The 113,008-nt window shown below is 67.7% G+C and carries 102 protein-coding genes and 1 riboswitch (1 of these 103 running past the window's edge); of the genes, 55 read left to right on the forward strand and 47 right to left on the reverse strand.

The window, feature by feature from the left end; translation table 11 throughout:
- Nucleotides 1-45 precede the first annotated feature (45 nt).
- The 6 genes from UAA55_RS05985 (at nt 46) to UAA55_RS06010 (ending at nt 8,975) form a co-directional block, all read left to right on the forward strand.
- Nucleotides 46-1,527: a S10 family peptidase gene (locus tag UAA55_RS05985; RefSeq protein ID WP_322951734.1), complete on the forward strand. Its 1,482-nt coding sequence runs from the start codon at nt 46-48 to the stop codon at nt 1,525-1,527.
- 500 nt (nt 1,528-2,027) lie between these two features.
- A complete protein-coding gene (locus UAA55_RS05990; protein ID WP_322951735.1) occupies nt 2,028-3,176 on the forward strand; it encodes a TonB-dependent receptor in 1,149 nt (382 codons plus the stop codon).
- Nucleotides 3,173-4,249 carry a TonB-dependent receptor domain-containing protein gene (locus tag UAA55_RS05995; protein WP_322951736.1) on the forward strand — a complete coding sequence of 359 codons (1,077 nt, stop codon included), beginning with the start codon at nt 3,173-3,175 and terminating at the stop codon, nt 4,247-4,249. Before UAA55_RS05990 ends, UAA55_RS05995 begins: the two co-directional genes overlap by 4 nt.
- 102 nt (nt 4,250-4,351) lie before the next feature.
- The gene (locus UAA55_RS06000; RefSeq protein WP_322951737.1) at nt 4,352-6,097 is read left to right on the forward strand and encodes a M61 family metallopeptidase; all 1,746 of its coding nucleotides are present in this window, start codon (nt 4,352-4,354) and stop codon (nt 6,095-6,097) included.
- A 182-nt stretch (nt 6,098-6,279) separates the two neighbouring features.
- Complete coding sequence (locus UAA55_RS06005; RefSeq protein WP_322951738.1) at nt 6,280-7,482, forward strand: pyridoxal phosphate-dependent aminotransferase; 1,203 nt, start codon at nt 6,280-6,282, stop codon at nt 7,480-7,482.
- A gap of 29 nt (nt 7,483-7,511) precedes the next feature.
- Nucleotides 7,512-8,975 carry a S10 family serine carboxypeptidase-like protein gene (locus UAA55_RS06010; protein WP_322951739.1) on the forward strand — a complete coding sequence of 488 codons (1,464 nt, stop codon included), beginning with the start codon at nt 7,512-7,514 and terminating at the stop codon, nt 8,973-8,975.
- Nucleotides 8,976-8,998: 23 nt separating this feature from the next.
- Here the strand turns inward: UAA55_RS06010 and UAA55_RS06015 are convergent, their stop codons facing one another.
- From UAA55_RS06015 to UAA55_RS06030, 4 genes are all read right to left on the reverse strand, one after another.
- Nucleotides 8,999-9,484, reverse strand: coding sequence for an Lrp/AsnC family transcriptional regulator (locus UAA55_RS06015; RefSeq protein WP_088874737.1), 486 nt, complete (start codon nt 9,482-9,484; stop codon nt 8,999-9,001).
- A gap of 202 nt (nt 9,485-9,686) precedes the next feature.
- On the reverse strand, nt 9,687-11,378 hold the full coding sequence (locus tag UAA55_RS06020) for a M61 metallopeptidase family protein (RefSeq protein WP_322951740.1): 1,692 nt from the start codon (nt 11,376-11,378) through the stop codon (nt 9,687-9,689).
- 150 nt (nt 11,379-11,528) lie between these two features.
- Nucleotides 11,529-12,014 (reverse strand): Lrp/AsnC family transcriptional regulator, encoded by a 486-nt coding sequence (locus tag UAA55_RS06025; protein WP_088874735.1) that lies wholly within the window; start codon nt 12,012-12,014, stop codon nt 11,529-11,531.
- A 4-nt stretch (nt 12,015-12,018) separates the two neighbouring features.
- The gene (locus tag UAA55_RS06030) at nt 12,019-13,941 is read right to left on the reverse strand and encodes an ornithine cyclodeaminase family protein (protein ID WP_322951741.1); all 1,923 of its coding nucleotides are present in this window, start codon (nt 13,939-13,941) and stop codon (nt 12,019-12,021) included.
- A 390-nt stretch (nt 13,942-14,331) separates the two neighbouring features.
- On the opposite strand from UAA55_RS06030, the gene UAA55_RS06035 reads away from it, so the two are divergent.
- The 6 genes from UAA55_RS06035 to UAA55_RS06060 all read left to right on the forward strand — a co-directional run bounded on the left by UAA55_RS06035 (nt 14,332) and on the right by UAA55_RS06060 (nt 24,623).
- Nucleotides 14,332-15,582, forward strand: coding sequence for an aminotransferase class V-fold PLP-dependent enzyme (locus tag UAA55_RS06035; protein ID WP_322951742.1), 1,251 nt, complete (start codon nt 14,332-14,334; stop codon nt 15,580-15,582).
- A gap of 175 nt (nt 15,583-15,757) precedes the next feature.
- Nucleotides 15,758-17,245 carry a S10 family peptidase gene (locus UAA55_RS06040; RefSeq protein ID WP_322951743.1) on the forward strand — a complete coding sequence of 496 codons (1,488 nt, stop codon included), beginning with the start codon at nt 15,758-15,760 and terminating at the stop codon, nt 17,243-17,245.
- Entirely contained in the window at nt 17,223-19,208 is a 1,986-nt protein-coding gene (locus UAA55_RS06045; RefSeq protein WP_322951744.1) for a S9 family peptidase, read from the forward strand. Before UAA55_RS06040 ends, UAA55_RS06045 begins: the two co-directional genes overlap by 23 nt.
- A gap of 226 nt (nt 19,209-19,434) precedes the next feature.
- On the forward strand, nt 19,435-21,585 hold the full coding sequence (locus UAA55_RS06050) for an amidohydrolase family protein (RefSeq protein WP_322951745.1): 2,151 nt from the start codon (nt 19,435-19,437) through the stop codon (nt 21,583-21,585).
- A 127-nt stretch (nt 21,586-21,712) separates the two neighbouring features.
- On the forward strand, nt 21,713-23,215 hold the full coding sequence (locus tag UAA55_RS06055) for a S10 family peptidase (protein WP_322951746.1): 1,503 nt from the start codon (nt 21,713-21,715) through the stop codon (nt 23,213-23,215).
- A gap of 100 nt (nt 23,216-23,315) precedes the next feature.
- Nucleotides 23,316-24,623 carry an APC family permease gene (locus UAA55_RS06060; RefSeq protein ID WP_322951747.1) on the forward strand — a complete coding sequence of 436 codons (1,308 nt, stop codon included), beginning with the start codon at nt 23,316-23,318 and terminating at the stop codon, nt 24,621-24,623.
- Here the strand turns inward: UAA55_RS06060 and UAA55_RS06065 are convergent.
- Entirely contained in the window at nt 24,620-25,054 is a 435-nt protein-coding gene (locus tag UAA55_RS06065) for a DUF779 domain-containing protein (protein ID WP_322951748.1), read from the reverse strand. The genes UAA55_RS06060 and UAA55_RS06065 overlap by 4 nt on opposite strands.
- Nucleotides 25,054-26,574 carry an aldehyde dehydrogenase gene (adh, locus tag UAA55_RS06070; protein ID WP_322951749.1) on the reverse strand — a complete coding sequence of 507 codons (1,521 nt, stop codon included), beginning with the start codon at nt 26,572-26,574 and terminating at the stop codon, nt 25,054-25,056. The genes UAA55_RS06065 and adh overlap by 1 nt, the downstream gene beginning before the upstream one ends.
- A gap of 248 nt (nt 26,575-26,822) precedes the next feature.
- Between adh and UAA55_RS06075 the strand changes: the two genes are divergently transcribed.
- Complete coding sequence (locus UAA55_RS06075; RefSeq protein WP_322951750.1) at nt 26,823-28,688, forward strand: sigma-54-dependent Fis family transcriptional regulator; 1,866 nt, start codon at nt 26,823-26,825, stop codon at nt 28,686-28,688.
- Nucleotides 28,689-29,126: 438 nt separating this feature from the next.
- On the opposite strand, the gene UAA55_RS06080 is transcribed toward UAA55_RS06075, so the two are convergent.
- Nucleotides 29,127-31,340, reverse strand: a complete 2,214-nt coding sequence (locus UAA55_RS06080) for a xanthine dehydrogenase family protein molybdopterin-binding subunit (RefSeq protein ID WP_322951751.1) — start codon at nt 31,338-31,340, stop codon at nt 29,127-29,129.
- On the reverse strand, nt 31,340-31,825 hold the full coding sequence (locus tag UAA55_RS06085) for a (2Fe-2S)-binding protein (protein WP_145619162.1): 486 nt from the start codon (nt 31,823-31,825) through the stop codon (nt 31,340-31,342). Before UAA55_RS06085 ends, UAA55_RS06080 begins: the two co-directional genes overlap by 1 nt.
- 296 nt (nt 31,826-32,121) lie before the next feature.
- Between UAA55_RS06085 and UAA55_RS06090 the strand changes: the two genes are divergently transcribed.
- Nucleotides 32,122-32,865, forward strand: coding sequence for a hypothetical protein (locus UAA55_RS06090; protein WP_322951752.1), 744 nt, complete (start codon nt 32,122-32,124; stop codon nt 32,863-32,865).
- Between the two features lie 30 nt (nt 32,866-32,895).
- Here the strand turns inward: UAA55_RS06090 and UAA55_RS06095 are convergent, their stop codons facing one another.
- Nucleotides 32,896-34,455 (reverse strand): phage tail sheath family protein, encoded by a 1,560-nt coding sequence (locus UAA55_RS06095; RefSeq protein WP_322951753.1) that lies wholly within the window; start codon nt 34,453-34,455, stop codon nt 32,896-32,898.
- Nucleotides 34,456-34,529: 74 nt separating this feature from the next.
- Entirely contained in the window at nt 34,530-35,447 is a 918-nt protein-coding gene (locus tag UAA55_RS06100) for a LysR family transcriptional regulator ArgP (protein ID WP_322951754.1), read from the reverse strand.
- A 102-nt stretch (nt 35,448-35,549) separates the two neighbouring features.
- Between UAA55_RS06100 and UAA55_RS06105 the strand changes: the two genes are divergently transcribed.
- From UAA55_RS06105 to UAA55_RS06115, 3 genes are all read left to right on the forward strand, one after another.
- On the forward strand, nt 35,550-36,161 hold the full coding sequence (locus UAA55_RS06105; RefSeq protein ID WP_322951755.1) for a LysE/ArgO family amino acid transporter: 612 nt from the start codon (nt 35,550-35,552) through the stop codon (nt 36,159-36,161).
- A 134-nt stretch (nt 36,162-36,295) separates the two neighbouring features.
- On the forward strand, nt 36,296-36,604 hold the full coding sequence (locus UAA55_RS06110) for a hypothetical protein (RefSeq protein ID WP_322951756.1): 309 nt from the start codon (nt 36,296-36,298) through the stop codon (nt 36,602-36,604).
- Nucleotides 36,605-36,688: 84 nt separating this feature from the next.
- Nucleotides 36,689-37,021 (forward strand): DUF982 domain-containing protein, encoded by a 333-nt coding sequence (locus tag UAA55_RS06115; RefSeq protein WP_322951757.1) that lies wholly within the window; start codon nt 36,689-36,691, stop codon nt 37,019-37,021.
- Nucleotides 37,022-37,087: 66 nt separating this feature from the next.
- Here UAA55_RS06115 and UAA55_RS06120 read toward each other — a convergent pair whose 3' ends face one another.
- From UAA55_RS06120 to UAA55_RS06130, 3 genes are all read right to left on the reverse strand, one after another.
- A complete protein-coding gene (locus tag UAA55_RS06120) occupies nt 37,088-37,621 on the reverse strand; it encodes a peroxiredoxin (protein ID WP_322951758.1) in 534 nt (177 codons plus the stop codon).
- 121 nt (nt 37,622-37,742) lie between these two features.
- Nucleotides 37,743-38,774, reverse strand: a complete 1,032-nt coding sequence (locus UAA55_RS06125) for a threonine aldolase family protein (protein WP_322951759.1) — start codon at nt 38,772-38,774, stop codon at nt 37,743-37,745.
- 223 nt (nt 38,775-38,997) lie between these two features.
- The gene (locus UAA55_RS06130) at nt 38,998-39,438 is read right to left on the reverse strand and encodes a hypothetical protein (protein ID WP_322951760.1); all 441 of its coding nucleotides are present in this window, start codon (nt 39,436-39,438) and stop codon (nt 38,998-39,000) included.
- On the opposite strand from UAA55_RS06130, the gene UAA55_RS06135 reads away from it, so the two are divergent.
- The 8 genes from UAA55_RS06135 to UAA55_RS06170 all read left to right on the forward strand — a co-directional run bounded on the left by UAA55_RS06135 (nt 39,429) and on the right by UAA55_RS06170 (nt 49,026).
- Nucleotides 39,429-40,592: an RluA family pseudouridine synthase gene (locus UAA55_RS06135; RefSeq protein ID WP_322951761.1), complete on the forward strand. Its 1,164-nt coding sequence runs from the start codon at nt 39,429-39,431 to the stop codon at nt 40,590-40,592. The genes UAA55_RS06130 and UAA55_RS06135 overlap by 10 nt on opposite strands.
- A 138-nt stretch (nt 40,593-40,730) precedes the next feature.
- Nucleotides 40,731-41,612 (forward strand): RNA polymerase sigma factor RpoH, encoded by an 882-nt coding sequence (gene rpoH / locus UAA55_RS06140; protein ID WP_322951762.1) that lies wholly within the window; start codon nt 40,731-40,733, stop codon nt 41,610-41,612.
- 333 nt (nt 41,613-41,945) lie between these two features.
- Nucleotides 41,946-43,301, forward strand: coding sequence for a pentapeptide repeat-containing protein (locus tag UAA55_RS06145; RefSeq protein WP_322951763.1), 1,356 nt, complete (start codon nt 41,946-41,948; stop codon nt 43,299-43,301).
- 19 nt (nt 43,302-43,320) lie between these two features.
- Nucleotides 43,321-43,674 carry a PilZ domain-containing protein gene (locus UAA55_RS06150; RefSeq protein WP_322951764.1) on the forward strand — a complete coding sequence of 118 codons (354 nt, stop codon included), beginning with the start codon at nt 43,321-43,323 and terminating at the stop codon, nt 43,672-43,674.
- Between the two features lie 664 nt (nt 43,675-44,338).
- Nucleotides 44,339-45,148: an N-formylglutamate deformylase gene (gene hutG, locus UAA55_RS06155; protein WP_322951765.1), complete on the forward strand. Its 810-nt coding sequence runs from the start codon at nt 44,339-44,341 to the stop codon at nt 45,146-45,148.
- A 45-nt stretch (nt 45,149-45,193) separates the two neighbouring features.
- Complete coding sequence (gene hutH / locus UAA55_RS06160) at nt 45,194-46,711, forward strand: histidine ammonia-lyase (RefSeq protein ID WP_322951766.1); 1,518 nt, start codon at nt 45,194-45,196, stop codon at nt 46,709-46,711.
- Between the two features lie 43 nt (nt 46,712-46,754).
- Nucleotides 46,755-47,435, forward strand: coding sequence for a GntR family transcriptional regulator (locus tag UAA55_RS06165; RefSeq protein WP_322951767.1), 681 nt, complete (start codon nt 46,755-46,757; stop codon nt 47,433-47,435).
- A gap of 127 nt (nt 47,436-47,562) precedes the next feature.
- The gene (locus tag UAA55_RS06170) at nt 47,563-49,026 is read left to right on the forward strand and encodes an APC family permease (protein WP_322951768.1); all 1,464 of its coding nucleotides are present in this window, start codon (nt 47,563-47,565) and stop codon (nt 49,024-49,026) included.
- Here UAA55_RS06170 and UAA55_RS06175 read toward each other — a convergent pair whose 3' ends face one another.
- Nucleotides 49,027-49,275, reverse strand: coding sequence for a PIN domain-containing protein (locus UAA55_RS06175; protein ID WP_322951769.1), 249 nt, complete (start codon nt 49,273-49,275; stop codon nt 49,027-49,029).
- 32 nt (nt 49,276-49,307) lie between these two features.
- Here UAA55_RS06175 and UAA55_RS06180 point away from each other — a divergent pair, with 32 nt between their 5' ends.
- Nucleotides 49,308-49,649, forward strand: a complete 342-nt coding sequence (locus UAA55_RS06180; RefSeq protein WP_322951770.1) for a hypothetical protein — start codon at nt 49,308-49,310, stop codon at nt 49,647-49,649.
- Nucleotides 49,650-49,684: 35 nt separating this feature from the next.
- Here the strand turns inward: UAA55_RS06180 and UAA55_RS06185 are convergent, their stop codons facing one another.
- From UAA55_RS06185 to UAA55_RS06195, 3 genes are all read right to left on the reverse strand, one after another.
- Entirely contained in the window at nt 49,685-50,995 is a 1,311-nt protein-coding gene (locus UAA55_RS06185) for a spinster family MFS transporter (protein ID WP_322951771.1), read from the reverse strand.
- 78 nt (nt 50,996-51,073) lie between these two features.
- A complete protein-coding gene (locus UAA55_RS06190; protein WP_322951772.1) occupies nt 51,074-53,275 on the reverse strand; it encodes a TonB-dependent receptor in 2,202 nt (733 codons plus the stop codon).
- A gap of 76 nt (nt 53,276-53,351) precedes the next feature.
- Nucleotides 53,352-54,131 carry an alpha/beta fold hydrolase gene (locus tag UAA55_RS06195; RefSeq protein ID WP_322951773.1) on the reverse strand — a complete coding sequence of 260 codons (780 nt, stop codon included), beginning with the start codon at nt 54,129-54,131 and terminating at the stop codon, nt 53,352-53,354.
- 213 nt (nt 54,132-54,344) lie between these two features.
- On the opposite strand from UAA55_RS06195, the gene UAA55_RS06200 reads away from it, so the two are divergent.
- The 4 genes from UAA55_RS06200 (at nt 54,345) to UAA55_RS06215 (ending at nt 57,952) form a co-directional block, all read left to right on the forward strand.
- Nucleotides 54,345-55,046 (forward strand): TetR/AcrR family transcriptional regulator, encoded by a 702-nt coding sequence (locus UAA55_RS06200; protein ID WP_322951774.1) that lies wholly within the window; start codon nt 54,345-54,347, stop codon nt 55,044-55,046.
- 30 nt (nt 55,047-55,076) lie between these two features.
- Nucleotides 55,077-56,606 carry a class I adenylate-forming enzyme family protein gene (locus UAA55_RS06205; protein WP_322951775.1) on the forward strand — a complete coding sequence of 510 codons (1,530 nt, stop codon included), beginning with the start codon at nt 55,077-55,079 and terminating at the stop codon, nt 56,604-56,606.
- Nucleotides 56,603-57,373, forward strand: coding sequence for a MaoC family dehydratase (locus tag UAA55_RS06210; RefSeq protein WP_322951776.1), 771 nt, complete (start codon nt 56,603-56,605; stop codon nt 57,371-57,373). Before UAA55_RS06205 ends, UAA55_RS06210 begins: the two co-directional genes overlap by 4 nt.
- 42 nt (nt 57,374-57,415) lie before the next feature.
- Nucleotides 57,416-57,540: riboswitch (SAM-I-IV-variant riboswitch) on the forward strand.
- A gap of 49 nt (nt 57,541-57,589) precedes the next feature.
- The gene (locus UAA55_RS06215) at nt 57,590-57,952 is read left to right on the forward strand and encodes a hypothetical protein (RefSeq protein WP_322951777.1); all 363 of its coding nucleotides are present in this window, start codon (nt 57,590-57,592) and stop codon (nt 57,950-57,952) included.
- 1 nt (nt 57,953) lies between these two features.
- Here UAA55_RS06215 and UAA55_RS06220 read toward each other — a convergent pair whose 3' ends face one another.
- The 4 genes from UAA55_RS06220 to UAA55_RS06235 form a co-directional block, all read right to left on the reverse strand.
- The gene (locus tag UAA55_RS06220) at nt 57,954-59,285 is read right to left on the reverse strand and encodes a TetR/AcrR family transcriptional regulator (protein WP_322951778.1); all 1,332 of its coding nucleotides are present in this window, start codon (nt 59,283-59,285) and stop codon (nt 57,954-57,956) included.
- Nucleotides 59,286-59,420: 135 nt separating this feature from the next.
- A complete protein-coding gene (locus tag UAA55_RS06225) occupies nt 59,421-60,059 on the reverse strand; it encodes a cytochrome P460 family protein (RefSeq protein ID WP_322951779.1) in 639 nt (212 codons plus the stop codon).
- 29 nt (nt 60,060-60,088) lie between these two features.
- Nucleotides 60,089-61,096, reverse strand: coding sequence for a GlxA family transcriptional regulator (locus tag UAA55_RS06230; RefSeq protein WP_322951780.1), 1,008 nt, complete (start codon nt 61,094-61,096; stop codon nt 60,089-60,091).
- A gap of 143 nt (nt 61,097-61,239) precedes the next feature.
- Nucleotides 61,240-62,187, reverse strand: a complete 948-nt coding sequence (locus UAA55_RS06235; RefSeq protein WP_322951781.1) for an aldo/keto reductase — start codon at nt 62,185-62,187, stop codon at nt 61,240-61,242.
- 326 nt (nt 62,188-62,513) lie between these two features.
- Between UAA55_RS06235 and UAA55_RS06240 the strand changes: the two genes are divergently transcribed.
- Nucleotides 62,514-63,989: a phosphotransferase family protein gene (locus UAA55_RS06240; RefSeq protein WP_322951782.1), complete on the forward strand. Its 1,476-nt coding sequence runs from the start codon at nt 62,514-62,516 to the stop codon at nt 63,987-63,989.
- Nucleotides 63,990-64,022: 33 nt separating this feature from the next.
- Nucleotides 64,023-64,775 carry a glycosyltransferase family 2 protein gene (locus UAA55_RS06245; protein ID WP_322951783.1) on the forward strand — a complete coding sequence of 251 codons (753 nt, stop codon included), beginning with the start codon at nt 64,023-64,025 and terminating at the stop codon, nt 64,773-64,775.
- An 11-nt stretch (nt 64,776-64,786) separates the two neighbouring features.
- Here the strand turns inward: UAA55_RS06245 and UAA55_RS06250 are convergent, their stop codons facing one another.
- Nucleotides 64,787-65,440 (reverse strand): DJ-1/PfpI family protein, encoded by a 654-nt coding sequence (locus UAA55_RS06250; RefSeq protein WP_322951784.1) that lies wholly within the window; start codon nt 65,438-65,440, stop codon nt 64,787-64,789.
- A 142-nt stretch (nt 65,441-65,582) separates the two neighbouring features.
- Between UAA55_RS06250 and UAA55_RS06255 the strand changes: the two genes are divergently transcribed.
- The 3 genes from UAA55_RS06255 (at nt 65,583) to UAA55_RS06265 (ending at nt 67,091) form a co-directional block, all read left to right on the forward strand.
- The gene (locus UAA55_RS06255) at nt 65,583-65,993 is read left to right on the forward strand and encodes a VOC family protein (protein ID WP_322951785.1); all 411 of its coding nucleotides are present in this window, start codon (nt 65,583-65,585) and stop codon (nt 65,991-65,993) included.
- Between the two features lie 284 nt (nt 65,994-66,277).
- Complete coding sequence (locus UAA55_RS06260; protein ID WP_322951786.1) at nt 66,278-66,748, forward strand: hypothetical protein; 471 nt, start codon at nt 66,278-66,280, stop codon at nt 66,746-66,748.
- A 22-nt stretch (nt 66,749-66,770) separates the two neighbouring features.
- Complete coding sequence (locus tag UAA55_RS06265; protein ID WP_322951787.1) at nt 66,771-67,091, forward strand: hypothetical protein; 321 nt, start codon at nt 66,771-66,773, stop codon at nt 67,089-67,091.
- 1 nt (nt 67,092) lies between these two features.
- On the opposite strand, the gene UAA55_RS06270 is transcribed toward UAA55_RS06265, so the two are convergent.
- Nucleotides 67,093-67,683: a TetR/AcrR family transcriptional regulator gene (locus tag UAA55_RS06270; RefSeq protein WP_322951788.1), complete on the reverse strand. Its 591-nt coding sequence runs from the start codon at nt 67,681-67,683 to the stop codon at nt 67,093-67,095.
- A gap of 193 nt (nt 67,684-67,876) precedes the next feature.
- Between UAA55_RS06270 and UAA55_RS06275 the strand changes: the two genes are divergently transcribed.
- Genes UAA55_RS06275 through UAA55_RS06295 form a run of 5 tightly spaced genes read left to right on the forward strand, consistent with a single transcriptional unit; the run spans nt 67,877 to nt 74,492 of the window.
- Nucleotides 67,877-69,055 carry an isovaleryl-CoA dehydrogenase gene (locus tag UAA55_RS06275; RefSeq protein ID WP_322951789.1) on the forward strand — a complete coding sequence of 393 codons (1,179 nt, stop codon included), beginning with the start codon at nt 67,877-67,879 and terminating at the stop codon, nt 69,053-69,055.
- Between the two features lie 59 nt (nt 69,056-69,114).
- Entirely contained in the window at nt 69,115-70,737 is a 1,623-nt protein-coding gene (locus UAA55_RS06280) for a carboxyl transferase domain-containing protein (protein WP_322951790.1), read from the forward strand.
- 10 nt (nt 70,738-70,747) lie between these two features.
- The gene (locus tag UAA55_RS06285; protein WP_322951791.1) at nt 70,748-71,545 is read left to right on the forward strand and encodes an enoyl-CoA hydratase/isomerase family protein; all 798 of its coding nucleotides are present in this window, start codon (nt 70,748-70,750) and stop codon (nt 71,543-71,545) included.
- The gene (locus UAA55_RS06290; RefSeq protein WP_322951792.1) at nt 71,545-73,593 is read left to right on the forward strand and encodes an acetyl/propionyl/methylcrotonyl-CoA carboxylase subunit alpha; all 2,049 of its coding nucleotides are present in this window, start codon (nt 71,545-71,547) and stop codon (nt 73,591-73,593) included. Before UAA55_RS06285 ends, UAA55_RS06290 begins: the two co-directional genes overlap by 1 nt.
- Nucleotides 73,590-74,492, forward strand: a complete 903-nt coding sequence (locus UAA55_RS06295) for a hydroxymethylglutaryl-CoA lyase (RefSeq protein ID WP_322951793.1) — start codon at nt 73,590-73,592, stop codon at nt 74,490-74,492. Before UAA55_RS06290 ends, UAA55_RS06295 begins: the two co-directional genes overlap by 4 nt.
- Nucleotides 74,493-74,499: 7 nt before the next feature.
- On the opposite strand, the gene UAA55_RS06300 is transcribed toward UAA55_RS06295, so the two are convergent.
- Nucleotides 74,500-75,396, reverse strand: coding sequence for a LysR family transcriptional regulator (locus tag UAA55_RS06300; RefSeq protein ID WP_322951794.1), 897 nt, complete (start codon nt 75,394-75,396; stop codon nt 74,500-74,502).
- 47 nt (nt 75,397-75,443) lie between these two features.
- Between UAA55_RS06300 and UAA55_RS06305 the strand changes: the two genes are divergently transcribed.
- The 3 genes from UAA55_RS06305 (at nt 75,444) to UAA55_RS06315 (ending at nt 80,001) form a co-directional block, all read left to right on the forward strand.
- Complete coding sequence (locus UAA55_RS06305) at nt 75,444-76,313, forward strand: substrate-binding domain-containing protein (RefSeq protein ID WP_322951795.1); 870 nt, start codon at nt 75,444-75,446, stop codon at nt 76,311-76,313.
- 11 nt (nt 76,314-76,324) lie between these two features.
- The gene (gene tcuC, locus UAA55_RS06310; protein ID WP_322951796.1) at nt 76,325-77,623 is read left to right on the forward strand and encodes an MFS transporter; all 1,299 of its coding nucleotides are present in this window, start codon (nt 76,325-76,327) and stop codon (nt 77,621-77,623) included.
- 542 nt (nt 77,624-78,165) lie between these two features.
- The gene (locus UAA55_RS06315; RefSeq protein ID WP_322951797.1) at nt 78,166-80,001 is read left to right on the forward strand and encodes a phosphoenolpyruvate carboxykinase (GTP); all 1,836 of its coding nucleotides are present in this window, start codon (nt 78,166-78,168) and stop codon (nt 79,999-80,001) included.
- A 199-nt stretch (nt 80,002-80,200) separates the two neighbouring features.
- Here UAA55_RS06315 and UAA55_RS06320 read toward each other — a convergent pair whose 3' ends face one another.
- Both UAA55_RS06320 and UAA55_RS06325 read right to left on the reverse strand, forming a co-directional pair.
- Nucleotides 80,201-80,578 carry an SRPBCC family protein gene (locus UAA55_RS06320; protein WP_088874689.1) on the reverse strand — a complete coding sequence of 126 codons (378 nt, stop codon included), beginning with the start codon at nt 80,576-80,578 and terminating at the stop codon, nt 80,201-80,203.
- A 96-nt stretch (nt 80,579-80,674) separates the two neighbouring features.
- Nucleotides 80,675-82,015 carry an MFS transporter gene (locus tag UAA55_RS06325; protein ID WP_322951798.1) on the reverse strand — a complete coding sequence of 447 codons (1,341 nt, stop codon included), beginning with the start codon at nt 82,013-82,015 and terminating at the stop codon, nt 80,675-80,677.
- Nucleotides 82,016-82,209: 194 nt separating this feature from the next.
- Between UAA55_RS06325 and rraA the strand changes: the two genes are divergently transcribed.
- Nucleotides 82,210-82,686 carry a ribonuclease E activity regulator RraA gene (gene rraA, locus UAA55_RS06330; RefSeq protein WP_322951799.1) on the forward strand — a complete coding sequence of 159 codons (477 nt, stop codon included), beginning with the start codon at nt 82,210-82,212 and terminating at the stop codon, nt 82,684-82,686.
- Between the two features lie 3 nt (nt 82,687-82,689).
- Here rraA and UAA55_RS06335 read toward each other — a convergent pair whose 3' ends face one another.
- The 3 genes from UAA55_RS06335 to UAA55_RS06345 form a co-directional block, all read right to left on the reverse strand.
- On the reverse strand, nt 82,690-83,553 hold the full coding sequence (locus UAA55_RS06335) for a pirin family protein (RefSeq protein ID WP_322951800.1): 864 nt from the start codon (nt 83,551-83,553) through the stop codon (nt 82,690-82,692).
- An 85-nt stretch (nt 83,554-83,638) separates the two neighbouring features.
- Nucleotides 83,639-83,959, reverse strand: a complete 321-nt coding sequence (locus tag UAA55_RS06340; protein WP_322951801.1) for an AzlD family protein — start codon at nt 83,957-83,959, stop codon at nt 83,639-83,641.
- Nucleotides 83,956-84,729, reverse strand: a complete 774-nt coding sequence (locus UAA55_RS06345) for an AzlC family ABC transporter permease (protein WP_322951802.1) — start codon at nt 84,727-84,729, stop codon at nt 83,956-83,958. The genes UAA55_RS06340 and UAA55_RS06345 overlap by 4 nt, the downstream gene beginning before the upstream one ends.
- Nucleotides 84,730-84,926: 197 nt before the next feature.
- On the opposite strand from UAA55_RS06345, the gene UAA55_RS06350 reads away from it, so the two are divergent.
- The 3 genes from UAA55_RS06350 (at nt 84,927) to UAA55_RS06360 (ending at nt 86,977) form a co-directional block, all read left to right on the forward strand.
- The gene (locus UAA55_RS06350) at nt 84,927-85,373 is read left to right on the forward strand and encodes a MaoC family dehydratase (RefSeq protein WP_322951803.1); all 447 of its coding nucleotides are present in this window, start codon (nt 84,927-84,929) and stop codon (nt 85,371-85,373) included.
- Nucleotides 85,374-85,595: 222 nt separating this feature from the next.
- Nucleotides 85,596-86,009 (forward strand): hypothetical protein, encoded by a 414-nt coding sequence (locus tag UAA55_RS06355; RefSeq protein ID WP_322951804.1) that lies wholly within the window; start codon nt 85,596-85,598, stop codon nt 86,007-86,009.
- A gap of 308 nt (nt 86,010-86,317) precedes the next feature.
- Nucleotides 86,318-86,977: a hypothetical protein gene (locus UAA55_RS06360; protein WP_322951805.1), complete on the forward strand. Its 660-nt coding sequence runs from the start codon at nt 86,318-86,320 to the stop codon at nt 86,975-86,977.
- Nucleotides 86,978-87,038: 61 nt separating this feature from the next.
- Here the strand turns inward: UAA55_RS06360 and purU are convergent, their stop codons facing one another.
- Together purU and UAA55_RS06370 are read right to left on the reverse strand one after the other, a co-directional pair.
- Nucleotides 87,039-87,917 (reverse strand): formyltetrahydrofolate deformylase, encoded by an 879-nt coding sequence (gene purU, locus UAA55_RS06365; RefSeq protein ID WP_322951806.1) that lies wholly within the window; start codon nt 87,915-87,917, stop codon nt 87,039-87,041.
- Nucleotides 87,918-88,037: 120 nt separating this feature from the next.
- On the reverse strand, nt 88,038-88,868 hold the full coding sequence (locus UAA55_RS06370; RefSeq protein ID WP_322951807.1) for an IclR family transcriptional regulator: 831 nt from the start codon (nt 88,866-88,868) through the stop codon (nt 88,038-88,040).
- 180 nt (nt 88,869-89,048) lie between these two features.
- On the opposite strand from UAA55_RS06370, the gene UAA55_RS06375 reads away from it, so the two are divergent.
- From UAA55_RS06375 to UAA55_RS06395, 5 genes are all read left to right on the forward strand, one after another.
- The gene (locus UAA55_RS06375) at nt 89,049-90,104 is read left to right on the forward strand and encodes an aldo/keto reductase (protein WP_322951808.1); all 1,056 of its coding nucleotides are present in this window, start codon (nt 89,049-89,051) and stop codon (nt 90,102-90,104) included.
- Nucleotides 90,101-90,433 carry a UxaA family hydrolase gene (locus UAA55_RS06380; protein WP_322951809.1) on the forward strand — a complete coding sequence of 111 codons (333 nt, stop codon included), beginning with the start codon at nt 90,101-90,103 and terminating at the stop codon, nt 90,431-90,433. Before UAA55_RS06375 ends, UAA55_RS06380 begins: the two co-directional genes overlap by 4 nt.
- Nucleotide 90,434: 1 nt before the next feature.
- Nucleotides 90,435-91,640, forward strand: coding sequence for a UxaA family hydrolase (locus UAA55_RS06385; protein WP_322951810.1), 1,206 nt, complete (start codon nt 90,435-90,437; stop codon nt 91,638-91,640).
- An 11-nt stretch (nt 91,641-91,651) separates the two neighbouring features.
- On the forward strand, nt 91,652-92,380 hold the full coding sequence (locus UAA55_RS06390; protein WP_322951811.1) for an SDR family oxidoreductase: 729 nt from the start codon (nt 91,652-91,654) through the stop codon (nt 92,378-92,380).
- Nucleotides 92,381-92,473: 93 nt separating this feature from the next.
- A complete protein-coding gene (locus tag UAA55_RS06395) occupies nt 92,474-93,805 on the forward strand; it encodes a phospholipase D-like domain-containing protein (RefSeq protein WP_322951812.1) in 1,332 nt (443 codons plus the stop codon).
- Here UAA55_RS06395 and UAA55_RS06400 read toward each other — a convergent pair.
- The gene (locus UAA55_RS06400; RefSeq protein WP_322951813.1) at nt 93,802-94,611 is read right to left on the reverse strand and encodes an amidohydrolase family protein; all 810 of its coding nucleotides are present in this window, start codon (nt 94,609-94,611) and stop codon (nt 93,802-93,804) included. The two genes, UAA55_RS06395 and UAA55_RS06400, sit on opposite strands and share 4 nt — an antisense overlap.
- A 10-nt stretch (nt 94,612-94,621) precedes the next feature.
- Nucleotides 94,622-95,965 (reverse strand): L-fucose:H+ symporter permease, encoded by a 1,344-nt coding sequence (gene fucP, locus UAA55_RS06405; RefSeq protein ID WP_322951814.1) that lies wholly within the window; start codon nt 95,963-95,965, stop codon nt 94,622-94,624.
- Between the two features lie 241 nt (nt 95,966-96,206).
- On the opposite strand from fucP, the gene folD reads away from it, so the two are divergent.
- Nucleotides 96,207-97,115 carry a bifunctional methylenetetrahydrofolate dehydrogenase/methenyltetrahydrofolate cyclohydrolase FolD gene (gene folD, locus UAA55_RS06410; protein ID WP_322951815.1) on the forward strand — a complete coding sequence of 303 codons (909 nt, stop codon included), beginning with the start codon at nt 96,207-96,209 and terminating at the stop codon, nt 97,113-97,115.
- A gap of 66 nt (nt 97,116-97,181) precedes the next feature.
- Entirely contained in the window at nt 97,182-97,424 is a 243-nt protein-coding gene (locus tag UAA55_RS06415) for a hypothetical protein (protein WP_322951816.1), read from the forward strand.
- Here UAA55_RS06415 and UAA55_RS06420 read toward each other — a convergent pair.
- The 8 genes from UAA55_RS06420 to UAA55_RS06455 form a co-directional block, all read right to left on the reverse strand.
- Nucleotides 97,421-99,631 (reverse strand): tetratricopeptide repeat protein, encoded by a 2,211-nt coding sequence (locus UAA55_RS06420; protein WP_322951817.1) that lies wholly within the window; start codon nt 99,629-99,631, stop codon nt 97,421-97,423. The genes UAA55_RS06415 and UAA55_RS06420 overlap by 4 nt on opposite strands.
- Nucleotides 99,631-101,118: a tetratricopeptide repeat protein gene (locus UAA55_RS06425; protein ID WP_322951818.1), complete on the reverse strand. Its 1,488-nt coding sequence runs from the start codon at nt 101,116-101,118 to the stop codon at nt 99,631-99,633. The genes UAA55_RS06420 and UAA55_RS06425 overlap by 1 nt, the downstream gene beginning before the upstream one ends.
- 161 nt (nt 101,119-101,279) lie before the next feature.
- Nucleotides 101,280-102,248, reverse strand: coding sequence for an HlyD family secretion protein (locus UAA55_RS06430; protein WP_322951819.1), 969 nt, complete (start codon nt 102,246-102,248; stop codon nt 101,280-101,282).
- A gap of 19 nt (nt 102,249-102,267) precedes the next feature.
- A complete protein-coding gene (locus tag UAA55_RS06435) occupies nt 102,268-102,483 on the reverse strand; it encodes a DUF1656 domain-containing protein (protein WP_322951820.1) in 216 nt (71 codons plus the stop codon).
- Nucleotides 102,480-104,594, reverse strand: coding sequence for an FUSC family protein (locus UAA55_RS06440; protein ID WP_322951821.1), 2,115 nt, complete (start codon nt 104,592-104,594; stop codon nt 102,480-102,482). The genes UAA55_RS06435 and UAA55_RS06440 overlap by 4 nt, the downstream gene beginning before the upstream one ends.
- Complete coding sequence (locus tag UAA55_RS06445) at nt 104,591-105,082, reverse strand: MarR family winged helix-turn-helix transcriptional regulator (RefSeq protein ID WP_322951822.1); 492 nt, start codon at nt 105,080-105,082, stop codon at nt 104,591-104,593. Before UAA55_RS06445 ends, UAA55_RS06440 begins: the two co-directional genes overlap by 4 nt.
- Before the next feature lie 309 nt (nt 105,083-105,391).
- Nucleotides 105,392-105,676 carry a hypothetical protein gene (locus UAA55_RS06450; RefSeq protein WP_322951823.1) on the reverse strand — a complete coding sequence of 95 codons (285 nt, stop codon included), beginning with the start codon at nt 105,674-105,676 and terminating at the stop codon, nt 105,392-105,394.
- 157 nt (nt 105,677-105,833) lie between these two features.
- Nucleotides 105,834-106,616 (reverse strand): helix-turn-helix domain-containing protein, encoded by a 783-nt coding sequence (locus UAA55_RS06455; RefSeq protein ID WP_322951824.1) that lies wholly within the window; start codon nt 106,614-106,616, stop codon nt 105,834-105,836.
- Nucleotides 106,617-106,622: 6 nt separating this feature from the next.
- Between UAA55_RS06455 and UAA55_RS06460 the strand changes: the two genes are divergently transcribed.
- On the forward strand, nt 106,623-106,817 hold the full coding sequence (locus tag UAA55_RS06460) for a helix-turn-helix domain-containing protein (protein ID WP_322951825.1): 195 nt from the start codon (nt 106,623-106,625) through the stop codon (nt 106,815-106,817).
- Between the two features lie 8 nt (nt 106,818-106,825).
- Here the strand turns inward: UAA55_RS06460 and UAA55_RS06465 are convergent, their stop codons facing one another.
- From UAA55_RS06465 to UAA55_RS06490, 6 genes are all read right to left on the reverse strand, one after another.
- Nucleotides 106,826-107,662: a beta-keto acid cleavage family enzyme gene (locus UAA55_RS06465; RefSeq protein WP_322951826.1), complete on the reverse strand. Its 837-nt coding sequence runs from the start codon at nt 107,660-107,662 to the stop codon at nt 106,826-106,828.
- 13 nt (nt 107,663-107,675) lie between these two features.
- Nucleotides 107,676-109,010, reverse strand: a complete 1,335-nt coding sequence (locus UAA55_RS06470; RefSeq protein WP_322951827.1) for a sigma-54-dependent transcriptional regulator — start codon at nt 109,008-109,010, stop codon at nt 107,676-107,678.
- Nucleotides 108,994-110,760 (reverse strand): ATP-binding protein, encoded by a 1,767-nt coding sequence (locus UAA55_RS06475; protein WP_322951828.1) that lies wholly within the window; start codon nt 110,758-110,760, stop codon nt 108,994-108,996. Before UAA55_RS06475 ends, UAA55_RS06470 begins: the two co-directional genes overlap by 17 nt.
- Nucleotides 110,761-110,789: 29 nt before the next feature.
- Nucleotides 110,790-111,581, reverse strand: coding sequence for an ABC transporter ATP-binding protein (locus UAA55_RS06480; RefSeq protein ID WP_322951829.1), 792 nt, complete (start codon nt 111,579-111,581; stop codon nt 110,790-110,792).
- Nucleotides 111,582-111,584: 3 nt separating this feature from the next.
- Nucleotides 111,585-112,406, reverse strand: coding sequence for an ABC transporter permease (locus UAA55_RS06485; RefSeq protein WP_322951830.1), 822 nt, complete (start codon nt 112,404-112,406; stop codon nt 111,585-111,587).
- A gap of 80 nt (nt 112,407-112,486) precedes the next feature.
- On the reverse strand, nt 112,487-113,008 hold the 3' portion of the coding sequence (locus tag UAA55_RS06490) for an ABC transporter substrate-binding protein (RefSeq protein WP_322951831.1). The gene runs 474 nt beyond the window's last position; 522 of the gene's 996 nt are visible here — the last part of the coding sequence; the start codon falls outside the window, past its right edge — the gene reads right to left on this strand; its stop codon occupies nt 112,487-112,489.

A 113,008-nucleotide genomic window follows, 5' to 3' on the forward strand; every position in this document is an offset into this window, starting at 1 on the left:
GTATTATTTCCCCTGAGACAGGGCGCCTGCGACAGGGGAACGACGATGACCGGGAAAACCACCGGACGTAAATTGGGGGGGCTGGTGGCCGCGATGATGCTGGCCACGGCCATGCCGGCCGCAGTGACCGCACGGGCTGCCGAAGCGCCGATCGTGACCCACCACACCGCCACGCTGAACGGCCACAAGCTGGCCTACACCGCGACGGTGGAAGGCACCGACGTCAACGACGCCGCCGGCAAGCCGGGCGCCCATCTCGTCAGCTTCGCCTACACCGCCGATACCCGGGACGCGGCCAAGCGGCCGGTGACCTTCGTCTTCAACGGCGGGCCGATCACCGCCTCCCTCTGGCTGCACCTGGGGGTCATGGGGCCAAAGCGCGTGGCCGTGCCGGATGACCTGACGGCCGATCCCGGCACCTTCACGCTGGTGGACAACCCCTATTCGCCGCTGGACGCCACAGACCTGGTGTTCATCGACCCGGCCTCCACCGGCTTCAGCCGCGTGGCCGAGGGTGTCGATCCCAAGAGCTATTTCTCGGTGAAGGCGGACGGGCAGGAGGTCACCGCCTTTATCCAGGCCTGGCTGACGCAGCATCACCGCGAGGGCTCCCCCGTCTACTTGCTGGGCGAAAGCTACGGCACCATGCGCGCGGCCGAGGTCGCGGGCCAGTTGGCCGAGTTGCCCAAGCCCATCCTGCTGGACGGCGTGCTGCTAATGGGCCAGGCCATCAACATCATCGAATATGTCCAGCGGCCGCAGAACATCATGAGCTATGTGGTGTCGCTGCCCACCCTGGCGGCCATCGCCTGGTATCACCAAAAGGTGGACCGCCGCGGCCTGTCGCTGGAAGCCTTCGTAGAGGAGGCGCGGCGCTACGCCCAGAGCGACTACATGCCCGCCTTGTACCAGGGCGGCGCGCTGCCGGCGGCGGATCGCGACCGCGTGGCCCAGCGACTGCGGGAACTGACGGGCATCCCGGCCGCCTACTATAGCGAGCACGCCCTGCGCATCAGCAAGGAACAGTACCGGGGCGAATTGCTGAAGGAACAGGGCCTGTTGCTGGGCCGCGCCGACGCGCGCTACACCGCCCCCATCACGGACAAGGGCATCGGCCCCGACCCCTTCGGCGCCGCCGTGATGCCGCCGTTCTCCCGCCTGTTCAAGGATTACATCCACAACGACCTGAAGATCGACCGGGCGGAGCCCTATGTGGAGATGGCGGAGGTGGGCGGCCTGGACGACTGGGGGTGGGGCTTCGCCTCGCCTTTCGCCACCTGGGCCTACAGCGACCGCCTGCTGAAGGCCATGAAGGCCAATCCCAGGTTCCGGCTGCTGATCGGCAACGGCTACTACGACACCCAGACCACCGTGGGGGCGGCGGAACTGCTGGCCCGCCAAGGCGGCTGGCCCGAGGACCGCGTGCATCTGACCTTCTACGAGGGCGGGCACATGGCCTACACGGACGAGGGCGCCGCCCGCAAGTTCGGCGCCGACATCCGTGCCTTCGTCAGTCGCGCGCCCTGACCGGCACCACCATCCTTCTTAAAAGCCGACGCCCGCGGGGTCATGCCTGCGGGCGTTCGTTTTTGCCAAAATCGGCATGGCTTATGCGGGGCCGGGGCCTATGCCGGCATTGCCAATGCCGGGGCGGGGCCGCCTGCGGTCGCCGGTTGAAGGCGACCGGATCGACAGGCAACCCATCGCCTTCTGGAGGAAATCTATTCCTTAATCCGTTCTTTGCCAGCATTGGCAATGCCGACTTTGCTGGCGATGGGGTACCCGGTTTCACTTTTCCCTCGCGAGGCGGCCCGTCTGCCGCATCGGGCGGGCCGTCCCGGCAGAAAATTTCGGCGGTCCGCCGACAGGGAATAAAATTTTCTCCCTGCCCGGTTCGGGGTCCGCAATTTGGAAAGAAAAGCCTGGGCTCGGAGGTATCATAAATTATCTTTTTCGACCTCGCCCAATAACAAAATTCCACAATGATTGGTAGCGGCGGGGCGCTCATAAGAGCAGGGGGTAGTAACATGAAGGGCACGCGTCAAATCCGGGCGTTACTCGCCACAACTATTCTTACGACTTTCTCGTTCTGGTCGCTGCCCAGCTTCGCCGACGGCGCGGCGGCTGATGACAGCCTGGATGCGCTGCAAGAGATCGTCGTCACGGCGCAGAAGAAGACCGAGCGCCTGATGGACGTGCCGGCCTCCATCGCCGTCGTTTCCAGCCAGTCGCTGCTGCAGGCCAACAACACCCAGCTGCGCGACTTCTACACCCAGGTGCCGGGCCTGAACGTCACGTCCAGCGGCAACGGCCGGACCACCATCGCCATCCGCGGCATCACCACCGGCGCCGGCAACAACCCCACCGTGGGCCTGACCATCGACGACGTTCCCATCGGCTCCGCCACCAGCGGCGGCCTGGGTGACGCGGTGGTGCCGGAAATCGATCCGTCCAGTCTGCAGCAGATCGAAGTGCTGCGCGGGCCCCAGGGCAGCCTGTACGGCGCCAGCTCCATGGGTGGCCTGATCCGCTACGTGACGGCGGCGCCCAGCCTGACCGAGACCTTCGGCCAGGTGGCCGTGTCCGGTTCCAGCGTCGCCCACGGCGGCGAGGGCGGCGGCGGCCGCGCCTACATCAACGTGCCCATCGTCGAGGACAAGCTGGGCCTGCGGGTCAGCGCCTTCGCCCGCATGGACCCGGGCTACATGACCAACGCCAACAGCGGCCAGACGGAAATCAACGTCAACCGCACGGAAGGCGGCCGTGCCAGCCTGCTGTGGCAGATCACGCCCAGCGTCAGCTATCAGGCGTCCGCCACCTACCAGCACATGACGGCCGGCGGCTCGGCCAACGAGTACGTCTCGGTGGATCGCGTGCCCACCTATGGCGACTACACCCAGGCGCCCATCGCCGGCCTGAACACCGGCTATCTCGACATGGGCATCTACAACGGCAACCTGAAGGCCGACCTGGGCTTCGCCAACCTGGTGGCCGTCACCTCCTACAGCCACACCGTGTTCAACGGCCCGCAGGACACCACCGGCACCTTCGGCCGTTACCTGGGGTTCTTCTTCCCCCTTCGGCCCTGCCGGGCCTGGGCACCGGCATCTACAACTATTACCAGACGAACAAGCTCAGCCAGGAAATCCGCCTGGAATCCCAGCCGGGCGGCATGATCGACTGGATGGTCGGCGGTTTCGCCACCAATGAGGACAACCTGAACCGCCAGAACGTCTACGTCGCCAACAAGGCCAACGGCGAGAACGTCGGCTTCCCCGACCTCTACACCGTCTTCGGACCGTCGCATTACCGGGAGTATGCCGGCTTCGGTTCCGCCACCTACCACTTCGACGACAAGCTGGACTTCACCTTCGGCGGCCGCTTCAGCCGGCAGTTCCAGGAAAGCTACCAGGATGTCGGCGGCGTGCTGCAGGGTGACAACGAGATCACCGACATCCATTCCGGCACCAGCGTCTTTACCTACTCGCTGGGGCCGCAGTACCACATCAACAAGGACATGATGGTCTATGGCCGCGTGTCCACGGGCTTCCGTCCCGGCGGCCCCAACGCCGCCCCGGGTGAGCCCGCCGCCTACAACTCCGACACCACCACCAACTACGAGGTGGGCTTCAAGGGTGTCGTGGTCGATCGCCTGCTGACGGTGGACGCTGCCCTGTTCGACATCGAATGGGACGACATCCAGCTGCAGGCGGCGTCGCCCACCGGCTTCTCCTACGTGCAGAACGGCGGCACGGCCCGGTCGCGCGGTGGCGAGCTGACACTGACCCTGACGCCTTCGGAAGGGCTGAGCGTGGTGGCCAATCTGGGCTACACCGACGCGACGCTGACTGAAAACATCAAGACCTCCGGCCTGTACGGCCTGAAGGGCCAGCGCTTGCCGTACTCCGCCAAGTTCAGCGGCAGCCTGTCGGCCGACCAGAAGTTCCGCATCGCGGATGGCTTCAATGGCTTCGTCGGCGCCACCGTGTCCTATATCGGCGACCGCTACAGCGTGTTCCCAACCAAGTCCACGGGCCAGCGTTTCTTCATGCCGTCCTACACCACGGTGGACCTGCGCGCCGGCGTCACCCATGACGACTGGAACCTGTCAGTTTACGCCAAGAACCTGGGCAACGAGATCGCCTTCGTCTCCGGCGAGCCGCTGGATACCATCACCCGCACGGGTGTCTACTCGGCGGCCATCATCCAGCCGCGCACTTTCGGCCTGACCATCAGCAAAGACTTCTGATGACCAAGCCTCGATGAACGCGTGAGTGACGGGGCCGGTCCGGCAGCGCCGGGTCGGCCCCCTGTTTTCCGGGATCGGTAGAAACGGGCGGGGACGCGGGCGATGCGGTATTTCAAGACGGGTGGCTTGACGGCCCTGCTGGCGCTGTCCGCAGCACCGGCGGCCTTGGCTTCAGCACCCCAGTTGGCCGTGACGCTGAAGCCGGCTGCGGCGGAGGGGGCAGGGCCCAATGGGACAGGGATCGTGCCTTTTGTTGACGTCACGGTTGAGATCCCGGACGTGGCGGTGGAGGCGGGCGCGCCGCTGCTGCGCCTGCCGCTGGTGGCCAACAACGTCAAGAGTGTCGCCGACGCGCTGACGGACCTGACGGCCAGCGACGTCGCCGGTCCCGTCGCGCTGACGGCCAAGGACGATGCCGACAGGCCGGCCATGGCCTACCGCCACTGGACGGCGGCGCGGACGGTCAAGGGCGCGCTGACGGTTCATTACCGCGCCCCGATCACGACCCTGGCCAACCCGCGCGGTGCCGCCCCGCCGCTGGAACTGCGCACCGACGGCGGCGGCTTTTCCGGCGCGGCCGAGACCTTTTTGATCTTGCCGGAGGTGGATGCCAAGTATGGCCTGGCGCTGCGTTGGGACCTGTCGGCGGCCGGTCCTGGCGCCGCCGGCGTTTCCAACTTCGGCACGGGTGACGTGACCTCCAGCGGTCCGTTGAGCGCGGAGGATCTGGGCGCCACCTATGTCATGGGCGGGGCCATCCACCGCTATCCCGAGGTTCCACCCAAGCAAGGCTTCTTCTCCGCCTGGCAGGGCAGCCCGCCCTTCGACGGCACGGAACTGATGCGGTGGACGGAATCGCTGTACCACCATTACCTGGGCTATTTCAAAGCGGTGGGTACGCCGCCCTACGGCGTTTTCCTGCGGCCTAACTTGGTGAACGCCGGCGGCGGCGTGGAACTGAACGGCGCCTTCATCGGCACCTTCGACCAGAAGACCGACGTGAAGGACTTCAAGTTCACCCTGGCGCACGAAATGGTTCACACCTTCGTGCGGTCGCTGGACGCTTCAAAGGGGGACGGGCCGCAGGGCCTGGCCTTATCCTGGTTCAGCGAGGGCATCGCGGTCTATTACCAGAACCGCCTGCCGCTGCGCGCCGGCATGATCACGGGTGATGAGTTCCTGAGGGATCTCAACACCACTGCCGCCCGCTACTACACCAACGCCCTGAACGGCACGCCCAACAGCGCCATCCCGGACCGCTTCTGGGCCGATACCCGCATCCGCGTGCTGCCCTACGACCGGGGCGCCCTGTACTTCGCCCTGGTGGATGGCGAGGTGCGCAAGGCCAGCCACGGCAAGCGCTCCCTGGACGACCTGGTCCTGGCCATGCTGGACCGCCGCCGCCACGGCCGGCCCATGGACCACGCCGCCTGGGTGGAGATCATCACCCAGGAACTGGGTCCGCGTGGCAAGGTGGAACTGGACGCCATGCTGAACGGCGCCCTGGTCCTGCCGGACGATGACGCCTTCGGCCCCTGCTTCACCCGCACCACCGTCCCTTTGCGCCGCTATCAGCTGGGCTTCGACCCGGAGGTTCTGATCCAGGCCAAACGCGTCGTGCATGGCCTGATCCCGGGCTCCACCGCGGCGGTCGCCGGCCTGCGCGATGGGGATGAGATCGTGAAGCCCGTCCCGCAGGACATGATCCAGGGGAACCAGCAGGCCACGCTGACTTTGCAGATACGCCGCGACGGCCAGGTCTTTCCCATCACCTATCTGCCGCGTGGCGAGACGGTGGAGGCCTATCAATGGGCCCGCCGCCCGGATGCGCCGGCCAGTTGCGGATAGGGCGAGAACCGGCGCGGTCAGCTTATGCGCGGCTCTGGCGGGATGCTGCATAAACTGACCGCCGCCCCGCCCCCGACCCAGGCATACGCAAAAAAGCACCCGTCAAGTCGAATAGAATTTAGGCATCGCCGGCTTCGGTGGCCCCCCACGCCCGAACGCCTCGCCCGAATAGGAAGTACGCCTTGAAATCTGCCGGTCAATCCGTCGGTCCCGCCTCCAACGTCCCGTCCGGCGGCGACTTCTTCGCGGCCACCCAATATTCCGACTGGGTGCGGGGGGCCGTACGCGCGCTCGCCGGCCGGCCCAACGCCATCGCCCTGTACGACAGCACCATCAGCGAACCTTCGGATCTGCTGGCGGGACTGGTGGCCAAGTCGCTGGTCACCGTGGATGACGACGGCGCGCCACGGTTCAGCAGCCGCTACGTCAGTGTCTTCGCCAACGGCAACCGCTTCCTGGTCGACGCGCTGTGCGCGCGCTATGACGAGACGCCGGAGCGGTTGCAGACCGTCACCGGCGTCACCGGCGCCCTGCAACTGATCCTGCGCGCCCTGGTGAAGCCGGCTGAGCGCGTGCTGATCGAGAACCCGGGCTTCAAGCTGCTGTCCAACCTGGCGCGGGAGGCCGGCGCCGTGGTGGATGAGGTGGATCGGCCAGCGCCGCATTTCGGCATCGACCCGGCCCAGGTGGCGGCCAAGCTGACGCCCGAGACCCGCCTGGTCATCCTGACCAATCCGCACAACCCCACCGGCGTGTTCCTGGACCACGCCATCCTGAAGGCCGTGGCGCAGGCGGCGGCCACCGTCGGCGCGCTGCTGGTGGTGGATGAAGTCTACGGCGATTTCGCCCGGCGCCCCTCGGCCGGGCTGGCGGCTAGGCTGGCGCCCAACATCGTCAGCCTGGCCAGCCTGACCAAGGTGTTCGGGCTGTTCGCGCTCAAGTGCGGCTGGATGGTGGCGGCACCCGAGGTGCTGGGCCGCATCCGTGCCGGCCAGCCGGAGGGGGATGTCGGCGTGTCCAAGCTGTCGCACGCCGTGGCCGCCCATGTGATGGAGAATGCCGACACCTTCGACCGGCATTGGCAGGCGGTCATGACCGCCACCACGCCGGTGCTGCACCGCCACGCCGCTGCTATGCGGGACGAGGGCCTGATCGAGGGCGCCGTGCCGGCGGCCGGTTGCCTTTATTTCCCCCGCATCGTCGGGGTGGCGGACACCATGGCGCTGACCCGGCACTTGTGGAACCAGGTCGACCTGCTGGTGGCGCCGGGTGAATATTTCGGCCTCGCTGGCCATGTCCGTCTGGGCTACGCCGGTGATGCCGAGACGCTGGACCAGGGATTGAGCCGGCTGCACGCCGGCCTGCGGGCCTGGCGGGACCGCTGAGGGAAATGCGGCAACAGGGGTGCGGGGGCATGCGGGCGGCGGTACGGAACGGCATCGGTGTGGTGGCCCTGGCCTTGGCGGGCTGCGCGGCTCATGACCTGGCGGTGGCGCCCCCGCCGGGGAGCGCCCAGCGGATCACCCTGGCGGGCAAGCCCCTGCGCTACGTGGCCGAGGCCGCGACCCTGGACCTGACCGATGCGCAGGGTGTGGTGCGGGGCCACGTCTTCTACGTCGCCTATCGTGTTCCCGGGCAAGGCGGGCGGCCGGTCACCTTCCTGTGGAACGGCGGGCCTGGTGCCAATTCCACGTTGCTGCATTTCGAGGCCTTCGGCCCGAAGCGGCTGGAGGGCGGCGCCCTGGTGGACAACGCCCAGACCCTGCTGGCCGATAGCGACCTAGTGTTCGTCGATCCCGTGGGCACGGGCTTCAGCCGCCCGGCGACGGCGCAGGATGGGTCGCGTTTTTACAGCACCCTGGGCGACCAGTCCTCCATCACCGACTTCGTGCAGGCCTGGACTCAGCGCCATGCCGATGTCCGCACACCGGTATACCTGATCGGTGAAAGCTTCGGCGTCTGGCGCGCCGCCGGCGTGGCGGAGGCACTGGAGAAGCGCGGCCGGCCGGTGGCGGGCGTCGTCCTCATCTCCGGCGGCATTCCCGTGGGGCCGGTGCTGCCCAAGGAACTGGTGACCGCGCTGAAGCTGCCGGGCCGTGCCGCCGCCGCCCAGGTGCACGGCCGGTTGCCGGCCAGCTTGGCGGGAACCAGCCCATCGGCCACGGCTGAGGCCACCCGCGTCTGGGCGGAACAGGTTTACGCCCCGGCCCTGGCCCATCTGGGCGATCTCAGCGCCCAGCAAAAGGCCGCCCTGGTCCAGGATGTGGCCCACCATATGGGCGTGGACCCGTCCCTGGTTGACAGGACCAGCCTGGTGGTCTCGTCCCGCCAGTTCCTGAACAATCTTCTGCCCGGCCGTCGGCTGGATACCTTCGACATGCGTATCAGCACGACGGCGGGACAGGCGGAGGCGGCGGAGCCGGGTGGCCCGGTCATGGTGCGTTACCTGCGCGAGACCCTGGGCTACCACACCGATCTGCCCTATCTGGGGCTGGAGAAGGACACCGACCCGGTGGCCAAGCCGGTGGGCGAGCAGTGGGACTACAATTCCGGGGATACCTCACCGGCCGCCTTCGCCGCCGCCATCGCCGCCGCCATCGCCGCCGCGCGCGCGGGTGAGGGGCCGCCCGGTGCGGAACCCTGGATCCGCAGGGCCATGGAGATGGACGGCAAGCTGCGCGTCTTTGCCGCCGCCGGGCTGTACGACAGCCTGAACAGCTGCGCCGCCAACGAGATTCTGAAGGCCAAGCTGGAGCCGGGCCTGTCCGCCCGGCTGTCGGTGAACTGCTACGGCGGCGGCCACATGATGTACCGCGACGCCGAGGCGCGGGTGCGCCTCAGTGCCGACCTCGGCCGTTTCATCGCCCGCCAACCCTGATCAGGCGCATCGGGTAAATTTATTCACTGGAACTGGCGTGGTTTCAGCGGCACGGCGGTGGTGTGCTTGGCCTCCGACAGGGTCACGATGGAGCGGATGTCCTGCACGCCGGGCAGCTTCATCAGGCTGCTGAAAATGAACTGCTGATACCATTTGACGTCCGGCGCCACGACCTTCATCAGGATGTCCATCTCCCCGAATACGGTATAGCATTCAAGGATCTCTGGAATGTTCTCCACGCCCCGGAAAAAGGTCTGGCGTTCTTCGTCCGACAGCCGGGCCATCTTCACCTGGGCGAAGATCTGCATGTGGAAGCCCAGTTTCTCCCGGTCGACGATGACCACTTGGCCCTTGATATAGCCCTCGCCCTGCAGGCGCTGGATGCGGCGCCAGCAGGGGGATTGGGAAATTCCCACCTTTTCAGCCAGTTCCGCCGTGGTCAGTGACGCGTCTTTCTGCATCAACGTCAGGATTTTCATGTCTATGGCGTCGAGTTCCGCAGCTGGCATATCCTATGTGATCCCCTGTTCATTCTGGTATCGCCCATGGGGTCTTCCGCCCCTGTCCAGCATAAATCTACCTGCTTTGAACGGCCTCCGGTAGCGCCGGTTTCGGGGAACCACCGGCCGGCGGCGGCCCAGCGGAGGCCCAGCGGCGGCAATGAAAAAAGGGCCGGGAAAGACCCGGCCCCCGATGTGTCGACCCAGCCAATCAAAGATGGCAGGCGCTGTCCTCCACCCCCTGCACGCGTTCCCAATGCCAGCTGGTCACGGCCTGGCCGCGTGGCAGGTAGGTGAAGCTCCGCTCCTGACCGTCGCGCTTGATGGTGATTTCCATCTGCTTGGCCGGGTCGTCCATCAGCGCTTGCTTGGGACTGGACTTCACGATCAGGTCGCCTTCCTTCACGCCGGCCTGGGCGGCCGGACTGTCGGCGCGCAGATCGGCCACCACACCCAGGCGCATCTCGTCATAGCCCAGGTCGAAGGGACGCTCCGCCGCCTTCACGGCGCGGTAGCAGGGGGCGAATCCGGTGGGGGCGGGCTCGATCAGTTTGCCGGCCACCATGTCCTCGTATTCCTGTCGGGCGCCGTCGCCCAACTCGCGCACCACCATGGCCACCCATTGCTCCAGGCCCACCTTCTCGCCTTTGCGCTGGCGCTCCAGCACCTCTAAGACCAGATCGTCCAGGCTGCGCTTGCCGTCCGACGTGGCGCGGATTTCGGCGTCGACGCGGGCCAGATACATGAAGCCCCGACCGTAGGGCACGCGCTGGGCGCGGGCGTCGCTCCAGAACTTGGCACCGGCCTGGGTGTTGGTCAGGGCCACGTAAGGATTGCTGTAGTAGCCGGAGGCATGGTCGTTGACCACGCGCAGGAACTTGGCTTGGTCGATCACGCCGGCGCGCCCGGCCAGCACGACGGAGTAATATTCGGCCATGCCCTCGGTGTACCAAGCGGTGGCGGCATGCTCCCCGCCGTCCAGCCTGGGCCAATTGTGGGTCATCTCATGGGCCAGCAGCATCTGGGTGTCGCCGCCGGCCGTGGTGCCATCCACGCCGTAGCCGAACATGAAGGACTTGGCCGAAGCCGTGCCGCCGCCGGCGGGGTAGGGATTGGCCCGGATGAAGACGCGGTAGGGCGCGCCGTCATCCTTGAAGAAATGGGACATGTAGCCGTAAAGGCGCTGGATGCCCGTGGCCAGGTCGTTCACGTCGAAGGGCGGCTGGGTCAGCCAGTACAGGCCGAAATCGCTCTTCCCCGCCGCCGGCACGCTCTTCACCGAACCGGTGGCGTAGAAGGAAAAGGCCAGCAACTCCGCCGGGGCGACCGTGGACTGGTCGCCTTCGCCCAGGCTCCAGATCCCTCGGGCGCCCTTGGGCATGCTTGACAGGTCCCACTTCAAGCTGATGCGGTAGGGCTGCTCCCCCGCCGGCAGGGCCATGAAATAGACGCCGGCACCCATCAGGCCGTCCGCCTGCTGGCGCAGGTCGAACAGCGGGCCGTTGCGGGTGGCGACGCTGACGGCGCGGGGCGGGGTACCGTACCGCACCACCACGTCGCCCACCGTGGCCCGGCCCACGTCGTAGTGGCGGTAGGTGCCGGTGGGCGTCGGCGGCTCATCCGCCATGGTCAACGGCAGGGAGCCCTTGTCGTCCCGCGCCACGATGGCGCTGGCGTCATAGCCCGCCGTGGGGGTGGAGACGATGGTGGTGGGCATGCGCAGCAAGGGCTGGCCGGCGGCCACGCCGGGATGCGCAATGCGCAGCTCCACGTCCATGCGATCGGCCACGCCGCCGCTGGCGTGCGGACGCAGCACGACGTCCAGGGGTGCTGGCCCTTCGGCGGCGGCGGCAGTGAACGTGAGCATGGAGGTGGCCAGCAGGCCCAAGGTCAGTTTTCTCATGGATGGTCCCCACCTTTTCTGTCCGGCCGTTTCCCCGGCCGCTCAAACGCCCCCGCGTTCCCGCATGATGGCGGACGGCGGCAGGTTTATGTTTTCCCATTGCCGGCCCCGCGCTGGGTTCCGGGCATAGGCCATGCGCCGGCGTGGCGTTTATTGGAACGTGCGCGGTTTCAGTGGGATGGCCGTGGTGCTCTTGGCTTCCGACAGGGTGACGATGGAACGAATGTCCTCAACCCCCGGCAGCTTCATCAGGGTGTTGAAGATGAACTCCTGGTACCACTTCACGTCCGGCGCCACGATCTTCAGCAGGGCGTCCATCTCGCCGAAGACGGTGTAGCACTCCAGCACCTCGGGGATGTTCTGGATGCCGCGGAAAAAGGTCTCGCGCTCCTCCTCCGACAGGCGGGCGATCTTCACCTGGGCGAAGATGTGCATGTCGAAACCCAGCTTCTGCCGGTCGACCAGCACCACCTGGGACTTGATGTAGCCCTCGTCATGCAGGCGCTGTACCCGGCGCCAGCAAGGGGACTGTGAGATGCCAACCTTCTCGGCCAGTTCCGCCGTGGTCAGCGAGGCGTCGCGCTGCATGTGGGTCAGGATTTTCATGTCGATGGCGTCGAGTTCCGCGTTCGCCATGGCCTCAATCCTTCTTCAGCAGCGGCCAGGCTGCGGCCAGGTCCTGGACCACATGGCCTAGGGACTTGTAGAGCGTGACCTGTTCCGCCGATTGCCGGCCCTCGACGCGGCCGGCCAGCACCTCCCCGATCTCGGCCACCACGTGGGTGTCACCGATCAGGCCGGCGGCCTTGGCGCGCAGGAACTCCGCCCCCTGGCGCAGCACGTGCTCGCGGCAATCGGCGATGAAGCGCGAGCGCATGACCAGGTCATGGTCCACCTCCGCCGGGCCGGCGATGCTGGAGCCGACAACGTTCACATGCGTGCCGGGGGCGACCCAGGCGCCGTTCAGGATGGGCTCCCGCGCCGCCGTCACGGTGCAGACGATGTCGGCGTCCACCACCGCCTCCTGTGCGCTGGCGGCGGCGCGAACCGGCAGGCCCAATTCCTCACCCAGCGTTGCCGCGAACGCGGCGGCACGGGCGGGGGAGCGGCCCCAGACGGTGACCCGGCTCAGGCGCCGCACCCGGGCGATGGCGCGGGCATGGGTCAGCGCCTGCTCGCCATAGCCCAGGAGGGCCAGGGTCCTGGCCTCGGGCCTGGCCAGGGCGTCGGTGGCGACGGCGCTGGCCGCCGCCGTGCGGATGGCCGTGACCTTCCCGCCATCGACCACGCCCACGGGGCGGCCGCTATCCCGGTCGAACAGCACGATGACGCCCTGGTGCGAGGGCAGGCCCTTGTCGAAGTTATCCGGGAACACGGCCACCAGCTTGGCGCCGAAGGGCCCGTCATCGAGGGCGCCGGGCATGACGCCGAACATATGTCCCATGTCCAGGGGCAGCACGCCGCGCGGCAGCTGCTGCGTCTCCCCGTTCGACAGGGCGGTCATGGCCTGGCGCACGATGGGGATGCAGGTGTCGTAGTCCAGGCGATCCACCACCGTGTGCCCATCCACGATAGGCAGGGACGGGTTACCAGGATGGGGGGCGTTCTCGTAAAGCCAGGCGGTGGCGGCCAGATCCTGCACGGCGTGGCCCAGGGACTTGTAGAGGGTAATCTGCTCCGCCGTCTGCCGGCCCGGCGTCTCGCCCGCCAGCACGGCGCCGATCTCCGCCGCGATGTGGTCGTCGCTGATGGCACCGGCGGCCTTGGCGCGCAGGAACTCCCCGCCGTGGACCAGCACATGCTCGCGATGGTCGACGATGAAACGGCTGGCGGCCACCAGGTCGGCGTCGACCTCCGCCTGGGCGGGGCCGCTGGAACCCACGACGTTCACATGGGTGCCGGGGGCGATCCAAGCGCCACGCAGCACCGGGTCGGTGGCGGCGGTGACGGTGCAGACGATGGCGGCCTGCGCCACCGCTTCCTGCGCGGTGTCATAAGCCTGGGTGTCGACGCCGGTGGCGGCCTGCACTTCCGCCGCGAAGGCCCGGGCCCTGGCGGGGTCGCGGCCCCAGACGCGGATGTGGCGCAAGGGGCGGACGGCCTTCAGCGCCAACGCGTGGGCCAGGGCCTGGCGGCCAATACCCACCACGGCTAGGGTGTCGGCGTCGGGCCGGGCCAGGGCACCGGTGGCGACCGCGCTGGCCGCCGCCGTGCGGATGGCCGTGACCTCCGCCGCGTCCGCCAGGCAGATGGGGCGGCCGCTGGCGCCATCGAACAGCACCACCAGGCCCTCATGCGCCTTGCGGCCCTGGCCGTCGTTATAGACGCTGACCAGCTTGGCGCCAAAATAGCCCGGCCGCTCGCCGCCGACGAAGGCCGCCGGCATGATGGCGAACGTGCGGCCCGCACCCAGACCGATGAAGCTGCGCAACTGTTGGCGCACGCGGCCGGTGCTGAGAGCCACCATGGCCTGGCGGACGGCGGGGATGGCCGCGTCATAGCCCAGGCCCGCGTGGACGGCGGCGGCATCGAAAACGGCAAGGCCGGACGGCGCGAAACCCATGGGTATCTTCCCTGTCATCCTGTTCCAAATCCACCTTAAGGCAGGGATTGGGGTTTTTCTTTCCGGAGTTCCCGGCAAAGCCGCCACTCCTCCGGTAAGATTTCCGCGACATCGACCGTCCTTCGCAGGATTTATGCTTGGATGATGCTAACGCGGGTCAGAAATACCGCCGCACCATCCCCAGGTGAGCGGAAGGGTAATCCTGTTCATGCCACCGTTGGGCATATCCATGCGCCAGCAATCTGGCTCACGGATAAAATTTCCCCGCTGCCGCTCAAACGCCCGCAACTTCGCCAAAAATGCCCCACGGTTTTCGCTAGCATGGGTTCCAGCCAGGGGACCTTCTGGCCAACGGGCGCCTTTCCAACCCCACGAGTGACACGGATGAGAATGACGCGCAGGGACGTGATGCTGGCCGCCGGCACCCTCACCATGGCCGAAATCGTGCCGGCCGCCGTGGATGCCCAGATCGCGCCAACCGCGCCCAAGTCCAGCCTGCCCACGCGCTTTCCGGACAAGGCGTCCTTTTTCCCCCACGACCTGGTTTATCTCGACAGCGGGTCCCAGCACCCCGTCAGCACGGGCGCCAAGGCCGCCGTCGACGCCTACCTGTCCAAGCGCATGCTGGACCCGGCGGCGGCGCATTATGACCTGCCCGACGACAGCGTGCGGGAGAAGTTCGCCCGCCTAGTGAATGCGGATGCCGACGACATCGCCTATGTGCAGAGCACCACGGCGGGGGAGCAGATGGTGCTGCGCGGCCTGGGCCTTCCCAAATCGGGCGGCCACATCGTCACCGACACGCTGCACTTCTTCGGCTCCCTGCCGCTGTATGAGGAGATGCAGCGCCATGGGGTGGAGGTCACCTGGGTCGAGCCCAAGGACGGTCGCATCCTGCTGGGGGACCTGAAGCAGGCCATCCGCAAGGACACCAGGCTGGTGTCCTTGTCCCTGGTCTCCACCATCAACGGCTTTCAGCATGACCTCAAGGCAGTGTGCGACCTGGCGCATGCCAACGGCGCCCTGGTCTACGCCGACGTCATCCACGCCGCCGGCTGCGTGCCCGTGGACCTGAAAGGCAGCGGCGTCGATTTCGCCGCCTGCGCCAGCTACAAGTGGTTGATGGGCGATTTCGGCCTGGGCTTCGTCTATGGGACCAAGGCCGCCCGCGCGCGGCTGGCCCGCACGGAATACGGCTATTACGGGATGAGCGCGTTCAAGCCGCACATTTATCCCTTCGACCCGCCGGGCGACATGATCGCCGACTATGCCTACGCCGACACGGCGGAGGGCACCTTCGCCCACGGCACCCACGCCCACACGGTCATCGCCCAGCTTGACCACTCCCTGGACTACATCCTGGGTGTGGGCGTGCCGGTCATCCAGGCGCATGCGCAGGACCTGATCGGCCGGCTGAAGCGGGAGTTGCCCAAGCTGGGCTACACCCTGATGACCCCGCCCGAAGCCACCACGCCCCTTGTCACCTGCGCCTATGAGAACGCGCGGGAGAAGCTGGCGCCCAAGCTGGCGGCGGGCAAGATCAAGATGACGGTCGGCGGCAACCGCTTCCGCGTCACCCCTTCGGTGTTCAACGACCACACCGATATCGACCGGCTGCTCGCCGCGCTCGGCCACGCTTAGGTCGGACGCTCAAGTCATTTGTGAAAAAGAGAGTTTTGGCAGTTGGGTTTGTTGAGAGAAATGCCAGGTCGGATGGGGCGGTGATGGGGCCGTCCATCTGCGGGCGCCGAGATCGAGTGCCGGGCGCGCGCGCCTAAATAAGCCAAATAATTCAAGACGGACGGGTGGGTAAATTATGATGGGCAAACGGGTGCGTCGGCTGGTCCTGGGCCTGATGATGACAGCCGCACCGGCCACCGTGATGGCGCAGGGCGTGCCGGTGCCGGAGATCGCGGGGCCCGTTCTAGGGCCGGTGACAACGCCGCACAGCGTCGTGCTGAACGGCAAGACCGTGCATTACACCGCCACCTTCGCGGAGAAGGTGCTGAAGGACGCGGGCGACAAGCCCCTGGCCTCGATCTCCGCCACCGCCTATGTGGCGAGTCCGGCGGTGAAGACCCGGCCGGTGCTGTTCGTCTTCAACGGCGGGCCCGGCGCCTCATCCTCGCCCCTGCATTTCGGCGCCTTCGGGCCGCGCAGCATCGTGAAGGGCGCGGACGGCAACCGCACCGTGGCCGACAACCCGCACAGCCTGCTGGCCGACGCCGACTTGGTGTTCATCGACCCAGTGGCCACCGGGTTCAGTCGCGTGCTGCCCGGCGGCGACGGCCACCCCTATTGGAATGCCGACGGCGACGCCCAGGCGGTGCTGGGTCTGATCCGCGACTGGCTGCGCGACCAGGGGCGCACAGGCTCCCCCGTCTACATCGCCGGCGAGAGCTATGGCGGTTTCCGCCTGGCCACCATGATGAAGTTCGTGGGCGACCTGCCCATCGCCGGCCTGATCCTCGTCTCCCCCGCGTTGGACTTCACGGCGGTGGCGGAAAACCCCGGCAACGACCTGCCACACATCTTCGAACTGCCGGCCATGGCGGTGACGGCCTGGAAGCATGGCCGCGCCAAGATCGACGCGCAGACACCGGACCAAGTGTTCCAGGTGGCCGCCGACTATGCCGAGGGGCCCTACGCCCTGGCCCTGCTGAAGGGCGGCCGGCTACCGGTGGCGGAGCGCGACGCCGTGGCCGCCCGCCTGGGCGACCTGATCGGCCTGCCGGCCAAGACCATCGCCGACGCCAACCTGCGCATCGGCACGCAGAAGTTCCTGGAGACGCTGCTGGCCGACCAGGGCCTGGTGGTAGGCCGCCTGGACGGCCGCGTCACCGGCCCCGCGCCCAAGGACGCGCCCGCCGACCGCCCGGCTGCCGCCAAGGATCCGGCGCTGGGGCTGGGGCGCACCAACGTCATCACCTCCAGCGTCGCCACCGATTATTTCAAGCGTGAGCTGAACGTGCCGGTGGACCGCGACTATGTGTCCCTGACCCTGGACGTGAACTTTGGCTGGAACTTCCAGCCGGCCAGGCGCGAGGACGGGTTCTACCTCAATGCCGCACCCGATATCGCGCCGGTGATGAAAGCGCAGCCCAGGACCCGCCTGCTGCTGGTCGGCGGCTATTACGACATGACCGTGCCACTGCTTTCCGCCCGCTACGCCATCGACCGGGCCGGCATTCCTCTTGACCGCGTGACCGTTGCCGCCTTCGATGCGGGCCACAGCCCCTTCGACGGGGAAGCGGGGCAGGTTCGGATGCAGGAGATGATGCATGGCTTCTTGGTGGGGCGCTGATCGCGGGTTTGTTGGGGCAACGGCGATCGGCCTGGTGCTGGCGGTGTCTGGGGTGGCCGGGGGCGCGCAGGCCGCCAGTTCGCACCAGTACACTGGCCTCAGCCTGTCGGGCGACGGCAAGCACCTGGCGGCGGTCGAGGCCGACAAGGCCGAGGGGGCCGGCAGCGCCGGCCATGGCACCGTGGTGGTGCGCGGCACAGATGGCGCCGTAGCGCTGAAATTGGATCCCTGCGCCGCCTGCCGTTACGCCGGCCCCGCCTGGTCGCCGGACGGCACGGTCCTGGCCTTCGTCGGCAGCTCCGGTGGACAGGCCGTCCTGTACCTGGTGGAGGGCGGGACGGTGCGCCCGTTGACGGTCATCCAGGGCCTGGCCAGCACGCCGCGCTGGTCGCCGGATGGCAAGGAAATCGCCCTGCTGGTGACGGAGAACGCCAAGAAGGAGGCGGGCGCCACCCACGCCGGTGCCCGCCAGGTGGGTGAGCAGGGGGAGGGCGACGACGTCCAGCGCATCGCCGTCGTCACCGTGGCCAGCGGTGCCGTGCAGTTGGTCAGCCCGGACAAGACCTACGTCTATGAGTATGATTGGACGCCGGACGGCAAGGGCTTCGTCGCCACGGCCGCCGAGGGCAACGGCGACAACAACTGGTGGGTCGCCAGCCTGCGCGCCTTCGGTCGCGATGGCGTCACCCGCGTCATCGCCGCCCCGCAGAATATCAGTACAGGGCCGCAGATCGCCTTTCCGCGCGTGTCGCCCGACGGCAAGACGGTGGCTTTCATCGGCGGGCTGATGAGCGACTTCGGCTCCTTCGGGGGCGATGTCTACACCGTGCCCGTCAAGGGTGGGGAGCCCAAGGACGTGACCGCCGGCTATGCCGGCACCGTGACCTCGCTGGCTTGGCGGGGCAACCGCCTGGTGGCCGGCGTCACCGTGGGCGGCGAGACCGGCAGCGCCGTGGTTGACCCGGCCAAGGGTACCATCACCGAGGTCAAGACCGCCGCCGCCACCCGCATGGCCGGCGATGGCCGGGTGGCGCTGGACCGCAACGGCACCCACGCCGCCTGGGTGGCGGAGGGCTTCGATTTCGGTCCCCGCATCGAATACGGTCGCCTGGGCGACCTGGCCGCCATCACCCACGACAATGACGGCCTGGCCCCGCTGGTCACCGTCAGCAGCCTCAGCTGGAAGAACGATGGCCTGAACGTCCAGGGCTGGCTGGTGACGCCCCGGACGCTGGTGGCGGATGGCGCCAAGCGGCCCATGGTGGTCAACATCCACGGCGGCCCCTCGGCCGCGCACACGCCGCGCTTCGTCTGGGGCGACGTCATGGCCGCCTTCGCCAAGGCCGGCTATGCCGTGTTCCTGCCCAACCCGCGCGGCAGCTTCGGCCAGGGGGAGGCGTTCACCCGGGCCAACATCCGCGACTTCGGCGGCGGCGACCTACGCGATATCATGGCCGGCATCGATGCGGCGGAGGCGCAAGCGCCCATCGACGACAACCGCCTGATGATCTTCGGCCGCAGCTATGGCGGCTTCATGAGCATGTGGGCCATCACCCAGACCCAACGCTTCAAGGCCGCGGCCATCGGCGCCGGGCTGTCGGACTGGTATTCCTACTACGGCCAGAACGGCATCGATCGCTGGATGATCCCCTTCTTCGGCAAGTCGGCGTACGAGGATCCGGAGATTTACGACCGGCTGTCGCCCATCCGCCACATCCGCAATGTGAAGACGCCGACCCTGCTGCATGTGGGGGAACGCGACATCGAAACCCCGGTGATGCAGACGCGGGAATATTGGCACGCCCTGCGCGCCATGGGCGTGGAGACCAGCTTCATCGTCTACGCCGATGAGGGGCACGTCATGCAGAAGGCGGAAAACATTGAGGATTTGAACCGCCGCATCATCGCCTGGTTCGAGCTGCACATCGGCGGCGCCGCGACGGCCGGCGGCGCCCAACACTGAGGGGGGCGGGGGTGCCGGCGGCGACGGCACCCTTATGCCGGGATCGATACCACGGCGCCATAGTTTATGCGGCGCCGGAGTGGTTTTCCACATATCGGCATAATCTATCCCCCCAGCCCGCGATAGGCTTTCCCCAATACAGGGATTCTGGTCCGGCGGCGCCATCGACGCGCCGGACAGGCTGGGCCGGCAACCGGCCTGATGGGAAGAAGCAGGAGCACCGGGCATGAACACGCGCGTTTTCCCCCGCCATCTGGCGACCGTCCTCTGGCTGAACGGCGCCGCCGCGCTGGCCCTGACCGCCGGGACGGCGCAGGCCGCCGCCGTCACCGAAAAGCTGGTCATCGTTCAGAATGGGGAGAACATCGGCACCGTCACCGGCACGACCGACGGCGCGTCGGTCAGCGTTGACTATTACGTCGACGACAACGGCCGGGGCCCGAAGCACAAGGAAAATCTCACCATCGGTGCCGGCGGCATTCCCACCAGCTGGACGGTGGGCGGCACGTCGCTGATGGGGGGCAGCGTCAACGAAAGCTTCAAGTGGGAAGGCGGCCAGGCTAGCTGGACCAGCCAGGCGGACAAGGGGGCGATGCCGGCGGCCAAGGCGCCGCTGTACGTCGTCAACGACGACAGTCCCTGGGCGCTTGGCGTCTATGCCCGCGCCCTGCTGAAGGCGCCGGGCAACAGCCTGCCGCTGCTGCCTGCCGGCACCATGCGCCTGGTGAAGGTCAAGGCCACCACGCTGGGTGCTGGCAAGGACGCCGTGCCCCTGACGCTCTATCGCATTGAGGGCGTGAACCTGCAGCCGGACTATGTGCTGCTGGACAAGGCGGGCCGCCTGTTCGCCACCTTCGGCGGCCACTATCTGACCATCCGTCAGGGGCATGAGAAAGAGGCGCACGCCATCCAGGCCCTGGGCGCGGAGGCGGAGCGCACGCTGGCACGCGACCGGCAGAAGGCGCTGGCCCATCGCTACACCCAACCGGTTCGCATCCGGAACGTTCATGTGTTCGATCCGCGCACCGGCACGCTGGGCGGCCTGTCCACCGTCATCGTGCTGCGCGACCGCATCACCGCCGTGATGCCATCGGACCAGGACCCATCTGGTGGCAATGGGCCCCAACCTGATGACCAGGTGATCGTGGATGGGCAGGGCGGCACGCTGATGCCGGGCCTGCACGACATGCATTCCCACACCACGCTCGATTCCGGGCTGTTCTATCTGGCGGCCGGCGTCACCGAGACGCGGGACATGGGCAACGACAACGCCTTCCTCCAAGACCTGATGCCCCGCATCGAGGCGGGGGAACTGGCGGGGCCGCGCATCACGCCCAACGGCTTCCTGGAAGGCCGCAGCCCCTATTCCGCCCGCTTCGGCATCATTCCGGAAACGGTGGCCGACGCGGTCAAGGCCGTGGACTGGTATGCCGACCGCGGCTATTTCCAGATCAAGATCTACAATTCCATGACGCCGGACTGGGTGCGTCCCATTGCGGACGAGGCGCACAAGCGCGGCATGACCGTCACCGGCCACGTGCCGGCCTTCGACACGCCCGACCGCTGCATCAGGGATGGCTACAGCGAGATCACCCACATCAACCAGCTGATGCTGGGCTGGCTGCTGAAGCCGGAGGAGGATACCCGCACGCCCCTGCGCCTGACCGCCATGGCGCGCGCTGCGGACCTGGACCTGAACTCGGCGCCCGTGCAGGCGACGGTGAAGCTGATGGTGGATGGGCACATCGCCCACGACCCCACCGCCGTCATCCTGGAACGCCTGATGCTGAGCCGCGCCGGGGTGACCCCGCCCGGCGATGTCGATTACCTCGACAACATGCCCATCGGCTATCAACGCTATCGCAAGCGCACCTTCGTGCCGCTGAAGTCGCCTGCCGACGACCAGGCCTACGTGAAAGCGTTTGGTAAAGTGCTGGAGACGCTGAAGCTGCTGCACGACAAGGGCATACGCCTGCTGCCGGGCACGGACGACGTCACCGGCTTCACCGTGCACCGGGAGATGGAGCTGTACACCATGGCCGGCATCAGCCCGGCCGAGGTGTTGCGCCTGTCCACCCTGTCGCCCGAAGAGTACATGGGCCACGGCGATCTGGGCACCGTGGAGCGCGGCAAGCTGGCCGACCTGGTGCTGATCGCCGGCGATCCCACCCAGGACATCCGCGCGGTCAAGAAGCCGCGCCTGGTGATGAAGGGCGGGGCCATCTACTACCCCAGCGAAATCTACCAGTCGCTGAGCATCAAGCCCTTCGCCGACGCCCCGCCGGTAACGGTGCCCAAGGTGATGGAGGGCCCCGGTGACAGCCTGGGCGCGCCCGGCCTGTTCGGCGGCGGCCATGACGATGACATGGGCGACTGAGCCAAGACGCTCCAGCGGCATGAGTTCCCACTCATGCCGCCAGGTTTCTGGGGAGCGAAGCGGACTGGAAAGCGAGGATAAGCCAAGCCGGCGGATGCCGGCGCCCGGCGCTTGAGGGAACATGACGATGGGCAACTACAAGACGGCGTTGATGGCGGGCGTTATGCTGGCCTGTCTGTCTGGCAACGCTTCGAACGCAGCGGAGGCGGGCGGGGGGCCCGCCGCCGCACCCCGCGTGTTCACCTCCGAACACAGCGGCACCTTCAACGGGCGGAAGTTGCGCTACACGGCGACGGTGGCGGAAACCATCCTGACCAACCCGGCCGGGCAGAAGACGGCCAGCGTCTTCACCACCAGCTACATCTGCACCGACGTGCCCAAGGGCACCGTACGGCCGGTGGTGTTCGTCTTCAACGGCGGGCCGGGTTCTGCCAGCCTGTGGCTGCACATGGGCTTCGTCGGCCCCAAGCGGGTGGATTTCGCCGACCCGGTGCACCCGCCGACCACGCCGCCCTTCCACACGGTGGACAACCCCGACAGTCCGCTGGACGTGGCCGACATTGTCCTGATTGATCCGCCCGGCACCGGCTACAGCCGCGTCTTGCCGGATGGCAAGCCGGAGCAGTTCTACGGCACCGCGCAGGATGCGCAGATGACGGTGGACGTCATTGAGCGCTGGACGCGGGAGCATGACCGCTGGAACGCGCCCAAGTACCTGATGTCGGAAAGCTACGGCACCATCCGGGCCGCCGTGGTGGCCCGCCTGCTGGCCGGGGGGCCCATGGCCACGGGCAGCATGGACGGCATGACCCTGAATGGCATCATCCTGCTGGGACAGTCCATGGACATGTCGGGCACGGCGGGGGATGACGTGCGTGTCCTGACGGCTCTGCCCACCCTGGCGGCGACCGCCTGCTACCACCATAAGGGGCCGAGCGGCTGCACTGCCGAGGGCCAGGTGGCCGCGGCACGAGCGTTCGCCGCCGACCGTTACTTGAAGGCGCTCTATGCCGGCAACACCCTGCCGGAGGCGGAGCGCGAGGCGGTGACGGCGGAACTATCCAGCCTGACTGGCCTGTCGGTCGCCGTCATCAAGGCCAACGACCTGCGCATCAGCACCGGGGTTTTCGCCCATGAGCTGCTGCAGGGCCAGGAGGTTGGCGCCTACGATGGCCGCTACACCCTGCCGCTGGCCGGCAGCGCCGAGGATCCGGTGGCCGACGACCCGGCCATGGGCCAGTACGTTCCGGGCTTCGTCGGCGCTTTCAATGACTACATCCGTCACGACCTGGGCGTGACGGTGGCGGAGCCCTATGAGGCCATTTCCTTCCGGACGGTCAACGCCCGCTGGGACTACGGCAAGGCTTCGGGCGCCGAGACCAACCATGCCAAGGATCTCGCCACCGCCATGCGCCGCAATCCGCGCCTGCGGGTCATGGTGGGGGCCGGCTACTACGATCTGGTGACGACCCTGGGCTCCGCCGCCTACACCATCGCCCACGCCGGCATTCCCCAGGACCGCACGGAAACCCATCTCTACCCTTCGGGCCATATGCCCTATATGGGCAATGAGGCGCGCACCGCCCTGGCGCGGGACGTGCGCGCTTTCCTGACCGCCGAGACCAAGTGATGCCAGCCGGAGAGTTCCGGGGAGCGCAGTGGACTGGAAATCGAGGAAGGCAGGCCGGTGGATGCCGGTGTCTGCCGTCTGAGTGACTAAGCAGGATCTAATGAGCGACAGCAAGGCCGGCCTGAAACAGCGCGTCACCTTGATTGACCTGGTGATGCTGGGGGCGGGGACCGCCATCGGGGCCGCCATCTTCTCCGTGCTCGGACCCGCCACCCAGGTGGGGGGCGCCGGTATTCTGGTGGCGGCGGGCCTGGCCGCGTTGCCCATGGTGCTGTTCGCCCTGGTCTACGCCTACATGGCCTCGGCCGTGCCGCGTACCGCCGCCTCGTACGAATGGCAGCGGCAGTTCAGCCACCCGGTCATCGCCTTTTCCATCGTCTGGCTGCGGGTGCTCAGCAACGCCGTGGTCATGATCGTGCTGGGCCGGGTGCTGATGAACTACCTGGGCATGGTGCTGCCCCTGCCGGCGGTGCCGGTCATTCTGGGCCTATTCACCCTGATCTTCGCCCTCAACTACCTGGGCGTGGCCGTGGCGGCGCGGGCGCAGACGGTGCTGATGATCATGCTGCTGGCCCTGTTCGCAGTGCTGGTGGTCAGCGGCGCCCCGCAGATGAAGCCGGAACTATTCGTGCAGGCGGTGACCGGCGGCTGGACGCCCATCCTGGCGGCCCTGCCGCTGATGATCCAGCTGTTCCTGGGCATCGAAACGGCGACCGAGGTGGGGGAGGAGGTCAGGAACGCCAAGGTGGTGGTGCCCTGGGGCATCGCGCTGGGCCTGCTGCTGACCGTGGTCGTCTACATCGCCGTCTCCTTCACCGCCCTCAGCGTCGTGGGGCCGGAGGAACTGGGCCAGACCAAGGCGCCCCTGCTGATGGTGGCGCAGGCCACGCTGGGCCGCTGGGCCACGCCCCTGATCGTCACGGCGGCGGTGGCGGCGCTGATCAAGTCGATGAACGCCATCTTCCTGGTCTACGCCCGCTTCCTCTACGCTATGGGCGCCAGCGGCGTGCTGCCGGCCCCGCTGGGCCGCATCCACCCCCGCTTCGGCACGCCGCACGTGGCCACGGTGGTGGCCTTCCTCGCCTCGTGCACCGGCCTGCTGCTGCCGGACAGCCTGCTGTTCCTGCTGCTGTCCATCAACGTGCCGACGATGATGAAGTACTTCGGCTCGTGCCTCGCCGCCTACAACGTGGCGGACAAGCATCCGGAGGTGCGGGCCCAGGCCCGGTTGCGTTTCAGCCCCGGCCTGGTGAAGGCGCTGTCGGCCCTGGGCATGCTGGCCGCCCTGGTCATCGCCGCCCTGGGCTTCGGCACCGACTGGCGGCCCTACGCCCTGCTGGCTGTCTGGTTGGCGCTGGGGCTGGCTTATTACGCCCGAACCCGGCGCCAGCGGTTGGCTGCCGCCTAGCCATTCAGCGCCGCGTTCTCCTCATCCGTGAACAGCCGCGACCGGGTGAGGAAGCGCAGGCCCTCCGGCCCTTCCAGGGAGAACATGCCGCCCCGGCCGGGAACGACGTCTATGGTCAGGCGGGTGTGCTTCCAATACTCGAACTGGGCCTTGCCCATGTAGAAGGGCTGGCCGCCGATTTCGCCCAGCAGGACGTCGCCGTCGCCGGTCATGAACTCCCCGCGCGGGTAGCACATGGGCGCGCTGCCGTCGCAGCAGCCGCCGGACTGGTGGAACAGCAGGGGGCCGTGGCGGGCCTCCAGCCTCTGGATCAGCGCCAGCGCCTCCGGCGTCGCGTCAACGCGCACCACGGGGGCCCGGGCCACCGTTTCCGATGGTCCGGGTTCCGCGACGGCCTGGCTGTCCGGGTTGGGAATGGCCAGGCCCGCCATCAGAAGAAGCCCAGGGCGTTGGGGCTGTAGCTGATCAGCTGGTTCTTGGTCTGCTGGTAATGGTCCAGCATCATGGCGTGGTTTTCCCGCCCGATGCCGGACTGCTTGTAGCCGCCGAAGGCCGCGTGCGCCGGGTACAGGTGATAGCAGTTGGTCCACACCCGGCCCGCCTGGATTTCCCGGCCGAAACGGTAGGCGCGGTTGATGTCGCGCGTCCACACGCCCGCACCCAGGCCATACAGCGTGTCGTTGGCGACATGCAGGGCCTCTTCCTCATCCTTGAAGGTGGTGACGGCCACGACCGGGCCGAAAATCTCCTCCTGGAAGATGCGCATGCGGTTGTTACCCTGGAACACCGTGGGCTGGACGTAGAAGCCGCCGGCGAGGTCACCCGACAGTTCCGCCCGGTTGCCGCCGGCCAGCACCTTGGCGCCTTCTTTTTTGCCGATGTCGAGGTAGGAGAGGATCTTCTCCAGCTGCTCGCTGCTGGCCTGGGCGCCGATCATGGTGTCGCCGTCCAGCGGGTTGCCCTGCTTGATGGCCTGGACGCGGGCCAGCGCCTTGTCCATGAAGCGGCCGTACAGGCTTTCCTGGATCAGGGCGCGGGAGGGGCAGGTGCAGACCTCGCCCTGGTTCAGGGCGAACATGACGAAGCCCTCGATGGCCTTGTCCAGGAAGGCGTCGTCCTGGGCCGCCACGTCGTCGAAGAAGATGTTGGGCGACTTGCCGCCCAGCTCCAGCGTCACGGGGATCAGGTTCTGCGAGGCGTACTGCATGATCAGCCGGCCGGTGGTGGTTTCCCCGGTGAAGGCGATCTTGGCGATGCGGGAACTGCTGGCCAGCGGCTTGCCGGCCTCGACACCGAAGCCGTTGACGACGTTGAGCACGCCCTTGGGCAACAGGTCCTGGATTAGTTCCACCAGCACCAGGATGCTGACCGGCGTCTGTTCCGCCGGCTTCAGCACCACGCAGTTGCCGGCGGCCAGGGCCGGGGCCAGCTTCCACGTCGCCATCAGGATGGGGAAGTTCCAGGGGATGATCTGGCCCACCACGCCCAGGGGCTCGTGGTAATGGTAGGCGATGGTGTTGTGGTCGATCTCCGAGATGCCGCCCTCTTGCGCGCGAATGGCGGCGGCGAAATAGCGGAAATGATCGGCGGCCAGGGGAATGTCGGCGGCGCGCGTCTCGCGGATGGGCTTGCCGTTGTCCCAGGTTTCCACCGTCGCCAAGGTTTCCAGGTTGTCGTCGATGCGCTGGGCGATGCGCTCCAGTACCCGGGCGCGATCGGCAGCCGAGGTGCGGCCCCAGTCGCGTTTGGCGGCGTGCGCCGCGTCCAGCGCGCGCTCGATATCCTCCGCGTTCGATCGCGGTATCTCGCAAATGACTTGGCCGGTGATGGGGGTGGTGTTCTGGAAATACTCGCCGGACGCCGGCGGCACCCACTCACCGCCGATGAAATTGCCATAGCGGCTCTTGAACGAGACCGGGCTGCCATACTGTCCGGGGGCGATCTTGGCCATGTAACGTGTCCTCCAGCTTGTTTTGCGCCTCAGGCGGGCGGTTTGCGCTGGCCTCTTAATGGCAAGCGCCGTGCCAACGGCGTTGGCTCTTTCAGGAATGCCGCCGGATCAAGCCCTTAACCCCTGGCACTTAGGACGGGTTGCGGGGGCCGCCGATCTGCCCCATGCTTCCCTCCAAAGACAGGCGCCGGACCTGTCGCGATGCGCGACACGTCCGCGACACCTGTCGCGAAAACGGGAGGATCAGCATGGCGAACGCCCCGCAAAGTCCGGCGACCGCCCTGGCCAAGGCACGTGAGCGGTTGGGGGAGGCTGGCGGCCTGGACGGCGCCCCCATTCCACCGATCATCGCCCGGTCCTGGCGCCGCTGCGCCGACAGGGGGCTGCGGGCGGATCGGCCCGCGCGCCAGGATCCGCTGTCCCGCGCCGACCTGACGGCGCTACGCGACCGCCACCACACCCTGATGCATCTCGCGACACCGGAGCTGGACACCCTGCATCAGGCCATGCGCGACCTGGGCGGCATGGTGCTGCTGACCAACGACCGGGGGCTGATCCTGGATGCGCGGGGCGATGCCGGCTTCGTCCGCCGCGCCCGCCGCGTCTCCCTGCAGGCTGGCGCCGGCTGGGGCGAGGATGACGAGGGTACCAACGCCGTGGGCACCGCCCTGGCTGAGCGCGCGCTGGTGCAGGTGAGGGGGGCGGAGCATTACCTCATCGACAACGCCTTCCTCATCTGCACCGCCATGCCGGTGATGGACCCCTACGGCACGTTGGCTGGCGTCATCGATCTGTCAGGCGACACACGCGCCGCCCAGTCGGACGCCCACGGTCCCAGCGCCAGAGGCTTGGCCAGCTTGGCCGTGGCCCACCTGGAACATCGCTGGGCGGCGCAAGCCGCGGAGAGGCATGAGCTGGTGGTGCGCCTGCACGCCCATCCCGGCTGGCTGGGCACGCCGCAGGAAGGCTTGCTGGCGGTGGATGACGGCGTGCTGCGCGCGGCCAGCCCGGCGGCCTTGGCCCTGCTGGGCCTGGACGCCGCGGCCATCGGCCGGGTGCGGCTGGACAGTGTGCTGGAGGGCGGCTTGGGCCGGGGCGATCGCATCCTGCGCACCGCCGACGGCGCCCGTCCGCTGCATGCCCGCATCACCACGCCGGGCAGGAGCCGCCCGGTGGCGCGCCGCCCCGCCGCCACCAAGGAGGCGCGGGCGCCCGCGACCGCCAAGGATGGCATGCTCTGGGACGCCACCACCCGGCCCCTGCTGGACCGCGCCGTCCTGGCGCTGGACGCCGGCATTCCCGTTCTGCTGCAGGGGGAGACGGGAACGGGAAAGGAGGTGTTCGTGCGCGCGGCCCACGCCGCCTGTGCGCGGGCGCAGGCACCCCTGGTGGCCGTCAACTGCGCCGCCATTCCGGAAGGCTTGCTGGAATCCGAGCTGTTCGGTTATGAGGACGGCGCCTTCACCGGCGCCCGGCGCGGCGGCCATCGCGGCCAGATCCGCCAGGCCGACGGCGGCATGCTGTTCCTGGACGAGATCGGCGACATGCCACCCGCCTTGCAGGCCCGTCTGTTGCGTGTGCTGCAGGATGGGGAGGTGACGCCGGTGGGGGGCCGGCCGGTCAAGGTGGACTTCCTGCTGGTCACCGCTACCCACCGCGATCTGGCCGCCGCCGTGGCCGACGGCCGCTTCCGCGCCGACCTGTATTACCGGCTGAAGCACTTGGTGGTGACCCTGCCACCCCTGCGCGAACGTCCGCTGGACGGCATCATCGACGCCCTGTTGGCCAGCTTCGGCGCGGCCGAGCGGGACGTCCGCCTGGCCCCCGCCGCCCGCGGCATCCTGTGCCGCCACGACTGGCCGGGCAATCTGCGCGAACTGGCCAACCTGTTGCGCACCCTGGTGGCGCTATCGCCGCCGGGGTGCTTGATCACCCCGGCCGACCTGCCACCGGATCTGGCGCCCGCCCATACGGCACCGGCGCCCAGCCTGAGGACGCGGGAGGAGGACGCCATCCGCCAGGCCCTGGAGCGCCACCGTGGCAACATCAGCGCCGCCGCGCGGGAGCTGGGCGTGCATCGCAGCACCCTGCACCGCCGGATGCGGCCGGGCTGACACATGGCTGGTCACGGGACGATGATGGCCAGCGCCGCCTGCGCCATGGCGCGGTACCCAGCGTCGGAAGGGTGCAGGTGGTCGCCGCAGTCATAGTCCGCGCGGATGCGGTCGGGCCCCGCACGCCGGCAAGGGCGACCGCTTCGGTCCGGTCATCGCCGGGCAGGAAATCGGTGTGATGGTTGTTGTCCGCCTGCGGCACGGTGATCGGCCGGCTCCGCCATCCGGTTGCTATCCAGGGCAGCATCCGCGATTTTGGCCAGCAATTGGCTTTCCGCCGGCGTCAATGAGGCAGCCAGGGCAGGGGCCAGGGCGAGGCTGGTCAGGAGGATGGTCCAGACAGCGTTTAGCCGGAAAATGCGCCTCATCCTCACGCCCGCAACTGGTCCCGGATCGGCAGGCTGCGGATGCGCTTGCCGGTGGCGGCGTGGATGGCGTTCAGCAGGGCCGGGGCGACGGGGGGACGCCGGGCTCGCCCACGCCGCCCAGCGGAGCGTCGTACTGGGTCGCCGGCATCAGGTGGACGCGGATGTCCTTGGGCGCCGCGTCGATGCGGGTGACCTGGTAGGTGTCGAAGTTGTTCTGCTGCACCTGGCCGGCCTTGAAGCTGATCTCGCCCAGCGTGGCCAGGCTGACGCCCTGGGTCACCGCCCCCTCCAGCTGCGCCCGCACGCGGTCGGGGTTGATGACGGGGCCGCAATCGAAGGCGATGTCGACGCGGGGGATGGTCAGCTTGCCCTGGGCGTCGACATCCACCTGCACGACGGCGGCGGCGTAGCTGGCGAAGCTGCGGTGGGCGGCGATGCCCCGGCCCTGGCCCTTGGGCAGGGGCTTGCCCCAGCCGGCCTCCTTGGCCGCGCGCTCCACCACACCGCGCAGGCGGCCGGTGTCATAGGCGTAGGCCACCGGGTCTTCGTTGTAATTCCAGCTGTCCGACAGGTCCGCCGGATTGATCTGGCGGGCCGGGCCGATCAGTTCCAGCAGGAAATCCTTGGGGTCGCGCCCCGCGGCCTCCGCCAGTTCGGCGACGAAGCTCTGCACCGCGAAGGCGTGCGGGATGTTAGAGACGCTGCGGAACCAGCCGATGCGGGTGTGGCTCTCCGCCTCCGGGTTCTCCACCCGCAGGTTGGGCACGATCCAGGGCGTGTTGACGGCGCCCATGCCCAGTTCCGAGGCACCCTCATGCTTCACGCCGGCGGTGAAGGTGGCGCCGATGGACGGGGCCACCGTGCGGTGCAGCCAGGCCACCGGCTTGCCCTTGGCGTCCAGCCCGCCCTCCAGCCGCTCCACCGACACGGTGTGCAGGAAGCCGTGGTGCAGGTCATCGGTGCGGGTGTAGGTTAGCTTAACCGGCCGGCCATCCATGGCGCGGGACAGCAGGGCTGCCTCCGCGATGTAATCCGGCTTGGACTTGCGGCCGAAGCCGCCGCCCACCAGCGTCTGGTGGACGGTCACGTTCTCCGGCGGGATGCTCAGCACCTTGGCCACCGTCTCGCGCGTCGTCTGCGGCGCCTGGGTGCTGCCCCAAATCTCGCATTTGTCGCCCGTCACCTGGGCGGCGGCGGCCGGCGGTTCCATGGGCGCCTGGGCCAGATGGGGGATGTAGTATTCCGCCGTGACATGCTTGGCCGCCGACTTCAGCGCGCCGTCCACGTCACCCACATTCCGCACCACCTGGCCGGGGGCGCGGGCCGCCGCCTCCAACTCCGCCCGGTAGGCGGCGCTGTCATAGCTGGCGTTGGGCCCATCCTCCCAGGTGACCTTCAGCTTCTCTCGTCCCTTCAGCGCGGCCCAGGTGTTCTCCGCCACCACGGCCAGGCCCCCCTTGGGCAGGAAGCCGGAGGGCGGGGGCGCGTTGTTCAGCACCACCACCTTCAGCACGCCCGGCACCTGCAGCGCCTCATCCACGTTGTAGTGGCCCAGCTTGCCGCCATGCACCGGCGGGCGGGCGACCACGGCGTACAGCATGTTGTCCCGCCGCACGTCGATGCCGTAGGTGGCATGGCCGGTGGTGATGTCGAAGCCGTCGACCAGGCCGACGTCGCCCCGGCCGATGTAGCGGAACTTGGCCGGGTCCTTGAACACCAGCGTCTCGCGCGCCGGCACGGGCAGCGCGGCAGCGGCCGCCGCCACCTCGCCGAAGCCCAGGCGCCGGCCGCTGGCGGCGTGCACCAGGCTGTGGTGGTCCACCATCACCTCCGCCACCGGCACACCCCACTGCGTGGCGGCCGCCTGGGCCAGCATCTGGCGCGCGGCGGCGCCGATGCGGCGCAGGGCCTGGAAGTGGTGGCGCATGCTGCGCGAGCCGTCGGTGTTCTGGTTGCCGTAGCGCGCCTCATCACCCAGCGCCTGGTCCACCTTCACCTTGGCCCAGTCGGCGTCCATCTCATCGGCGATGACCATGGCCCAGCTGGTGCGCACGCCCTGGCCCATCTCCGCCCGATGGCAGAGGATGGTGAGGGTGCCGTCGGCGGCCACGGCGACGAATAGGCGCGGGTCGTCCTTCACTCCGCCCGGCATGGCGTCGCCGCCATACTTCTTGGGCGCATCCTCCGCCAGGGCGACCGGGCCGAGCCCACCGGCCAGGATGAAGGTGCCGGCACCCAGGCCCATCAGGACGGCGCGGCGGCTAAGGTTGGTGATGCCGTTCATCACTTCGCACTCCCGCCGCTGGCCGTCTTGCGCTGCACTTCGCCGGCCGCGCGCTTGATGGCGGCGCGGATGCGGGGGTAGGTCGCGCAGCGGCAGATGTTGCCGCTCATGGCATCGTCGATGGCTTCGTCGCTGGGGTGGGGCGTGTCCTTCAGCAGGGCCGCCGCCGACATGATCTGCCCGGCCTGGCAATAGCCGCACTGGGCCACGTTCAGCTCCCGCCATGCCACCTGCACCGGGTGCATGCCGTCGGGCGACAGGCCCTCGATGGTGGTGACGGCCACGCCGGACAGGTCGCCCAGCGTCGTCTGGCAACTGCGGATGGGGGCGCCGTCCGCGTGCACGGTGCAGGCGCCGCACAGCGCCTCGCCACAGCCGAACTTGGTGCCGGTCAGGCCCTGGACATCGCGCAAATACCACAGCAGGGGCATCTCTGGATCGCCCTCGAAACGCTGCGCCTGTCCGTTCAGCGTGAACGTGATCATGTCAACCGCCATCCATTGTCGTGCTGGGCCTTCACCGTTGCGGCGGTGAACAGCCGATGCCCATTCTGCCACCGGTCCCGAAAGAGGGGAACCGTTCTCGGACGCCACGGTGACGCAGGCCAACGGGCACGCCATCGGCGAAACCGGAATATGCAACAAGATCAAGGTCGCTATCGGCGCGTCCCTCGGGTGGTATACAGCTTCGGCGTGCATGAGTTTGGGCGGCTCGTCCGGCTAGGGTGTGCCCATCCAGCGGGCCGCCCCTCCCGGTCCGCCCCGACAGGATTCAACCTCCCATGCCGCTTCTTTCCAATTGCGCCTTCGCCAATCCGCTGGGCGCCCAGATTCCGGCGGAGCCGGCGCCGACCGCCGCGCCACCCCTGGCCCCCATGCAGGGTGACCATGTTTTCGGCGATGTCGTCGGCGTGGTCCGCAACGCCTTGTCCGACATCTTCGGCGGCGGCGCTGTCTGGCCCACCCGCATGGCCAACTACAGCGGCATGCTGGCCGAGGTGTGGAACGGCCTGTCGTCGATCGACCTCGGCCATGCCAACACCGGGGCCCCCGTTGTCACCCGGACCGGCCTGCCGGAACAGGACCAGCACGCCCACATGTTCGGCGGCTACGCCAGCCGGCTGCGCTGGCATCTGGCGGAGGTGGTGTGCGCCGGCCACGCCCATGGCGGGGAGGAACGGCGTATCGGCGGCGTCACCACCCGTTGGCGCGGGGAGGTGCTGCACGCCCTGGATGACGTGCTACGGCACCTGGTGGACGAAACGGCGCTGCTGGCCTACATCCGTGCCCCCAACGCCACCCGCCAAGCCGCCCCCGGCATCATCGTCCACCGGGCCATCCCGCTGGACCAGGCCATCACCCTGGCGGGCCAGACCGCCGGCCCGGGCCAGGCGCAGGTGCAGGCCATCCTCAACCGCTATCAAAGCCTGCCCGGCCTGTTGGACGGTCTGCTGCGCCGTTTCGAGGGGCCGGTGAAACGCCTGGATCCCAACACCAACGGCTGGACGGTGCTGCCGACATCCTGATCGTGTTACAGGTCAAGAGGGCGCGACAGGTCAGGCGCCCTGCATCATCTGTTTGAACGTCAGCTCGATGAACTCCGCCGGGTGAACCAGCTGCAAGGTCACGGAAACGATCATGTAGCCGTCCAGGATGTCCTGCGCGGTCATGGTCGATCCCAGCCCGCATCGGACGCTGAAGGCGTCGCTGGCCTTGTCACCCAACAGGCCGCCCTGGCTCCACAGCTCTGTCAGGAAGTTGGAGATCATGGCCGTGGCGGTGGCCCAGGTTTGGCCATCATTTGATGCGAAAACAAACTGTTGCAGGGCAATCTTGATGGATTGCTCGATGTAGATCAGGGTACGGCGCACCTGGATGTAGCGATAGTCGTTGCTGTTGCCGTCCAGGGTGCGGGCGCCCCATACCAGGGTGCCGCGATTGACGAAGGCGCGCAGGATGTTGATGGCGTTGCCGTTCAGCGGGACGTTGTAATCCCCCTGCTGCGCGTCGTTCAGAAGCACCGTGGGCGCCGTCACGCCGACCGGCGCCATATTGGCGGGTGCGTTCCAAACGCCACGGTTGGTGTCGTTCGCCGTCCAGATGCCGGCCATGATGCCGCTTGGCTGCGTTACATTCAGCTTCTGCGCCACGATGCCTTCGATCGTGCCCAGCAGGGGCAGGGCCCTCAGCAGGGCCTGGTTGGTGGCGCTGATCTGGCTGGCACTGGGCGCCGTGGCCGGGGGCGTTTCGGGGAAGGCCGCCGCCAGCTGCGCCTGGACCTCGGCCAGTTTGGCGCCGGTGTAGAGGGTCGACGCCTCTTGGCCCAACAGACCCCGCACCAGGGTGGCGCTGCCCTGCAGGCAGGTGTAGTCGACGTCACCCGCCGTGATGAGGCTGGTCCGCAGCGCCGGGGCGTAGGCGGCGCCATAGCTGAAGGCATCCGAGGCGGGGGCGATGGCGGAGTAGAAGGCGTCGCGCTGGGCGGCCAGGCCGTCGGCGGTCCAGCTTGCCGGATCGACGGCGCCCGGCAGATCCAGCACGGCCATGCGGTCCTGCAGGGTGGCCGCCTGTGTCAGCATGGCCGTCACCACCGCCCCATAATCGGTACCGGATAGCAAGCAGGCGTCCGGCACCACGGTCATGGTCGGCCCCACCTGCGCGTCGGCGGCCTGCAAGCCGGCCAGCAGGGCGTCCTTGGAAACCCCGCCTTGGCCGTAATCCGCGACCGACACGACGTAGCAATTGCCGCCGCCATTGGCATAGAAGGCCTGGACGGCTAGGTACAGGTTGAAACGCGGGCCGCTGGGGCTGACGGCGTAGTAAGCGGTTCCCTGGCCATTCGGCGGTGTCGCCTGGAAATCCGCCGTGCCCGCAGTCGTCGGCGCCACCTGGAACGGCTGGGGATAGGCGCCACCGAAATAGGTGGTGTAGTCCGCGAGAGAGCTGAGCGGCACCGCCTGAAGATGGAGCGGCTTTTGGCTTACCGGGTCGCTGGCCCGCCCGGTGTAGCCGACGAAGATGGGAACGGCGGTCTGCGCCCCGACGATGCTGGGCGGAAAGGCCGAAAGCTCCGTGATGTAGACGCCGGGCGTGGCGCGATTGATCGGGTTGGGCACGGGCGATGGTCCCCTTGGTGGCGCGTTGCCGGCAGTATGCCCGCCGGCCAACACACGCCCAAGGCGAAATTACTTTAGGCCGGCGACACCAGTTCGCGCTTGGCCGTGGCCACCACCCGGCGGCTGAGGTCGGCAAGCTGGTCGGCGGCCAGGCGGCTCACCTGCCAGAACAGGGGCACGTCCAGGACGGTGCCGGGCGCCAGTTCCACCAGCCGGCCCGCGTCCAGATGGCCGCGCACCAGCTGGGCGGGGTTCATGCCCCAGCCCATCCCAGACAGGGCGCCGTCGACGAAACCCTGCGTCGACGGCAGCCAGTGGGTGGGCAAGTGGGTGGGATGCACGACATCGCTGCCCAGCGTCCGCCGAATCCAGTCATGCTGCAGCCGGTCCTTCTGGTTGAAGGTCAGCGCCGGCGCCTGGGCCAGCGCATCGGCCGTCACCCCGCCCGGGAAATGGCGCGCCATGAAGTCCGGGCTGGCCGTGGCGTGATAGCGCAACGCGCCCAGGGCCGTGACGCGGCAGCCTTGTATGGGCTTTTCCAGCGAGGTCACCGCCGCCAGCACCCGGCCGCGCCGCAGCCAGTCGGCGGTGTGGTCCTGGTCGTCGACAATGATGTTCAGCAGATGGTCGCAGCCTTGGGTGAAGGCGGTGGCCGCCGCCAGGAACCAGGTCCCCAGGCTGTCGGCGTTGGCGGCGATGGCCAGGGTCACGCGCGGCACTGGTGCCGCCGGGTCGACCAAGCCCGGCAGATGGGCCGTCAGCTCCCGCTCCAGCAGGCCGACGTGGTCCATGTGGCGGCATAGCCATTCGCCCTTTTCCGTGGCGGTGCAGGGTGTGCCCCGCTCGACCAGCACGGCGCCCAGCCGTTCCTCCAGCTGCTTCACGCGCTGCGAGACGGCGGAGGGGGTGACGTTCAGCGCGGCGGCGGCCTTCTCGAAGCTGCCGGTCTGCACCACCAGCGCCACGGCGCGCGCCGCCGCGTAATCGATCATGGCTAAGTTCCGCTAAACTTGGATTAACTGATTTAATTAGCCTAATCCCAGGGCGGCACTTATCACAAGGCCCAGCCACCTCTGGGATTTCGCCTTACCACCATGAACATCTCGGTTTACATCGCGGGCCTGAGCATGGGGCTCAGCCTCATCGTCGCCATCGGCGCGCAGAACGCCTTCCTGCTGCGCCAAGGTCTGCGCAATGAGCATGTCTTCGCCGTGTGCCTGGCCTGCGCCCTGTCGGATGCCATCCTGATCGGGGTGGGGGTGACGGGCTTCGGCACCGCCGCCGCCTGGCTGCCCTGGCTGGACCCCGTCATGCGCTACGCCGGGGCCGCCTTCCTAGCCTGGTACGGGACCAAAAGCCTATGGTCGGCCTGGCGCTCCACCGGCGCGCTGACCGTGGGGGGCCAGGCGCAGGGACATGGGCTGGGCAAGACCCTGTTGGCCTGCCTGGCCATCACCTGGCTGAACCCGCATGTCTACCTGGACACGGTGGTCCTGCTGGGCACCATCTCCACCCAATTCGACGGCTTCCAGGCGTCCTTCGTCGCCGGCGCCATCACCGGCTCCTTCCTGTTCTTCTTTTCGCTGGGCTTCGGCGCCACCAAGCTGCGCCCCATCTTCGCCCGCCCCGCCGCCTGGCGGCTGCTGGAGGCTGTCATCGCCTTGGTCATGTGGGCGATCGCGTACAAGCTGGTCGTTGGAGCGTAAGGGCATCTGTCCCGTCGCCCAGATAGATGGCACAATCACTGGCTAATGCGTGTGATCTTGTCATCGCATCCATGGTCGTATAAAGTCATAAAATCGCCGAAATGCGAAATTTTATCTCGTTTTAGGAACAAAAAATGAATCTCTTGAAGATATTCCTGGCGACATTGGTTGTCTTATTTTCAAATAATGCTTTCGCTTACACGGAATGCACTGTCAATGTCGTCCGCATTTGGGTTGGAAGTGGTGACTTATACGTCCATTACGCCCAGGGGGCAGCTGTTATTCCGTCCAGCAATACCGATAGAGATGCATTGCTGGCTCTGGCCACCACGGCGTTCACCACCGGCCGTTCCATCACCATACGTTTTCAGGCTGATCGCGTGGACTGCACCTCCGCAGGGGCGCGCTCGGACGTTTGGGGCATTTACCTTAACCCTACCTGATCCGGAACCCTACCTGATCCGGAAAACGGCATAAGAGGCCTTTCTCATGTCGCAGGGGGGGTTATCGCCCTGGTCATGTGGGCGATGGCATACAAGCTGGTCGAGGGTGGGGGACGCCAGGCGGGAACCCTGCCGCAGGGTTCCGGTTGTAGGTCCCACCAGCTGGAGGAGGCCGCCTTGCGTATCCTGACCCCGATCGACGTTTGGGAAGCCCCCTCCGTCCGCCGGACCATCACCACGGTGGACGAGGCGTCCAACTGGCTGATCTACCGCTGGCCGGAGGCGCATCTCAACGATCCGGCCCGCCAGGCGGCCACGGCCGCCTGCCTGGCCGCCCTGGACGGGTCAGGGGAGGTGGAGGACGCGCGGGCGGCCTTCATCACGGCCGCGGAAACGGCCCACATCCTGGCGGACTGACCAGGAATGGTCCCGGCGGCGCGGGCTGCGCCGTCATGGCCGGGACCATATGGCTTGCGGGTCGGTTTACTTGGCGCCGTGCAGCGCCTTGACCGCGTCCAGCATCAGCTGCACGTGCTGGTCGGGGTTGCTGTCCGTGTAGCTGGCGACGATCTTGCCGTTCTGGCCGATGACGTAGGACGTGCGGTTGGAGATGGCGGCATTGCCCTGGTTCTTGGCGTCGTACTCGGCGGCGATCTTGGCGTCGGGATCGGCGGCCACCATGAACTTGTCTCGGCACTCCACGGAGGAGAACTCGGCCACGCGGTCGATGTTGCCGGCGGTCACGCCCACCACGGTGGCGCCGTACTGCTTGAAGGTCTCCGTCGCCTCGGCGAATTCGTGGGCCTCCACGGTGCAGCCCTTGGTGAAGGCGGCGGGGAAGAAGTACAGCACCACCGGCCCCGTCTTCAGCGCGTCGGTCAGCGAGAAGGTCGAAGTCTTGCCGCCCAGGGCGCCCTGGGCGGTGAAGGCCGGGGCTGCGGCGCCGTTGGGCAGGGCCGCCCAGGCCGGAGCCGTGAACGCCAGCGAGAGGGCGGCGGCGAGAACGATGGTGCGCATATGATCTCCACAGAGTTTATCGGGGCGCGTCCGCCCCCGGGTTCGTGGCCAGACCCTACGCCACCCACGGCCGGAACGCGGGGTGGTCTTTTGCCTCAGGTGGGTTATCGGGGCATGTCCCTCACACGATCCCGGCCAGCCCCCGGGCGGCGGCGACGAAGGCGTCCACGTGCGCCGGGTCGGTGTTCCAGGCTGTCACCAGGCGGATGCAGGCGCCGTCCCAGCGGTAGAAATGGAAGCCGGCGGCCTCCAGCCCCGCGATCATCGGTTCGGGCAGGATGGCGAAGACCTCGTTGGCTTGCACCGGACTGCGCAGACCGACGCCGGGCAGGACGCCCAGGCCCTGGGCCAGGCGCGTCGCCATCGCGTTGGCATGGGTGGCCAGGCGCAGCCACAGGCCGTCCGTCAGGTAGGCGTCCAACTGCGCCGACAGGAAGCGCATCTTGGAGAACAGGTGGCCGGCACGCTTGCGGCGGTAGGCGAAGCTGTCGGCCAGGGCCTTGTCGAAAAAGATCACCGCCTCCGCCGCCAGGGCGCCGTTCTTGGTGGCGCCGAAGGACAGCACGTCCACGCCGGCGCGCCAGGTGATATCGGCGGGCGCACAGGCCAGGCTGGCCACCGCGTTGGCGAAGCGGGCGCCGTCCATGTGGACGCGCAGCCCGTGGGCCCGCGCCACGTTCGTCAGGGCCATCACCTCATCGGGGGTGTAGACGGTGCCGGACTCCGTCGCCTGGGTCAGGGTCAGCGCGGCCGGCTGCACATGGTGGACGACGCCGGCGCCACCCTTCTCCAGGGCCGCCGCCAGGGTGACCGCGTCCAGCTTGCCATGGGGGCCCGCCAATGGAACCAGCTTGGCGCCGCCGGACATCAGCTCCGGCGCGCCGCACTCATCCACCTGCACGTGGGCCTCGTCATGGCAATAGACGGCGCCGTAGGGCGGGGTCAGCACCGACAGGGCCAGCGCGTTGGCGGCGGTGCCGGTGGCGACGGGGAAAACGGTGACGTCGCACTCGAACAGCTCGGCCAGGTCCCGGGTCACCCGCGCCGTCAGCGGGTCGCCGCCGTAGGAGGGCTGGGGTCCCTCATTGGCCGCGGCCAGGGCCGCCAGGATCTCCGGGGCCGCGCCCACCACATTGTCGCTCATGAAGTTCATGGGGGACCGTCTCGCCTGTTGCTGATGTCGGGTGATGATCGGGGCTGGCGCGCACGAAGCGGAAGCAAAAAAGTGTGAAAAAGCCCAATGCCGCCATGCATCGCTGAAATATTGGGCAGTCGCCCCCGGCGTTCATTCCAGCGCCGGCTTCCTGACAGGGGCCATTAAATCTCTGTCATGTAGGGCGATTACGCTGGTGGGCGACCGGCCGGTGTGACCGTAATCACGGCGTCCGGGGAACCTGCGGGCGCATCGTCTGGTTGGGTTCAGGCGCCCCACCTGTGAAAGCCCCAACTGGGGAAGATGGGGTGCCCGATGAAGTGGTTCCAGTAACGACCGCGATCTGGACCTTTCCGGTACTGGGCTCCAGCAGGACGATCTGCTGGGCACCGCCGGGAAGGGCGACCTGGACGGCCAGGCGGCTGCCCACGCTGGTCATGGCTTCGATGCGGCTGCCTTCCGGCAGTTTCAGCAGCGGGGCCAGGGCTTCGGGCGGCAGGGCCGAAGTGGTAGTCGTGCCCAGGGTCGCCGTATCAGGACGGCGGCCGAAGGCGCGGGGGTGGTTCGGGTCGGTGGCACGCCGCCAGACCTCCACCCCGATGAAGGTGAAACCGGCGACGATCAGTACGCCCATGATGACGAGGAAGGTCTTTATTGTCCGCACTTGCTTCAACCATCTGTGCCGCCTCGGGCCAGCCTGCCGACCCTGCCGTCGCGCGTTTCAGCGCCATGGCGGGTGAGGGCGGGGCTGACCGCCTGGACCTTGGCGCACCGGTGGTGGATGGCGCGGAGGATGAGGAACTGGAGGGCGATGAGGCGGGTTCCGCACTGATCGCCGTCACCATCCCCGACACCGCGGCCCGCGACCGGTTGGACAAGGCCCTGGCCCAGCTGGTGCCGGAGGCCGCCGGCCTCACCCGCTCGCGCTTGCAGGCGCTGATCGGGGAGGGGCGCGTGGCCTTGGGTCAGCCGGGCGGCCAGACCATAGACGACGCCTCCTACCGGGTCAAACCCGGCCAGGTGTTCCAGATTTCCGTGCCGGCACCGGAACCGGCCACGCCGGTGGCGCAGGACATCCCGCTGACCATCGTTTTCGAAGACGATGACCTGCTGGTGATCGACAAGCCCGCCGGGATGGTGGTGCATCCCGCCGCCGGCAACCCGGACGGCACGCTGGTGAACGCCCTGCTGTTCCGCTGTGGGGAGCGGCTGTCCGGTATCGGCGGCGTGCGCCGACCGGGCATCGTCCACCGTCTGGACAAGGATACCAGCGGTTTGATGGTGGTAGCCAAGACCGACCGGGCCCATGCCGGCCTGTCGGCCCAGTTCGCCGACCGCACCCTGTCGCGCACCTACCACGCCGTGGTCTGGGGCTCACCGGCGACGGGTGAGGGCGAAATCGAGGGTAACATCGGCCGCCATCCGACGGATCGCAAGCGCATGGCCGTGGTAGGTAAGGGCGGCAAGCCGGCGCTGACCCGCTGGCGCACGCTGGCCCGCTACGGCCTGCTGGCCGCCCATGTGGAATGCAAGCTGGCCACGGGCCGTACGCACCAGATCCGGGTGCACATGGCCCAGATCGGTCATCCGCTGGTGGGTGACCCGCTGTACGGCAAGGCCCGCCCCACCGGCGCCCTGGGCGCCCGGCTTAAGGAGGCGACGCCGGACGCGCAGGCCCAACTTCTCGGTTTTCGTCGCCAAGCGTTGCATGCGAAGGACATCGCCTTCCGTCATCCGGTCAGCGGTGACATGCTGGCCTTCACCAGCGCCTTACCCGCTGATCTCGCAGGGCTGATCTTTAGTTTAGAACGATTTTAAAGTGTGGTCGGATACGAGTCAGAGGCGTATACTGATCAATGTGTCACCCCAACCCCGTCCGGGGGGCTCCATTTGAGCATCCGGTACGGGGGGACCGCCCGATCCCCGGGGGTCCTGAACCGTGAAAGGTTGTTGACCATGGCCACCTTGCCCGCCATTCCCGCCATCAGCTCGGAATCGAGCCTGTCGCGTTACCTCCAGGAAATCCGCCGCTTCCCCATGCTGGAGCCGGAGAAGGAGTTCATGCTGGCCAAGCGCTGGCAGGAACATGAGGACGGCATCGCCGCCCACCAGCTTGTGACCAGCCACCTGCGCTTGGTGGCCAAGATCGCCATGGGCTATCGCGGCTACGGCCTGCCGCTGTCGGAACTGATCTCCGAAGGCAACGTCGGCATGATGCAGGCGGTGAAGCGCTTCGACCCCGATCGTGGCTTCCGCCTGGCCACTTACGCCATGTGGTGGATCCGCGCCGCCATCCAGGAATACATCCTGCACAGCTGGAGCCTGGTGAAGATGGGCACGACCGCCGCGCAGAAGAAGCTGTTCTTCAACCTGCGCAAGCTGAAGGGCCAGATGCAGGCCATCGAGGACGGCGACCTGTCGCCGGAGACGGTGACCGCCATCGCCACCAAGCTGGATGTGCCGGAACAGGACGTCGTGTCCATGAACCGCCGCCTGGGCAGCCCCGACCACAGCCTGAACGCGCCCCTGCGCGTGGATGGCGAGGGTGAGTGGCAGGATTGGCTGGTGGATGAGACGGAAAGCCAGGAAATCCGCCTGGCCGACCGGGAAGAGCTGGGCAAGCGCAAGGCCCTGCTGGCCGGCGCCATGAAGGGCCTGAACGACCGCGAGCGCCGTATCCTGGCGGAGCGTCGCCTGCGCGACGACCCGACGACGCTGGAGGACCTGTCCCAAGAGTTCGGCATCAGCCGCGAACGTGTGCGCCAGATCGAGGTGCGGGCGTTCGAAAAGCTTCAGAAGGCCGTGAAGAACGCGGCCCTGGAGACCCATTTGGCCTAATTCTGGACGTGAGGCGCCTGACCGGACGACAACGCCGCGGCAGGCGCCTCACGGGCGAGAACACAGTTCAAGGGCAAGTGGCAGTTGGTTGGAACGGCGGGACCTTTGGGTTCCGCCGTTGCCTTTTGGGGGCATGGCGATGGTGGCTCCCGTTAAAAGAGATGAGCCGCTGCCGCAATCCATCAGAAAGCAAAAATCAAAAAGATCTTTTCGATTCCCTCCACCATTTTTTGCTGTGGGCCGGACCCAAGGCTTGGGCTAATGACCTTTTATTAACGAACGGCCGCTATCACAAAGGCTCGGCATTGATGAACCGTAGAGCCTGAGACCCAGATGAGCCCCAGGACCGATGTTGACAGCCTCGATATCGGATACCGGCGCCTGTCGGCCGCGGAAATCGAGCAAGCCCTGACCCTGCATATACGCTACCTCCAAGGCCAGCGGGGCGGCGCGCGGGCCAGCCTCAAGTTCTGCGACCTGTCCCGCGCCGCCTTGCGCGGCCGGGTGCTGGCCGGTGCCGACCTGACGGGTGCCAAGCTCAGTGACGCCGACCTGTCGGACGCCGATCTGCGCTCCGCCTGCCTGTTCGGCGCGGATCTGCGCCGTGCCGCCCTGGAACGCGCCAACCTGACCCGAGCCGACCTGCGCGGCGCCGCCTTCCGGGGGGCGCGCATGCAGCGCGTAGTGATGGTGGAGGCGGACTTGCGTGACGGACATCTCATGCGCAGCAAGAACGGGGAACTGACGCCCAACGTCCAGGGCAACCCCTCGGCCGAGTTGGCGGAGGCGTCCATGACCAAGGCCGACCTCAGCTACGCCAAGCTGTCGAACGCCTTCGTCGTGCAGACCGATTTGCGCGACACCGACCTGCGCGGCGCCGTCTTCGTGAAGGCGGATCTCAGCGGCTCCGACCTCACCGGCTGCAACCTGGAAGGGGCGGACCTGTCGGAGGCCAATCTCAGCGGCACCAAGCTGGATGGCGCCGTGCTGACCCGCGCCCTGCTGCGCAGCGCCAACTTGTCAAAGGCCAGCCTGCTGGGCGCTCTGCTGGACGACGTGGACCTGTCCATGGCCAATCTGATGGGCGCGGACCTGGTGCGCCGGCTGGATGATATCGAAGGCACCATCGGCGAGACGTTGCGCCAGCACCGCCTGTGGATATTGAGTAACGGCGGCAAGGGTAAGCGGGCGGACCTGTCGGCGACCGATCTCAGCGGCCAGGATCTGTCCAACCTGAACCTGTCGGCCGCCATTCTAAGGCAGGCGAAGCTGAAGGGCGCCAACCTCAGCGGCACCGTGCTGGCTATGGCGGACTTGTCCATGGCTGACCTGCGCAATGCGGAATTGGCGGGCGCGGACCTGCGCGGCGCTTGCCTGGAACGGGCCGCCTTGAACGAGGCCAGCCTGACCAATGCCGTGGCCTGCCCCATGGATTTGCGCAACGGCCACGAATGGCCGACGAACTTCAGCAAGGCGCGCATGGTGCGGGTGAACCTGGCCGGCGCCGACCTGACCATGGCCCGTCTGGAAGATGCCGATCTGACCCAGGCCAATCTGCGCAACGCCATCCTGGCGGGCGCCGTCCTGACGGACGCCACCCTGACCATGGCCGACCTACGCGAGGCTGACATCCGCGACGCCGATTTTCGCGGCGCCAAGAACTTTTCCGCTGAGGCCTTGGCCGTCTGATCCCGGTAGGATGGTGCCCATGACGGATGAGACAATCCCTTTCGCAGCCGACCGCCGCCAGGCCGCACGCCTGTCCGGTGATGCCTATCCCTTGCGGGTGGGCCGTCACCCGGCACGTCTGGTCGACTGGTCGACCAAGGGCATTGGGCTGCAACTGCAAAGCGGGGCGGAGGAGGTGGCTCCGGGCCAGGCCCTGACCGTCAGCATCCACAGCGAAGTGACCAACGGCGTCGCCCTGTTCCCCATCATCGTGCGGCGGATGGACGTGGAGCGGGCTATCATCGGTGCCGATTTCCTGGATGACGCGGAGGGCGCCGCCGACTTCCTGGCCCGCCTGCTGGCGGTGTCGGCCGCCCCCGATCAGACGGCCTGACCCCGCCGCGTGCCAGCGCGGGCGTTGTCGCCCAGCCGGTGGGCTGCCCGCCGGGCGGGTGATATCTCACAGGCCGGTGCCATTCAACGGATCTGCCTGTGAAATTTCAGAACGATCAGCGCCACTCTGGCGCAATTGAAATTCCGTCGCCCAATTCCTCCGGTCATCAGGTGGAGATGGCTGGCGATAAGGCCAAGCGTGGTTCAGCGGAGGCCGTCAGATCCACTGGCCGGCCGGATACGCCGTCAAGGGCGATATCCGAGTGATTTGGCCGATCAGCCGCCGTTTCGATGGCGCATGAGGTTACCGCATTCATCGCGAGGGCCGCCAAATCACAGCTGTCCCGAGGTGGGGATGACGATGGCGAATGGTTGGCGGCCGAGGCGGCCGGCATGGCCCTGTGCCGCCGAGATTACTGACAGGTCAGTTTGATGGAGAGGTCTTTACGGACCATCGATCCGCCGCTAGGATGGGCTCGCGCCGCCGCCATTACCGCTGGAAAAGGCAATTCCGGCAAGAAATGCCCTTCAGTGATGTGCGCTGGCCGGCAAAATAGGAAAGAGGCATGTCAAATGGGGAACCCCATCCCGCTGTACGCCACCGGCCATGAGACGGCCGTCGACAGCGTCCGGCACCACGGCCTGGACCTGCCCATGGCCGGCAAATGACGGCGCCAGTCTTCACCTTTCGGGAAGGGATGGCACCGCTGCTGATCTCCTTCCCTCATGTGGGCATCCAGGTGCCGGGCGACATCGCGTCGCGCCTGGCGCCGGAGGCCCACGGCCTGTCCGACACCGACTGGCATGTCGACGCGTTGTACGACTTCGCGGCCGAGATCGGCGCGTCCACCCTGGTGGCGGGTTACAACCGCTATGTCGTGGACCTGAACCGCCCGGCCGACGACGCCAACCTCTATCCCGGCCAGGCCGGCACCGGCCTGATCCCTGAGATGATGTTCGACGGCACGCCGCTGTATCTCCAGGGGCAGGGGCCGGACGATGCCGAAAAGGCCACCCGCGTCGCCACCTTCTGGCAGCCCTATCACGCCCGACTGGCGGCCGAGCTGGAACGGATCAAGGCGCTGCACGGCTATGCCTTGCTGTGGGACGCCCATTCCATCGCCGCCGAGGTGCCGCGCCTGTTCGATGGCCGGCTGCCCGACCTGAACCTGGGCAGCAACGCCGGCGCCTCCTGCGATGGCGCCCTGGCCGAAGCCGTCTTTCAGGCGGCGCAAGCCAGCCGCTACAGCGCCATGCTGAACGGCCGCTTCAAGGGCGGGTACATCACCCGCCATTACGGCCGGCCGGCGGAGCACGTCCATGCCCTGCAGTTGGAACTGTCGCAGGATACCCACCTGGCCCCCGGCCTGGTGCCGGCGCTGGATGGCGGGCGCTGTTCCCGCCTTCGCCCGGTGCTTCGTTCCATGATCGAAACCTTCCTATCCGGCGCCCAGCGGCATTACGCCAGAGTCTGAAGATAGCCTCGCGGCTTTTTGTTTTTCCTCGGGAGTTCCCGTTCCATGCACACCCTTACCCTGGTCCCCGGCCGCCTGACCCTGGCTGATCTGCGTGCCACCCTGGCGGGCCCTGTCCACCTGGTGGTGGACGACGCCACCCTGGCCAACGCGGAGAAGTCCGCCGCCACGGTTGACGCCGTCATGGCCGCCGGCCGCACGGCCTATGGCATCAACACCGGTTTCGGCCTGCTGGCCAAGACCCGCATCGGCAACGACCAGCTGTCGCAGCTGCAGCGCAACCTGGTGCTGAGCCACGCGGTGGGCACCGGCCCGCTGTTGGACGACGCCATCGTGCGCCTGATCCTGGTGCTCAAGATCTCCAGCCTGGCGCGCGGCTATTCCGGCGTGCGCGGCAGCGTCATCCGGGCGCTGGTGGCGCTGGCCAACCATGGCGTCCACCCCTGCATCCCGTCCAAGGGCTCCGTCGGCGCCTCGGGCGACTTGGCGCCGCTGGCCCACCTGGTGGCGCCGCTGCTGGGCGTGGGCGAGGTGCGGGTGGACGGCCAGATCCTGCCCGCCACCGAAGGCATCCGCAAGGCGGGGCTGGAGCCCATGGATCTGGGGCCCAAGGAAGGCCTGGCCCTGCTGAACGGCACCCAGGTGTCGACCGCCCTGGCCCTGAACGGCCTGTTCGCGGCGGAGCGGGTGTTCCAGGCGGCCCTGACCGCCGGCGCCCTGTCGGTGGATGCCGCCCGGGGCAGCGACACGCCGTTCGACGCCCGCATCCATGCGCTGCGCGGCCAGAAGGGCCAGATCGACACCGCCGCCGCCTACCGCCGCCTGCTGGACGGCAGCGCCGTGCGCGCCAGCCACCTGGATTGCGAGCGGGTACAGGACCCCTACTGCCTGCGTTGCCAGCCGCAGGTCATGGGCGCCTGCCTGGACCAGTTGCGCATGGCGGCCGGCACCCTGCTGATCGAGGCCAACGCCGTCACCGACAACCCCCTGGTCTTCCCCGATACCGGCGATATCCTGTCCGGCGGCAACTTCCATGCCGAGCCGGTGGCCTTTGCCGCCGACCAGATCGCCCTGGCCCTGGCGGAGATCGGCAACCTGTCGGAACGCCGCATCGCCATGCTGGTCGACCCGCATCACAATGGCGGCCTGCCGGCTTTCCTGGTGAAGGACGGCGGTATCAATTCCGGCTTCATGATCGCCCACGTCACGGCGGCGGCCCTGGCCAGCGAGAACAAGGGCCTGGCCCATCCGGCCTCCGTCGACAGCATCCCCACCTCCGCCAACCAGGAGGACCACGTCTCCATGGCCACCTGGGCGGCCCGCCGCCTGATCGACATGGCCGACAACGCCGCCGGCATCGTCGGCATCGAGGTGCTGGCCGCCATCCAGGGCCTGGAATTCCACCTGCCGCTGCGAACCTCGGAAGCGTTGGAGGCGGCCCGGGTCAAGCTGCGCGCCGTGGTGCCGGCCTATGACCAGGATCGCTACTTCGCCCCGGACATCGCCGCCGCCAAGGCCCTGGTGGTGAACGGCGATCTGGGCGCGGGGCTGGAGTTCCAGTAAGAGGGGCGGCATTAGGGCGGCATGAGCGGGAGGGAAGCGGGCCTTGACCACCACTGAGGAACGCCTGAGCGAACGGGCCTACCAGGCCCTGCGCGCCGACATCATGCTCTGTCGCCTGACGCCCGGGCAGCGGGTCAGCGAGGCCCTGCTAGCGGAGCGGCTGGGCTTCGGCAAGGCGCCGGTGCGCACCGCCCTGGCCCGCCTGTGCCAGGAAGGGCTGATGGCGGCGCGGGCGCGCAGCGGCTTCACCGTGGCGCCCATCACGCCGGAAGACATCATGCACTGCTTCCAGCTCCGCCTGACGCTGGAGCCCATGGCCGGGCGGCTGGCGGCGGGGCGGTTGACCACGGCGCATGTCCGCCGCTTGGTGCGGGCCACCACCATCACGGTGGAGCCGGACGACCCCGACCAGCACCGCAAGATCCTGGAAGCCGACCAGGATTTCCACGAGACCATCGCCGAGGCCTCGGGCAACCCGCGCCTGCACCAGATCCTGCGGAACCTGTACGAGCGCGGGCAACGCCCCCTGTTCATGGGCATACCCCAGTCCGAGGGGGCGGCGGCCTATCGGGCGGGTAGCCAGCCGGTGCTGGCCGCCCTGATCGCCGGCGATGGTGAGAAGGCGGCCCAGCTGCTGTATGAGCACGTTTACACAGGCCAGAACTTCGTCATCGAGGCGGTGCTGCGCCAGTACCCGTCACCGGAAGAGGATGGTATCGACTGAAAAATTTGACGCCCTTTCTGGGGCTGGACCGGGACGGGGCCGCCGGAACGTGCTAGGACGGGAATAACAATGGCTGGGGCGCCTCCGTGCGTGGCCCACCTCTGGTCGAATGGGGAAAGGGACGGGTATGGGGTTGTGGACGGTCAAGCCGGTCGATGCGCTCATCGCGGCCGGTGAGGGGAAGCACGGCGCCGCGAAGCTGACACGGGGCCTGGGGACGCTGGACCTGATCCTGGCGGGCGTGGGCTGCACGGTGGGGGCCGGCATCTTCGTCATGACCGGGTCACAGGCCGCCACCCATGCCGGTCCAGCCGTCGCCATCTCCTTCGCCTTCGCGGCCCTGGCCTGCCTGTTCGCCGGCCTGTGCTTCGCGGAGTTGGCCACCGTCATCCCCGTGGCGGGCAGCGCCTACAGCTACACCTACGCCACGCTGGGCGAGATGGTGGCTTGGCTGGTCGGCTGGAACCTGGTGCTGGAATACATGATCAGCGGGTCGGCCGTGGCCGTTGGGTTCTCCGGCTACCTCAACGCCTTCCTCGGGCAATGGGGGGTGCATCTGCCCACCAACCTGGCATCGGCCCCCTTGTCCTATTCCGATGAGAAGGGCTTCGAATGGACCGGGGCCTTAATCAATGGGCCGGCCGTGTTCATCATCGCCCTGTGCGGCGTGATCCTCAGCCTCGGCATCAAGGAAACGGCGCGCTTCAACAACATCTCCGTGGCCATCAAGGTGGGCGCCATGGTGCTGTTCGCGGTGGTGGGCATCTTCTACGTCGACACCGCCAATTGGCATCCCTTCATTCCCGAGAACACGGGGGAGGGCGCCTTCGGCTGGTCCGGGGTGTTCCGCGCCGCCGGCACGCTGTTCTTCGCCTATATCGGCTTCGACGCGGTCTCCACCGCGGCACAGGAGGCGCGATCGCCCCAGCGCACGGTGCCGCGCGGCATCCTGGGCGGTCTCGCCGTCTGCGTGACGCTGTATGTGGTGGTAGGCCTGGTCATGACCGGCCTGGCGCCCTACACCATGCTGGACGCGCCCGAGGCCATCTTCATCGCCATCAGGAACGCCGGCCCGGCCCTGGCTTGGCTGGGCATGATCATCAACCTGGCCGCCATCCTGGGCCTGGGCTCCGCCATCCTCATCTGCAACTACGGCCAGATCCGCATCTTCTACGCCATGGCGCGCGACGGCCTGATGCCGCCGTCCTTCGCCTCGGTCAATCCGGAACACCATGTCCCGTGGCAGGCGACGCTGTGGGTGACCCTGGTGGCCGCCATCATCGGCGGCATCGCGCCCCTGGACGTGCTGGGCGACCTGGTATCCCTGGGCACGCTCATGGCCTTCGCCCTGGTCTGCGTCGCCACCCTGGTGCTGCGCGTGCGCGACCCGCACCGCCCGCGCCCTTTCCGTGTGCCCTACCTGCCGGTGGTGGCCGTCGTCGGCGCCGTGATCTGCGTGGCGCTGATGATCTCGCTGGGCCTCAGCAACTGGATCCGCTTCGGCGCGTGGAGCCTGCTGGGCCTGGCCATCTACTTCGCCTACGGCATGCGTAACTCCGCCCGCCAGCGTGAGGCGCAGCTGGCGGAGTGATCACCCGGCGGACAGCATAAGGGCGGGTTCGGCAGCGTTCCCGCCCATGCGCCGCCAGCAGTTGACGGCGCCACGATCAAACGAAACAAACACCTCACCACCCTTGTCACGTCCGTCTGCCGCAATGACCCCATCAGCGAAGTCACACCCGGCACGTAAAAACGCGATGCCCGCCACGAGCGCGTGCCTATCGACGATGATTGTTTCGACAAGAAGCGGGCGTTCCAACTGATCCGCTATGTCGGACATCCTGTAAAACATCCTTAAGCTGAGGAGTTTCAATGAGATCGCGTTGCCTGAAGGTCCTGCCTTTCGCCTGCTCGCTCAGTTTGGCAGCGACGGTTGCGTTGGCGGAGCCAACCAGCACCGTGCCGGGCCAGGTGCTGCAGGTGCGCCCTTATATGAATCCAGACGATCCTTGCGCCTTTATCGTCGTCGACAACACGAGCTTGTGCGGCGTCAGCACTTTCAAGATCAGCTTGCGGGATAATGCCGGCCTGGCGGCTCTGAGCGTCGCCATCACCTCGATGACAACAGGTAAGCCGGTTACGCTGGAGGTGTCCAATGCCACCGGTTGCCAGGGCGCCAACAGCCTGCTCCAGTCCATCTATCTTCAGCGTTAGAGGTCATGGGCGGGTGCCCTGTTCGGCCATCGCCGTCACCCCTCCCAATCCCGTTCCAGCCGGCGGCTGGAGAGGATGAAGAACAGGGCGCTCAGCAGGTAGAAGCCGAGGCCGATCAGCATGGAATAGCGCAGGGCCTCCGGGCCGAAGCGGGGGGTCAGGAAGTCGGACAGGCGGCCGAAGAAAAAGATGCCGAAGCCGATGCCCACCAGATTATTGATGAACAGGAAGATGGCCGAGGCGGTGGCCCGCATGGCCGGCGGCACCACATGCTGCACGGCGGCGATGACGGGGCCCAGCCAGGCGAGGCCCAGGGCCAGCGGCAGGGTGCACAGCGCCGCCACCAGCCACAGCTCCTTGGCCAGGAAGCCCAGGGCGTAGAGCGGTACCGCCACCAGGAAGGCCACGGCCGGCACCAGCGGATAGGCGGCTTTGCACGCGCCGCCCAGCCGGTCGGCCAGGGCGCCGCCGGCCCAGATGCCCAGCGTGCCGGCCACCAGGCTGCCGACGCCCAGCAGCAGCGAGACGTCCTTCAGCGCCATGCCGTGCATGCGCGCCAGGAAGGCCGGCATCCAGAAGGCCAGGCCGTAGCCCAGGACGGAGCAGGAGGCGGCACCGGCCGACAGCAGCCAGAAGGACGGCTTGGTGCCCAGGGTGGCCAGCACGGCGCGCAATGGCACCAGGGCGCCCGCGTTCTTCACGGCGTCGAACGCGCCGCGCACCGGCTCGCGCACCGTCAGCAGGAAGATCGGCGTCATGACCAGGCCGGCGATGCCACAGACGGTGAAGGCCAGGCGCCAGTTCACGGCCGTGGCGATGTAGCCGCCCAGCAGGATGCCCAGGGCGCTGCCGAAGGGGATGCCGAAGGAATAGACGGCCAGGGCGCGGGCGCGCTGGTGCTTGGGGAAATAATCGCTGATCAGGGAATAGGCGGGGGCGACGCCGCCGGCCTCGCCGACGCCCACGCCCATGCGGCACAGGAACAGCTGCCAGAACAGGCCCACTTGGCCGGTCAGCGCGGTGAAACCGCTCCACAGCGCCAGCGACACCGCCATGATGCGTACCCGGCTCAGGCGATCGGCCAGGCGGGCGATGGGGATGGCGAGGAAGGTGTAGAACAGGGCGAAGGCCGGCCCGCCCAGCCAGCCCAACTGGGTATCGGTCAGGCCCAGCTCCGTCTTGATGGGCAGGGCCAGGATGCTGAGGATCTGCCGGTCCACGAAGTTCAGGGTGTAAACGACGAACAGCGCCGCCATCACCAGGGCGCGATATCCCGGCCGGGCCAAGGGCGGGGCCAGAGTCGGGGACGGCGGGGCGGCGGTCTCGGTCATCGTGCTCTCGCTCATGGGCTGGTCCTGACTGGGGCTCTCTAACACAGGGGCGCGAGCGGATCCGCTGATCTGGATCCGCCCACCGGGCCTTTATCAGAAATGCAGGCCGATCGTGCCGGTGATGGTGCGCGGCGGGCCATAATAGGCGGTGAAGGAATTGGCATAGGTGGCGCCGCCGAAGGGGTAGCCGCCCACGCGGTACCGCTCATCGGTCAAATTCTTCGCATGCAGGCCCACCTGCCAATGGTCGTCGGCGGAGGTCCAGATGAAGTTCAGGTCCAGCAAGGTGTAGCCCGGCTGGTCCAGGATGCTGGCGGTGTCGTACAGCTGGGTGAAGCTGCGATACGACACGCTGGCGGAGGAGTTCAGGGTGCTCTTGTCGTCGAACGGCAGCAGGTAGGACAGGGTGAAGCCCGTGGTCCATTTGGGCGTGTTCTGGAAGCCGCGGGTGTTGGCCACGTCAACATACTGTCGGCGGGTCAGGTCGTACGACAGGAACTTGTCGAACTGCGCCAGGGTATACCCGACATTGGCCTGGGCGGTCAGCTGGTGGGTCAGCTTGGCCATGGCCTCGAACTCCAGGCCATAGATGTGGCTGGCGCCAGCGTTGTCGACGAAGCTGGCGATGCCGGTGCTGGTGGGCACCTGGGTCGTCACCTGCTGGCCGGAATAGTCGGCGTAGAAGCCGGCCAGGTTCAGGGTCAGGCGCCGGTCCAGATAATCGCCCTTCAGGCCCACCTCATAGCTGTCGACCGTCTCGGGGTTGTAGCCCTTGACCGTGTCGGGCGTCAGCACGGCGTCGCCGCGCATGTCGAAGCCGCCGGACTTGAAGCCCTTGGAGTAGGAGACGTAGCCCGTCACGTCCGGCGTCAGCTTGTAGCTGACGCTGGCGCGCGGGGTGAATTCGCCGAAGCCGCGGTCGTTGGTGTAGTTGGTGCGGATGGAGAAGGGCGCCTGCTGCTTGCCGCCGAACATGGGACTGCGGAGGCCCAGATAATAGGCGCGATAGACGCTGCCGGTCTTGTCGTCGTTGGTGTAGCGGCCGCCCAGCGAGATCTTGAGGTCGTCGGTGATGTCGTAGCTGAGGTCGGTGAAGCCGGCGATGCTCTTGGTCTTGACCGATCCCGACGTCAGGATGCTGAGGCCCAGGTTCTGCACATCGGTGTCGAAGGCGCCGGCGGCGGTCGCGTCCATGTAATAGATGCCGGCCACACCCTGCAGCCGCTCGCCGGTGTAGACCGCCTGCACTTCCTGGCTGAACTGGTGGTCCTTGTACTGGGCCGGCACGTCCAGATAGGGCTGGAGCAGGTTGTCGAAGTCGATATTGGTCTGGGTGTAGCCGTCGCGATAAGCGCTGATGGCCTTCAGCAGCCACTGGTCGGACAATTGCCATTCCGCCGTCAGCGACAGTCCCCGGTTGGTCACGAAGTTATGGTCGCCCACGCCGGCCAGGGTGTCGTAATCGTCGGGCAAGGGCGCGGCCCCGCTGGGCGTCGCCGTCTCGCGATGGCCATTCTTGGCATTGGAATTGTCATTGGTCTGGTCCGCCGCGAGCTTGATGGTGAACTTTTCGGTCGGCTTGAATTCCGCGCTGATGCGGCCGGCCACCACGTCCTTATTGTACTGGTCGGCGCCGGTGTACAGGTTGTGGCCGTAGCCATCGTGGCGGTAGATGGCCACGGCGCCGCCGATGGCGAACTTCTCGCTGAGCGGCGTGCTGCCGGACAGGATGACGTTGTGCTCGTTATAGCTGCCGATCTCCACCCGGGCGTTGGCCGTGGGCTGGTCGGTCATGTCACGGGTCACGTACTTGATGGCGCCGCCGATGGTGTTGCGGCCGTACAGCGTGCCCTGCGGCCCGCGCAGCACCTCGATACGGCTGACATCATAAATGTCCAGCACGGCACCCTGTGGCCGGGCGATGTAGACATCGTCGACATACAGGCCCACGCCGGGCTCGAAGCCCCACAGCGGGTCCTGCTGGCCCACGCCGCGGATGAAGGCGATGAGGGTGGAGTTGGAGCCGCGCGCCACCTGCACCGTGGTGTTGGGCGACTTGTATTCCACGTCGGTCAGGTTGACGGAGCCCTGGGCCTGCAACTGGTCGGCGGAGATGGCGGTGACCGCCACCGGCACGTCCTTCAGGTTTTCCGCCCGGCGGCGGGCCGTCACCACCACCTCTTGCAGCACGTCGCTGTCGGTGGCGGGGTCGGCGGCCTGTTGCGCCCACGCCACATCCCCCAGCACCAGACCCGCGACCGAAACGCCTAACAACCAGCGTGCAGCCTTGCTCATTCCCTTTGCCCTCCCGTCCATGGCCCTGTTCATGGGCCCGTTCTTTCGTCCGTTGATCGCCGTTCCCCCCAACCCCTCAGGGCGGCAGGCCGGCGGCGAAGCCGGTGATGATCTCGTTGAAGCGCTGCGGCTCCTCCAGATGCGGCGCATGGCCGGAGGCGGCGAAGGTGACCTGTCGTGCCTGGGGCAGGGCTGTCGCCAGCCAATCGGCCGTGCCAGCGGGGTAGAGCTGACTCAGGGCGCCGCGCAGGATCAGCGTGGGCAGGCCCAGCCGTCCCAGCTCCGCCCGGAAATCCTGGGCGAGCAGATCCAGCCACAGGGCGGCCATGGCTTCGGCATCGCATCGCGCGATCTCTCCCTCCACCCAGCGGCGCAGGTCGGTGTGCAGGCTGCCGGCGGCGAAGATGCGCCGGGCGATGCGGGGGGCGAAGGCCGCCCAGTCGGTGGCCAGCATCCTCGCCGCCTGGGGGCCGCGCGCCTGGACGGCGCCGCGCAGGCCCCAGGGCCAGCCGGCGTCGTTGCACAGGCGCGGGCTCATATCCACCACCACCAGGCCGGCCACCCGCTCCTGGGCGCCGTCCAGCAGAGCGCGCCATGCCACCATGGCCCCCATGGACCAGCCGACCAGCAGGGCGCCCCGCAGGTCCAGGGCGTTCAGCAGGGCACGCAGCGCATCCGCCTGGTCCCGCACAGTGGGGTGGGGCGCTGGGGTGGCGCCATGGCCGGGCAGGTCGGGCGCCAGCACCTGGAACGAGGCGGCCAGGTCTGTGACCTGGGGTGCGAAGAAGCCGCCATGGGTGGCCCAGCCGTGCAGCAGCACCAAAGGGCGGCCCTTGCCAGCCAGACGATAGGCCATCAGGCCGCCGTCAGCCGGTATCAGCGGGCGTGAGTCTTCCCCGCGTGGCCGGGTCCCGGCATGTCGCCCCAGTTCGTGCATCGGTGTTTTCCGCGCTTCGTGGTATCCACCGACGGTGGCGTCGGCGGATCATCCTCCCGCCGTCATGCTTGCCGTAAGATGAAAGTTGAGTCAACGTTCAAGTTCTGAAAAGCGAGAGAGGGAGATTGGGGCATGGCGCGTTCACCCGAGGCGGCGAAGCGGGCTGCCGGCGATGGCGAAACCGATGCCATGACGCAGGGCGGCGTGGGCGAGGGGCCTGAGACCGAGGCGGCGCCTGGTGAATCGGCCGCCGACAAGACACCGCGTACCGAGCGGGGCAAGCGTACCCTGCGCAAGCTGCTGGATGCCGCCGCCCTGGAATTTGGTGAGCGCGGCTTCCACGAGGCATCGGTCAGCGGCATCACCCAGCGCGCCGCCGTGGCTCTGGGCACCTTCTACACCTACTTCGACAGCAAGGAATTGTTGTTCCGGGCGCTGGTGGAGGATATGGGCGCGCTGACCCGCCGCTGGATCGCGGAGCGGGTGGCCCACGCGCCCGACCGCTTGACGGCGGAACGCCTGGGCCTGGAGGCGTTCATCGAGTTCGTGCGCGCCCACCGCAACCTCTACCGCATCGTGATGGAGGCGCAGTTCGTTGCCGAGGATGCCTACCGGCGCTACTATCAGGTGTTCGCCGACGGCTATATCAATAATTTGGAGTCGGCCAAGAAACGGGGGGAAATCCGCCAGGGCGACGTGGAGGTGCGGGCTTGGGCCTTGATCGGCGTCAGCGTCTTCATCGGCCAGCGCTACGCCGTCTGGGGCGATGACCGTCCGGCGGCGGAGGTCGCGGCGGAGGCGGCCGACTTCATCGCCCGAGGTTTGAAGCCCTGACTTTGAAGGCCGTTGCGTAACCGGAACAGGATGGAAGGGGGCTATCGGCGCCTGATCATGTGGGATCTGTTCGACCTGACGGCGCAACGCGCCCGGCTGTCGCCGGACCGCAAGGCCCTGGTGGACCTGACCACCGGCGGGGTTCTGACCTACGCCGATCTGGACGACCGCGCCGCCCGTGTGGCCAGCTTGTTGGCCGCCCTGGGCGCTGGGCCCAGCGACCGGGTGGCGGTGCTGTGCCGCAACCGGCCGGACTTCTTCGTGCTGCTGTTCGCCTGCGCCAAGCTGGGCAGCCTGCTGGTGCCGCTGAACTGGCGCATGCCGGCGGCGGAACTGGCCCATGTCCTGGCGGATTGCCAGCCCCGGCTGCTGTTCCATGGGGGTGAGGACAGGGGGACGGCCCGGGCCTTGACCAGCGGGCTTGTCCTGGTCGACCTGGACGATGGTTTCCAGGGCCAAGTGGCGGCCCAGTCGCCACTGGCGTCGCGCGAGGTCTGGCCGGCCGACGATACCTGGTATCTGCTCTACACCTCCGGCACCACCGGCGAACCCAAGGCCGTGCTTTACACCTACGGCATGGCCATGGCGAATTACGTCAACCTGCGTCAGGGCGTGGATCTGTCGGAAAATGACCGCACCCTGAACTACTTGCCCCTGTTCCATACCGCCGGCATCAATCTGCACACCCTGCCGCTGCTGATGGCCGGGGGCGAGGTGCTGGTGCAGGCGGGCTTCGACGCCGGCACCGTGCTGGACCTGATCGCCCAAGGCCGCATCACCACCTTCTTCGGTGTACCCACCGTTTATCGCCAGTTGGCCTTGCATCCCCGTTTCAAGGACACCGACCTTGGCACCGTGCGGCGCTGGGCCTGCGGCGGAGCGCCGTTGGAGGACGCGCTGGCCCGCCGCTTCATTGAGCGCGGCGCCCGTGTGTGCAATGGCATGGGCATGACGGAGACGGGGCCCACCTTGTTCCTGAACGACCCTACCGGCGCCGCCACCAAGGTGGGATCCATCGGTAAGCCGCAAATCCTCTGCCGCGTGCGCGTGGTGGACGGGGCGGGGCGGGACGTGCCTGACGGGCAGGTGGGGGAGGTTTGGGTCAAGGGCGCCGCCGTCACCCCCGGCTATTGGCGCCAACCGGCGGCGACGGCCGCCGCCTTCTCTCCTGACGGCTGGCTGCGCACCGGCGACCTCGTGCGCCAGGACGCCGACGGCTATTACTATCCCGCCGGCCGGCTGAAGGAGATGTTCATCTCGGGCGGGGAGAACGTCTATCCGGTGGAGGTGGAGAACGCCTTGCTGCGCCATCCCGGCGTGCTGGAGGTGGCGGTGGTCGCCGTGCCCGACCCGGTGTGGGGAGAGGTGGGCCACGCCCATGTCCGCGCCCAGCCCGGCACCGACATCGACGGTTTGGCCCGGCATTGCCGTGGCCTTCTGGCCGGCTACAAGGTGCCGCGCCGGTTCGTGCTGGTGGATGATTTTCCCCGCACCGCCGCCGGCAAGATCCAGAAACATCGTCTGGTGGCGCCGCCGCCCGGCCTGGACCTGGCCTCGTGATCCTCACCCGCACCCTGACCCAGGACGATTTCCGCGCCTTCGCCCGGCTGTCCGGCGACGACAACCCCATCCATGTGGACCCGGACCACGCGGCCCGTACCCGCTTCGGCCGTCCCGTGGCCCATGGCGCCTTGCTGTGCGCCCTGCTGCGTGGCCTGGCCGCCGACGCGCAGCCCGGCCAGCCGCTGGCCCGCCTGGCTGTGACCTTCCCGGAGCCCGCGTACGCGGACGAGGCGTTGACCTTCCGCGCCGATCCGCAAGACGGCGCCCAGGTGCGCCTGCTGGCCCAGCGGCGGGAGGACGGCCAGGTCGTGTGCGACGGGATGGCGACCCTGGCGCCGCTGGGACCGGATGGGGACTGGCGCAAGCCGCCGCCGGGCGCCGCCGCCCACGTCACCCGTCTGTACGCCGACCAAGATCTGGCGCTTTATGAGCGCCTGACCGGCCATCGCCTGCGCGAGCCGCTGGTGCTGAGCCTCTTCTCCTTCCTGTTGGGCGTCCGCCTGCCGGGACCGGGCACCAACTACCTGAAGCAAGACACGGTGTTCTGGCGCCGCGTGCCCTTGGATGCGGCGCTGTTCGCCACCGCGACCATCACCCGCCTGCGGCCCGAAAAGCGGCTGGTGGACCTGGCAACGGTCTGCCGCATTCATGACAGCGGGCGGGACGGCGATATCGTCGCCACCGGCCGCGCCCTGGTGCTGGCGCCGCACTGGACGCCGGAGGACTGGACCAGGCATGCCCAATTGGCCGCTTGCCAGACCTGACGGTTGGGCGTATCCACAAGCCCGCCGGTGCTCGTGCCGGCACTGTTGCATCAGGAGCGGGGCCGGCGTCCCGCACCAACCTGCCAGCCCAGGCAAGGTGGTTTCCGCGTTTGCGCGGAGATGTGGCGGCCCCCGGTTTGCGGGCGGCGGCAACCAAGTGGGTCGCAGCGTATGGTCGCGTCATGCCGGGTCCGCTCCGTTTGGAGTGGACATTCCGTGCATATTCCCGCCGCTTTTCCGCTAAGCACGCCCGGTACCGTTACGCAGGCGGAAGAAGATCCGCCGACACCGGCCCCGGTTCTGGGCACCGCGCCGGGCGTCACCAGCCATCCGGGGGACACCGTGCATCTACTGCGGGAAGAGCGCATGCCCCTCGCCAGCGTACCGGACTGTGTCGCCCGCACCTACGCCGTCGTCCACCGCCGTCACGGCGTGTACACCCATATCTACACGGTGCTGGAAAGCCGGCAGCATGTGCGCCGGGTGACCCATTTGCGGCGGGTCCTGGTCGGCGAACAACTGGCCGCCGCCCGCGCCTGGGTTCTGGCCGGCCGCCATCTGGGACGCCTGGCCTTTTAAGTCAGGTCTTGGGCATCGCCGGCTGCAGGTAGCGCATCAGGACGATCATCTCGGCGGCGTAGCCGTCGACATCGGGGCCGTCGACACCGGGCGGGTCGTCCATGGCGTGCAGGATCTGCGCGCGGCCCTGCATCCAGGTGGAGACGATCTGTGCCTGGAAGGGGGAAAGGGAGGATTGTGGCCCCACCACATAATTCAGCGCCGCGCGGATGCGGGAGCCCCGGCCCTGGCGGAAGGCCAGGTACAACGGCACCAGGCTGGGGTCGCGGCAGGCTTCCAGCGCGAAGTCGCCCATGGCGTGGGTAGTGTTGCGGCCGGCGATGCGACCGCCCTCCACCGGGGTCAGCATGTGGTCGGCCACGGCCCGCAGGAAAGCGCCCAATGGTGGCGGCTCGCGGTGCATCGTGGGGATTTCCCGCCGCAGTTCCTCATGGATGAACTGGAAGGCGCGACGGATGATGTCGCCGCGGGAGCGGAAATAATACGTGGTGGAGGAGAGCGAGACGCCCGCCCGCTGCGCCACCGCGCGGTGGGTCACGGCGGCCACGCCCTGGTCGATGATGGTGGCGACGGCGGCGGCGACGATGCGCTGCTCCGTCTCGCCCACCGGCTCCGCGCCCTCATCGCCGCCGCCGGGTGGCCGCCGCAGGCGCTGGTGCCACAGGGCGCCAAGGCTTTCCTCCGGGTCGCACAGATGGCGGATGTTCTCCACCACCGACAGGGCGAAGCCCGAGGCGCCGCCGGCCACCAGCAGGGTGGAGCGGTCGCCCACCAGATAGTGGGTCATGATGTCGGCGATATGGGCGGGCAGCCCGGCCAGTGCGAACAGGTCGCGATGGCGGCCCCGTCGCTCCTCATACCAGCGGGCCAGTATGCGGCGGAGGGCGGGGGTGTGGCGGGCCTGGTGGATCAGCTCATACCACACCAGTTCGATGGTGCCCTGGCGGGACGACAAATCCAGCGCCTGCACCACCAGCGCGTCGGCCAGGGCGGAGACAGGCAGGCCGTCATCGCCCAGCGACGCGCGGAACTGTTGCCACGCCTGGCGGTCACGCTCCGCCGCCGCCAGGAATACGGCCTGGGTCAAGCTGTCCTTGTCGCCCAGGTGGTAAGGGACGGCGCTGGTGGACAGGCCGGCGGCCGCGGCCAGGTTGCGGACACTGAGCGCCTTCAGCCCGCCCTGGGCCAGCAGGGTGTGCGCTTGGTCGATCAGCCGTTCCCGCGTACCATCCGGGGGCCGGGCCGCCGTGCGGGATGGGGTCGCCCCTCCCGGCGCCAGCGGTGTGGCATCGGGCGGGGACGGGACGACGGGGGTGATCAGGCCGGACTTCATGACCGCGCTTTTATCTGCCGAAGCGCACTGATAGTCCATCCCCGACACGACGGCAATGATCCCGTGTCACAATACGTCACAACTGAACTAAAGAAGGGGCGCCCCCTGCCGGATGCGGCCGGCAGCAGGCTCCGCCTAATGTTTTTCGGCCAAATAGGCGGCGCTGAGGGTTTTTTTGTCGGCCGCGACCGGGAAGAGGGTCGGATAGAATTGCACGAAAGTGGTGTCCACCGCGCCGTGGTCCCGATGGCAGCTATAGCAACTCTGCTCCACCGGCAACTGTTCGGCGGGCGGCGGTGTCGCCTTGTCCGTGTCGAAGGAGTAGAAGCCCCAGCCGTCGTTGTGGAACCGCGCCGTGTCCTTCACATGGACCTCCAGCCCCATGACGTCCGGCGTCTGGAAATGGCCCGATTTGTTGATGGAGCCTTTGTCCGCCGCCCCGCGCACTTCCAGCACGAAGGTGGTTTTCTCCGGCCAGGTGCCCGTCTGTTTGAAGGCCAGATAGGCCTCGCGGTTCACGAAGACGTTGTCGAACATGGAATGGCCCATGCGCATGGCCGGGCCGTAGGCCATGTCCAGGCCGGTTGTGACGTAGACCCATTCGCGGTAGTCGGCGGGGAAGGTCAGCCGGTCGTCCTTGTCGAACTGTGGGACGAAGGGTGCCGGCCCGTCGGCGGCGATGGAGAGGCGGGCGGGGGCCAGCAACAGGGCCGCCGACAGGCAAAGCAGGGGCATCGCCGCCACATAGCGGCGGGCAGGAAGAAACCAGGCCATGGGGCCCTCCGGTGGTTAAGGGGGATGGGTCAGCCGGTGCCGGCTGGGGAAAAATGCGCCTGATATTGGCTGGGGGAGACGCCGTAGCGCTGGCGAAAGGCCCTGCGGAAGGCGTCGGCGCTGCGGAAGCCGATGGCGGAGGCCAGCGTGTCCACGCTCACGCCCGGCTGCACCAGGCGGCGGCAGGCCTCGCCCAGGCGCAGGTCGGTGACATAGTCGGCGGGCGGACGGCCCAGGGCGGCGGTGAAGCGGCGGCGGAACTGCCGGGGGCTGAGGTTCACGCGCGTCGCCAGCTCCTCCACCGACAAGTCGCGGTCCAGATTGCCCAGCATCCAGGCCGACAGGTCGGCGAAGCGGTCGGCCGCGCGGCTTTGAAACCGCAGGGGTTCGGAGAACTGCGCCTGGCCGCCCGGGCGCTTCACGAACACCACCAGTTCCCGGGCCGTCGCCAGGGCCAGGGCCGGCCCGTGGTCCTCTTCCACCAGCGATAGGGCGAGGTCGATGCCGGCGGTGACGCCGGCCGCGGTGTAAAAGGGACCGTCCTTCAGGAACAGGGCGTCGTCGCAGACGCGCAGCGCCGGGAATTTGCGGGCCAAGTCGCCGGCGTGGCGCCAGTGGGTGGTGACGCGGCGGCCATCCATCAGGCCGCTGGCCGCCAGGCCGTAGATGCCGGTGCACACGCTGGCCACGCGGCGGAAGCGATGGGCGTTGCCCGCCAGCCACCGGGCCACGGCGGCATTGGTCGCGGGCTCGCGCAGGCCCTTGCCGCCGGCGATGATCAGGGTGTCCAGGTCCGGCACGTCGCCGGCCGCCAGGCTGTGCGCCGGGGTGAAGGTCAGGCCGGACTCGCTGGTGAAGGGCCCTGCCTTCACGCCCAGCGGCACGACGCGATAGGGCCGTTTCCCCGGCGCCATCTCGGCCTCGCCCCATTCCGCCAGGTCGGCGGCATTGGCGAAGACCTCGGCCGAACCGGTCACGTCCAGGGCGTTGACGTCGTCATAGCCCAGAATTCCGATGCCTGCCGGTGCCCGCGTCATTCCCCGTCCCCCTCATCGCGCCACCCTTCCGGCCGGCCGCGTCATGGGGGCAGTATCGGCCGGGCGCGTGCCGGGCGGAAGGACATCCACCCGACACTATCGGCCACGACCGGTGGCACCATGCTGAATGGCACCATGCCTTTTCAGGGGACTTCATGGCCCTGGCTGGCCTCCAGGATCTGGAACCAGTGCTGGCGTGGCATCTTCAGCTGGGCGGCCTGCGTATAGGCGTGCACCCGGTCCAGGCGCGTGGTGCCCAGCACCGGCACCGGGCGCGACGGGTGGCGCATCAGCCAGGCCAGCGCGACCGTACCGGGATCGCCGACGCCCATCTCCGCTCCCACGGCCTCCAGCGCCGCCAGCGTGCGGCGCGCCTGTTCCGTGGCGCCGGTGAATAGGCCGCCGCCGCCCAGGGGCGACCAGGCCATGGGCCGCATGCGCAGTTCCAGCGCCTGGTCCAGGGTGCCGTCGAACAGCGGCGACAGGTTGGTGACGGAGAATTCGATCTGGTTGGTCACCAGCGGCCGGCCCAGGCGGGACTGCAGCAGCCGCACCTGCGATGGGTTGTGATTGGACACGCCGACATGCCGCACCACGCCCGAGCGCAGCAGCCGGTCCAGCGCGTCGGCGGTGTTGTCCGGGTTCATCAGCGGGTCAGGCCGGTGCAGCAGCAGCAAGTCGACGTAGTCCGTGCCCAGATCGCGCAGCGACTGTTCCACCGAGGCGATGATGTGGTCGCCGCAGGTGTTGTAGTGCTTCACCACATGGCCCGGCCGCTGGGGCGATAGCAGGGCGATGTCGCACTTGGTGACCAGCTGCAGGGCGGAGCGCTTGCCGCCCCATTCCTTCAGCGCCTGGCCGAACAGCGCCTCCGCCCCGTAATCGCCGTAAATGTCGGCATGATCGAAGCTGCTGATGCCCAGTTCCAGGCATCCGTCCAGGAAGCGGGCAAGCTTTGCCGGTGTGCCGGTTTCTTCCCCCTCGCGTGAGCGCCAGGCGCCCCAGACCAGCGGCGACAGTCGCGGGCCTTCGGCGTGCAGGCAGCTCTGGGCGTCGGGAACGGGCGGGGTGTGGGTGGGGGTGCCAGGCATGGATCAGGATCCGGTTCTGAGATGGGGAATGGAAACCGTATGGAAACCGTCTGGAGTAGGGGACGTCCTTGCCGTCCCGTCCGTCCTGCGCCGATCTTCGACCTCTCCAGGGACCGCCGTCGAGTGGAAAACGTCAAGCCCGCGCCTTATGCCGCGCCCACCATCCCTCCCGGCGACCGCAGGTGGGGCGCCACCCGGACGCCCTCTATCAGGAAGGGTGGGGCCGGCCCCTTGCGCCCGCGCCGAGGCTCCTGGCACAATCCATGCATTCTTGTCAGGCCATGCGTCGTCCACACCGGCGGTGCCGGTATCGAGGAGGGATCGCGATGGGCCTGACCATACTGTTCGATGACAGCCGCCGGGTTCCCGACGACATCCTGGGCATGACCGGCGTGGGCAGCTTCGGCGGCCTTATCCACGGCCGTCGCACCCTGCTTCGCCATGTGCAAGAGGCCGCGCAGGAGGCGGGCTTACCCCCACCCGTGGTGGCGACCACCCGCACCGCCCTGGATGAGGCGGCGGAGCGGGCGGGCGCGGCCCCGGCATCCACCCAGTTCCTGCTGTTCCCCGCCAACCTGGCCGCCATCGGCCCGCGCGGCCAACTGACCCAGTTGCTGAAGACCCTGGCCCAACTGTCGGGCAACCAAGCCTGGCCGGTACGCACCGCCGTCGACTGGACGGGACTGGTGCTGGTGGAACAGCGCCTGGCCGAGGGGGCTTTGAGCGCCTTGGCCCAGGGCCGCCTGCGCGAATTCGTGGCCCGCCGGCGCAAGGACTTCACCCTGCCGGAGCAGGCGGACCTGGGCCTGATCGATTTGCGCGATCCGGCCCAATTTGTGGCCTTCCTGGCCAATAATTTCGACGCCCGCCACTTCAACTCCATCAGCGACGGGCCGGACTACACCCTGGTGAAGCGCTCACGCGACCGGGCCAAGCTGCGGCGGGAGTTCGAGTATTACGGCCTGCTGCCGGCGCAGCAGCGCATCTTCTTCGTCCAGCCCTTCGACTTCCAGGACGACGGCGACACCGCCAGCTACCGCATGGAACGCCTGCTGATCGCCGACATGGGCATCCAATGGGTACACGGCACCATGACCCCGGCGGAGTTCGGCCTGTTCCTGGACCGGGTGTTCAGCTACGTCACCCAGCGCCCGGCGCGCCGCGTCGGCCGGCCGGAGGGCAGGGCCGTCATGGACCGCCTCTACCGCGACAAGGTGATGGAGCGGGTGGCCCTGCTGAAAAGCCTGCCGGCCTATGGCGATCTGGCGCCCCTGCTGGCCCGCGCCGTGGGCGGCATCGACGCCCTGACGGAACGGTATCTGGCCGCCTATGAGCGCTTGCGGGACCGCTTCCCGGCCGACCGGCTGGTGGTGGGCCACGGCGACCTATGCTTCTCCAACATCCTCTATTCCAAGGCCACGCAACTGCTGCGCTTCATCGATCCGCGCGGCGTGGAGTTGGCCGATGAGTTGTACACCGATCCCTATTACGACCTGGCCAAGCTGTCCCATTCCATCTTGGGTGGCTACGACTTCGTCAACAGCGGGCAATACGAGGTGGCGCTGGGCGCCGACCTGGGCCTGACCCTGGCCAGCAACGCCGGGGAGCGCGCCTGGGCGCAAGCGCTGTTCCGTGACCGGCTGGCCCAGGCGGGCTTCGACCCGCTGCTGGTGCGGCTGTGCGAAGCCTCGCTGTTCATCAGCATGGCGCCCTTGCACATCGATGTGCCGAAGAAGATTTTAGGCTTCGCCCTGACCGCCCGCTCCATCCTGGAAGAGATCGAGCAGGCGACCGCCGCTTGAAGCCAATCCGCTTGATGGAAGGTCCGCGTGCCCATGTCCACTGCTGCCCCGCCCACGGTCATCATCACCATGGCGGGCATGGGCCAGCGCTTCCGCGACGCCGGCTACACCGTGCCCAAGTACCGGATCGAGGCGCACGGCCGCACGCTGTTCGCCTGGTCCATGCTCAGCCTGCGCTCCTTCATCCAGGCAGGATCGCCCTTCATCTTCGTGGCCCTGCGGCAGGATGGGGCGGAGGATTTCATTCGTGAGCAAGCCGCCGCCCTGGGCATCCGCGACGTGTCCTTGGTCGAACTGGACGCGCTGACCGATGGCCAGGCCACCAGCGCCCTGGCGGCCCGGGACGCGGTGGCCCACCCCGACCGACCCATGCTGGTCTACAACATCGACACCCATGTCGATCCCGCCCACCTGCCGGCCGATGCCGTGCGCGGCGACGGCTGGGTTCCCTGCTTTCCCGGACCCGGGGCGGCCTGGAGCTTCGCCCGCGCCGATGAGAGCGGCCGCGTCGCAGAGCTGAGGGAGAAGGAGCGCATCTCCGACGACGCCACCGTCGGGCTCTACTGGTTCTCCTCCTTCACCCTTTACGCCCGGTCCTATGCCGAGTTCTTCGCCAACCCGGCCAACATGGCGAAGGGGGAGAAGTACATCGCCCCCCTTTACAACCACCTGATCCGGGCGGGCTTGCCCGTCTACCTGCACCGCATGCCGTTCACGGCGGTGGTGCCCCTGGGCACGCCGGCGGAGGTGGCGCGCTTCCTGGAGGCGACGCCGCCGGCGTGTTGAAGGGGGAGGGCTCAGGCGCTGGGCACGGGCCCGGGCGGAACGTGGATTGGCGACAGATTGCAGGTGGTGGCGATCGGGATGGAGGTGTGGACGGGCGGCTTCGGATAGTACTGGGTGATGAGTTGGACATCCTGGGCCGTCTTCGTACCCTCCAGGATTTCGATCAGCCTCAGGGCCTCGTCCAGGCCGGAGGATACGCCACCGCCCGTCAAGCGGTTGCCGTCCTCATGGTAACGCGGATGCCCGGGGACGACCTTCACCTTGGGAAAGGCCTTGAAACAGGGAATGGTTTGCCAGTGGGTGGTGGCCTCATACCCGTCCAGCAAACCCGCCGCGGCCAGAAGCAGGGAGCCCTCGCAGACCGAGGCGACGATACGAGCGTTCTCGGCCTTGGCGATCAGGAAATCCAGATAGGTGCGCCGGGGATCGTTCATTTCCCGTAGCACGGCTTTATCGGTGCCGCCGGGTACCCAAAGCACGTCATAGGGCCGTTTGGCGTCGGCAAAGCTGGTCTTCACATTGATGGACAGGTCGTTGTGGAAGACAATCGGGCCGGCTTCCGCCGAGGTCAACTCCACGTCGATTCCCGCCCAACGGAACATGTCGTACGGGCCGGTGACGTCCAAAATCTCGGCGTCTTTAAAAACCGGAATGCCGATCAGCATGCTTCATCCCTCCCTGCCCGAAAGTGTGCACGCTGGCATTTCATTTAAAGAAACACAACCTTTGATACCGCTTTCCGCTGGCTGTGCCGGGCGGGCGAGGCGGGGCATACTGTCCTCTCCCTTCCGGCTGAGGTGCCCAGCGATGACCGCCACCGTCACCCCCTTCCTCATGTTCAATCCGGTCGATGGGCAAGCCCAGGCCGACAGGGCCTTGGCCCTTTACGCCGCGGCCTTTCCGGACATGGAGGTGCTGGAGATGGCCCGCTACGGAGCCGAAGGCCCTGCCGTGCCGGGCAACGTGCAGAAGGCCCGCTTTCGCATCGGCACGCAGCAGGTGCTGTGCATCGACAGCCCCATCACCCACGCCTTCACCTTCACGCCGTCGCTGTCCCTGTTCGTGACCTTCACCGACACGGCCGCGCTGGATCACGCCTTCAACACGCTGTCGGAGGGCGGCGGCATCCTCATGCCGCTGGCGGCATATCCCTTCAGCCCGCGCTATGCTTGGCTTACAGATCGGTTTGGGGTGTCGTGGCAGGTGAGTTTGGCATAAGCCGCTATGACGACCATAAAAAACCAATCACTGAATTTATCTTACAGGTCTCTGTCAATGCCTGCAATCAAATGCATAGCAAGCGGAGTGGCGTGGGGGCAGCGATACCGCCCGCCAAGGTGGTATGATGCCGTATTTTGAAATATTATTACGGAAACACTAAATAATATTATCAACCAATAAGGGTTGAAAGGCATAGAGAATCTCGTTATTTTAAAAATCCTTAAAGAGCTGCTAAGTATTTTACTGGGCCTGATCCATTCCTTCCCTGCTAATGGAGCACAATGATGGTACAGCCTTTCAAAATTTCCTCTCAGGGCTTTCACCAAGAATTGATCGACCGTGCAATTAAGGTTGCAGAGCGTAAAGGTATAATTTTTACTAAAGAAAGTGCCGAGGAAATTCGATCATTTGCACTAGCTGAAGCTGATCGGGTGGTCGGTGCTCAGGGAAGTTCCGGGGATTTGGTGGAGCAAAGTGCCGGTGGGCGAGATGATCACGTAGGATTTCACGACCTCCTTAATCTTCCAGGAAGCTGGAAATCATTAGATTTATTTGGTTTATCTTTGAGAATAATGAACGAGATTGTTGAGATGTCAAAGAAAATCCAAATACGAATGGGAACTGATAGCTTTACGTATATCGAAGTCAATAATAGTAATCACATCGCTATATCGACTGACGCAATACGGGAAGCCATTCGCAATTTATGCCGACGTCTTGGGAATCCGTGGCCTCTATGTCCAGCCCCCTGAGCCAAATATTCAGACGGCGGCCATGACTGATTTACGTCATAAATCCATCGATATTGCCATTGAGCTATGCAAGCAGATTATCACGCTTTCGAGCGCGGTGATCGGCTTGTCTGCTGGCATATTGAAAGATGCGAAAACACCTACGATCACTCTGATCGCCGCATCGTTCTGCGCGATTATATCCATCGTTCTTGGTTTGGTATTTCTTATGTCGATGGTTACAGAAATAGAAAAAAATTATGATTCCATAGATATTTACAAGAAAAATATAACCATACCGGCAAGCATTCAGGTGGTGTTCTTTATACTCTGTCTGATTTTTCTAATCATTTATATTCTCTAAATCATACCAGCACTCCGCCCAGGATCATGTCCTGGTGCAGTTGCAGCAGTTCCTCCTCGCCCATGCGGCCGGCGGGGTTGTACCAGGTGCAGACGCCGGTCAGCATGGCCAGGATGGCGTAGGCGGTCACCGGCGGGTCGGTGCGCTTGAACTGGCCGGCGGCCATGCCGTCCTCGAGGATGGCGACCAGCAGGCGCTCGTAATCGCGGCGCATGGCCAGGATGGCCGTGCGGTTCTCCCCCTCCAGGCTGCGCAATTCGGACCCGCCGATGAACACCTCATCCGTGCGGCGGATGTGGTAGGAGACGTGGAAACGGATGAAGCGCCGCAGCCGGTCCAGGGGATCGGCCGCCCCCTCCAGCGCCGTGGCCACCTCGGCCGACAGGGCCACCATGTGGTCGCGGATAAGGATGAACAGCAGTTCCTGTTTCGACTGGATGTAGTTGTACATCGAGCCGGGTTGGATGCCGACCTCCTGCCCAAGCTGGCGCAGGGTGATGGCCTCATAGCCATGCTGCCGGATCAGGCGCAGGCCCGCCGCGCGTATCGCCTCCATCGTCTTGGGCCCGCGTGAGCCCACCGTCCGCACCATGCCGAAAAATCCAATTCCTGATGTTTCCGGGGCTTAGGGCCGCCGGCGCCCGCGACTTTTCAGCCTGCCGCTGGCAGCCGTCAAGATCACGCCCCATTTGGTCCCTAAATCACCCTTGCGGCCCGCTCGAAAGAAACGTATGACCGTTTGTAAATAAGCAATCTCACATTCCCTGAGGGAGGACAAGCCCGCCATGTCGATCTCCGCCGCGTTCCCCACCATGGATTTTGGCCTCGGCGAAACCGCCGATATGCTGCGCGACGCCGTGGCGTCCTTCTCGGCGGCCGAGATCGCCCCGCGCGCGGCGGAGATCGACCGCACGGACCAGTTTCCCATGGACCTGTGGCGCAAGCTGGGCGATCTGGGCGTGCTGGGCGTGACGGTGGAGGAGGAGTACGGCGGGGCGGCCATGGGCTATGTCGAGCACATGGTGGCGATGGAGGAGATCAGCCGGGCCTCGGCCTCGGTCGGCCTCAGCTACGGCGCCCATTCCAACCTGTGCGTCAACCAGATCCGCCTGAACGGCCGGCCCGAGCAGAAGACCCGCTACCTGCCCAAGCTGATCTCGGGCGAGCATGTCGGCGCCCTGGCCATGAGCGAGCCCGGCGCCGGCTCCGACGTCGTGTCCATGAAGCTGAAGGCGGAGCGCCGGGGCGACCGCTACGTCCTGAACGGCACCAAGATGTGGATCACCAACGGCCCCGACGCCGACACCCTGGTGGTCTACGCCAAGACCGATCCGTCGGCAGGCCCCAAGGGCATCACCGCCTTCCTGATCGAGAAGGGCTTCAAGGGCTTCTCCTGCGCGCAGAAGCTGGACAAGCTGGGCATGCGCGGCAGCCACACCGGCGAACTGGTGTTCGAGGACTGCGAGGTGCCGGAGGAGAACATCCTGGGTCAGCTGGGCGGCGGCGTCCGCGTGCTGATGAGCGGCCTGGACTATGAGCGCGCCGTGCTGGCCGCCGGCCCCCTGGGCATCATGCAGGCCTGCCTGGACGTGGTGGTGCCCTACATCCATGACCGGGAGCAGTTCGGCCAGCCCATCGGTGAGTTCCAGTTCATCCAGGGCAAGGTCGCGGACATGTACGTGGCCCTGAACTCCGCCCGCGCCTACGTCTATGCCGTGGGCCGCGCGGCCGACGCCAAGAAGATCACCCGCAAGGACGCGGCCGGGGCCATCCTGCTGGCGGCGGAAAGCGCCACCAAATGCGCGCTGGACGCCATCCAGATCCTGGGCGGCAACGGCTACATCAACGAATACGCCACCGGCCGCCTGCTGCGCGACGCCAAGCTGTATGAGATCGGCGCCGGCACCTCGGAGATCCGCCGCATGCTGATCGGCCGGGAACTGTTCCGCGAAAGCGCCACCTGACCGGCGCATCGGACCGCCGACCTCATCTGCCTGAGACAACAAGGGGGAACACCCGCGTCATGCCCCAGCTGATTTCCCAGATCGACACCCGCGCCGCCGCCTTCGCCGACAATGTCGCGGCCATGCGCGCCCTGGTCGACGACCTGCACACCACCGTCACCGGCATCAAGCAGGGCGGGGGTGAGAAGGCACGGGCCAAGCACCTGTCGCGCGGCAAGCTGCTGCCCCGTGACCGGGTGCGCCACCTGCTGGACCCGGGCAGCCCCTGGCTGGAGTTCTCGCAGCTGGCCGCCCACGGCGTCTATGACGACGTGGTGCCGGCCGCCGGTATCCTGACCGGTATCGGCCGCGTCTCCGGCACCGAGTGCGTGGTGGTGGCCAACGACGCCACGGTCAAGGGCGGCACCTACTACCCCCTGACGGTGAAGAAGCACCTGCGGGCACAGGAGATCGCGCGGGAGAACAACCTGCCGTGCGTCTATCTGGTGGACAGCGGCGGCGCCAACCTGCCCAACCAGGATGAGGTGTTTCCCGACCGCGACCATTTCGGCCGCATCTTCTACAACCAGGCCACCATGTCGGCGGCCGGCATCCCCCAGATCGCCGTGGTCATGGGCAGCTGCACGGCCGGCGGCGCCTATGTCCCGGCCATGGCGGACAAGTCCATCATCGTCCGCAACCAGGGCACCATCTTCCTCGGCGGCCCGCCCCTGGTGAAGGCCGCCACCGGCGAGGTGGTGAGTGCCGAGGATCTGGGCGGTGCCGACGTGCACAGCCGCACCAGCGGCGTCACCGATCATCTGGCCCAGAACGACGCGCACGCCTTGGCCATCGCCCGCCGCATCGTCGGCAACCTGAACCGCGTGAAGGCGCCGGCCCTGGCCCTGCGCGAGCCGGTTGCGCCCAAGTACGCCGCCGAGGAAATCTACGGCATCATCCCCACCGACAGCCGCAAGCCCTTCGACGTGCGCGAGATCATCGCCCGCCTGGTCGATGGCTCCGAATTCGATGAGTTCAAGCAGCTGTACGGCGCCACCCTGGTCTGCGGCTTCGCCCACCTGTGGGGCTATCCCGTCGGCATCATCGCCAACAACGGCATCCTGTTCTCGGAAAGCGCGCTAAAGGGCGCGCACTTCATCGAGCTGTGCAATCAGCGCGGCATCCCGCTGATTTTCCTGCAGAACATCACCGGCTTCATGGTCGGGCAGAAGTATGAGAACGCCGGCATCGCCAAGGACGGCGCCAAGCTGGTGACGGCCGTGGCCTGCGCCAAGGTGCCGAAGTTCACCGTCATCATCGGCGGCAGCTTCGGCGCCGGCAATTACGGCATGTGCGGCCGGGGCTATTCCCCGCGTTTCCTCTACATGTGGCCCAACGCCCGCATCAGCGTCATGGGCGGAGAGCAGGCCGCCGGCGTGCTGGCCACGGTGAAGCGCGATGGCCTGGAAGCCCAGGGCAAGACCTGGAGTGCCGAGGAGGAGGAGGCGTTCAAGGCCCCCATCCGCGCCCAGTACGAACACCAGGGCCACCCCTATTATGCCAGCGCCCGCCTGTGGGATGACGGCATCATCGACCCGGCCGAGACGCGGATGGTGCTGGCGCTGTCCCTCTCCGCCGCCCTCAACGCAGCCCCTGACGTCAATAGGGGGGAGCCCACCACCTACGGCGTCTTCCGGATGTGAGATCAAGATCATGACCGATGTTCTTGCCACAGTGGATCAAGCCGGGACCGCCACCGTCACCCTGGACCGGCCGGCCCTGCACAATGCCTTCAACGAGGGCGTGATCGCCGAGCTGACCCAGCTGTTCGACCAGCTGGGCCGCGATCCGGACGTGCGCGTCATCCTGTTGAAGGGCAACGGCCCCAGCTTCTCCGCCGGGGCCGACCTGGACTGGATGCGGCGCATGGCGGGCTACAGCCGCGACCAGAACCACGCCGACGCGCTGGGCCTGGCCACCATGCTGCGCACCCTGAACCGCTGCCCCAAGCCCACCATCGCCGTGGTGCACGGGGCGGCCTTCGGCGGCGGCGTGGGCTTGGTGGCCTGCTGCGACATCGCCGTCGCGGCCGAAAGCGCCACCTTCTGCCTGTCGGAGGTCAAGCTGGGCCTGATCCCGGCCACCATCGGCCCCTATGTCGTGGCCGCGATGGGCGAGCGTGCCTGCCGCCGCTATTTCCTGACGGCGGAGCGCTTCAGCGCGGCGGAGGCCCAGGCGGCGGGCCTGGTGCACCAGGTGGTGCCGGCCGACCAGCTGGACGAGGCCGTCGCCACGCTGGTGAAGCGCCTGGGCGAGGGCGGACCCGTCGCCCAGGCGGCCGCCAAGCAACTGGTCTTCGACTGCGCCAACCAGCCGGTGACCGATGCGCTGATCAGCGACACGGCGGAACGCATCGCCCGCATCCGGGCCAGTGACGAGGGGCGGGAGGGCGTTTCCGCCTTCCTGGAAAAGCGCAAGGCCGCCTGGGTCCAGCCTGCAGGGGACAAGTGATGATCGATACGCTGCTGATCGCCAACCGCGGTGAAATCGCCTGCCGCATCATCCGCACGGCCCGCCGCCTGGGCATCCGCACCGTCGCCGTCTATTCCGACGCCGACGCGGGTGCGCTGCATGTGGCCATGGCGGATGAGGCGGTGCGCATCGGCGCCGCCCCCGCCCGCGACAGCTACCTGCGCATGGACGCCATCCTGGACGCGGCCGCCCGCACCGGCGCCCAGGCCATCCACCCCGGCTATGGCTTCCTGTCGGAAAACGCCGGCTTCGCCGAGGCCTGCGCCGCCGCGGACCTGATCTTCGTGGGCCCGCCGGCCAGCGCGATCCGCGCCATGGGCGGCAAGTCCGAGGCCAAGGCCCTGATGGAAACCGCCGGCGTCCCCTTGGTGCCCGGCTATCATGGGGAGGAGCAGAACAGCGGCGTGCTGGCGGCGGAGGCGGCCCGCATCGGCTTCCCCGTGCTGATCAAGGCCTCGGCCGGCGGCGGCGGCAAGGGCATGAAGGTCGCCACCTCGGCCGAGGACTTCCATGAACAGCTGGCCTCCGCCAAGCGCGAGGCACAGGCCGCCTTCGGCAATGACCGGGTGCTGATCGAGAAGTACCTGGGCCGGCCGCGCCACGTGGAAATCCAGGTCTTCGCCGACGGCCACGGCAACTGCGTCTACCTGTTCGAGCGCGACTGCTCCATCCAGCGCCGCCACCAGAAGGTGGTGGAGGAGGCGCCGGCGCCCAACCTGCCGCTGGAGCTGCGGCAGGAGATGGGGGCGGCGGCCGTGGCGGCGGCCAAGGCCATCGGCTATGTCGGCGCCGGCACGGTAGAATTTTTGCTGGACCCTGTGGAAACGGGCGGCGACGGCCGTTTCTACTTCATGGAGATGAACACCCGCCTGCAGGTGGAACATCCGGTGACGGAGTACATCACCGGCCAGGACCTGGTGGAGTGGCAGCTACGCGTGGCGGCCGGCGGCACCCTGCCGCTGAGCCAGGACCAGCTGGCGGTCAATGGCCACGCCATCGAGGTGCGCCTGTACGCCGAGGACCCGGACAAGGGTTTCCTGCCCCAGACCGGCGCCCTGTCGCACCTGCGCTTCCCCGAGGCCGGTCCCCACATCCGCGTGGACACCGGCGTGCGCCAGGGTGACGCCATCTCCATCCATTACGACCCCATGATCGCCAAGCTGATCGTGTGGGACGTGGACCGGCCCGCCGCCGTGCGGCGTTTGCGCCAGGCGCTGGCGGCGACGGAGGTGGGCGGCCTGGCGGCCAACATCCCCTTCCTGGCATCCATCGCCGGCCATGCGGCCTTCCTGGAGGCCGACCTGGACACCCGCTTCATCGAGCGGCACCAGGCCGACCTTCTGCCCCCGCCGGCCGCCCCCTCGGGTGACGTCCTGGCCCTGGCGGCCCTGGGCGTGCTGCTGGAGCGCAAGGCGGAGACGATGGCCGCTGCCGCCCGAACCAATGACCCGTGGAGCCCTTGGGCCACGGGCGACAGTTGGCGCCTGAACGACGCCGTGCCGGAGATCCTGACCTTCACCGACGGGCGTGATGGTGGTGAGCCGCAGGAGGTGCGGGCCTGCCGCCGGCGTGACGGCGGCTTCGACATCACCCTGCCCAATGGCGACGAACTGCCGGGCCACGCCCGTTTTGAGCCCGATAACGCTCACGGGGGCGGCCGCCTGGTGGCCGAGGTCGGCGGGCGCCGCCTGACGGCCGGCTGGTCGCGCCGGCGGCGGGAACTGGACCTGTTCCGTCCCGGCCGGCACCACCGCCTGACCCTGATCGACCCGCTGGACGTGGGCGCGGTCGATGCCGGCGGTGGCGGGCGCCTAGTGGCGCCCATGCCCGGCAAGGTCATCGCCGTGCTGGTGGCGGCGGGCGATCGCGTGGAAAAGGGCCAGGGCCTGGTGGTGCTGGAAGCCATGAAGATGGAACACACCATCAAGGCGCAGGGCCCCGGTACGGTGGAGGCCGTGCGCTACGCCGTGGGCGACCAGGTGCCGGACGGCGCCGAACTGATCATCGTGAAGGGGGATGAGGCATGAGCGGCGCCGCTGTGAGGATCGTGGAGGTCGGCCCCCGCGACGGCCTGCAGAACGAGGCCGCGCTGGTGCCCACCGACACCAAGGTGGCGCTGATCGACCGCCTGTCGGCCACGGGCCTGCCGGTGGTGGAGGCCGGGGCCTTCGTCTCGCCCAAATGGGTGCCGCAGATGGCCGATACCGCCGAGGTGCTGGCTCGTATCCAGCGGATGGCGGGTGTCGGCTATCCTGTGCTGGTGCCCAATGAGCGCGGCCTCACCCAGGCGCTGGCGGCCGGCGTGACGGAGGTCGCCGTCTTCGCCGCCGCGTCGGAGGCATTCTCCCAGCGCAACATCAACTGTTCCATCGCCGAAAGCCTGGATCGCTTCGCCCCCGTGACGCGCCTGGCGCGGGATAACGGCGTCGCCGTGCGCGGCTATGTCTCTTGCGTGCTGGGCTGCCCGTATGAGGGCGCGATCGACCCGGCCAAGGTGGCGGAAGTCTCCGCCCGCCTGGTGGAACTGGGCTGCGCCGAAATCTCCCTCGGCGACACCATCGGCGTGGGCACGCCGGCCAAGGCCGCGGCGTTGATCCGCCGCGTGGCGGAAGAGGTGCCGGTGACCCAGCTGGCCGCGCATTTCCACGACACCTACGGCCAGGCGCTGGCCAACCTGCTGGCCTGCCTGGACGAGGGCATCCGGGTCATCGACAGCTCCGTCGCCGGTCTCGGCGGCTGCCCTTACGCCAAGGGCGCCACCGGCAACGTGGCGACGGAGGACGTGGTCTACATGCTGGAAGGGCAGGGCCTGTCCACCGGCGTGGACCTGGATGCGCTATCGGCCATCGGCGGCTGGATCTCCGACGCCATCGGCCGCCCCAACGCCAGCCGCGCCGGTCGCGCCCTGCTGGCCAAGGCGGGCTGAGGTACCGTTATTCGCCGATCTTTCGCAAGATCAGGTCGTGAAGGGCGGACGCCGGCTGGCTTAGCCGCGTCCCGGCGCGGGTGACCAGGCCCAAGGTGCGGCTGAGTTCAGGGTCCCGCATCGGTATGCCCACCAGCCCCGGATAGGCGTTGTTGGCCAGGGCCAGCGCGGGCAGCACCGCCACCCCCAGCCCGGCAGACACAAGGCCCAGCGCCCCGGCGACATGGTTGGCCTCATAATGGATGGTGGGCCGCCGCGGCAGGCCGGCCAGCACGTTTTCGATCAGGATACGGTTGCCGCTGTTCAGCGAGACGGCGATCAGCCGCTCCGTTTCCAGGCTGGTCCAAGGGGCCGCCGGCGCCGTTGCCAGCGGATGGTCCTGACGCACCGCCAGCACATAGGGTTCGCTGCGGATGGGGATGAAATCCACCTCCGCGTTCTGGGCGCCCAGGAAATTGATGCCGATATCGGCCTCGCCCTCCATCACGGCGTCCAGCACCTTGCCGGCGCTTTCATCGATGATGCGGATCCGCACCCCCGGATGGGTTTGGGCGTAAAGGCGCAGGATGTCGGGCAACACATGGTTGGCCACGGAGGGCACGCAGGCCACCGTCACCAGTTGCTTGGCCCGGCTGGCGCGCGCCACCATGCTCGCGCGCGCTAGTTCCAGCTCTTCCAGGATGACGACGGCGTGGTTCAGGAATTGGCGACCGGCCTCCGTCAGTTCCACCTTGCGCGTCGTGCGCCGCAGCAGACGCATCTCCAGCGCCGCCTCCAGCTTCTCCACCCGCCGGCTCAGCGCGGGTTGCGACAGGTGCAGCCTGTCCGCCGCCGCACGGAAGTTCAGCGTCTGCGCCACCGTGACGAAGGCCAGCACCTCCCCAAACTCGAAATCCAGCCGCATGCCACGCGCTCCAATTGATGCGTCATCATTATTAATTGAGAAGATAAATGCAATTCCTGTCCGGTCGCCGGCATTCCACAATGGCGGCGATATTAAAACCGGAGGAGACGGTGATGGCCGGAAGTGTCCCGCGTTCCGCGGGCGGCGTCATGTCGCGTGCGTTCGCCCTGCTGCTGGCGTTGTCGCCGTTGCCGGCCAGCGCTGCGGAACTGCATGTCGCCAGCTCCGGTGGCTTCGCCGCCGCGTACAAGGCCCTGGCGCCGGAATTCGAAAAACGCACCGGGCATACGCTGGTGTCCGTATGGGGCCCGTCCATGGGGGACACGCCGGAGGCCATCCCCAATCGGCTGCGCCAGCATCAGGATATCGATGTCGTCATCATGGTGGGTGACAGCCTTGAAACGCTGGTGCGGGCCGGGCAGGTGATGGATCTGGACCACAAGGTCCTGGCCCTGTCCAAGATCGGCCTGGCCGTGAAGGCCGGCGCGTCCCATCCGGACATCTCGACCGTCGCGGCTTTGAAACAGGTACTGCTGGACGCCAAGTCGGTCGCCTATTCGGACAGCGCCAGCGGTGTCTTCCTTTCCACCGTTCTGTTCGACCGCCTGGGCATCGCCGACGCCATGAAAGGCAAGGCGCGGATGATCCCGGCGGAGCCGGTCGGCAACGTCGTCGCCCGCGGCGAAGCGGAGATCGGCTTCCAGCAAATCAGTGAATTATTGCCGCTGTCCGGCATTGATATCGTCGGGCCCCTGCCCGACGAGGCTCAGAAGGTGACGCCGTTTTCCATCGGCATCGTCGCCGGAACGCGGGAGACGCAGGCGGCCGAGGACTTGATCGCGTTCCTGTCCTCGCCGGACGCGGCGTCGCTGATCACCAAATCCGGGCTGGTGCCCGCCACTGCCGCCCCCCGCTAAGGATCGCCCACATGCCAAGTTCCAACGTCAAGCAGCCGTCCAGGCTGGCCACGGTGCTGCGCGTCACCAGTGGCAACTTCCTGGAAATGTTCGACTTCTTCCTTTACGGATTCTACGCCCCCTACATTGCGAGCACCTTCTTCCCCAGCGGTGACGACTACGCCTCGCTGATGCTGACCTTCGCCACCTTTGGGGCTGGATTCCTGATGCGGCCGGTGGGTGCCGTCATTCTGGGCAGCTACATCGACAGGATCGGGCGCCGCAAGGGTCTGGTGCTGACGCTGGCCATCATGGCCCTGGGCACGGTGCTGATCGCCTTCGTGCCGGGTTACGCCAGCATCGGACTGCTGGCCCCCGCCCTGGTGCTGATCGGCCGCCTGCTGCAGGGCTTTTCCGCCGGGGTGGAGATGGGCGGCGTCTCGGTCTACCTGTCGGAAATGGCCACGCCGGGCCGCAAGGGCTTTTACGTCAGCTGGCAATCCGCCAGCCAGCAGGCGGCGATCATGGCCGCCGCCCTCATCGGCTATGGGCTGAACCAGATCCTGACGTCGCAGCAGGTCCATGACTGGGCCTGGCGCATACCCTTCTTCATCGGCTGCCTGATCGTGCCGGTGATCTTCGTCATCCGCCGCTCGCTGGAGGAGACGGCGGAATTCCAGCACCGGCGGCATCGTCCCACCTTCCGTGACATCGTCCGGTCCATCGCCGCGAACTGGCGGCTGGTGCTGGCCGGCATGATGATGGTGGTGATGACGACGGTGTCCTTCTACCTCATCACCGTCTATGCGCCGACCTATGGCAAAAGCGTACTGAAGCTCGATGCCGGACAAAGCCTGCTGCTCACCTTCTGCGTCGGCCTGTCCAATTTCATCTGGCTGCCGGTGATGGGGGCGCTGTCCGACAAGGTGGGCCGCCGGCCTCTGCTGATGGCCTTTACCATCCTGGCCATGCTGACGGCGTATCCGGTGCTGAACTGGCTGGTCCATAACGTCAGCTTCGGCACCATGCTGGTGGCCGAGCTGTGGTTGTCCTTCCTCTACGCCAGTTACAATGCGGCGGCCCTTGTGGCCCTGACGGAGGTGATGCCCCCGGAGGTGCGGACGGTGGGGTTCTCGCTGGCCTACAGCCTGGCCACGGCGCTGTTCGGCGGTTTCACGCCGCTGGTGTCGACCTGGCTGATCGACATGACGGACGACAAGGCCGCGCCCGGCCTGTGGATGGCCGCCGCCGCCCTCTGTGGCCTGCTGTCGGTCTTCATGGTCTACCGGCGCGATACGCCGGCCGCGCGGATGCTGGCGGATACGCCATGACGTCAATACCTTGGACAAAGGCCTCGGGCGTTCCGAACCCATCTGGGCGCCATTGACACAGCCAAGCCACTGGACATCCGGTGGCGGGGCGGTAGAAGATGGATGAGGCACGCGCCCGGCGACAGGGGCGGCCCTTTTTCAAAGGGTGGAGTTGGCGGTAAAGACCGGCCCACCCGTACTCAACTTCGGGGAGTAGCGCACAATGACCTTCACCCACGGAATCCGTCGACGATCCCGTCCGCGGGGCTATTGCCCTGCCGCATCCGGCCTGTCCGGTGCCAGGGAGGCGCGCGCCTGTAGTTGACCTATCAACGGTCGACCGTCGCGTTCTTCACGCCCCATACCCATTGCGACCGTCTGCGCCTGACAGAAGCGGCGCGGCATCGTTTGTCATCGGCTGCGCCCTTGCCGGCCTTTATGAAACGATTCCGCGTACTTGGCGCTTTCTCTCGATGGCCGGCGCATCCCCTCGGGCCCGACGGGCCGGGACGGCGCCGGGTCACCCGCCAGCGGTTTCGCGGATCGAAAGGTAGAATATTTCCATGAGCAGCACTGTCACGACGTCCCTCACCGGCGCCCCCACCACCAACCAGGCCTTGCTGAGCTGGGTTGAGGAGGTCGCCGCCCATTGCCGGCCGGCCGCCATCCATTGGTGCGACGGCAGCCAGGAGGAATACGACCGGCTGTGCGAGGAGATGGTGGCCCAGGGCACCTTCATCCGCCTGAACCCGGCCAAGCGGCCCAATTCCTTCCTCTGCCGGTCCGACGCCGGCGACGTGGCGCGGGTCGAGGACCGCACCTTCATCTGCAGCCCCACCGCCGAGGAAGCCGGCCCCACCAACAATTGGGCTGATCCGGATGAAATGCGCCAGACGCTGCATGGCCTGTTCAAGGGCAGCATGCGCGGCCGCACCCTGTACGTCGTGCCCTTCAGCATGGGTCCCCTGGGTTCCCCCATCTCCCACATCGGCGTCCAGCTGTCCGACAGCCCCTATGTCGCCGTGAACATGCGCATCATGACCCGCATGGGCGAGGCGGTGCTGCGCCAGCTGGGCGACGGGGACTTCGTGAAGTGCCTGCACTCCGTCGGCGCGCCGCTGACCCCGGGCAAGAAGGACGTGGCCTGGCCCTGCAACGCCCAGCACAAGTACATCGTCCATTTTCCCGAGACGCATGAGATCATCAGCTACGGTTCCGGCTACGGCGGCAACGCGTTGCTGGGCAAGAAGTGCTTCGCCCTGCGCATCGCCTCCGTCCTGGGCCGGGAAGAGGGTTGGCTGGCCGAGCATATGCTGATCCTGGGCGTGGAAAGCCCGGAGGGTGAGAAAACCTACGTCGCCGCCGCTTTCCCCTCGGCCTGCGGCAAGACCAACTTCGCCATGATGGTGCCGCCGGCCGTCTTCGACGGCTGGAAGGTGCGCACCATCGGCGACGACATCGCCTGGATCAAGCCGACGGCGGACGGCACCCTGCGCGCCATCAATCCCGAGGCCGGCTTCTTTGGCGTGGCGCCGGGCACCAGCCTGAAGTCCAATCCCAACGCGCTGCTGACCCTGCACGCCAACGTGATCTTCACCAATTGCGCCCTGACCGATGACGGCGACGTGTGGTGGGAAGGCCTGACCGACACGCCGCCGGCCCACCTGATCGACTGGGAAGGCAAGGACTGGACGCCCGCCAGCGGCCGCAAGGCGGCGCACCCCAACGCCCGTTTCACCGCCCCGGCCAGCCAGTGCCCCAGCATCGATCCGGCTTGGGAGGACCCGGCCGGCGTGCCCATCAGCGCCTTCATCTTCGGCGGTCGCCTGTCGCGCACCTTCCCCCTGGTGTTCGAGACCCGTGGCTGGAACGAGGGCGTGTACTGGGCGGCGACCTTGGGCTCGGAGGCGACCGCCGCCGCCGTGGGCCAGGCCGCCATCCGCCGCGATCCCTTCGCCATGCTGCCCTTCTGCGGCTACAACATGGCCGAGTACTGGCGCCACTGGCTGGACATGGCCGGCAAGCTGGAGAACCTGCCGCGCATCTACCGTGTCAATTGGTTCCGCAAGAACCAGGACGGCAGGTTCGCCTGGCCGGGCTTTGGTGACAACATGCGGGTCCTGAAATGGATCGTGGACCGCGTGCGCGGCCGGGCCGTGGAGACGGAAGAGAACCTGTTCGGTCTCACGCCGCGTTATGAAGACCTGATTTGGCATGGTCTGGACTTCGGCCGCGACCAGTTCGACGCCGTCATGGCGGTGGACCCGGTGGAGGCCGAGACGGAACTGCGCGACCAGTCCGAGCTGTTCGGCCGCTTTGGCGGCGACACCCCGCAAGAGCTGATCGACCAGCAGGACGCGCTGCTGGACCGCTTGGCCCAGAACCGCGAAGCGGCCTGACGCCTTTGACAGCGACATGAGGCACAGCCTCATGTCGCTCTAGGACGCGACTGCGTCCGCCGGATGCCGAGCACCGCTCAGTTAGTGTATAGGGGGCGCAGCGAGGACAGGCCAAGCCGCCGGACGGCGACGCCCGGCGTTTGAGGGAGCACTAAAAACCCCGGATGGCTCGCCATCCGGGGTTTTGTATATCAAGGGCTCAATAGCCCTTGGCCCAATAGACGAAGGCGACCGTGTTCCAGCTGGCGGGGCCGTTGGGGCGGCCGCCGGCATCCTGGCCGCCGATGACGAAGCCGGTCAGGCTGGGATCGTCGAAGGGAATCTTCACGACGGTGGAGGGGGCGAAGCCGCCGCCCGGATCATAGGACATGGTGATGCTGACCTGCCGGCCGTTGCCGGGCGGGATCACCACCTGGCCCACCAGCTTGTTGTTCTGGGCGCCCGTGCCGTTCCAGGTGATGGGCGCCTGGCCCGTGACCTCGATCACGATGCGCTGGGCCCAATAGGCGGAATTGGTGAAGCCGTTGATCTTGATGGTGGTGCCGTCCGGCACGGGGAAGGTGGCGGTGTTGTACATGCTCTTCTCCAGGGCTGGCGCGACAACCTACGCGCGCATAAATTTAGCACCCCCTCATACATCTTTTTGCGGGAGCTTCCCACAAAAATAGATTTCTCAGGTTGTGGCGCTTCCGCCTATCCCCGAAAGGGTGAGCCCGGGCGTGGAGGATGGACCCGCCGGCGGAGTCATGGCCGCGAGGCTGGCGGCATAACGGCGGGTCGCCACCAACGCCAGCACGATGCAGGCGCCCAGCATGACCGGCAGGGTTAGCAGCAGGGACAGGTCCAGCCGGCTTTCGTCGCGCAGCACCTTGTCCGTCACCAGGGCCACGACCGACGGCCCCGCGCCCAGGCCCAGCAGGGTGGCGATCAGCGCCGCCACGGCATGCTGGAAACCGCGCAGGCGGTTGGGCGTGATCTCCTGCAGGGCTGGTGGGCTGGAGCCGATGGCCAGGGTCATGCAGCCGATCAGCGGCCCCAGCCACGCCAGGGCGCTGTCGCCCTCCGGCGCGCGTAGGGCCGGGTACAACAGCAGGCAAGCGGCGGTGGCGCCCGTGATCATCACCGCCAGGCGCCCTAGGGGCCAGTCCCGGCGACGCAGGAAATCCCCCAGGATACCGGCCAGCAGGGCGCCCCCGGCGCCGAACACCATCAGACGCCAGCCCATGCCCTGGCCGATATCCAGCGGCTTCATGTGGTGGATGCGGGCCAGCAGATGCGGCAGCCAGGCGCCCAGGCTGTATAGCGCCATGGCGGCGAAGGTGCCGGCCAGATTGACCAGCAGGGCGTTGCCCCCATGGGCACGGTAATAGGCCCGCACCTCGGCCCAATTGGGCGCGGTGTGCGCCCCGGCGCCCGTCCTCTGCGGTTCCCGCACAGTGGCGACCCACAGCGCCATCAGCAGGCCCATGGGACCCAGCAGCAGGAACACCACCTGCCAGCCGCGCAGGCCGCCCAGCAGGGGGAGGACGATGTCCGGCGGCAGGTGGTGCAGCACCAGCCCGCCCAGGATAAGGGCCAGGCCGGCACCCACATAGGGGCCCATGTTGTACAGGCCGATGGCCAGGCCCAGCCGCCGGCCCCGGAACAGGTCGCCGATCAGGGAATAGGCCGACGGGACCATGGCCGCCTCGCCGAAACCCACGCCCACCCGTGCCAGGAACAGCAGCGGGAAGGAGCGCGCCAGGCCACAGGCGGCGGTGAACACGCTCCAGGCCGCGATGCCGGCGGCCAGCACCGCCGTGCGGCGGCGGCGGTCGACCAGGCGCCCGATGGGCAGGCCGCCGACGGCCAGGAACAGGGCGAAGGACAGGCCTTGCAGCAGGCTGATCTGCAGATCGCTGAGGCCCAGGTCGGCCTTCATCGGCACGGCCAGGAGGGTAAGGATCTGGCGGTCGATGAAGGCCAACACGTAGGCCAGAATCAGCACCACCAAGACATAGACGGAGTAAGCCACGAAACGCCCCCACATTTCCTGGTCCGACGCCATCCCCAGACCCAAAATCCGGCGCCAGGACTTCATGCCGGAGTATACACATCCTTGTAGTCACTTAAGAGTGTGGTCGCGGTTCCATTCTCGCCGCTGCCACGCCACATCGAAAAGCGCTAGGATGGCGGCGGGAGAACCTTGGCAGGGAAGGGAAAAGCGGCATGACCCATCGCACCGCCGACCTGGTCGACGCCTATGAGGACAGCCTGCAGAGCTGTGAGATCCAGTTCCGCTCCTTCGGGGCGCGGGCCTCCTTCCACGGCCCCATCCGCACCGTGCGCTGCCATGAGGACAACGCCCTGCTGAAGCACACGCTGTCTGAAGCGGGCGAGGGCGCGGTGCTGGTGGTGGATGGCCATGGGTCATTGCGCACCGCCCTGGTGGGCGACGTCATCGCCGGCCTGGCGTTCAAGCACGGCTGGGCCGGCCTGGTGCTATGGGGGGCGGTGCGCGACAGCGTGGCCCTGGCCCATATCGACTTGGGCATCAAGGCGCTGGGCACCAATCCGAAGAAAAGCACCAAGACCGGCGCCGGCCAGGTGGACGTGCCCCTGTCCTTCGGTGGCGCCCAGTTCTCGCCCGGCGCCTGGCTCTATGCCGATGAGGACGGCATCGTCGTCAGTGCCGTGAGGCTGTGACGCTCACCCCGGCAGCGGAATGAATTCCTTGTCGTCCAGGTCCGGCAGCTTCATGCGGCCGGCCCGCCAGTCGGCCTTGGCCTGTTCGATCCGCTCCTTGCGGGAGGAGACGAAGTTCCAGTCGATGTGGCGGTCGCCCAGCGGCTCCCCGCCCAGCAGCATGACCACGGCGGGGGTGATGGCGGTGAACAGCACCGGCTGGCCGGGGGTGAACACCAGCATGTGGCCGGCCTCCACCGTCCGTCCTTCCACCTCGACCGAGCCGACGGCGACGTAGGCCGCGCGTTCCGGATACTCCGCCGGCAGCTGCGCCTTGGTGCCGGGCTGCAGCACCCAGTGCACGTAGAACAGGGGGGAGTGGGTCTTGACCTTGGCCTTGGCGCCGAAGGCCTCGCCCGCCACCAGCCGGGCCCACAGGCCGCCATGCTCATAGGTGGGCAGGTCATCCGCACCGTAGTGGTGGAACGACGGATCGGTCTCCTCATCCGCCTCCGGCAGGGCCACCCAGGCCTGGATGCCGTGCAGGGCGCCGCCCTCGGCCCGCGCCTTCTCAAACCGTTCGGAATGGGTGATGCCGCTGCCGGCGGTCATCCAGTTGACCTCGCCCGGGCGGATGGCCTGTTCGGAGCCCACACTGTCGCGGTGCATGATCTCACCATCGAACAGGTAGGTGACGGTGGACAGGCCGATGTGCGGGTGCGGGCGCACGTCCCGCTCCAGCGGGATGCCCTTGGGGAAGTCCACCGGGCCCATGTGGTCGAAGAAGACGAAGGGGCCGACATGGCGGCGCTGGGCCACGGGCAGGATGCGCCCGACCTCGAACCCGCCCAAGTCGCGCCGCCGCTGGTCGATGACGAGTTCGATCATGATGCTTTTCCCCCCATAGGCCTTGGCCGGGAAGGATGCCAACGACGCGGTTGGGGTTCAACCGTTTAGCGACGGCCGCCCCACTTCATAGCACATGGCGCAACAGGGCGGTGACGGCCACGCCGACGATGACGGTGGGCAGCATGGGGAAGCGGCAGGCCATGGCCAAGGTCACCGCCAGGCCCAGCAGGTCCGCCGGATTGGTGGTGGTGAAGGCCGGCGCGATGACGGAGATCAGCACGGCGCCCGGCACCGCCTCCAGCACCGCGGTGGCGCGGGAACTGAGAGCACGGTTGCGCAGCACCAGGTATCCCGTGACGCGGGTGGCGTAGGTCACCGCCATCATGGCCAGGATGGCGAGCAGCGACGGGACGTCCAAGGCGAAATAGCGGGCGAGGTCGCTCACGGCGCGGCCTCCCGGGTTTCGGTGCCGGCAACGAAATAGGCGACGGCCAGGCCGGCCAGCGTGCCGGCCGGCACGTACCAGGCGCCAGGCACCGCCAGATGGGTGACAGCGGCCACGCCCAGGCTGACCGGCCAGGGCAGGGCGCGGCGCCAGCCCCTCCACATGCCGCGGATCAGCACCAGGAAGACGGCGGTGAAGGCCATGTCGAAGCCATAGGCGTGCGGGTTGCCCAGCACCGGTCCCACCACGGCGCCCAGCACCGTGACCGCCACCCAGGCAATGTAGAGGGAAACGGCGAGGCCGGCATAGTAAGGCAGGCTGATGCCCGGCCGGCCGGTGACGGCCATGCGGCGGCGGGCATCGTCCATGCCCAGCGCCCAGGTCTCATCGGCCATGACGAACAGCACCAGCGCCGCCTGCCAGGGGCGCAGGCGCCGCAGATGCGGGGCGAATGACGCCCCCATCAGCAGGTGGCGGCAGTTGACCAGCAGGGTCATGCCGGCGATCAGCGCGATCTGCGGCGGGCTGCGCCACAGCTCGATGGCCACGAACTCCGACCCGCCGGCGAAGTTCAGGCCGCACATCAGCGCCACCTCCAGCGGGCTCAGGCCCTTCATCGCGGCCTGGGAGCCCAGCACCAGGGCGAAGGGCGCCACACCCAGCAGAATGGGCGCCATGGCGGCCAGGCCGCGGCGGAATTCCGCCCACACCGACCGACCGGGCTCCCGCTCGTCCGGGGCGACATCGTCGGGCAAGGCGGTGGCGGTCATGGATGGTCCGTTGGTCAGGGCTGGCCAAAGGGCGGGGCCACAAGGGATGAGGATGCGCATGGTAGGCGAACGGTGCGCGTGGGGAATTGCATAGTCCGTGCCCTTGCCCCGCCAATTTGGCATCCTGCCACCGCGCGCCGTGCCCCCGTGTCGCGGGGGCCGCTTTGGGGCCGCCAATGGCAAGGAGGAAACAAGGAATGCTGACCGTCGACCTGGCCGAACTGCCCACCCTGGTGGGGAGGGATCTGGGCTACTCCGACTGGATGGTGGTGGATCAGGACCGCATCAATGGTTTCGCCGACGCCACCGGCGACCATCAGTGGATCCATGTCGACGTACCGCGCGCCACGGCGGCGCTGGGCGGCACCATCGCCCACGGCTTCCTCACCCTGTCGTTGCTGGCCGCCTTCAGCTACCAGACGCTGGAGGTGCGTAACGCCGGTAAGGGCTTGAACTATGGCTTCAACAAGATCCGCTTCCTGGCGCCGGTACCGGCCGGGTCACGGGTGCGCAGCCACCAGACGTTGGACGCGGTTGAGGAAAAAGGCGGCGGCTGGTTGTTGACCCGCACCGTCACCATTGAAATAGAGGGCCAAGAGAAGCCTGCGCTCATGGCCGAATGGCTGACCGCTGTCTATCCCTGATGGCTAAGTGATCAATTCTTCCTTCACGCAAAGAGGAGAATATATCCACCCATAGGCCAGCCTATCCACTTTAAAATACCCAGAGACCGCGAAGGGGTTAAGCAGCTTGAACCCGTATTACTGCCCAATTCCAGCCATATTGCGACGTTGAACTCTGATCGGTAGCAGGCAGGCGCAACGTTTCATGTGATGCCCGCCGTACACGAATGCGGAGGAACAATCATGAATACCCGTCTTCTTCTGAGCAGCGTGGCTTTCGTCAGCCTTCTGGCCGGCGCGGCCTGCGCCCAGTCCGAAACCACCACCTCGCGCACCACGACCACGACAGCGGTTCCGGCGGCCCAGTCGCGCACCACCACCACGGAAACCACCACGCAGCAGCCCCCGGCCCCCGACGCGGCCATGCCCGGCACCACCCAGTCGACGGAAACCTATAGTTCCCAGTCCGGCTCGGACGATGACCGCACCGCCCAGTCGAGGACCACGACCACGACATATCCGGACGGCAGCAAGTCCACCCGCAGCAAGACCAAGGTGGAAACCCCGGATGGCAGCACGGTGGAACACCAGTCGACCCAGACGGATGGCAACGGTAATTCCACCAGCACCACGACCACCACCAGCACGCCGCGATAAACGCGTCTGCGGTGAAAGGGGCGGGACGTCTCCGGGACGCCCGCCCTTTCTTATGACCAAACGCCGAGCCCGGAAGGCGGATCTACAAGGGGAATTGTCGCGAAATCGTAAGTTATCGATTGTTATCAAGGCCTTTTAAAACCGGTTTCTATTTTTAAAATCTGCGATGATGTCCGCCATTAAGCTTAGCCAATTGAATCCCTTACTTCGCCAAATTGCCGCCGTCATTGGATAATGAACTGGAATTCGTAGCAAGGGCAGGCGCCCGCACCTGGAACGCCTGCCATCCTGCGATACGGAGGAACACCATGAATACCCGTCTTCTCCTGAGCGGCGTGGCTGTCGCCGCCCTGCTGGCCGGTGCCGCCAACGCGCAGTTGATCGGGGGCCATGCCACCGGCGCCGTGACCGGCGGCGTGAGCGGCACGCTGAACACCGCCACCGGCGCCAACCTGGGCGCCCGGCAGGGGGCCGCCGCCGGCTTGAACGCCCAAGCGGCCACCCATGCCACCACAGGAGCCGCCACCACCGCCGGCCGGGTGACGGATAGCGCGGCCGTGACGGCGCAGAACGGAGCCAACGCCGCGACCGATGCCGCCAAGGCGAACGCCAACGCCGCCGGGAACACCGCCGCCAGTGCCGCGGCCACCACCCAGGATGTCGAGAACGGCACCACCGCCGGTGCCATGGGCGTGACCAACGGCACCGCCGCCGGTGTGACCCAGACCACCGGCAGCACCAGCACCACGGCTACGGGCGCCGCCAAGGCCCCGACCGCCCTGAATGGTGGTGCCGGCGTGTCGACCGGCGCCTCCAGTGGGGCCGGTGTATCGGCCGGTAAGTCCGGCGCGTCCGCCAACGATCATGCCAGGGTCCAAACTCAGGACAGCGTGTCCGCCGGCGGCGCCTCGGCCAAGGTGGATGGCTCGGCCAGCGCCACGGGCAGCTCCAGCGTGACGCCGCGCTGACTTGTAGGGCGCCTGAAGTCGAAGGGCGGGACGGCTGGATGGCTGTTCCGCCCTTTTTCGTTCAGCTGAAAACGATGGTCTTCTGCCCGGTCACCAGGATGCGGCGCTCGATGTGCCAGCGCACGGCGCGGGCCAGCACGGCGCATTCGATGTCGCGCCCGATGTCCACCAGATCCTCCGGTGTCCGGGTATGGTCCACCCGCTCGATGCCCTGTTCGATGATGGGGCCTTCGTCCAGGTCGGTCGTCACGTAATGGGCAGTGGCGCCGATCAGCTTCACCCCGCGCGCGTGGGCCTGGTGATAGGGCTTGGCGCCCTTGAAGCTGGGCAGGAAGGAGTGGTGGATGTTGATGCAGCGTCCGGACAACTGGCCACACAGGTCGGCCGACAGGATTTGCATATAGCGGGCCAGCACCACCAAGTCGGCGCCGGCCTGGTTCACCACGTCCATGAAGGCCACCTCCTGCGCCGTCTTATCCCCCTTCACCGACAGGTGGTGGTAAGGGATGCCGCTCCATTCCACGAAGGACCGCATGTCGTCATGGTTGGAGATGACGGCCGGGATGTCGATGGGCAGGGAGCCTGAACGGGCGCGGTGCAGCAGGTCGTAGAGGCAGTGGCCGAACTTGGACACGGCGATCACCACCTTGGGCTTCACCGTCATGTCCACCAGTTGCCAGTCCATGCGGAAGCGGCGGGCGATCAACTGAAAGCCCTGGCGCAGGCTATCCAGGTCGGGGAAGCCGGGGCCGTCCGGCCGGAAGGCCGTGCGCATGGAAAAGCTGTTGGTCAGCTGGTCGTTGAAATGGTTGGATTCGGTGATCGAGGCGTCGTTGTCGGCCAGATAGCTGGAGACGGCGGCCACCACGCCCTTCACGTCGGGGCAGGTCAGGACCAGGACGTAGGGGCTGTGGGGGGCGGGGGTCTGCTGCGACGTCACGACGAACGATTCCTTAAGGCATGCGGCTGTTATTTGGAAGGAAGTTGCTCGGGTCTAGCATAAACCAGGGCCGCGTCACAGCCCTGGGCGCATGCATGCCGGCCATCCCGGCGCACGGGATTAAACCCGTTCCGGCAGATCCTGCGCGATCTGCCTGGCGGTGGCCTGCACCAGGCCTATGGTCTCCGCCAAAGGACGGACCAACGGCGTGTGCTGCATGAAGGGCACGGTCAGGGCCGCCACCGCCGCCCCCGCGCCGCCGATGACGGGGGCGGACAGGTCCATGACGCCCAGGGCGTAATCGCTGGCGGCCTGGGCATAACCTTGGGCGCGCACCGCCTCGGCGCGGGCGGCGAAGGGGGCCACCCGGTCCGGCCCCACCGCGCGCTCCAGCATGGCGCGCCACAGGGCCTGGGTATGGGCGGGCTGGAAGGCGTACAGCACCATGCCGGACGTGGCCTCCACCAGGCTGCGGTGATAGCCCGGACGGACAGAGAAGCCCAGGTGACCCGGATTCTCGATGCGCGCCACCACCACCATCTGATCGTCCGAGGCCACCGCCAGGTGGCAGGATTGACCGATGGCCAGGGTCAACTCGCGCATCAGGGGCAGCGCCGCCTCCAGCAGGGTGCGCACCGGCGCCCGGGCCATGCCCAGGGTGAACAGCTTGTTGGTCAGTTCATAGCCGTCGGCCGTGGTCGCCGGCGCTATATAGCCCCGGAACTCCAGCACCTGGATCATACGGAACAGCTCACTGACCGAGCGTCCCAACCGGGCGGAGATCTGCGACGGCGTCATGGGCGCGCCATGGCTGGCCATCAGTTCCAGGATGTCCAGGCCCTTTTCCAGGGCGGGCGCCCGGTACTTGCGCACGGCTTCGGCCGCGCCGTCGCCGGTCAGTTCGTCAGTGGCGTCGAGGTCGTGCAAGGTGTCGTCGGGGGTGGCGGTCATGGGGTATCCGGCCTGGGCCTTGGGGGCTGGGTTGGGCTCTCCCGGCTATGCCACCAGCCCGCCCGCCGGGCAAGGGACGGCGTGCGGCACTTGACTTCGGGAGTGCGTATGGCGATTTTATATGCGGAAGGCGATTTCGTATATGAATGAAAGGTCGCCCCGCCCGGGAAGGCCCCCCAAATGGATGCATCCTCCTCCTTCACCCCGACGTGTCCGCCCCTGCCTCCGCTGGGTTTCGGGGCGGCGGCCATCGGCAACCTGTACCAGCCGGTGGCGGAGGGGGCGGCGCGCGCCGCCGTGGCCGCGGCGGTGGGCGCCGGCATCCGCTATCTGGACACGGCACCCCACTATGGCTTCGGTCTCAGTGAAAGCCGCTTGGGGACGGTGCTGGCGGAACTGGACCCGGATGAAAAGCTGTTGGTCTCCACCAAGGTGGGTCGGGTGCTGATGCCCGTGGCGGCTGGCATGGAAGCCGGGGCGGGGCAGGTGAGGCATGGCTTCGCCGACGCCGCCCCATATGAACCGGTGTTTGACTACGGCTATGACGGCGTCATGCGCTCCTACAGCGAAAGCCGGCAACGGTTGGGGCGGGAGCGCATCGACCTGCTGCTGGCCCACGACCTGGGCGCCGTCACCCATGGCGATGGGCACACCGTCCATTTCCGCCGGTTCCTGGACGGCGGCTACCGCGCCATGCGGGAGCTGCGCGACCAGGGGGCGGTGGGCGCCATCGGCCTGGGCGTGAACGAGTGGCAGGTGTGTTTGGAGGCCATGGATCACGCCGACTTCGACGTCGTGCTGCTGGCCGGCCGCTACACCCTGCTGGAGCAGACGGCGCTGGACGCCTTCTTCCCCGCCTGCGTCGCGCGCGGTGTGAGGGTCGTCATCGGCGGACCCTACAATTCCGGCATCCTGGCGAACGGCACCCAGGGCACCGCGCCGCTGTACTATAATTATGAGCCGGCACCGGCCGCCATGATCGACCGCGTGCGCCGGCTGGAGGCCGTCTGCGACCGCTTTGGCGTGCCCCTGGCGGCGGCCGCGCTGCAGTTCCCGCTGGCCCACCCGGTGGTGGCCAGCGTCATCCCAGGCATGGCGGATGCAGCACAGGTGGCCCAGACGCGGGCTCTGATGGATACCGTCATCCCGTCCGAGCTGTGGCAGGCCCTGAGCGCCGACGGCCTGCTGCACGAACAAGCCCCTGTCCCCACCCCGAACCCCGTGAAAGCCGCATGAGCACGCCCATCTCCCCCCTTATCCTGCTGCATCCGGATGACAACGTGCTGGTGGTCCGCGCCGCCATTCGCGCGGGCGACGCCCTGGACATCGATGGCATCCCAGTCACCGCCGCCCAGGACGTGACCGTGGGCCACAAGCTGGCCCGCCGCGCCCTGGCGGCGGGGGACAAGGTGCTGAAATACGGCGCGCCCATCGGGTCCATGACCAGGGCCGTCGCCCCGGGCGACCATGTCCACATGCACAACATGAAGAGCGATTACATCGCTAGCCATACCCGCCAAGTCGTTGGGGGACAGATGGTCGGCGGCAGCGAAGGGGGCCACTGATATGGCTGAGATGCGCGGTTTTCTGAGGAGCGACGGGCGCAAGGGCATCCGCAACGTGGTGGTCGTGGCCTATCTGGTGGAATGCGCGCACCATGTGGCCCGCCGCATCGTCACGCTCAGCGACGACATGGACGTGCACCTGATCGGCTTCCCCGGCTGCTATCCCAACAGCTATGCCTTCCAGATCATGACCAAGCTGTGCACCCATCCCAACGTGGGTGGCGTGCTGCTGCTGTCGCTGGGGTGCGAGAGCTTCAACCGCGAGGCCTTGCGCCAAGTGGTGGCGGCCAGCGGCCGGCCGGTGGAAACCCTTGTCATCCAGCAGGCCGGCGGCACCAAGGCCACCATCGAGGCCGGGCGCGCCGCCGTGGCCCGCCTGAAGGTCCTCGCCGACCAGACGCCGGTGGTGCCCATGGCGCGGCATGAGCTGGTGGTGGGCACCATCTGCGGCGGGTCCGATGGTACCAGCGGCATCACCGCCAACCCGGCGGTGGGCCGCTGCTTCGACTGGCTGGTCGAGGCCGGCGCCACCTGCATTTTCGAGGAGACGGGCGAGCTGGTGGGCTGTGAGCGCATCATGTCCGACCGCGCCGTCACGCCCGAGCTGGGGGCCGAGATCGAAGCCTGCGTGCAGAAGGCGGAGCGCTACTACACCATCATGGGCTTCGGCAGCTTCGCCCCCGGCAATGCCGAGGGCGGCCTGACCACCCAGGAAGAGAAGTCCATGGGCGCCTATTCCAAGTCCGGCTCCTCCCCCATTAGCGGCCTGATCAAGCCGGGTGACATCCCCCCCTCGGGCGGCCTCTACCTCATGGACGTGGTGCCGGATGGGGAGCCGCGCTTCGGCTTCCCCAACATTTCCGACAACGCGGAGATCGTGGAGCTGATCGCGTCGGGCAGCCACCTCATCCTGTTCACCACCGGCCGCGGCTCCGTCGTCGGTTCCGCCATCTCCCCCGTCATCAAGGTCTGCGCCAACCCGGAGACCTACACCCGCCTGTCGGAGGACATGGACGTGAACGCCGGCCGCATCCTGGAAGGCAAGGCCACCCTGGATGAGGTGGGGGCCGAGATCCTGGGCCTGGTCGAGGCGGCTGCGGCGGGCGACCGCACCGTGTCCGAGGCCCTGGGCCACCAGGAATTCATCCTGACCTATAAATCGTTCGAGCCGGTGGGCCCCGCCTGCCTGCCCACGCGGGCCGCGTAAGGAGATCACTAATGGGACGTCTAGAGGGTAAGATCGCGCTGGTGACGGCGGCGGCGCAAGGCATCGGCCGGGCGGCGGCGGAGCTGTTCGCGCGCGAGGGGGCGACCGTGCACGCCACCGACATCAACACCGACAAGCTGGCCGAGGTGGCGGGCTGCCGTCCCCACCGGCTGGACGTGCGCAGCGACGCGGAGGTGGCCGCCATCGCGGCGGAGATCGGGCCCATCGACGTGCTGTTCAACTGCGCCGGCTTCGTCCATGCCGGCACCATCCTGGAATGCGATGCCGCCGCTTGGGACTTTTCCTGGGATCTGAACGTCAGCGCCATGTATCGCACCATCCGCGCCTTCCTGCCCGGGATGCTGGACGCGGGCAAGGGCAGCATCGTCAACATGTCGTCGGTCGCCAGTTCCATCAAGGGCGTGCCCAACCGCTTCGCCTACGGCACCACCAAGGCCGCCGTCATCGGCCTGACCAAGGCGGTGGCAGCCGACTTCGTGGGCCGGGGTGTGCGCTGCAACGCCATCTGCCCGGGCACGGTGCGGACGCCGTCGCTGGATGAGCGCCTGGCCGCCACCGGCGACTATGCCGCGGCGCAAGCCGCCTTCGTCGCCCGCCAGCCCATGGGCCGCCTGGGCCGGCCGGAGGAGATCGCCGAGCTGGCGCTGTACCTGGCCAGCGACGCCTCGTCCTTCACCACCGGCGCCATCCATGTCATCGACGGTGGCTGGACGGCCTAAGCCCCTGTCACCACCCGCATAAGCCGGAAATCGGTCCCGTTCCGCCGCTGGTCGCAATGGCCGGCCAGCGGTAGCGGTGGCACGATCCGGCCCATGTGGCCCCGCCTGAGCTTCGCCAGAACCGCCTTCGCCGCCCTTGCCCTGGTTGGCAGCCTCGCCGGCTGCGCCACGCTGCCCTCGGCCGATCCCGACATCGCCCGGGCGCTGGCCACGGCGGATGCGACCAGCCGGCTGGATCTGCTGCGCCGGCAGGGGGAGATCATCGGCGGCGCGCCCTTCGTCGGCGGCAACAGCGTCACCCTGTTGCGCAGCGGCACCGAGACCTATGCCGCCATGGATGCCGCCATCGACGGCGCCCGCACCCGCATCGACATGGAAAGCTATGAGTTCGATGGGGTGGAAGGCTCCCGCTTCGCGGAGAAGCTGGTGGCCAAGCGGGCGCAAGGGGTGGAGGTTAACCTGATCTATGACGCCTGGGGCTCGCAGGACACGCCCAAGGAGGTGTTCGACCGCCTGCGCCAGGGCGGCGTGAACCTGCTGGTCTTCAACCCGGTCGACCCCGCCACGTTGCTGACCCTGGACGTCAACCGCCGCGACCATCGCAAGCTGCTGATCGTGGACGACGCCGTCGCCATCGTAGGCGGCGTGAACATCAGCGAGGTGTACGACCGCCGCCATCACGCCGGCGCGGGTGCTGAGAACCAGGATCCGGAACAGCGCCCCTGGCGCGATACCGACGTGCGCATCGCCGGCCCGGTGGTGGCGGAGTTCCAGCGCCTGTACGCGGATACTTGGGACCAGCAGCGCCAGGCCCAGGGGCCGGACGCCACCCCGCCCTTGAACGCGCCGCCGCCAGGCCCACGCACCCGGCCGGGCGACATCGTCCTGCAGGCCTTGAGCGGCGCGCCGACGGAGGGCCGGCCGCTGATCTACCGCAGCCTATTGGTGGCCATCACCCTGGCCCGCAAGTCCATCCACCTGACCACGGGCTATTTTGTGCCGACGCCGGATCTGGCCCGGGCATTGAGACAGGCGGCGGGGCGGGGCGTGGATGTCACCGTGCTGGTGCCGGGGCCCAGCGACAGCCCCCTGTCGGTCATGGCGGGGCGCGGCTATTACAGCGACCTACTGGCCGCCGGCGTGCATATTTACGAGTATGCGGACGCCATCCTGCATGCCAAGACCGCCGTCATCGACGGCGACTGGTCCACCGTCGGCTCCTCCAACCTCGATTGGCGCAGCGTCGCCTTCAACAACGAGATCAACGCCGTGGTCTTGGGCGCCGGATTCGGGCAGGAGATGGAGGCCATGTTCCAGCATGACCTGACCCACGCCCGGGCCATAGAGCCCGAGGCCTGGCGCCATCGCGGCCTGGACGAGCGCCTGGGCGAATGGGGCGCCCGGCTGGTGGAGGAGGTGCTTTAAAGACGATAGAAGCGCCGCGCCGTGCCGTCGAACACCGCCGGATGGGCCCCGGCCGGCACCAGATCGCGCGCCATGGCCAGCCAGCCGGCGTAATCGCCCGCCAGGTTCAGCACCGGCCAGTCGCTGCCCCACATCAGGCGGTCGGGGCCGAAGGCGTCCAGCACGATGTCCACGTAGGGTTTCAGGGCGTCGGCCGTCGTCCGGTCGCCAGCCTCGGTCAGCAGGCCGGACAGCTTGGCGTGAACCTGGGGCAGGGCGGCCAAGTCATACATGCCGGCAGCCCAGTCGTCGATCTCGCCCCTTGCGATAGGGGGCTTGGCGCCGTGGTCGATCACCATGGGCAAATCCGGATGACGCCGGGCGAAGCCCAACAGCGCCGGCAGGTGGGGCGGCAGGACCAGGGCGTCGAAGGTCAGGCCATGCGCCGCCATGGCCCTCGCGGCGGTGTCGACGGCCGGATCGGCGATCCAGTCCACGGGCAGGGACTGCAGCATGGGACGCAAGCCACGCATCTTGGGGCGGGCGGCCAGGGTGGCGATGCGCCCCACCGCGTCCGGGGCCTTCAGGTCGGCCCAGCCGACCACGCCCAGGATGAAGGGCTGGCGCGCCGCCTCCTCCAGCAGGAAGTCGGTGTCCTCATCGCGGGGCTGGGACTGCACCAGCACGCTGCCGGTGACGCCCACGGGGGCGGCCAGGGCCGCCAGCTCCGCCACCTCATGGTCGCGGTGGATCACGGCCAGGTCGGGGGTGGGCCAGCTATGGCCGTGCCGGCCCAGGCGCCAGATATGCTGGTGCGCGTCGATCATGACCGGAACCTCAGTGCGTGGCCATGACCTTCAGACGTTCCTCACGGTCGCCCGCCGGCGCGGCACGGCCCGCCAGGCTGAAGGCGCCGACGACGGCGAAGCACAGGCCCGGCACCACCATGGCCACGGCGATGCTGGCCATGTCCGACACCCGGCCCATGACCACGGGGATGGCGGCGCCGCCGATGATGGCCATGACCTGCCAGGACGATCCCAGCTTGGTCAGGGGCCCCAGGCCGCGCAGCGACAGGGCGAAGATGGTGGGGAACATGATGGACATGAAGAAGCTGGTGGCGATCATGGCGCCCAGGCCCAGCCAGCCGCCGCCAAACGCCCCGACCAGGCACAGCGCCACGTTGATGGCGGCGAACAGCCCCATCAGCCGTTCGGCCGGGACGCGGCCCATCAGGGCGGTACCGGCGAAGCGGCCGGCCATGAAGGCCACCAGGGAAAGGGTGAGGTAGGCGGCGGCCGTCTTCTCCCCGGTGCCGGGCAGGGCGTGCTGGGAATAGCGGATCAGGAAGCTCCACACCCCCACCTGGGCGCCGACGTAGAAGAACTGCGCCACCACGCCGAACAGGAAATGGCGGTGGCGAGCCAGGCGCCGGAAGCCGCCCTCGGCGGGCGCGGCATCGCCGGTCCCTTCCTCCGGCCCGTCGGTCAGGGCCGGGAAGCGCACCGCGAACACCGCCACGGCCCACAGCAGAACCAGCAGGCCAAGGGTCAGGTAGGAGGACTGGGCCGCCATGGCCTCGGTATCGCGGAACCGGGCCAGCGCCTCGGGCGACAGGGCCGCCAACTGCTCCGGCGTGTATTCCACGCCCGACAGGATGAATTGCCGACCGACCAGCACGCCGGTGATGGAACCCAGGGGATTGAAGGCCTGGGCCAGGTTCAGCCGCCGCTCGGCCCCCGCCGGGTCGCCCAGCACGGTCATGAGCGGGTTGGCGGAGGTCTCCAGGAAGGCGAGGCCGCTGGCTATGACGAACAGCGCGCCCAGGAAGGCGCTGTAGGCGCGCAGCTCCGCGGCGGGATAGAACAGCAGCGCGCCGATGCCATAGAGTGCCAGGCCGAAAACGATGGCGGCCTTGTAGCCGTAGCGCCGGGCGAACAGGGCCGCGGGCATGGCGCAGAAGAAATAGCCCAGGTAAAAGGCGGACTGCACCAGGCCTGACTGCCAGTCCTTCAGGTCGAAGGCCTTGCGGAACTGGGCGATCAGCACGTCATTCAGATTATTGGCCACGCCCCACAGGAAAAACAGGCTGACGATCAGGGTGATAGGGATCGCCCATTTCGAACGTGGTCCCGATTGCGAGACTTGGTGCTGATGCGGATGCGCGCGGCCGTCCGACATGTCCCCTCCCAGGGTATTTTTTATAGCCGGCATGCGGGCCGGCTGGCGATCAGCACATCAAATATGAATTCACACGTCAAATATAAAAATTCCCCCCGGTCCTCTTGTCACAGCGACGCGCGGAGCTACGGCATCGCATGGCAGGGTCCGTGAGGCTTTTAAGCCCAAGGGATTGGCGGCGCAGTGCGCTGCGGCTAATGTCCCGCGCAATTCTCAGGTTTCGCTGGCGGAGGAACAGGTCATGGCGCACATCATCGACGGTAAGGCATTCGCTGCGGCCTTGCGCGAACGCATCGGCGCCAAGGTCGCCGACCTCATCACCCGTCACGGGCTGAAGCCCGGCCTGGCCGTAGTGCTGGTGGGCGAGGATCCGGCCAGCCAGGTCTATGTCCGCAACAAGGGCGAACAGACCCACGCCGCTGGCATGCACTCCGTCACCCACCGGCTGGAGGCCAGCACCACGCAGGAAGATCTGCTGGCCCTGGTGCACAGCCTGAACACCGATCCCGCCATCCACGGCATCCTGGTGCAGTTGCCCCTGCCGGCCCATATCGACAGCAACGCCGTGCTGGCCGCCATCGACCCCAACAAGGATGTGGACGGCTTCCATGTGGTCAACGCCGGGCGCCTGGCCGTGGGCCTGCCCGGCATGGTGCCCTGCACGCCGCTGGGCTGCCTGATGCTGCTGAAGGACCATCTGGGCAGCCTGAAGGGCAAGCACGCCGTGGTGGTGGGCCGATCCAACATCGTGGGCAAGCCCATGGCCCAGCTGCTGCTGCAGGCCGACTGCACCGTCACCATCGCCCACAGCCGCACCGCCGATCTGCCCGCCCTGTGCCGCACCGCCGATATCCTGGTGGCCGCCGTCGGCCGGCCGGAAATGGTGAAGGGTGATTGGGTGAAGCCCGGCGCCGTGGTCATCGACGTCGGCATCAACCGCGTGCCCGCCCGCGATCCCGAGGCGGCGGCCGCCGGCAAGACCCGCCTGGTGGGCGACGTCGCCTATGACGAGGCGGCCGCCGTTGCCGGCGCCATCACTCCCGTGCCGGGCGGCGTGGGGCCCATGACCATCGCCGTGCTGCTGCTGAACACCCTCACGGCCGCCTGCCGCAGCCGTGGGCTGGAGGCGGAGCTGGTGGAGTTCGCATAAAAACGCCTTGCCATTCCAAGCCCCTGGCCGGACCTTGCAACGCGGGGTTTAGCCAGGGGCTTTTTCATGCGCAAAGGGTGGTTCGGGCCGCAGTCAAGCGCGTACTTCACCGACAGCCGCTTCTCCACCGGGCCCACGGGATGGAAAGGCGGGTTGCTGACCCTGGCTTTCCTCGCCAGCGAAGGCGGCATTTACCTGCTGCTGCGCGCCACCCAGGCCGAATGGCCCTTGGCCATTGGCGGCCTGCTCCTTATCGCCTTCGTCACCGCCGTCATCGTCCTGCAGGACGATCGTCCGGACGCCGCCTAGGTACTCACCCGTTCCTCCAACGCCTCCCGTACCCGCACCACCACGCCGTTCCAGTCCCCCGGCGCCGCCTGGTTGAACAGGCGCAGCGTGGGGTACCACGGGCTGTCGTTCCGGCCCCGGAACCATCGCCAGCAGCTGTCGTGGCGGTTCATCACCCACACCGGCTTGCCCAGCGCACCGGCGAGATGGACGACCGAGGTGTCGACGCTGATCACCAGGTCCAGGTTGGCGATCAGGGCGGCGGTGTCGGCGAAGTCCGTCACCTCGGCCATATGATCAATCATGGGGAAGGCAGCCGGTGGTGCGCTGTGCTTCTGCAGGCTGTAGAGGCGCACGCCGGGTACGGTGCTCAGCGGCATCAGCAACTCCGGCGCCACGGAGCGGCGGCGGTCCACGGCCGCCAGTTCCGGCCGGTCGCGCCGGGGGTTGCCGGCCCAGACCAGGCCGACGCGCAAGCCCGCGCCGTCGCCCGCCAGGCGATCGCGCCAGACGGCCACGTCCCCCGCGTCGGCGGCCAGGTAGGGCACCTCCGCCGGGATGGTTTCCACCGTGGTGCCGAAGGCCAGCGGCAGGCTCATCATTGGACACTGCAGGTCGAAGGGCGGCAGGGGCTCCCCCTCCACCAGGATGTGGGTCACGCCGGGCAGGGGGCGCAGCAGGCGGGCGACTTGCGGCTGGACGGCCAGGGTGATGCGCAGGCCCCGTGCCGCCACCAGGGGCAGGTAGCGGCTGAACTGCAGGGTGTCGCCCAGGCCCTGTTCGGCATGGATCAGGATGGTCTTGTCGGCGGCGTCCTCACCCCGCCACTGCGGCTGGGGGAATTGGCGGGCGTAAGGTGTCATCTGGCGGGTGCGCCAGCGCCACTCATATTCCCGCCAGCCCTCCGCGTACTGGCCCGCAGCCAACAGCGACATGCCCAGGTTGTTGTGACAGGCGCCGTAGTCGGGTTTCAGCGCGATGGCGCGGCGGAAGCAGGCGACGGCCTTGTCCAGCTCACCTTTCGCCTGAAAGACGGCGCCCAAGTTATTGTGGGCCTCCGGATAATCCGGATTCAGGGCCAAAGCCGCCTGGATGCTGGCCTGCGCCAAGTCCATCCGCCCTTCGGCATGCAGGGCCATGCCCAGATTGTTGTGCGGTTCGGCATAGTCCGGCTGCGCGTCGATGGCGAGATCAAAGGCCCGGGCCGCCTCTTCCCCCTTGCCTTGCGCCAGAAGGGCGAGGCCCAAGTTGTTGTAAGTCTTCGGATTGTCCGGCAATAGCGCGATGGCGCGCGAGAAGCAGGACTCCGCCTCGGCGTAGCGGCCGTGGACATAAAGGATGAGGCCCATGTTGTTGTGGGCGTCGGCGAAATCCGGCTTCAGCGACAGCGCCCGCTGGTAGCACAGCAGCGCTTCCGGCGCCTGTCCCAGGGCCTGCAGGGTGGTGCCCAGGCTGCTGTGCGGCACGGGATCGTCGGGGCGCAGTGTCGCCGCCCGGCGCAGGTGCGGCAGGGCGTCGTCGTGCCTGTCCAGATCTTGCAAGGCGAGGCCCAGGTTGAAGCAGGCCTCGGCATGGTCAGGCGCGCGGTCCACCGCCTGCTCCAGCCAGGGCAGGGCCTCCTCCTGGCGGCCGGTCAGGCGCAGCACCAGGCCCAAATTATAGAGGGCGTTGACGTAAGCGGGCTTGGCCGCCAGCGCCCGGCGGAACCCGGCCTCCGCCTCCGCCCAGCGCATCCGCAGGCGATGGACGACGCCCCGGTTGTTGTGCGCCTCGGCATAGCCCGGCCGCAGGTCCACCGCCCGGTCCAGGACGGCCAGGGCCTCCTCCAACTTGCCTTGGGCTTTCAAGGCGTTGCCCAGGTTGTTGTATCCTTCGGCGAAATCCGGGTTCAGCGCGACGGCGCGTTGGAAGCAGTCGGCGGCGGCATCGATGTCGCCCGCCGCCTCCCGCACCGTGCCCAGGTTGTTCAGCGCCTCTGGGAAGGCTGGCTTCAGGGCCAGGGCCTGGGTGATCAGGGCCACGGCCTCATCCAGGCGCTTCTGCTGAAAGGCGATGACGCCCAGAAGGTGCAGGCTTTCCGGGTGCCGGGGCATCAGCGACAAGGCCTTGCGATACAGCACCGCCGCCGCCTCCAGCCGGCCGGCCTTGTGCTGCGCCAGGGCCGCGGCGAAGGCCTTCCGACCCGGCGGGATGGGCGTTTTGGCGGTGGGGACGAGGTAGGCGGTCATCAGCGATTTCCAGAAGGGAAGGTTGCGGCCAGGGCCGCGCGTACGGATTGAACGACGCCGTGCCAGTCCCCCAGGCGCGTTTGCCGGAACTGGCGCAGGTTGCCGGGATACCAAGGGCTGTCTTCCCGGTCGCGCAGCCAGCGCCAGCAGCTGTCGAAACGGTTCAGCAGCCAGACGCTGACGCCCATGGCCGCCGCCAAATGGGCCACGGCGGTGTCGACGCTGATCACCAGATCGAGGTTGCTGATCAGGGCGGCGGTATCGGCGAAATCAACCACGCTGTCGATCAGGCCGCCCAGGCTGGCCGGCACGTCCATCTCCGCCGCGTCCTTCTGCAGGCTGATGAAGCGGACGCTGTCCTCATCCAGCAGGGGCAGCAGGGCCGGTAGCCCCATGGAACGACGGCGGTCGGCCACGGCCACGTCGGGCGTGCCGGCACGCGCGGCACCCGCCCAGGCCACGCCCACCCGGGGCCGGTTGTCACCCGGCGCCTCGGCCACCAGGCGACGGTGCCAGGCCTCGGCCTCCGCCGGGTCGGCCGCCAGATAGGGAATGGGCGCCGGGATGGTGGAAAGGCTGGTACCGAAGGCCAGCGGCAGGCTCATCATGGGGCAATGCAGGTCGAAGGGCGGCAGGGCCTGGCCATGGGCCACCACCTGCTCCACCCCCGGCAGCCGGCGCATCAGCCGCACCAGGGGCAGCGGCACCTCCACCACCACGCGCAGCCCGCGCTCGACCACCAGGGGGATGTAGCGGCAGAACTGCAGGCTGTCGCCGTAGCCCTGTTCGCCGTGGATAAGCACGATGCGCCCGGACATGTCCTCGCCGCGCCATTGCGGGCAGGTGAAGGGGCGGCGGGCGCCAGCCAACTGCGCGTCCTGCCAGCGCCACTCGAACTCCCGCCAGCCTTCCTCATACTGGCCGGCCGCCAGCAGGGTCATGCCCAGGTTCTTGTGCGCGGCGGCATAGTCGGGGCGCAGGGCCACGGCCCGGCGGTAGAGGGCGACGGCCTGGTCCAGCCGGCCTTGCATCTGCAGGACCACGCCGCTGTTGTTCAGCGCCTCCGGATAATCCGGCCGCAGGGCCAGCGCCCAGTCGAAGAAGGCCAGCGCGTCGTCCAGACGGTTCTCCACCTGCAGCAGGTGGCCCATGTTGTTGTGGGCCTGGGGATCGTCCGGGTCGCTGGCCAGCGCGTCCTCGAAACAGCTCATGGCCTGGGCCATGTCGCCGGCATCGTGGTGGGCGATGCCCAGGGCGTTGTGCAGCCGCGCGTCGAAGGGGTTGAGCACCAGGGCCTGGCGGTATTGCGCCACCGCCTCGTCCCGCCGGCCGTCCGCCTGCAGCAGGACGCCCAGGTTGAAGCGCGCGTCGATGGACGTGGGGCTGTCCGCCACCACGCCTTCCAGCCGCCAGATGGCCCGCCGGATGGCCTCGGCGCTGGGCATGCCCTCCGCAGGCACGACGCTCGTGCCGGATGCCCGTTCCATGATGCCGATACCCCCGCAGCCCCGGCGCCGGTCCAGGGGCGCCTGGGTGATTAAACGGGGAGGGGCTCGGCGACTGTCGGGACCCTATGAGCCTGCGACCTCATGTCCCTGGACGAGAAGGGGGCACTTCGCGGCATCGGCCCTTCCACGAATGCCTTCGATCACCGGGCCTTGGGCTTGTTGGCCGGGGCGGCCGGCTGGGCGCCTTGTTGCGGGTCGATGGGATGGGGCAGCTTGGTCAGAGGCGTCTTCAGCACCGCGTCGGAGCCCACCACCGCCACGGTGGCGGTGCGGCCGGGGATCAGGCGCAGGTCGGCCGGCGGATTGTCCAGTACCACCCGCACCGGGATGCGCTGGGCCAGGCGCACCCAGCTGAAGGTGGGGTTCACGTTGGCCAGCAGGTTGTTGCCGTCCGCGCGTTCCCGGTCCTCGATGGCGGCGGCCACGCTCTCCACATGGCCACTGAAGCTGCGCGGGTCGCCCATCAGGCGCACGGTCACCGGATCACCCACATGGATGCGGCCCAGCTTGGTTTCCTCGAAATAACCCTGGACGTGCAGGCTGTCGCTGTCCACCAGGGCGGTCACGGCCTTGCCAGCGGTGACATAGTCGCCAGGGCGCAGGTCGAAATTGGTGATGTAGCCGTTGACGGTGGCCATCACCTCCGTCCGGTCCAGGTTCAGCTTGGCGACGTTGCGATCGGCGACCGCCTGAAGGTAGATGGCCTCGGCCTGCTTGGCGGCGGCCACCGTCTGCTCCTGCTTCTCCCGCGACACGGCGGAACTGCTGAGCGACTGATAGCGGTTCCGCTCCAGCACCAGTTCATCGAAGTTGGCCTTTTTGGCGGCCACGGCGGCGTCGGCCTGTTGCAGCGCCAGGGTGAAGCGGGCGCGGTCGATGCGGAACAGCACCTGGCCCTTGGTCACGGTCTGGTTGTCATGCACCAGCACCTCATCCACCAGGCCGGAGACGTCGGGCGTGACGCCGACGATGTCGGCGCGCACCCGGCCGTCGCGGGTCCATGGCTCTTCCATGTAGTAGATCCAGAAGCGCCAGCCCACCAGGGCGGCGATGGCGACCACGACCAGGGTGACGGCCAGGCGGGTCAGGGTGGTGATGAAGCTGCGCATGGCGGCGAAGTCCAGACGATCAGGGAAGAGAGGTATAGCGGGTGAACAGGGCGGCCACGCCGCCCAGCACGATGACGTAGACGGCCAGGTCGAACAGCGGCCGGTGCCAGACCAGGCGGTAGGCCCCCACCAGGCGCAGGCCCCAGCGCACGACCATGGAGATGAGGAAGGCGACCACGCCCCAGACCAGCAAGGGGGAGACGAAGACGCCGTGGATGTCCATTTCGCCGATCATGCGGCCAGGCTTTCTTCCGGGGTGGGAGGGGCGGGAACGACGGGGGTGGGCGGCGACAGGTCGGGCACGCCGTCCGACAGGGCCCGGCGGATGCCGGCCAAGGCCAGCAACGCTTGGCGCGGCTTGCGGTCGGGCAGGGGCATCAGCGCCGCCAGGGCGGCGTCGATGCCGGCCAGCAACTGCGGCGAGGGCGGACGCGGGGCACCGGCGCGGCAGACCGCCCGGTAATGGTCGGCCAGCTGGGACAGCGCCCTATCCACCGCCGCCCGTGCCGGGGTGGGCAGCGCCCGTTCCACCCCGCGCAGCTCCAGCACGTTCATGCCCGTGCGGATGTCGGCCAGGGCATCGGCGGCCGCGATTTCCGACCCTGGGGGCAGGGCGGCCAAGCGCGGTACCAGCAGGCCCATGCGGTCCAGCAGCTTGCCGGCGAACACGGGGCGCAGGCCGCCGTCGGGGGCGGGGGCGCGCATATCGGCCACGGCCCGGATGTCGTACCAGCAGGCGCGAAGGATGCGCCGGGCGCCCCATTCCGCGCCCACCGCGCGCACCAGCGCCGTCACCAGCCCCGCGAACCCCATCCCCAGCACCAGCGCCAAGGCGCTGTTGAGGTAGGAGGCGAAGTCGGCGCTGTAGGTGTTGCTCAGGCCCGCCAGCGTGGGCAGGGTGGCGCCCACCGCCAGGGCCCGGCCGGCCAGGCGCGGATTGGCGATGACGCGGCCCAGCAGCAGGAACAGGGGCCCCAGGGCGAAGGCCAGCATCACGAAGCCGTCGATGTGCGGCATGATGGCGAAGATGTAGATGCCGGCCAGCACCGCGGCCACGGCGTTGTACAGCGCGAAGTCCAGGATGGCCGGCACCGGGTTGTCCTGCGCGGCGAAGAAGCAGCAGGCGACGGCCGCCATTTCCAGGGCGATGGCGCCATCCGCCCATTCCGTGCCGATCCAGAAGGCGCTGCCCAGCAGGATGGTGATGGCGGCGCCCGCCCCGGACCACAGGGCCATGCCCAGGTCCCGGTGCATCACCACCTCCGCCCCCGCCCGGCCGCCCCGGCGGCGGCGGACCTTAGGGCCATGGCCGCCGCTGATTATGTACCGGCGAAGGTCGCGGCAATCCTGCAGGGCGTCCATCAGGTCCTTCAGCCGCGTCAGCAGGTTCAGGGTCAGCACGTCATGCCAGTCGGCCGGCGCCATGCGCAGCGCCGCGATGCGGACGCGCAAATCCGCCGTGCGGTCCACCGGCGCCTCCAGGTCCGCCACCCAGTCGCCAACGTCGGCCAGCAAGGTCTCCAGCGCCACCGGCAGCGGCCGGCCGTCGGCTTTCAAGGCGCGGACGCGGTCCCCCAGGCCAGACAGGATGGGCAGCAGCATGACCAGGCGCTGGCGCAGCTGGCGCACCTCCTGGCTCATGCCGTGCAGGTGGCTGGTGTCGTAATCCAGGTGCGTGGCCATCATTTGCAGTTCGACCGCGTCGGCGGCCAGGCGGCGCCGGTCGGAGCGGGTGGCCGCCGTTTCCTCCGCCCCGGCCAGGGCGTCGCGCGCCCAGCGCGTGACATCGGCGGCGAAGGCGTCAATGCGATCGCTGACCACGGGGCCGATGCCGCGCGGGAAAATGACGCTGCCGATCACGGTGGCGCACAGGATGCCGACGGTGATTTCCTCCACCCGCGCCAGGGCGGCGTCGAACACGGTGCCGGGGTCGGTGACGGTGGGGAAGCCGATCAGGGCGGTGCTGTAGGCCGCCAGCATGAAGATGTAGCTGCGCGGCGTGCGGTCCAGCAGGGCCAGGGTCAGGCAGGCCATGGTCCACAGCGCCATGGCCACGCACAGCAGGGGTGGGGCGTCCACCAGGTTGGGGATGATGGCCACCGTGGCCACGGCGCCGATGAGGGTGCCGAGCACGCGGAACACGCCTTTCGACCGCATGGCGCCGGCCAGCGGCTGCGACACGATGAAGACCGTGCCCGCCGCCCAGTAGGGGCGCGGCAGGTCCAGGCTGAAGCCGATGTACAGGGCGGCCAGGGCCGCGGCGGCCGTCTTGGCGGCGAACATCCAGTCGCCGGCGCCCTTGGAGAAGCCCCTGAAAAGAGATGAGAACCAGGCGGCGGCAGTCACGGTGCATCCCCCTCGCCACCGTCCTTCGCGCTCGGTGACCGGCCCAGGGCGCGTTCGACGGCCGCGAAGACGGTTAGCGTGGTATCCAGCTGCTCCGGCGTCACCTCGGCCAGCAGACGCTGGCGCATGCCGTCCAGCGCGTCGTCCAACCGGACGGCCAACGCGCGGCCCTCGGCCGTCAGGTGCAGGGTCTTCACCCGCCGGTCCCGCGGGTCGTTGCGGCGTTCCAACAGACCGTCCCTTTCCAGCATGTCCACCAGCCGCACCAGCGAGGGGCCTTCCACGCCCACATGGTCGGCCAGCTGGCCTTGGCGGATGCCATCGCCCAGGCGGGCCAGCACCACCAGCGGCAGGGCCGTCGCCTCGGACTGGCCATAGGCCTTCAACGCCGCGTCCGCCTCCCGCCGCCAGCGCCGGGTGAGATAGAGGAGGGTCAGGCCAAAGGCCCGGTGCCGGGGGGTAATGGGAAGGGGGACGGTTTGTTCCATGTCCAGAATATTAGAATCCTAACGATTAGCATTCAAATGTTCATGAACGAGGCCAGATCTGCGTCTGCATGATGGCGCCGCCGGCAACAGGGGGGGCAGAGGTAGGAGTGGGAAGAATGGGATGGGGCGCAGCGGTGTCACCGCCGCAGGCACGTCATAATAGGCCAAACAGTGGACAGCGCCACGGCCTCTCATTGCCAGGTGAACCCGCCACTGATGAGGGTATGCGCCACCATACCACTTATGATTGCTCGTGAACCAGACGCCTGCTTATCTGCTCGGCGTCCCTATCCCTTCGGACAGCCGGCTTTACGCTCGAATGGCGGAGCTGACTTGCAAGGGACCCGCCAGCTCGGCGCGGCAGTCAGTGCCACCGCCGCCTGCTCCAGCCGGGTCCGCATTCAGGAAACGATGCGCCCGCGCGGCCACGCCAACATGGGCGGCGGCGGCCCGGCGCAAGCGATGGCTGGGGGCAGTGCGTGCCACCACGGCCAGCCCGTCCAGGCCACGCACCACCAGGTCCAGGAAAGTGTCGTGCCGCGCCAACTGGGCCAATTGCCAGTAAAACTGTGTCGTGCGCTCAAGACGGGTCATCAGCCTCTCCAAGGGGAAAGGGCTCCTCAGGCGGTCAGCGCTTGGGGAAGGGAAACATCGACAGAACAGCCGATATCCTGACGGTGCCTGAACGGCAACCGCTCGTCAATTCATAAGTTGCTCTGTTGGCAACTTTCGCATCGAAGACGGGTGGTGCTCAGAGGCGCCGGCCCACCCAGACGACACGGCCGATGATGTCGATGTCGGCCGCGGCCCGCTCGTAGACACGGTGATGCGGATTGTCGGAGCGGATTTCGACCATGGGCGGGTGGCTGCCCATGATCAGTTCCAACCGCTTGATCACCACGCCCTGTCCATCCCACAGGGCGAAGATCCCGGGGGGCGAGGGGGACTGGTCCGCCAGGTTGACCATGACCCGGTCGCCAGGCAGCAGGGTGGGCTCCATGCCGTCACCCCGCACCTCCACGATGCGCACGGCGGCGGGCCGTACCTGCAATTCGGCGGAAAGGTAGCTGGCGGGGAAGCGCCAGGGGGCGATGGTCTCATCCTCACGGAAGCCCTGCGGCTTGCCTCCATGGCTGGCCCCCTGGTGACTGGACAGGAAGCCGCCCCGCCGGTCACCGTAGATATCGACCTCTGCCACCTCGACGGATGCGTCGTCTTGCCCCCAATCGGACGGGGCCGACGTTACCGTCGCCGGCTCCAGCAGTTCCGCCACACCGCAGCCCAGGCTGGCGGCGATCGCCATCATGCGCTGCTGCGATAGGCGCGTGCGGCCGGATTCCAGCTTGGAGATCACCGTCTTATCGGTGCCGATCAGGGCGCCCAGCTGCTCCTGGGTCATCCTTTTGGCTTCACGAAGTTCACGGATACGGTTGGGCGGGCGGTCCATCATGACAGCGAAGTTGCCACAGCGGCTACCAATCGTCAGTCGCCATGCGGGCAACGCGTTGACAGAAAGTTGCCTATTCGGCACCATCCACCCATGACGCTCGCCGACTATCTCCAGGCGCACGGCCTCACCGCCGCCGAATTCGCCCGCCGCATCGGACGCAGCCGTTCCACCGTTGCCCGGTGGTGCACCGGCCAGCGCCACCCCGACGCCGCCGCCATGCGGGCGATCATGGAAGAGACGGAGAGGGCGGTCATGCCGAATGATTTTTTCAGGACCGCGATTTAGGGTGCGGGTCAACCGAACCGCGCCCGCACCCCGTCCGCCGTGGCCAGCGGGCGGCCCATGAGGCGGCTGCCTTGGGCGGCGGCGGCCACCAAGGCGGCGTTGTCGGGGGCGAGGGTACCGTCCGGCAAGTGCAGGTTGTTCTCGAAGCCGACGCGGATGTGGCCGCCCAGGCCGGCGGCCGTCAACACGCAGGCGTTCTCCCGCCGGCCGAAGGCACAGACGGCCCAGGGCACGTCGCCGGTATTGTCGTCGGCCGCGTCGGCGACGGGCGCCATGAAGGGCAACAGGTCGCGCGGATCGCTGACTTGCCCGGCGGTGTAGCGGCCCAGGACGTACAGCAGGAAATGCGGAACCTCCGGCACGACGCCGCGACGGCGCAGATCGTGCCAGCGCAGCAGGTCGTCGCGGGAATAGAGGATGGTCTGCACCATGATCCGCTCCCGCGCCAGCCAGGCGAAGAAGTCGGCGGCTTCTTTCTCGTGCACGGCGTCCGGGGCCAGTTCGCGGATGGCCAGGGACACCGCCTCCGGCTTCAGGGCGCGGATGACGGCCATCTGGTGGGGCGGGTGGTAGATGCCGGCGGCCTCCGTCGTCACCTGGATGACCAGGCGATCGCCCACGGCCTGGCGCACGGCCGCCGTGGCGGCGGCATAGGCATCGGCGTCCAGCAGGTGGCGCCCCTGGGCGTCCCGCACGTGCATGTGGATCATGGCGGCGCCCGCCTCCAGGCAGGCGGCGGCATCCTGGGCGATCTCCGCCGGCTCCAGGGGGATGGCCGGGTGGTCGGTCTTCAGCCGGCGGGCGCCGTTGGGCGCTACGGTCAGGATCACGGGATCGGCGTTCATTCGGTGCCCCAATTCATTCCGCGCCGCCAATATTCAGGCGTTTCATCTTGTCGTATAGCGTTTTGCGCGGCACGCCCAGCGTCTCCGCGGCGCGCGTCACCTGGCCGCCACTGGCACGAAGGGCCTCGGTGATCAGGTGCCGCTCCACCCCATCCAGGATGTCGGCCAGGGAGCCGCCGTCGGTTCCAGGACCCTCGTCTTCCGCCAGTCCCAGCACATGGCGGTCGGCGGCGTTGCGCAGCTCGCGCACATTGCCCGGCCAATCCTTCAGCATCAGGGCGCGCAGCAGGGCCGGCACCGGTTCGGCATAAGGCCTGCGGAAGCGGGCCGCCGCCTGCAAAGCGAAGTGCTGGAACAGCAGGGGAATGTCCTCCCGCCGCTCACGCAAGGGCGGCAGGGTGAGGGTGACGACGCTCAGCCGGTAATAGAGGTCGGCGCGGAAGCGCCCAGCGTTGGCGAGATCCAGCAGGTTCTCCTTGGTGGCCGCCACCACGCGCAGATCCACCGCCACCCGGTCGTTGCCGCCCAGCCGTTCCAGCGCCCGGTCCTGCAGCACGCGCAGCAGCTTGACCTGCAGGGCCGGTGGCATGCTCTCGATCTCATCCAGGAACAGGGTACCGCGATGGGCATATTCTATCTTGCCCACCCGGCGCTTGGCCGCCCCGGTGAAGGCACCGGCCTCATGCCCGAACATCTCGCTTTCGAACATGCTGTCCGGGATGGCGCCGCAGTTCACGGCGACGAAGGGAAACGCGGCCCGGGGACCGCCCTCGTGCAGGGCGCGCGCCACCTGTTCCTTGCCCGTGCCCGTCTCCCCCAGCACCAGCACGTCCACGTCCGTGCCGGCCAAGTCCGCCACCAGGCGGCGGATGCGCACCAGGGCCGGGCTTTGGCCCAGCAGATGGTTCTCCACCGCCGCGTTCTGGTCCAGGGCCTGGCGCAAGCGCCGATTCTCCCGCACCAGGGCGCGCTTTTCCAGGGCGCGGCGGATCACCTCCACGAAATGGTCGGTGACGAAGGGTTTCTCAATGAAGTCGTAGGCGCCGTCCTGCATGGCGCGCACCGCCATGGAGACATCGCCCTGGCCGGTCACCAGCACCACCGGCAGTTCCGCATCCAGCGCCCGCACCCGCGACAGCAGGTCCAGCCCGCTCATGCCCGGCAGGCGCACGTCGGTCACCAGGACGCCCGGAGTATCGGCTGAGATATCGGCCAGCGCCGCCTCCGCCGTCGGGTAGGTTGCCACGGCCAAGCCCGCCAGCTCCAGCGTCTGGCGCACGGTCAGGCGGATGATCTCCTCATCATCCACGAACAGGACAACGGGTGCGATATCAAGTGTTTGCGTCATCGCGCTCAACTGAGGTCAAAGGCAGGGTCAGCAGGAAGACGGCCCCGGTATTTTCGCCATCGCGGGCCTCCAGCTGCCCGCCATATTCCTGGGTGATGGCCAGGGAGATGGCAAGGCCCAGGCCCAGGCCCTGGCCGCCCGGCTTGGTGGTGACGAAGGGGTCGAACAGCCGGTCGCGCACCGTCGGGTCCAGGCCCGGGCCGTTGTCGGCCACCGTCACCCGCACGGCGGCGCGCTGGTCCAGCTGGGTCGGGGTGGCGGTGATGGCGATGCGCGGTTCGGCCACCCCGGCCGTCGCATCCTCCGCGTTGCGGATCAGGTTGACCAGTACCTGTTGCAACCGGACGGGATCGAAGGCCACCGTCACCTCCGGCACGTCCACCGTCACCTGGACCCGCGCCTCCTTCAGGCGGCGGTCCAGCAAGGCCAGAGCCTCCTGCACCGCGCCGGGCAGGGCGACAGGCTGGGCCGGCCCCTCGCTGCGCCGGGAAAAATTGCGCAACTGGCTGGAAATCTTGGCCATGCGGTCCACCAGCCCGGCGATGTGGACTAGGTTCTGGCTGACCTCCGCCTGTCGGCCCTGGTCCAGCAGCAGGCGGGCGTTGTCGGCCAGGGCGCGCAAGGCCGTCAGCGGCTGGTTCAGTTCATGGGTCACGCCTGCCGCCACCTGGCCGATCATGGCCAGCTTGGCGGCCTGCACCAGTTCGGCCTGGGCGTCGCGCAGGTCCGCGGTGCGCGCCTCCACCTGGCGTTCCAAATCCTGGTAGGCGCGGTCGAGCGCGGCCTGTGCCTGTTGCTGCTCGCGCAGGCGCTTCACCCGTTGACGCGCATACAGGCCAATGGCCAGCGCCAGCAGCAACAGCAGCGCCAGGCCGATGCGGGCCGTGGCGGCGGCCTGGGCCACGGGGTGGGCGTCTGCGGCCAGCGCGATGGTCCAGCCATAACGGCTGAGCCCCCGTTCCACCAGCAGATCCGGATGGGTCCGGAGGGAGCGGGGCAGCACCAGGGGTGGATGGTCCAGCCCGACATATTCACGGGTCTCATTCAGGTATTTCACGGTGTCCGGGTCCAGCGGCCGGCGGGCGCGGAATTTCCACTCCGGATTGGACGACAAAAAGACGATACCGAAACGGTCGGCCACCAGCACCGCGTCGTGGGAGGTGCGCCAGCCATCCTCCAGCGCGTCCAGCACGATCTTGACCGCCAGCACGCCCACGCGACGTCCGTCGCGCTCCACCGGTGCCGCGATGAAATAGCCGGGTAGGCGGGTGACCGTGCCCACGCCATAGAAACGGCCCACGCCCTGGTCACGCGCGTCCTTGAAATAGGGGCGGTAGGAAAAGTCCACGCCCAGGTAGCTGTCCGGCCGGTTCCAGTTGCTGGACGCCACGGTCCGCCCCTCGGCGTCCATGAGGTACAGGACGGCGGATCCGGCGCTTGCGTTCACCGCTTCCAGATACCGGTTCACCCGGTCGACCTCGGCCGGGTCGGTGTGGCCGAAGCCGGCCGCCGCCAGCGCCGCCACCGCCGGATCCCGGGCGGCGACGGAGGGCAGGTAGTCGAAGCGCTCGACCGCGCTGTCCAGATTGTTGGCGTAGATCTCCAGCCGGTGATGGGCGTCGGCGGCCACCGCCTCCACCGCCCGCCGCTCGGCATGGCCCACCACCAGCACCCACATCCCCACGGCGCCGGCCGCCGCCAGCAGCAGCGCCAATACGCCGCCGGCGCCAACGGTTCGCAGCCGCGCCATGAGGGGATGAGGGCCGGCCAAGGCGTCGGTCAGTCGGTGGTGAGGCCAGCGCGTTCCGCCGCCTCATGACGCTGCTGCTCCTCCGACACCAGGCGGGACAGTTCGCGCTTCAGGGTGTTGAACTCGGGCGAGGCGGCGTCGCGCGGTCGCGGCATCTCCACCCTTATGTCGCGCTTCACGGTGCCGGGGCGGTAGGTCAGGACGACGATGCGGTCGGCCAGGTAGATGGCCTCCTCAATGGAATGGGTGACGAAGACGATGGTCTTGCCCAGGCGCGCCCAGATCTTCAGCAACTCATCCTGCAGGGACCGGCGGGTTAGGGCGTCCAGCGCGCCGAATGGCTCATCCATCAGCAGGACGGGGCTGTCCAGCGCCAGGACGCGGGCGATGGCCACGCGCTGGCGCATGCCGCCGGACAGGTCCTTGGGGAAGCGCTCACCGAATTCCGACAGGCCCAGCATGTCCAGCAACCCGCGCACCCTGGCATCGGCCACGTCATTGGCCACGCCCTTGACCTCCAGCCCGAAGCGGACGTTCTTGAATACTGTCATCCAGGGGAACAGGGCGTATTCCTGGAACACCATGCCCCGGTCGGGCCCGGGTTCCACCACCGGGCGGCCGCCCACGGTGATGTCGCCCTCCGTGGGGTGGGAGAAGCCGGCGATGGCGTTCAGCAGCGTGGACTTGCCGCAGCCGGACGGGCCCAGCAGGCAGACGAACTCCCCCGACGCGATGTCCAGGTTGATGTCCTTCAGCGCCACCACCTCGTTCCCGGGAACGGCGAAGCGCTTGTAGACGTGGTTGATCAGGATGTCGGACATGGTTCAGTGCTCCAGCCCGCGGTGCCAGCGCAGCAGATGGTTGTTGATGCGGGTGACGCCGCTGTCGATGGCCAGACCCAGCAGGCCGATGGTCAGCATGCCGGCGATGATCTTGTCGGACCAGAAATACTCCCGCGCCTCCAGGATGCGGAAGCCTAGGCCGTTGTTGACGGCGATCATCTCCGACACGATCACAACGATGAAGGCGGTGCCGATGCCGATGCGCACGCCCGACAGGATATAGGGCGTGGCGGCGGGCAGCATGACGCGGCGGAAGATGGTCAGCGGCCCGGCGCCCAAATTGCGGGCGGCGCGCAGATAGATGCCGTCCACTTGGCGCACGCCGGCGATGGTGTTGACCAGCACAGGGAAGAAGGCGCCCAGCGAGATCAGGAAGATGGCCGGCGGATTGCCCAGGCCGAACCAGAGGATGGACAGCGGGATGTAGGCGATGGGCGGAATGGGCCGTAGCACCTCCACCAGGGGGTTCAGCCAGCGGAAGGCGGCCCGGCTGGCGCCCATGGCCAGGCCCAGCGGCAGGGCCAGGACCGCGCCCACCAGGAAGCCCATGACCACGCGGTACAGGCTGCCGATGGCGTCCGTGATCAGCTCACCGGAAAACAGCCAGGCGATGTAGCCGCCGTTGGCGGGATCAAACGGTTCGGCGGGGACGAGATAGGCCCACCAGCGCACGGCCACCGCCACGGGCGAAGGCAGGATCTTGGCATTGACCAGACCGGAACTGGACGCCGCCTGCCAGATGACAAGCAGCACGAGCGGCACGACGGTCCCCTGCAGGGCCGCCAACCAGGTGTTACGCCGCATTCGGGTACTCCCCATGAAAGCGCGACAGAAGCGAAGCGGAAAAGGGCCCGCCGCTTCCAGGAACGGCGGGCCCTTGAGCCTTACTGGATGCCCAATTCCTTCTTGGCGTCGGCCAGCAGGTCCAGCTTCACGTAGTCCGTGGCGGTCGGCACCTTGGCCATCTTGGACACGCCGTACTTGGCCATGGTCTCGGCCGTGATCTGGATTTGGGCGGGATCGATGTCATAGCTGTACTGGGCGTTGCCCATGGCGCTGTTGAAGTCGGCCTCGGTCAGCTGCTTCTTGAACAGCGTCTCGCGCACATATTTGGACGCCACCTCCGGCTTGTCGATGAAGGTCTTGGTGGCCTTCACGAAGCAACGCATGAACTTCTCGGCCACGGCCTTATGCTTGTCGTGGAATTCCTCCGACATCACCAGGGTGCGCACTGGGCTGCCGATGGCCGTATCGTAGGGCTTCATCACCTCGACGCCGAAGCCACCGTTCACGGCCTGGGAGCCCTGCGGTTCCGTTTGCATGATGGCGTCCAACTGTTTCAGCATCAGGGCTTGGTTCAGGTCCGGATAGTTCAGGTAGACGATCTGCACGTCCTTGCCCGGCTG

The organism is Nitrospirillum guanabarense, assembly GCF_034653355.1.
In the GTDB taxonomy this organism is placed as follows: Bacteria; Pseudomonadota; Alphaproteobacteria; order Azospirillales; family Azospirillaceae; genus Nitrospirillum.

Excerpts from the sequence above, each read along its gene's own strand:
- adh (WP_322951749.1), bottom strand. The coding sequence starts at position 26,574 with ATGGCCAAGATCGCCCCCGGACAGTATGGCAGCCCGGTCTCGTTCAAG.
- UAA55_RS06385 (WP_322951810.1), top strand. The coding sequence starts at position 90,435 with ATGGCTGAGATGCGCGGTTTTCTGAGGAGCGACGGGCGCAAGGGCATC.
- UAA55_RS06345 (WP_322951802.1), bottom strand. The coding sequence starts at position 84,729 with ATGACCGCCACCGCCTTGCCCGACGATGTCGCCCCGGACGAGCGGGAG.
- UAA55_RS06090 (WP_322951752.1), top strand. The coding sequence starts at position 32,122 with ATGCCGCTTCTTTCCAATTGCGCCTTCGCCAATCCGCTGGGCGCCCAG.
- UAA55_RS06360 (WP_322951805.1), top strand. The coding sequence starts at position 86,318 with ATGAATACCCGTCTTCTCCTGAGCGGCGTGGCTGTCGCCGCCCTGCTG.
- UAA55_RS06335 (WP_322951800.1), bottom strand. The coding sequence starts at position 83,553 with ATGATCGAACTCGTCATCGACCAGCGGCGGCGCGACTTGGGCGGGTTC.
- UAA55_RS06355 (WP_322951804.1), top strand. The coding sequence starts at position 85,596 with ATGAATACCCGTCTTCTTCTGAGCAGCGTGGCTTTCGTCAGCCTTCTG.
- UAA55_RS06430 (WP_322951819.1), bottom strand. The coding sequence starts at position 102,248 with ATGCGCAGCTTCATCACCACCCTGACCCGCCTGGCCGTCACCCTGGTC.
- tcuC (WP_322951796.1), top strand. The coding sequence starts at position 76,325 with ATGCCAAGTTCCAACGTCAAGCAGCCGTCCAGGCTGGCCACGGTGCTG.
- rpoH (WP_322951762.1), top strand. The coding sequence starts at position 40,731 with ATGGCCACCTTGCCCGCCATTCCCGCCATCAGCTCGGAATCGAGCCTG.
- UAA55_RS06015 (WP_088874737.1), bottom strand. The coding sequence starts at position 9,484 with ATGCCAGCTGCGGAACTCGACGCCATAGACATGAAAATCCTGACGTTG.
- UAA55_RS06350 (WP_322951803.1), top strand. The coding sequence starts at position 84,927 with ATGCTGACCGTCGACCTGGCCGAACTGCCCACCCTGGTGGGGAGGGAT.
- UAA55_RS06110 (WP_322951756.1), top strand. The coding sequence starts at position 36,296 with ATGAATCTCTTGAAGATATTCCTGGCGACATTGGTTGTCTTATTTTCA.
- UAA55_RS06180 (WP_322951770.1), top strand. The coding sequence starts at position 49,308 with ATGAGATCGCGTTGCCTGAAGGTCCTGCCTTTCGCCTGCTCGCTCAGT.
- UAA55_RS06185 (WP_322951771.1), bottom strand. The coding sequence starts at position 50,995 with ATGAGCGAGAGCACGATGACCGAGACCGCCGCCCCGCCGTCCCCGACT.
- UAA55_RS06020 (WP_322951740.1), bottom strand. The coding sequence starts at position 11,378 with ATGAGAAAACTGACCTTGGGCCTGCTGGCCACCTCCATGCTCACGTTC.
- UAA55_RS06115 (WP_322951757.1), top strand. The coding sequence starts at position 36,689 with ATGGCATACAAGCTGGTCGAGGGTGGGGGACGCCAGGCGGGAACCCTG.
- UAA55_RS06485 (WP_322951830.1), bottom strand. The coding sequence starts at position 112,406 with ATGCGGCGTAACACCTGGTTGGCGGCCCTGCAGGGGACCGTCGTGCCG.
- UAA55_RS06285 (WP_322951791.1), top strand. The coding sequence starts at position 70,748 with ATGACCGATGTTCTTGCCACAGTGGATCAAGCCGGGACCGCCACCGTC.
- UAA55_RS06000 (WP_322951737.1), top strand. The coding sequence starts at position 4,352 with ATGCGGTATTTCAAGACGGGTGGCTTGACGGCCCTGCTGGCGCTGTCC.
- UAA55_RS06125 (WP_322951759.1), bottom strand. The coding sequence starts at position 38,774 with ATGAACTTCATGAGCGACAATGTGGTGGGCGCGGCCCCGGAGATCCTG.
- UAA55_RS06080 (WP_322951751.1), bottom strand. The coding sequence starts at position 31,340 with ATGAACGGCATCACCAACCTTAGCCGCCGCGCCGTCCTGATGGGCCTG.
- hutG (WP_322951765.1), top strand. The coding sequence starts at position 44,339 with ATGACGGCGCCAGTCTTCACCTTTCGGGAAGGGATGGCACCGCTGCTG.
- UAA55_RS06380 (WP_322951809.1), top strand. The coding sequence starts at position 90,101 with ATGAGCACGCCCATCTCCCCCCTTATCCTGCTGCATCCGGATGACAAC.
- hutH (WP_322951766.1), top strand. The coding sequence starts at position 45,194 with ATGCACACCCTTACCCTGGTCCCCGGCCGCCTGACCCTGGCTGATCTG.
- UAA55_RS06400 (WP_322951813.1), bottom strand. The coding sequence starts at position 94,611 with ATGATCGACGCGCACCAGCATATCTGGCGCCTGGGCCGGCACGGCCAT.
- UAA55_RS06390 (WP_322951811.1), top strand. The coding sequence starts at position 91,652 with ATGGGACGTCTAGAGGGTAAGATCGCGCTGGTGACGGCGGCGGCGCAA.
- UAA55_RS06035 (WP_322951742.1), top strand. The coding sequence starts at position 14,332 with ATGACGCGCAGGGACGTGATGCTGGCCGCCGGCACCCTCACCATGGCC.
- UAA55_RS06300 (WP_322951794.1), bottom strand. The coding sequence starts at position 75,396 with ATGCGGCTGGATTTCGAGTTTGGGGAGGTGCTGGCCTTCGTCACGGTG.
- UAA55_RS06315 (WP_322951797.1), top strand. The coding sequence starts at position 78,166 with ATGAGCAGCACTGTCACGACGTCCCTCACCGGCGCCCCCACCACCAAC.
- UAA55_RS06025 (WP_088874735.1), bottom strand. The coding sequence starts at position 12,014 with ATGGCGAACGCGGAACTCGACGCCATCGACATGAAAATCCTGACCCAC.
- UAA55_RS06105 (WP_322951755.1), top strand. The coding sequence starts at position 35,550 with ATGAACATCTCGGTTTACATCGCGGGCCTGAGCATGGGGCTCAGCCTC.
- UAA55_RS06255 (WP_322951785.1), top strand. The coding sequence starts at position 65,583 with ATGACCGCCACCGTCACCCCCTTCCTCATGTTCAATCCGGTCGATGGG.
- UAA55_RS06375 (WP_322951808.1), top strand. The coding sequence starts at position 89,049 with ATGGATGCATCCTCCTCCTTCACCCCGACGTGTCCGCCCCTGCCTCCG.
- UAA55_RS06190 (WP_322951772.1), bottom strand. The coding sequence starts at position 53,275 with ATGAGCAAGGCTGCACGCTGGTTGTTAGGCGTTTCGGTCGCGGGTCTG.
- UAA55_RS06295 (WP_322951793.1), top strand. The coding sequence starts at position 73,590 with ATGAGCGGCGCCGCTGTGAGGATCGTGGAGGTCGGCCCCCGCGACGGC.
- UAA55_RS06460 (WP_322951825.1), top strand. The coding sequence starts at position 106,623 with ATGACGCTCGCCGACTATCTCCAGGCGCACGGCCTCACCGCCGCCGAA.
- UAA55_RS06195 (WP_322951773.1), bottom strand. The coding sequence starts at position 54,131 with ATGGCCTATCGTCTGGCTGGCAAGGGCCGCCCTTTGGTGCTGCTGCAC.
- UAA55_RS06425 (WP_322951818.1), bottom strand. The coding sequence starts at position 101,118 with ATGGAACGGGCATCCGGCACGAGCGTCGTGCCTGCGGAGGGCATGCCC.
- UAA55_RS06225 (WP_322951779.1), bottom strand. The coding sequence starts at position 60,059 with ATGGCCTGGTTTCTTCCTGCCCGCCGCTATGTGGCGGCGATGCCCCTG.
- UAA55_RS06465 (WP_322951826.1), bottom strand. The coding sequence starts at position 107,662 with ATGAACGCCGATCCCGTGATCCTGACCGTAGCGCCCAACGGCGCCCGC.
- UAA55_RS06245 (WP_322951783.1), top strand. The coding sequence starts at position 64,023 with ATGTCCACTGCTGCCCCGCCCACGGTCATCATCACCATGGCGGGCATG.
- UAA55_RS06010 (WP_322951739.1), top strand. The coding sequence starts at position 7,512 with ATGCGGGCGGCGGTACGGAACGGCATCGGTGTGGTGGCCCTGGCCTTG.
- UAA55_RS06290 (WP_322951792.1), top strand. The coding sequence starts at position 71,545 with ATGATCGATACGCTGCTGATCGCCAACCGCGGTGAAATCGCCTGCCGC.
- UAA55_RS06100 (WP_322951754.1), bottom strand. The coding sequence starts at position 35,447 with ATGATCGATTACGCGGCGGCGCGCGCCGTGGCGCTGGTGGTGCAGACC.
- UAA55_RS06280 (WP_322951790.1), top strand. The coding sequence starts at position 69,115 with ATGCCCCAGCTGATTTCCCAGATCGACACCCGCGCCGCCGCCTTCGCC.
- UAA55_RS06050 (WP_322951745.1), top strand. The coding sequence starts at position 19,435 with ATGAACACGCGCGTTTTCCCCCGCCATCTGGCGACCGTCCTCTGGCTG.
- UAA55_RS06445 (WP_322951822.1), bottom strand. The coding sequence starts at position 105,082 with ATGGAACAAACCGTCCCCCTTCCCATTACCCCCCGGCACCGGGCCTTT.
- UAA55_RS06030 (WP_322951741.1), bottom strand. The coding sequence starts at position 13,941 with ATGGGTTTCGCGCCGTCCGGCCTTGCCGTTTTCGATGCCGCCGCCGTC.
- UAA55_RS06175 (WP_322951769.1), bottom strand. The coding sequence starts at position 49,275 with ATGTCCGACATAGCGGATCAGTTGGAACGCCCGCTTCTTGTCGAAACA.
- UAA55_RS06395 (WP_322951812.1), top strand. The coding sequence starts at position 92,474 with ATGTGGCCCCGCCTGAGCTTCGCCAGAACCGCCTTCGCCGCCCTTGCC.
- UAA55_RS06235 (WP_322951781.1), bottom strand. The coding sequence starts at position 62,187 with ATGCCTGGCACCCCCACCCACACCCCGCCCGTTCCCGACGCCCAGAGC.
- UAA55_RS06250 (WP_322951784.1), bottom strand. The coding sequence starts at position 65,440 with ATGCTGATCGGCATTCCGGTTTTTAAAGACGCCGAGATTTTGGACGTC.
- rraA (WP_322951799.1), top strand. The coding sequence starts at position 82,210 with ATGACCCATCGCACCGCCGACCTGGTCGACGCCTATGAGGACAGCCTG.
- UAA55_RS06275 (WP_322951789.1), top strand. The coding sequence starts at position 67,877 with ATGTCGATCTCCGCCGCGTTCCCCACCATGGATTTTGGCCTCGGCGAA.
- UAA55_RS06370 (WP_322951807.1), bottom strand. The coding sequence starts at position 88,868 with ATGACCGCCACCCCCGACGACACCTTGCACGACCTCGACGCCACTGAC.
- UAA55_RS06085 (WP_145619162.1), bottom strand. The coding sequence starts at position 31,825 with ATGATCACGTTCACGCTGAACGGACAGGCGCAGCGTTTCGAGGGCGAT.
- folD (WP_322951815.1), top strand. The coding sequence starts at position 96,207 with ATGGCGCACATCATCGACGGTAAGGCATTCGCTGCGGCCTTGCGCGAA.
- UAA55_RS05995 (WP_322951736.1), top strand. The coding sequence starts at position 3,173 with ATGATCGACTGGATGGTCGGCGGTTTCGCCACCAATGAGGACAACCTG.
- UAA55_RS06170 (WP_322951768.1), top strand. The coding sequence starts at position 47,563 with ATGGGGTTGTGGACGGTCAAGCCGGTCGATGCGCTCATCGCGGCCGGT.
- UAA55_RS06270 (WP_322951788.1), bottom strand. The coding sequence starts at position 67,683 with ATGGTGCGGACGGTGGGCTCACGCGGGCCCAAGACGATGGAGGCGATA.
- UAA55_RS06265 (WP_322951787.1), top strand. The coding sequence starts at position 66,771 with ATGACTGATTTACGTCATAAATCCATCGATATTGCCATTGAGCTATGC.
- UAA55_RS05990 (WP_322951735.1), top strand. The coding sequence starts at position 2,028 with ATGAAGGGCACGCGTCAAATCCGGGCGTTACTCGCCACAACTATTCTT.
- UAA55_RS06240 (WP_322951782.1), top strand. The coding sequence starts at position 62,514 with ATGGGCCTGACCATACTGTTCGATGACAGCCGCCGGGTTCCCGACGAC.
- UAA55_RS06045 (WP_322951744.1), top strand. The coding sequence starts at position 17,223 with ATGGCTTCTTGGTGGGGCGCTGATCGCGGGTTTGTTGGGGCAACGGCG.
- UAA55_RS06040 (WP_322951743.1), top strand. The coding sequence starts at position 15,758 with ATGATGGGCAAACGGGTGCGTCGGCTGGTCCTGGGCCTGATGATGACA.
- UAA55_RS06200 (WP_322951774.1), top strand. The coding sequence starts at position 54,345 with ATGGCGCGTTCACCCGAGGCGGCGAAGCGGGCTGCCGGCGATGGCGAA.
- UAA55_RS06455 (WP_322951824.1), bottom strand. The coding sequence starts at position 106,616 with ATGGTGCCGAATAGGCAACTTTCTGTCAACGCGTTGCCCGCATGGCGA.
- UAA55_RS06220 (WP_322951778.1), bottom strand. The coding sequence starts at position 59,285 with ATGAAGTCCGGCCTGATCACCCCCGTCGTCCCGTCCCCGCCCGATGCC.
- fucP (WP_322951814.1), bottom strand. The coding sequence starts at position 95,965 with ATGTCGGACGGCCGCGCGCATCCGCATCAGCACCAAGTCTCGCAATCG.
- UAA55_RS05985 (WP_322951734.1), top strand. The coding sequence starts at position 46 with ATGACCGGGAAAACCACCGGACGTAAATTGGGGGGGCTGGTGGCCGCG.
- UAA55_RS06075 (WP_322951750.1), top strand. The coding sequence starts at position 26,823 with ATGGCGAACGCCCCGCAAAGTCCGGCGACCGCCCTGGCCAAGGCACGT.
- UAA55_RS06450 (WP_322951823.1), bottom strand. The coding sequence starts at position 105,676 with ATGACCCGTCTTGAGCGCACGACACAGTTTTACTGGCAATTGGCCCAG.
- UAA55_RS06415 (WP_322951816.1), top strand. The coding sequence starts at position 97,182 with ATGCGCAAAGGGTGGTTCGGGCCGCAGTCAAGCGCGTACTTCACCGAC.
- UAA55_RS06260 (WP_322951786.1), top strand. The coding sequence starts at position 66,278 with ATGATGGTACAGCCTTTCAAAATTTCCTCTCAGGGCTTTCACCAAGAA.
- UAA55_RS06470 (WP_322951827.1), bottom strand. The coding sequence starts at position 109,010 with ATGACGCAAACACTTGATATCGCACCCGTTGTCCTGTTCGTGGATGAT.
- UAA55_RS06145 (WP_322951763.1), top strand. The coding sequence starts at position 41,946 with ATGAGCCCCAGGACCGATGTTGACAGCCTCGATATCGGATACCGGCGC.
- UAA55_RS06320 (WP_088874689.1), bottom strand. The coding sequence starts at position 80,578 with ATGTACAACACCGCCACCTTCCCCGTGCCGGACGGCACCACCATCAAG.
- UAA55_RS06060 (WP_322951747.1), top strand. The coding sequence starts at position 23,316 with ATGAGCGACAGCAAGGCCGGCCTGAAACAGCGCGTCACCTTGATTGAC.
- UAA55_RS06205 (WP_322951775.1), top strand. The coding sequence starts at position 55,077 with ATGGAAGGGGGCTATCGGCGCCTGATCATGTGGGATCTGTTCGACCTG.
- UAA55_RS06480 (WP_322951829.1), bottom strand. The coding sequence starts at position 111,581 with ATGTCCGACATCCTGATCAACCACGTCTACAAGCGCTTCGCCGTTCCC.
- UAA55_RS06055 (WP_322951746.1), top strand. The coding sequence starts at position 21,713 with ATGGGCAACTACAAGACGGCGTTGATGGCGGGCGTTATGCTGGCCTGT.
- UAA55_RS06150 (WP_322951764.1), top strand. The coding sequence starts at position 43,321 with ATGACGGATGAGACAATCCCTTTCGCAGCCGACCGCCGCCAGGCCGCA.
- UAA55_RS06230 (WP_322951780.1), bottom strand. The coding sequence starts at position 61,096 with ATGACGCGGGCACCGGCAGGCATCGGAATTCTGGGCTATGACGACGTC.
- UAA55_RS06120 (WP_322951758.1), bottom strand. The coding sequence starts at position 37,621 with ATGCGCACCATCGTTCTCGCCGCCGCCCTCTCGCTGGCGTTCACGGCT.
- UAA55_RS06065 (WP_322951748.1), bottom strand. The coding sequence starts at position 25,054 with ATGGCGGGCCTGGCCATTCCCAACCCGGACAGCCAGGCCGTCGCGGAA.
- UAA55_RS06305 (WP_322951795.1), top strand. The coding sequence starts at position 75,444 with ATGCAATTCCTGTCCGGTCGCCGGCATTCCACAATGGCGGCGATATTA.
- UAA55_RS06475 (WP_322951828.1), bottom strand. The coding sequence starts at position 110,760 with ATGGCGCGGCTGCGAACCGTTGGCGCCGGCGGCGTATTGGCGCTGCTG.
- UAA55_RS06420 (WP_322951817.1), bottom strand. The coding sequence starts at position 99,631 with ATGACCGCCTACCTCGTCCCCACCGCCAAAACGCCCATCCCGCCGGGT.
- UAA55_RS06435 (WP_322951820.1), bottom strand. The coding sequence starts at position 102,483 with ATGATCGGCGAAATGGACATCCACGGCGTCTTCGTCTCCCCCTTGCTG.